Annotated in this window: 100 protein-coding genes, 4 tRNA genes, 1 pseudogene and 1 riboswitch (2 of these 106 cut by a window edge); of the genes and pseudogenes, 70 read left to right on the top strand and 35 right to left on the bottom strand. The window is 60.9% G+C overall.

The features are described from left to right. Positions 1 to 910, top strand: the 3' portion of a protein-coding gene (locus ACUXAC_RS03005; RefSeq protein ID WP_387441673.1) for an aromatic alcohol reductase. The gene continues 29 nt to the left of window position 1, outside the view; 910 of the gene's 939 nt are visible here — the last part of the coding sequence; its start codon lies off the left edge, out of view; its stop codon occupies positions 908 to 910. Between the two features lie 26 nt (positions 911 to 936). Here ACUXAC_RS03005 and ACUXAC_RS03010 read toward each other — a convergent pair whose 3' ends face one another. Beyond that, positions 937 to 1,623, bottom strand: a complete 687-nt coding sequence (locus ACUXAC_RS03010) for an aspartyl/asparaginyl beta-hydroxylase domain-containing protein (RefSeq protein WP_041035890.1) — start codon at positions 1,621 to 1,623, stop codon at positions 937 to 939. A gap of 268 nt (positions 1,624 to 1,891) precedes the next feature. Here ACUXAC_RS03010 and ACUXAC_RS03015 point away from each other — a divergent pair, with 268 nt between their 5' ends. The 6 genes from ACUXAC_RS03015 to ACUXAC_RS03040 all read left to right on the top strand — a co-directional run bounded on the left by ACUXAC_RS03015 (position 1,892) and on the right by ACUXAC_RS03040 (position 8,811). After that, positions 1,892 to 3,082, top strand: coding sequence for a sugar transporter (locus ACUXAC_RS03015; protein ID WP_342119998.1), 1,191 nt, complete (start codon positions 1,892 to 1,894; stop codon positions 3,080 to 3,082). Positions 3,083 to 3,256: 174 nt separating this feature from the next. Further along, a complete protein-coding gene (locus tag ACUXAC_RS03020; protein ID WP_060420334.1) occupies positions 3,257 to 4,651 on the top strand; it encodes an MFS transporter in 1,395 nt (464 codons plus the stop codon). A gap of 142 nt (positions 4,652 to 4,793) precedes the next feature. Continuing rightward, on the top strand, positions 4,794 to 5,624 hold the full coding sequence (locus ACUXAC_RS03025) for an alpha/beta fold hydrolase (RefSeq protein WP_421115068.1): 831 nt from the start codon (positions 4,794 to 4,796) through the stop codon (positions 5,622 to 5,624). Positions 5,625 to 5,633: 9 nt separating this feature from the next. After that, a complete protein-coding gene (locus ACUXAC_RS03030; RefSeq protein ID WP_033635204.1) occupies positions 5,634 to 6,059 on the top strand; it encodes a DoxX family protein in 426 nt (141 codons plus the stop codon). After that, positions 6,052 to 7,662 carry an MFS transporter gene (locus tag ACUXAC_RS03035; protein ID WP_025303481.1) on the top strand — a complete coding sequence of 537 codons (1,611 nt, stop codon included), beginning with the start codon at positions 6,052 to 6,054 and terminating at the stop codon, positions 7,660 to 7,662. Before ACUXAC_RS03030 ends, ACUXAC_RS03035 begins: the two co-directional genes overlap by 8 nt. A gap of 96 nt (positions 7,663 to 7,758) precedes the next feature. Then, the gene (locus ACUXAC_RS03040) at positions 7,759 to 8,811 is read left to right on the top strand and encodes an NAD(P)H-dependent flavin oxidoreductase (RefSeq protein ID WP_387441669.1); all 1,053 of its coding nucleotides are present in this window, start codon (positions 7,759 to 7,761) and stop codon (positions 8,809 to 8,811) included. Between the two features lie 107 nt (positions 8,812 to 8,918). On the opposite strand, the gene ACUXAC_RS03045 is transcribed toward ACUXAC_RS03040, so the two are convergent. The 6 genes from ACUXAC_RS03045 to ACUXAC_RS03070 form a co-directional block, all read right to left on the bottom strand. After that, positions 8,919 to 10,301 (bottom strand): serralysin family metalloprotease, encoded by a 1,383-nt coding sequence (locus ACUXAC_RS03045; RefSeq protein WP_421115069.1) that lies wholly within the window; start codon positions 10,299 to 10,301, stop codon positions 8,919 to 8,921. 501 nt (positions 10,302 to 10,802) lie between these two features. Next, positions 10,803 to 12,092 (bottom strand): alginate export family protein, encoded by a 1,290-nt coding sequence (locus ACUXAC_RS03050; RefSeq protein ID WP_454266470.1) that lies wholly within the window; start codon positions 12,090 to 12,092, stop codon positions 10,803 to 10,805. Between the two features lie 41 nt (positions 12,093 to 12,133). Beyond that, positions 12,134 to 13,033, bottom strand: coding sequence for a VOC family protein (locus ACUXAC_RS03055; protein WP_183907095.1), 900 nt, complete (start codon positions 13,031 to 13,033; stop codon positions 12,134 to 12,136). A gap of 480 nt (positions 13,034 to 13,513) precedes the next feature. After that, entirely contained in the window at positions 13,514 to 13,873 is a 360-nt protein-coding gene (locus ACUXAC_RS03060; RefSeq protein WP_197833385.1) for a DUF805 domain-containing protein, read from the bottom strand. A gap of 114 nt (positions 13,874 to 13,987) precedes the next feature. Then, the gene (katG, locus tag ACUXAC_RS03065; RefSeq protein ID WP_387441663.1) at positions 13,988 to 16,183 is read right to left on the bottom strand and encodes a catalase/peroxidase HPI; all 2,196 of its coding nucleotides are present in this window, start codon (positions 16,181 to 16,183) and stop codon (positions 13,988 to 13,990) included. 258 nt (positions 16,184 to 16,441) lie between these two features. Further along, positions 16,442 to 17,866, bottom strand: a complete 1,425-nt coding sequence (locus tag ACUXAC_RS03070) for a coniferyl aldehyde dehydrogenase (RefSeq protein WP_387441661.1) — start codon at positions 17,864 to 17,866, stop codon at positions 16,442 to 16,444. Positions 17,867 to 18,070: 204 nt separating this feature from the next. Here ACUXAC_RS03070 and ACUXAC_RS03075 point away from each other — a divergent pair, with 204 nt between their 5' ends. Then, positions 18,071 to 18,901, top strand: a complete 831-nt coding sequence (locus tag ACUXAC_RS03075; RefSeq protein WP_060420350.1) for an alpha/beta fold hydrolase — start codon at positions 18,071 to 18,073, stop codon at positions 18,899 to 18,901. Between the two features lie 67 nt (positions 18,902 to 18,968). Here the strand turns inward: ACUXAC_RS03075 and ACUXAC_RS03080 are convergent, their stop codons facing one another. Continuing rightward, positions 18,969 to 20,021 carry a porin gene (locus ACUXAC_RS03080; protein WP_387441659.1) on the bottom strand — a complete coding sequence of 351 codons (1,053 nt, stop codon included), beginning with the start codon at positions 20,019 to 20,021 and terminating at the stop codon, positions 18,969 to 18,971. Positions 20,022 to 20,075: 54 nt separating this feature from the next. Further along, positions 20,076 to 20,918, bottom strand: a complete 843-nt coding sequence (gene amiA, locus ACUXAC_RS03085; protein WP_060420869.1) for an N-acetylmuramoyl-L-alanine amidase AmiA — start codon at positions 20,916 to 20,918, stop codon at positions 20,076 to 20,078. Positions 20,919 to 21,252: 334 nt separating this feature from the next. Between amiA and ACUXAC_RS03090 the strand changes: the two genes are divergently transcribed. The 7 genes from ACUXAC_RS03090 (at position 21,253) to ACUXAC_RS03120 (ending at position 27,671) form a co-directional block, all read left to right on the top strand. After that, entirely contained in the window at positions 21,253 to 22,623 is a 1,371-nt protein-coding gene (locus tag ACUXAC_RS03090) for an MFS transporter (protein WP_060451691.1), read from the top strand. A 16-nt stretch (positions 22,624 to 22,639) separates the two neighbouring features. Further along, positions 22,640 to 23,038: a hypothetical protein gene (locus tag ACUXAC_RS03095; RefSeq protein ID WP_223182167.1), complete on the top strand. Its 399-nt coding sequence runs from the start codon at positions 22,640 to 22,642 to the stop codon at positions 23,036 to 23,038. Positions 23,039 to 23,084: 46 nt separating this feature from the next. After that, a complete protein-coding gene (locus tag ACUXAC_RS03100) occupies positions 23,085 to 24,161 on the top strand; it encodes an ABC transporter substrate-binding protein (protein WP_232734442.1) in 1,077 nt (358 codons plus the stop codon). Positions 24,162 to 24,204: 43 nt separating this feature from the next. Then, complete coding sequence (locus ACUXAC_RS03105) at positions 24,205 to 25,215, top strand: FecCD family ABC transporter permease (protein WP_169318599.1); 1,011 nt, start codon at positions 24,205 to 24,207, stop codon at positions 25,213 to 25,215. Beyond that, entirely contained in the window at positions 25,202 to 25,969 is a 768-nt protein-coding gene (locus ACUXAC_RS03110; protein WP_060420360.1) for an ABC transporter ATP-binding protein, read from the top strand. The genes ACUXAC_RS03105 and ACUXAC_RS03110 overlap by 14 nt, the downstream gene beginning before the upstream one ends. 101 nt (positions 25,970 to 26,070) lie before the next feature. Further along, positions 26,071 to 26,946 (top strand): glyoxalase III HchA, encoded by an 876-nt coding sequence (hchA, locus tag ACUXAC_RS03115; protein ID WP_063919640.1) that lies wholly within the window; start codon positions 26,071 to 26,073, stop codon positions 26,944 to 26,946. After that, positions 26,943 to 27,671, top strand: a complete 729-nt coding sequence (locus ACUXAC_RS03120; protein WP_421115071.1) for a PA1136 family autoinducer-binding transcriptional regulator — start codon at positions 26,943 to 26,945, stop codon at positions 27,669 to 27,671. Before hchA ends, ACUXAC_RS03120 begins: the two co-directional genes overlap by 4 nt. On the opposite strand, the gene ACUXAC_RS03125 is transcribed toward ACUXAC_RS03120, so the two are convergent. Next, on the bottom strand, positions 27,668 to 28,558 hold the full coding sequence (locus tag ACUXAC_RS03125) for a LysR substrate-binding domain-containing protein (protein ID WP_421115072.1): 891 nt from the start codon (positions 28,556 to 28,558) through the stop codon (positions 27,668 to 27,670). The genes ACUXAC_RS03120 and ACUXAC_RS03125 overlap by 4 nt on opposite strands. 50 nt (positions 28,559 to 28,608) lie before the next feature. Continuing rightward, a pseudogene (locus ACUXAC_RS03130) lies at positions 28,609 to 28,674 on the bottom strand (SWIM zinc finger family protein); the annotation flags it as partial. Positions 28,675 to 28,686: 12 nt separating this feature from the next. On the opposite strand from ACUXAC_RS03130, the gene ACUXAC_RS03135 reads away from it, so the two are divergent. After that, positions 28,687 to 29,259 carry a hypothetical protein gene (locus ACUXAC_RS03135; protein WP_421115073.1) on the top strand — a complete coding sequence of 191 codons (573 nt, stop codon included), beginning with the start codon at positions 28,687 to 28,689 and terminating at the stop codon, positions 29,257 to 29,259. A 50-nt stretch (positions 29,260 to 29,309) separates the two neighbouring features. On the opposite strand, the gene ACUXAC_RS03140 is transcribed toward ACUXAC_RS03135, so the two are convergent. Next, entirely contained in the window at positions 29,310 to 31,016 is a 1,707-nt protein-coding gene (locus tag ACUXAC_RS03140) for a hemolysin (protein WP_102984405.1), read from the bottom strand. A gap of 684 nt (positions 31,017 to 31,700) precedes the next feature. Here ACUXAC_RS03140 and ACUXAC_RS03145 point away from each other — a divergent pair. Next, complete coding sequence (locus ACUXAC_RS03145; RefSeq protein WP_421115074.1) at positions 31,701 to 32,075, top strand: cell envelope integrity TolA C-terminal domain-containing protein; 375 nt, start codon at positions 31,701 to 31,703, stop codon at positions 32,073 to 32,075. Between the two features lie 180 nt (positions 32,076 to 32,255). Here the strand turns inward: ACUXAC_RS03145 and ACUXAC_RS03150 are convergent, their stop codons facing one another. Both ACUXAC_RS03150 and ACUXAC_RS03155 read right to left on the bottom strand, forming a co-directional pair. Next, the gene (locus ACUXAC_RS03150; RefSeq protein ID WP_100396976.1) at positions 32,256 to 32,744 is read right to left on the bottom strand and encodes a GNAT family N-acetyltransferase; all 489 of its coding nucleotides are present in this window, start codon (positions 32,742 to 32,744) and stop codon (positions 32,256 to 32,258) included. Positions 32,745 to 32,923: 179 nt separating this feature from the next. Next, a complete protein-coding gene (locus tag ACUXAC_RS03155; RefSeq protein ID WP_421115075.1) occupies positions 32,924 to 33,844 on the bottom strand; it encodes an AraC family transcriptional regulator in 921 nt (306 codons plus the stop codon). A gap of 105 nt (positions 33,845 to 33,949) precedes the next feature. Between ACUXAC_RS03155 and ACUXAC_RS03160 the strand changes: the two genes are divergently transcribed. After that, positions 33,950 to 34,783: an oxidoreductase gene (locus tag ACUXAC_RS03160; RefSeq protein WP_421115105.1), complete on the top strand. Its 834-nt coding sequence runs from the start codon at positions 33,950 to 33,952 to the stop codon at positions 34,781 to 34,783. A 97-nt stretch (positions 34,784 to 34,880) separates the two neighbouring features. Here ACUXAC_RS03160 and ACUXAC_RS03165 read toward each other — a convergent pair. The 3 genes from ACUXAC_RS03165 to dpiA form a co-directional block, all read right to left on the bottom strand. Next, positions 34,881 to 34,956, bottom strand: a tRNA-Asn gene (locus ACUXAC_RS03165). A 114-nt stretch (positions 34,957 to 35,070) separates the two neighbouring features. Next, positions 35,071 to 38,160, bottom strand: a complete 3,090-nt coding sequence (locus tag ACUXAC_RS03170) for a beta-galactosidase (RefSeq protein ID WP_454266472.1) — start codon at positions 38,158 to 38,160, stop codon at positions 35,071 to 35,073. A 102-nt stretch (positions 38,161 to 38,262) separates the two neighbouring features. Further along, positions 38,263 to 38,949, bottom strand: coding sequence for a two-component response regulator DpiA (dpiA, locus tag ACUXAC_RS03175; protein ID WP_021505854.1), 687 nt, complete (start codon positions 38,947 to 38,949; stop codon positions 38,263 to 38,265). A gap of 313 nt (positions 38,950 to 39,262) precedes the next feature. Between dpiA and citC the strand changes: the two genes are divergently transcribed. From citC to dhbA, 11 genes are all read left to right on the top strand, one after another. Further along, entirely contained in the window at positions 39,263 to 40,333 is a 1,071-nt protein-coding gene (citC, locus tag ACUXAC_RS03180) for a [citrate (pro-3S)-lyase] ligase (RefSeq protein ID WP_004940809.1), read from the top strand. Next, positions 40,333 to 40,641, top strand: a complete 309-nt coding sequence (gene citD, locus ACUXAC_RS03185) for a citrate lyase acyl carrier protein (RefSeq protein ID WP_019452464.1) — start codon at positions 40,333 to 40,335, stop codon at positions 40,639 to 40,641. Before citC ends, citD begins: the two co-directional genes overlap by 1 nt. Continuing rightward, complete coding sequence (gene citE / locus ACUXAC_RS03190) at positions 40,625 to 41,545, top strand: citrate (pro-3S)-lyase subunit beta (protein WP_016927085.1); 921 nt, start codon at positions 40,625 to 40,627, stop codon at positions 41,543 to 41,545. The genes citD and citE overlap by 17 nt, the downstream gene beginning before the upstream one ends. Further along, positions 41,545 to 43,050, top strand: coding sequence for a citrate lyase subunit alpha (gene citF / locus ACUXAC_RS03195; protein WP_004940815.1), 1,506 nt, complete (start codon positions 41,545 to 41,547; stop codon positions 43,048 to 43,050). Before citE ends, citF begins: the two co-directional genes overlap by 1 nt. Positions 43,051 to 43,053: 3 nt before the next feature. After that, entirely contained in the window at positions 43,054 to 43,602 is a 549-nt protein-coding gene (gene citX, locus ACUXAC_RS03200; RefSeq protein ID WP_102984409.1) for a citrate lyase holo-[acyl-carrier protein] synthase, read from the top strand. Continuing rightward, positions 43,583 to 44,467, top strand: a complete 885-nt coding sequence (gene citG / locus ACUXAC_RS03205; protein ID WP_387441642.1) for a triphosphoribosyl-dephospho-CoA synthase CitG — start codon at positions 43,583 to 43,585, stop codon at positions 44,465 to 44,467. Before citX ends, citG begins: the two co-directional genes overlap by 20 nt. 25 nt (positions 44,468 to 44,492) lie before the next feature. Further along, positions 44,493 to 45,956, top strand: coding sequence for an anion permease (locus ACUXAC_RS03210; protein ID WP_084827444.1), 1,464 nt, complete (start codon positions 44,493 to 44,495; stop codon positions 45,954 to 45,956). Between the two features lie 146 nt (positions 45,957 to 46,102). Next, entirely contained in the window at positions 46,103 to 47,332 is a 1,230-nt protein-coding gene (gene agp / locus ACUXAC_RS03215) for a bifunctional glucose-1-phosphatase/inositol phosphatase (RefSeq protein WP_387441640.1), read from the top strand. Between the two features lie 161 nt (positions 47,333 to 47,493). Further along, positions 47,494 to 48,186 (top strand): 4'-phosphopantetheinyl transferase family protein, encoded by a 693-nt coding sequence (locus ACUXAC_RS03220; RefSeq protein ID WP_387441638.1) that lies wholly within the window; start codon positions 47,494 to 47,496, stop codon positions 48,184 to 48,186. 189 nt (positions 48,187 to 48,375) lie between these two features. Beyond that, positions 48,376 to 49,566 (top strand): isochorismate synthase, encoded by a 1,191-nt coding sequence (locus tag ACUXAC_RS03225; protein WP_043147656.1) that lies wholly within the window; start codon positions 48,376 to 48,378, stop codon positions 49,564 to 49,566. Positions 49,567 to 49,666: 100 nt separating this feature from the next. Beyond that, positions 49,667 to 50,425 carry a 2,3-dihydro-2,3-dihydroxybenzoate dehydrogenase gene (gene dhbA / locus ACUXAC_RS03230; RefSeq protein ID WP_197786280.1) on the top strand — a complete coding sequence of 253 codons (759 nt, stop codon included), beginning with the start codon at positions 49,667 to 49,669 and terminating at the stop codon, positions 50,423 to 50,425. Between the two features lies 1 nt (position 50,426). Here dhbA and rarD read toward each other — a convergent pair whose 3' ends face one another. After that, positions 50,427 to 51,305, bottom strand: coding sequence for an EamA family transporter RarD (gene rarD, locus ACUXAC_RS03235; protein WP_387441634.1), 879 nt, complete (start codon positions 51,303 to 51,305; stop codon positions 50,427 to 50,429). Between the two features lie 139 nt (positions 51,306 to 51,444). Between rarD and alkB the strand changes: the two genes are divergently transcribed. Further along, on the top strand, positions 51,445 to 52,092 hold the full coding sequence (gene alkB / locus ACUXAC_RS03240; protein ID WP_049199131.1) for a DNA oxidative demethylase AlkB: 648 nt from the start codon (positions 51,445 to 51,447) through the stop codon (positions 52,090 to 52,092). Here alkB and ACUXAC_RS03245 read toward each other — a convergent pair. Continuing rightward, positions 52,075 to 53,010 (bottom strand): LysR family transcriptional regulator, encoded by a 936-nt coding sequence (locus ACUXAC_RS03245; protein WP_087763155.1) that lies wholly within the window; start codon positions 53,008 to 53,010, stop codon positions 52,075 to 52,077. The genes alkB and ACUXAC_RS03245 overlap by 18 nt on opposite strands. 85 nt (positions 53,011 to 53,095) lie before the next feature. Here ACUXAC_RS03245 and ACUXAC_RS03250 point away from each other — a divergent pair, with 85 nt between their 5' ends. Then, complete coding sequence (locus tag ACUXAC_RS03250) at positions 53,096 to 53,725, top strand: alanyl-tRNA editing protein (RefSeq protein ID WP_421115077.1); 630 nt, start codon at positions 53,096 to 53,098, stop codon at positions 53,723 to 53,725. 10 nt (positions 53,726 to 53,735) lie between these two features. Here ACUXAC_RS03250 and ACUXAC_RS03255 read toward each other — a convergent pair whose 3' ends face one another. Then, entirely contained in the window at positions 53,736 to 53,978 is a 243-nt protein-coding gene (locus ACUXAC_RS03255) for a hypothetical protein (RefSeq protein WP_025303447.1), read from the bottom strand. A gap of 304 nt (positions 53,979 to 54,282) precedes the next feature. Between ACUXAC_RS03255 and ACUXAC_RS03260 the strand changes: the two genes are divergently transcribed. Together ACUXAC_RS03260 and ACUXAC_RS03265 are read left to right on the top strand one after the other, a co-directional pair. After that, the gene (locus ACUXAC_RS03260) at positions 54,283 to 55,191 is read left to right on the top strand and encodes a sugar glycosyltransferase (protein WP_197862599.1); all 909 of its coding nucleotides are present in this window, start codon (positions 54,283 to 54,285) and stop codon (positions 55,189 to 55,191) included. Then, positions 55,169 to 56,392 carry an O-antigen ligase family protein gene (locus ACUXAC_RS03265; RefSeq protein ID WP_342119892.1) on the top strand — a complete coding sequence of 408 codons (1,224 nt, stop codon included), beginning with the start codon at positions 55,169 to 55,171 and terminating at the stop codon, positions 56,390 to 56,392. The genes ACUXAC_RS03260 and ACUXAC_RS03265 overlap by 23 nt, the downstream gene beginning before the upstream one ends. Here ACUXAC_RS03265 and ACUXAC_RS03270 read toward each other — a convergent pair. Together ACUXAC_RS03270 and ACUXAC_RS03275 are read right to left on the bottom strand one after the other, a co-directional pair. Beyond that, positions 56,316 to 57,431 carry a glycosyltransferase family 9 protein gene (locus tag ACUXAC_RS03270; RefSeq protein ID WP_342119890.1) on the bottom strand — a complete coding sequence of 372 codons (1,116 nt, stop codon included), beginning with the start codon at positions 57,429 to 57,431 and terminating at the stop codon, positions 56,316 to 56,318. The genes ACUXAC_RS03265 and ACUXAC_RS03270 overlap by 77 nt on opposite strands. Positions 57,432 to 57,574: 143 nt before the next feature. Then, positions 57,575 to 58,210 (bottom strand): flavodoxin family protein, encoded by a 636-nt coding sequence (locus tag ACUXAC_RS03275; protein ID WP_063989218.1) that lies wholly within the window; start codon positions 58,208 to 58,210, stop codon positions 57,575 to 57,577. Between the two features lie 115 nt (positions 58,211 to 58,325). Here ACUXAC_RS03275 and ACUXAC_RS03280 point away from each other — a divergent pair, with 115 nt between their 5' ends. The 3 genes from ACUXAC_RS03280 to ACUXAC_RS03290 all read left to right on the top strand — a co-directional run bounded on the left by ACUXAC_RS03280 (position 58,326) and on the right by ACUXAC_RS03290 (position 60,303). Next, positions 58,326 to 59,222, top strand: coding sequence for a LysR substrate-binding domain-containing protein (locus ACUXAC_RS03280; protein ID WP_225528616.1), 897 nt, complete (start codon positions 58,326 to 58,328; stop codon positions 59,220 to 59,222). Between the two features lie 69 nt (positions 59,223 to 59,291). Next, positions 59,292 to 59,879, top strand: a complete 588-nt coding sequence (locus tag ACUXAC_RS03285; RefSeq protein WP_141959678.1) for a nitroreductase family protein — start codon at positions 59,292 to 59,294, stop codon at positions 59,877 to 59,879. A 130-nt stretch (positions 59,880 to 60,009) separates the two neighbouring features. Next, on the top strand, positions 60,010 to 60,303 hold the full coding sequence (locus ACUXAC_RS03290) for a DUF2623 family protein (protein WP_454266474.1): 294 nt from the start codon (positions 60,010 to 60,012) through the stop codon (positions 60,301 to 60,303). 13 nt (positions 60,304 to 60,316) lie between these two features. On the opposite strand, the gene ACUXAC_RS03295 is transcribed toward ACUXAC_RS03290, so the two are convergent. Beyond that, a complete protein-coding gene (locus tag ACUXAC_RS03295) occupies positions 60,317 to 60,886 on the bottom strand; it encodes a helix-turn-helix domain-containing protein (protein WP_102984420.1) in 570 nt (189 codons plus the stop codon). Positions 60,887 to 60,924: 38 nt separating this feature from the next. On the opposite strand from ACUXAC_RS03295, the gene ACUXAC_RS03300 reads away from it, so the two are divergent. Together ACUXAC_RS03300 and ACUXAC_RS03305 are read left to right on the top strand one after the other, a co-directional pair. Further along, positions 60,925 to 61,443 (top strand): GNAT family N-acetyltransferase, encoded by a 519-nt coding sequence (locus tag ACUXAC_RS03300; RefSeq protein ID WP_141959675.1) that lies wholly within the window; start codon positions 60,925 to 60,927, stop codon positions 61,441 to 61,443. Between the two features lie 17 nt (positions 61,444 to 61,460). Further along, entirely contained in the window at positions 61,461 to 61,901 is a 441-nt protein-coding gene (locus ACUXAC_RS03305) for a DMT family transporter (protein ID WP_102985020.1), read from the top strand. A gap of 59 nt (positions 61,902 to 61,960) precedes the next feature. On the opposite strand, the gene ACUXAC_RS03310 is transcribed toward ACUXAC_RS03305, so the two are convergent. Then, positions 61,961 to 62,036, bottom strand: a tRNA-Asn gene (locus ACUXAC_RS03310). A 336-nt stretch (positions 62,037 to 62,372) separates the two neighbouring features. On the opposite strand from ACUXAC_RS03310, the gene nac reads away from it, so the two are divergent. Then, positions 62,373 to 63,296, top strand: coding sequence for a nitrogen assimilation transcriptional regulator NAC (nac, locus tag ACUXAC_RS03315; RefSeq protein ID WP_225528617.1), 924 nt, complete (start codon positions 62,373 to 62,375; stop codon positions 63,294 to 63,296). A 36-nt stretch (positions 63,297 to 63,332) separates the two neighbouring features. Here the strand turns inward: nac and ACUXAC_RS03320 are convergent, their stop codons facing one another. Together ACUXAC_RS03320 and opgB are read right to left on the bottom strand one after the other, a co-directional pair. Then, positions 63,333 to 64,796 (bottom strand): AMP nucleosidase, encoded by a 1,464-nt coding sequence (locus tag ACUXAC_RS03320; RefSeq protein ID WP_060439559.1) that lies wholly within the window; start codon positions 64,794 to 64,796, stop codon positions 63,333 to 63,335. 138 nt (positions 64,797 to 64,934) lie between these two features. Beyond that, positions 64,935 to 67,238: a phosphatidylglycerol--membrane-oligosaccharide glycerophosphotransferase gene (gene opgB / locus ACUXAC_RS03325; RefSeq protein ID WP_159318189.1), complete on the bottom strand. Its 2,304-nt coding sequence runs from the start codon at positions 67,236 to 67,238 to the stop codon at positions 64,935 to 64,937. A gap of 286 nt (positions 67,239 to 67,524) precedes the next feature. Between opgB and ACUXAC_RS03330 the strand changes: the two genes are divergently transcribed. Further along, positions 67,525 to 68,265, top strand: coding sequence for a transporter substrate-binding domain-containing protein (locus ACUXAC_RS03330; RefSeq protein WP_454266475.1), 741 nt, complete (start codon positions 67,525 to 67,527; stop codon positions 68,263 to 68,265). Here ACUXAC_RS03330 and ACUXAC_RS03335 read toward each other — a convergent pair whose 3' ends face one another. Genes ACUXAC_RS03335 through ACUXAC_RS03350 form a run of 4 tightly spaced genes read right to left on the bottom strand, consistent with a single transcriptional unit; the run spans position 68,266 to position 71,421 of the window. Beyond that, positions 68,266 to 69,201, bottom strand: a complete 936-nt coding sequence (locus ACUXAC_RS03335) for an ABC transporter substrate-binding protein (protein ID WP_060420414.1) — start codon at positions 69,199 to 69,201, stop codon at positions 68,266 to 68,268. Positions 69,202 to 69,236: 35 nt separating this feature from the next. Beyond that, positions 69,237 to 70,004, bottom strand: a complete 768-nt coding sequence (locus ACUXAC_RS03340; RefSeq protein WP_454266477.1) for an ABC transporter permease — start codon at positions 70,002 to 70,004, stop codon at positions 69,237 to 69,239. After that, complete coding sequence (locus ACUXAC_RS03345; RefSeq protein WP_308343551.1) at positions 70,001 to 70,741, bottom strand: ABC transporter ATP-binding protein; 741 nt, start codon at positions 70,739 to 70,741, stop codon at positions 70,001 to 70,003. The genes ACUXAC_RS03340 and ACUXAC_RS03345 overlap by 4 nt, the downstream gene beginning before the upstream one ends. Further along, on the bottom strand, positions 70,738 to 71,421 hold the full coding sequence (locus tag ACUXAC_RS03350) for a TenA family protein (protein WP_087763138.1): 684 nt from the start codon (positions 71,419 to 71,421) through the stop codon (positions 70,738 to 70,740). The genes ACUXAC_RS03345 and ACUXAC_RS03350 overlap by 4 nt, the downstream gene beginning before the upstream one ends. A 62-nt stretch (positions 71,422 to 71,483) precedes the next feature. After that, positions 71,484 to 71,586: riboswitch (TPP riboswitch) on the bottom strand. Between the two features lie 150 nt (positions 71,587 to 71,736). Between ACUXAC_RS03350 and ACUXAC_RS03355 the strand changes: the two genes are divergently transcribed. The 4 genes from ACUXAC_RS03355 (at position 71,737) to gap (ending at position 75,696) form a co-directional block, all read left to right on the top strand. Further along, the gene (locus ACUXAC_RS03355; protein ID WP_055313476.1) at positions 71,737 to 72,759 is read left to right on the top strand and encodes an LLM class flavin-dependent oxidoreductase; all 1,023 of its coding nucleotides are present in this window, start codon (positions 71,737 to 71,739) and stop codon (positions 72,757 to 72,759) included. Positions 72,760 to 72,772: 13 nt separating this feature from the next. Next, complete coding sequence (locus tag ACUXAC_RS03360) at positions 72,773 to 73,507, top strand: SDR family NAD(P)-dependent oxidoreductase (RefSeq protein ID WP_141959665.1); 735 nt, start codon at positions 72,773 to 72,775, stop codon at positions 73,505 to 73,507. 126 nt (positions 73,508 to 73,633) lie between these two features. Continuing rightward, positions 73,634 to 74,608 (top strand): GlxA family transcriptional regulator, encoded by a 975-nt coding sequence (locus ACUXAC_RS03365; protein ID WP_100397003.1) that lies wholly within the window; start codon positions 73,634 to 73,636, stop codon positions 74,606 to 74,608. 77 nt (positions 74,609 to 74,685) lie between these two features. Then, a complete protein-coding gene (gene gap / locus ACUXAC_RS03370) occupies positions 74,686 to 75,696 on the top strand; it encodes a type I glyceraldehyde-3-phosphate dehydrogenase (protein ID WP_049234371.1) in 1,011 nt (336 codons plus the stop codon). A 54-nt stretch (positions 75,697 to 75,750) separates the two neighbouring features. Here gap and ACUXAC_RS03375 read toward each other — a convergent pair. Both ACUXAC_RS03375 and mtfA read right to left on the bottom strand, forming a co-directional pair. Continuing rightward, positions 75,751 to 75,826, bottom strand: a tRNA-Asn gene (locus ACUXAC_RS03375). 99 nt (positions 75,827 to 75,925) lie between these two features. Then, entirely contained in the window at positions 75,926 to 76,726 is an 801-nt protein-coding gene (mtfA, locus tag ACUXAC_RS03380; RefSeq protein WP_060439574.1) for a DgsA anti-repressor MtfA, read from the bottom strand. A gap of 92 nt (positions 76,727 to 76,818) precedes the next feature. Here mtfA and ACUXAC_RS03385 point away from each other — a divergent pair. Next, positions 76,819 to 76,908: transfer RNA gene (locus ACUXAC_RS03385), tRNA-Ser, on the top strand. Between the two features lie 159 nt (positions 76,909 to 77,067). On the opposite strand, the gene ACUXAC_RS03390 is transcribed toward ACUXAC_RS03385, so the two are convergent. Next, positions 77,068 to 77,817: an AraC family transcriptional regulator gene (locus ACUXAC_RS03390; RefSeq protein ID WP_049240784.1), complete on the bottom strand. Its 750-nt coding sequence runs from the start codon at positions 77,815 to 77,817 to the stop codon at positions 77,068 to 77,070. Positions 77,818 to 78,036: 219 nt separating this feature from the next. Here ACUXAC_RS03390 and ACUXAC_RS03395 point away from each other — a divergent pair, with 219 nt between their 5' ends. From ACUXAC_RS03395 to ACUXAC_RS03415, 5 genes are all read left to right on the top strand, one after another. After that, a complete protein-coding gene (locus tag ACUXAC_RS03395; RefSeq protein WP_447260197.1) occupies positions 78,037 to 80,127 on the top strand; it encodes a TonB-dependent siderophore receptor in 2,091 nt (696 codons plus the stop codon). A gap of 21 nt (positions 80,128 to 80,148) precedes the next feature. Further along, positions 80,149 to 80,988, top strand: coding sequence for an iron-siderophore ABC transporter substrate-binding protein (locus ACUXAC_RS03400; RefSeq protein ID WP_343180596.1), 840 nt, complete (start codon positions 80,149 to 80,151; stop codon positions 80,986 to 80,988). Then, positions 80,981 to 82,966, top strand: a complete 1,986-nt coding sequence (gene fhuB, locus ACUXAC_RS03405) for a Fe(3+)-hydroxamate ABC transporter permease FhuB (protein ID WP_454266478.1) — start codon at positions 80,981 to 80,983, stop codon at positions 82,964 to 82,966. The genes ACUXAC_RS03400 and fhuB overlap by 8 nt, the downstream gene beginning before the upstream one ends. Before the next feature lie 28 nt (positions 82,967 to 82,994). Next, positions 82,995 to 84,611 carry a cyclic peptide export ABC transporter gene (locus tag ACUXAC_RS03410; RefSeq protein ID WP_060420432.1) on the top strand — a complete coding sequence of 539 codons (1,617 nt, stop codon included), beginning with the start codon at positions 82,995 to 82,997 and terminating at the stop codon, positions 84,609 to 84,611. 163 nt (positions 84,612 to 84,774) lie between these two features. After that, positions 84,775 to 85,407 (top strand): ECs1377 family protein, encoded by a 633-nt coding sequence (locus ACUXAC_RS03415; protein WP_038872328.1) that lies wholly within the window; start codon positions 84,775 to 84,777, stop codon positions 85,405 to 85,407. A gap of 57 nt (positions 85,408 to 85,464) precedes the next feature. Here the strand turns inward: ACUXAC_RS03415 and ACUXAC_RS03420 are convergent, their stop codons facing one another. After that, positions 85,465 to 85,899 (bottom strand): DoxX family protein, encoded by a 435-nt coding sequence (locus ACUXAC_RS03420; protein WP_060420434.1) that lies wholly within the window; start codon positions 85,897 to 85,899, stop codon positions 85,465 to 85,467. A gap of 1,676 nt (positions 85,900 to 87,575) precedes the next feature. Between ACUXAC_RS03420 and ACUXAC_RS03425 the strand changes: the two genes are divergently transcribed. The 18 genes from ACUXAC_RS03425 to ACUXAC_RS03510 all read left to right on the top strand — a co-directional run bounded on the left by ACUXAC_RS03425 (position 87,576) and on the right by ACUXAC_RS03510 (position 111,371). After that, positions 87,576 to 88,541: a type VI secretion system protein TssA gene (locus ACUXAC_RS03425; protein WP_060439586.1), complete on the top strand. Its 966-nt coding sequence runs from the start codon at positions 87,576 to 87,578 to the stop codon at positions 88,539 to 88,541. A 24-nt stretch (positions 88,542 to 88,565) separates the two neighbouring features. Next, entirely contained in the window at positions 88,566 to 89,123 is a 558-nt protein-coding gene (tssB, locus tag ACUXAC_RS03430; RefSeq protein ID WP_038872309.1) for a type VI secretion system contractile sheath small subunit, read from the top strand. Then, positions 89,120 to 90,646 carry a type VI secretion system contractile sheath large subunit gene (gene tssC / locus ACUXAC_RS03435; RefSeq protein WP_019456177.1) on the top strand — a complete coding sequence of 509 codons (1,527 nt, stop codon included), beginning with the start codon at positions 89,120 to 89,122 and terminating at the stop codon, positions 90,644 to 90,646. The genes tssB and tssC overlap by 4 nt, the downstream gene beginning before the upstream one ends. Positions 90,647 to 90,877: 231 nt before the next feature. Next, positions 90,878 to 91,402, top strand: coding sequence for an Hcp family type VI secretion system effector (locus tag ACUXAC_RS03440; protein ID WP_004935369.1), 525 nt, complete (start codon positions 90,878 to 90,880; stop codon positions 91,400 to 91,402). Positions 91,403 to 91,483: 81 nt separating this feature from the next. After that, entirely contained in the window at positions 91,484 to 91,930 is a 447-nt protein-coding gene (locus tag ACUXAC_RS03445; RefSeq protein ID WP_038872306.1) for a type VI secretion system baseplate subunit TssE, read from the top strand. Between the two features lie 11 nt (positions 91,931 to 91,941). Next, positions 91,942 to 93,783, top strand: a complete 1,842-nt coding sequence (gene tssF, locus ACUXAC_RS03450; protein ID WP_055317104.1) for a type VI secretion system baseplate subunit TssF — start codon at positions 91,942 to 91,944, stop codon at positions 93,781 to 93,783. Continuing rightward, positions 93,776 to 94,804, top strand: a complete 1,029-nt coding sequence (gene tssG, locus ACUXAC_RS03455; RefSeq protein ID WP_454266480.1) for a type VI secretion system baseplate subunit TssG — start codon at positions 93,776 to 93,778, stop codon at positions 94,802 to 94,804. Before tssF ends, tssG begins: the two co-directional genes overlap by 8 nt. A 16-nt stretch (positions 94,805 to 94,820) precedes the next feature. Next, positions 94,821 to 97,406 carry a type VI secretion system ATPase TssH gene (tssH, locus tag ACUXAC_RS03460; RefSeq protein ID WP_060420440.1) on the top strand — a complete coding sequence of 862 codons (2,586 nt, stop codon included), beginning with the start codon at positions 94,821 to 94,823 and terminating at the stop codon, positions 97,404 to 97,406. Between the two features lie 64 nt (positions 97,407 to 97,470). Then, positions 97,471 to 99,732 carry a type VI secretion system tip protein VgrG gene (gene vgrG / locus ACUXAC_RS03465; protein ID WP_447260123.1) on the top strand — a complete coding sequence of 754 codons (2,262 nt, stop codon included), beginning with the start codon at positions 97,471 to 97,473 and terminating at the stop codon, positions 99,730 to 99,732. Between the two features lie 12 nt (positions 99,733 to 99,744). Further along, positions 99,745 to 101,970, top strand: coding sequence for a DUF2169 family type VI secretion system accessory protein (locus ACUXAC_RS03470; protein ID WP_197657832.1), 2,226 nt, complete (start codon positions 99,745 to 99,747; stop codon positions 101,968 to 101,970). After that, positions 101,960 to 103,114: a pentapeptide repeat-containing protein gene (locus ACUXAC_RS03475; RefSeq protein ID WP_230201663.1), complete on the top strand. Its 1,155-nt coding sequence runs from the start codon at positions 101,960 to 101,962 to the stop codon at positions 103,112 to 103,114. Before ACUXAC_RS03470 ends, ACUXAC_RS03475 begins: the two co-directional genes overlap by 11 nt. Beyond that, a complete protein-coding gene (locus tag ACUXAC_RS03480) occupies positions 103,107 to 103,721 on the top strand; it encodes a DUF3540 domain-containing protein (protein WP_019456420.1) in 615 nt (204 codons plus the stop codon). Before ACUXAC_RS03475 ends, ACUXAC_RS03480 begins: the two co-directional genes overlap by 8 nt. Positions 103,722 to 103,727: 6 nt before the next feature. Continuing rightward, entirely contained in the window at positions 103,728 to 104,093 is a 366-nt protein-coding gene (locus ACUXAC_RS03485; RefSeq protein WP_038872288.1) for a PAAR-like domain-containing protein, read from the top strand. Positions 104,094 to 104,102: 9 nt separating this feature from the next. Further along, positions 104,103 to 104,609, top strand: coding sequence for a type VI secretion lipoprotein TssJ (locus ACUXAC_RS03490; protein ID WP_060439596.1), 507 nt, complete (start codon positions 104,103 to 104,105; stop codon positions 104,607 to 104,609). A 1-nt stretch (position 104,610) separates the two neighbouring features. Continuing rightward, entirely contained in the window at positions 104,611 to 105,969 is a 1,359-nt protein-coding gene (gene tssK / locus ACUXAC_RS03495) for a type VI secretion system baseplate subunit TssK (RefSeq protein ID WP_038872282.1), read from the top strand. Beyond that, positions 105,966 to 107,477 carry a type IVB secretion system protein IcmH/DotU gene (gene icmH, locus ACUXAC_RS03500; RefSeq protein ID WP_454266482.1) on the top strand — a complete coding sequence of 504 codons (1,512 nt, stop codon included), beginning with the start codon at positions 105,966 to 105,968 and terminating at the stop codon, positions 107,475 to 107,477. Before tssK ends, icmH begins: the two co-directional genes overlap by 4 nt. Positions 107,478 to 107,512: 35 nt before the next feature. Next, positions 107,513 to 110,992: a type VI secretion system membrane subunit TssM gene (gene tssM, locus ACUXAC_RS03505; protein ID WP_060439600.1), complete on the top strand. Its 3,480-nt coding sequence runs from the start codon at positions 107,513 to 107,515 to the stop codon at positions 110,990 to 110,992. Between the two features lie 25 nt (positions 110,993 to 111,017). Then, positions 111,018 to 111,371 (top strand): DUF6277 family protein, encoded by a 354-nt coding sequence (locus tag ACUXAC_RS03510; RefSeq protein WP_004935323.1) that lies wholly within the window; start codon positions 111,018 to 111,020, stop codon positions 111,369 to 111,371. 263 nt (positions 111,372 to 111,634) lie between these two features. Here ACUXAC_RS03510 and ACUXAC_RS03515 read toward each other — a convergent pair whose 3' ends face one another. Next, positions 111,635 to 111,862: a hypothetical protein gene (locus ACUXAC_RS03515; RefSeq protein ID WP_019453435.1), complete on the bottom strand. Its 228-nt coding sequence runs from the start codon at positions 111,860 to 111,862 to the stop codon at positions 111,635 to 111,637. Between the two features lie 237 nt (positions 111,863 to 112,099). Here ACUXAC_RS03515 and ACUXAC_RS03520 point away from each other — a divergent pair, with 237 nt between their 5' ends. Continuing rightward, positions 112,100 to 112,390, top strand: coding sequence for a hypothetical protein (locus ACUXAC_RS03520; protein WP_038872271.1), 291 nt, complete (start codon positions 112,100 to 112,102; stop codon positions 112,388 to 112,390). A 702-nt stretch (positions 112,391 to 113,092) separates the two neighbouring features. Then, positions 113,093 to 113,587, top strand: the 5' portion of a protein-coding gene (locus ACUXAC_RS03525) for a helix-turn-helix transcriptional regulator (RefSeq protein ID WP_060420452.1). Its footprint extends 81 nt past the window's final position; the window shows 495 of its 576 coding nt (coding positions 1–495); it begins with the start codon at positions 113,093 to 113,095; its stop codon lies off the right edge, out of view.

The raw sequence follows: 113,587 nt of genomic DNA on the forward strand, positions 1-113,587 counted from the left end.
CGTGCTCATACTCGGCGCCGGTGAACTGGGGCTGCCGGTATTGCGCGCGATGAGCCGGCAGGCCCGGTTACACCACGCTTTAAACATCAGCGTGCTGCTGCGGCCGGAGGCCGCCCGCGCCGTCACCGGCCCGCATCGCGCGCGACGGGATGCGCTGGCGCGGCTCGGTATCGCCGTAGTGGAAGGCGATCTGCAGCAAAACAGCGTGGATGAGCTGAGCGCGCTGCTGCGCGGCTTTGACGCGGTGATCAACTGCAGCGGCTTTGTCGGCGGGGCGGGCACGCAGATAAAGATCACCCAGGCCGTTTTGCAGGCGGGCGTGGCGCGCTACTTCCCGTGGCAGTTCGGTGTGGACTACGATGTTGTCGGCACAGGCAGCGGGCAACAGGTGTGGGATGAACAGCTCGAAGTGCGCCACCTGCTGCGTGCGCAGAAGGCGACGGAGTGGGTGATTGTTTCCACGGGCATTTTCACCAGCTACCTGTTTGACCCGGGTTTTGGCGTGGTGGACGCGGCCACCAAAACGGTGCGCGCGTTGGGCGACTGGCGTTACGCGGTGACGCTGACCACCCCCGAGGACATTGGCCGGCTGACGGCCGCGATTTTTTTCCATCGGCCCGCGTTTCGCAACCAGGTGGTCTATATCGCCGGGGACACGTTGACCTACCGCGAGCTTGCCGATGTCATGCAGGCGCACTGGGGCGTTGAGGTCAACAGAGTCCTGTTGAACAAAGAGCGGCTGCAGGAGGAGGTGCTGAACCATCCGCGTGACGTCGGCGCCAAATACCGGCTGGCTTTCGCCCGGCCCGACGGCGTGGCCTGGGATAAGGCGAAGACCTTCAATGCGCGCCAGGGCATAGCCACCACCACCGCCGAGCAGTGGCTGGCGCAGCAATGCCCGACCTCCTAGGACGGTTAGTCGCCTGAGCGCCGGACTCAGAACTGGCGCTGCATCCAGCGCACGTTCAGCCGCACCAGGGCGATGATGGCGCTGGAGAGCAGCCGCAACCCGCCGGGCATGTCGCGGCGGCGGATGTCCAGCAGCAGCACCGTGCGCACCTGCGCGCTGTCGTTCCACACCTCGTGTTCGAAAGTGTCGTCCCACAGCATGAATTCCCCCTCATGCAGCCGGTATTCGCGGCCGTCCACTTTCAGCACCGCCGCCGGTACGCCGTCGGCGCGCTTGGGCATGTCCAGCACCAGATAGCCGCGCAGAATGCCGCGGAACGGCCCGCGGTGGGGCGGCACCTGTTTACCGGGCGCCAGGAAGGAGAGCGAGGCGGACAGCACGTCCGGCGACGAGGCGATCAGCGCCGCCAGCGTCGGGCAGCGCGCCAGGTTGCGGGCGATCGGCTGGCCGTAGGCCTTCATGATGAACATGCGCCAGTCGCGCGCGTCGTTGGCGGAGATCGATTCCTGCTGGATCATGATCTCGTGAAAACGGGGAATATTGTGCAGATCGTGGGCGACGGTCAGCGCCTCCTCGCGGATCTGCCGCCATTGGGCGGTGAAACGTTCGGCGTCGGGGAACAGCGCGGCGCTGTCGAGCACCGGCTTGCCCTGAATGCGGCGATCGTAAACATTGCGCAATGCGAGCACGGACCAATCATAAATCGCGGACATAATGACCTCGCCTCAGAAAACGCCAAATGGACACTGCGCGCGGTTCTTCGGCGCGGCGCGTCGTCTGCGGCGGCCGGAGGGGAAGAGCGGCAGGAAAAATTGGTACGCTTCAAGAGATTAGCACAGCATTTGTGCAACCGTGTGTCTGCGAATGTGTCGAAATGCGGCGAAAAAAACCACACAATTAAAGTGTGACGCGTATCGCATTTAGCGGGCCGGTTGGTTAAAATATCGCTACTTGCCCGCACCTGTCCGGATTTTGTTTACCATGGAACACGCTGCCGTTTCGCGCTCAACCGCCTGGTTGCGCGTGGTTATCCTCGCCGTCTCGGCCTTTATCTTCAACACCACCGAATTTATTCCGGTCGGTCTGCTGAGCGACATCGCCGCCAGCTTCTCGATGCAAACCGAACAGGTCGGCCTGATCATTACCATTTACGCCTGGATTGTCGCCGCCGCCTCGTTGGCGTGCATGCTGCTGACCAGCAAAATCGAGCGCCGCAAGCTGCTGATCGGCGTGTTCATGCTGTTTATCGCCAGCCACGTGCTGACCGCCGTGGCCTGGAACTTCACCACGCTGGTCATCTCGCGCGCCGGCGTGGCGCTGGCGCACTCGGTGTTCTGGTCGATCACCGCCTCACTGGCGATCCGCGTGGCGCCGCCGGGCAAGAAAGCCCAGGCGCTGAGCCTGCTGGCGGGCGGCACCGCGCTGGCGATGGTGCTCGGGCTGCCGCTCGGGCGGGTGGTGGGGCAGCTGCTCGGCTGGCGCATGACCTTTATCGGCATCGCGGTGTGCGCCACCCTGGCGCTGGTGCTGCTGTGGCGCTTGCTGCCGGTGCTGAAAAGCGAGCACTCCGGTTCGCTGGCCAGCGTGCCGCTGCTGTTCAAACGCCCGGCGCTGCTGGCGCTGTACATGCTGACCGTCATCGTGGTGACGGCACACTTCACCGCCTACAGCTACATCGAGCCGTTTATCCAGACCGTGGCCGGGCTGTCGGAGAACTTCACCACGCTGATGCTGCTGCTGTTCGGCGCCGCCGGCATCGTCGGCAGCCTGCTGTTCAGCCGCTACAGCGAGCGTTTTCCTTCCGGCTTCTTTATCGGCGCCATCGCGCTGCTGGCCTTGAGCCTGCTGCTGCTGTTGCCGGCCGCCGGCAGCGAAAGCCACCTGACCGTGCTGTGCATCTTCTGGGGCATGGCGATCATGGCCATCGGCCTGTCGATGCAGGCCAAAGTACTGAGCCTGGCGCCGGATGCCACCGACGTGGCGATGGCGATTTTCTCCGGCCTGTACAACTTCGGCATCGGCAGCGGGGCGCTGCTGGGCAACCAGGTGAGCCTGCATCTGGGCATGGGCAACATCGGTTTCGTCGCCGCGCCGCTGGCGCTGATCGCTCTCGGTTGGTGCCTGCTGAGCTTCTACCGCAGCGAACGGCTGCAGCAGCACTCCAGCCGTTAAGCTGTCGATTCGGGATGCCGCTGCGGCATCCCAGGTTGCATTTTCCTGCTATAAAACAGGCTGCTGCAGCGTTTTATGCTTAACTTTTTTTCATAGTCTGCTAATTAAAAATTTAACTCCGACGCCGCTTCGCTAGCATAGAAAGTCATCAAAAATGTTAATGCGAGGTTAACGGTGAGTGACTCTGTAGCGGCGTCGCCGATCCATGCGCGGGATTTGGCGGCCAGAATCGACGCCTTGCCCGCGTCGGCCGGCCTGTGGCGCTTTATCATTCTGCTGTCGCTGGGCGGCTTTTTCGAACTCTACGATCTGTTCCAGACCGGCTATATCAGCACCGGCCTTATCGCCGACGGCATTTTCCACACCGGCGCGCAGGGCGTCTTCGGCGTGTCGGACCAGGCGGCCTTCGCCTCCGCCACTTTTCTTGGCCTGTTCGTCGGCGCCAGCCTGCTGAGCCCGTACGCCGATCGCTTCGGCCGCCGCGCCACCTTCATGTTCGCCCTGATCTGGTATGGCGCCTTCTCGCTGCTGCTGGCGTTTCAACAGCAGGCGGAGTGGGTGATCTTTCTGCGCTTTCTGGTGGGCGTCGGGCTCGGCATTGAGCTGGTGACCATCGATACCTACCTGACGGAGTGGGTGCCCGCGCATCTGCGCACCCGGGCTTTTGCCTTCGCGTTCTTCGTGCAGTTCCTGTCGGTGCCGGCGGTGGCGCTGATGTCCTGGTGGCTGGTGCCGCAGACGATTTGGGGCCTGAGCGGCTGGCGCTACGTGGTGATCGCCGGTGCGCTGGCTTCGCTGGTGATTTGGCTGGTGCGCAAGGGGCTGCCGGAGTCGCCGCGCTGGCTGGTGCAGCAGCGGCGCTATGCGCAGGCCCGGCAGGTGATGCGGGATATGGAGCGGCGCTGCGGCGTGGCGGCCACGGACTTCCCGTCGCGCCCGGCTGACGATGCCGAGGGGGCGCCGCTGCACGGCCGCTTTCGCGATATCTGGGCGCCGCAGTACCGCGATCGCACGCTGATGCTGGTGGTGATGAATTTCTTTCAGGCCATCGGCTTCTTCGGCTTCGGCAACTGGCTGCCGGCGCTGCTGTCGGGCAAGGGCGCTTCGGTCACCCACAGCCTGCTGTACGCTTTCTTCATCACGCTGGCCTACCCGCTGGGCTCGCTGCTGTGCAGCTTCTACGCCGACAAGATGGAGAACAAGTGGCAGATCGTGTTGTCTTGCCTGGTGACGGTGATCTTCGGCTCGCTGTTCGCGCTGCAGAACAACCCGCTGTGGCTGATCCTGTGCGGCTTCTTCATCACCTGGTCCAACGCCTGGCTGACCTATAGCTACCACTCCTATCAATCCGAGATCTTCCCGACCCACATCCGCGCCCGCGCCGTCGGTTTCTGCTACTCCTTCAGCCGGCTGTCGACGGTGTTCAGCAGCATCATCATCGGTATTATCTTGCAGTACGGCGGCTCGCTGGGGGTGATCGCGTTTATCGTCGCCAGCATGCTGATCGTGATGCTGGTGATCGGGCTGTTCGGCCCGAAAACGCGCGGCATCGATCTGGAAAACATCTGACGTTTTGCGCCGGCGGTGACGCCGGCCTCTTCAGCAAAAAAACTCGCGATCATGCGAAAATTATTCCGTTATCACTGCCTTTGCGCCTGCCGTACTGTTACCCGGTACAAAATCCAATTCAATACCGAGCGGGGAACACGTCATGAGCATCCTCACCGCGCCCGATGGCGCGCGCATTTTCTACAAGGATTGGGGCCGCGGCCAGCCGATCCTGTTCTCCCACGGTTGGCCGCTGTCCGCCGACGCCTGGGACAACCAGCTGCTGTTTTTTGGCCAGAGCGGGTTCCGGGTGATCGCCCACGATCGCCGCAGCCACGGCCGTTCGGATCAGACCTGGCACGGCAACGACATCAACCAATACGCCGACGATCTGGCTCTGCTGATTGAAACGCTGGATCTGCGCGATCTGATCCTGGTCGGCCACGCCATCGGCGGCGGCGAAGTGGCGCGCTACATCGGCCGCCACGGCAGCGATCGGGTGGCGAAGGTGGTGCTGGTGGGCGCCGTGCCGCCGCTGATGCTGCAAACGCCGGCCAATCCGGAAGGCGCGCCCATGGCGGCCTTCGACGGCATTCGCAGCGGCGTGGCGGGCAACCGCTCGCAGTTCTTCAAAGATCTGGCGGTGCCGTTCTACGGCTTCCACTGCGACGAGGTGGAGAGCAATGCGGGGCTGATCGACCACTTCTGGCTGATGGCCATGCAGGGCGGTGTGAAAGGGCAGTACGACGGCGTGAGCGCATTCTCCGAAGTGGATTACACCGCCGATCTGTTGGCGATCGACAGGCCGACGCTGCTGGTGCACGGCGACGCCGATCAGATCGTGCCGATCGGCGCCTCGGCGCTGAAAGCCGCTAAGCTTATGCAACAGGCGGAGCTGAACGTTTACGCCGGCGGCGCTCACGGCTTGGCGCAGGTCGATCCCGATCGCTTCAACGCCGATCTGCTGGCCTTTATCCAGAATTCGCCGTTCTAAGGGGGCGCGATGAACCTGACTGCTATCGCCGCCCGCTGCGCGCAGCGGCTGCATGCGCCCGCGGTGCGCTGGCTGCTGCTGCTCGCCATTTGCGCCGCCTACATCCAGGGCGGGTTGGTCAAGGCGCTGAACGTCGAAGGCGCGGTTGCCGAGATGACCCACTTCGGCCTGCAGCCGGCGGCGCTGTTCGCCGTGCTGGTGACGCTGCTGGAACTGGCGGCGTCGGCGCTGATCCTGAGCGGCTTTTATCGCTGGCTCGGCGCGTTGGCGCTGGCCGGTTTTACCCTGATGGCGACGCTGATGGCCAATCCGTTCTGGCAGTTCGACGGGGCGGAGCGCGGCCAGATGATGAACGGATTTTTTGAACACCTCGGGCTGGCCGGCGCGCTGTTGCTGGTGGCATTTAACGATTTGAAGGAGCGAACGGATGGCTGAACAGACGGAAAACAAGGCGGCGGCGGGCGGCTTCGCGCCGCTGAAAATCCCATTATTTGCGGTGCTGTGGGGCGCCACGGTGCTCGGCAACGTCGGCAGCTTTATGCGCGACGTCGCCAGCTCGTGGCTGATCACCGATCTGTCGAGCAACCCCTCGGCGGTGGCGCTGATGCAGACCGCCGCCACGCTGCCGGTGTTCCTGCTGGCGATCCCGGCCGGGGTACTGTCGGACATCCTCGATCGGCGGCGCTTTCTGATCTTCGTGCAAATTCTGCTGGCCTGCGTCAGCGGCAGCCTGCTGGTGCTGTCGCAGACCGGTGCGCTGACGGTGGAATACCTGCTGGCGCTGACCTTCGTCGGCGGCATCGGTGCGGCGCTGATGGGGCCGACCTGGCAGGCGATCGTGCCGGAGCTGGTGCCGCGCACCGAGCTGAAAAACGCCGTGGCGCTGAACTCGCTCGGCATCAACATCGCCCGCTCCATCGGCCCGGCGGCCGGCGGCCTGCTGCTGGCCAGCTTCGGTGCCGGCGCGGCCTACGGCGCGGACGTGATGAGCTATGTGCTGGTGATCGCGGCGCTGCTGTGGTGGAAGCGGCCGAAGGCCGAGGACAGCGGCCTGTCGGAACACTTCTTCGGCGCTTTCCGCGCCGGGCTGCGCTATGCCCGTTCCAGCCGTGAGCTGCACGTGGTGCTGCTGCGGGCAGCGGTGTTTTTCGCCTTTTCCAGCTCGGTCTGGGCGCTGCTGCCGCTGGTGGCGCGCCGCATGCTGGGCGGCAGCGCCGGTTTTTACGGCGTTCTGCTGGGGGCGGTAGGCGCCGGGGCGATCCTCGGGGCGATCGCGCTGCCGCGCCTGCGCCAGCGGCTGAATGCCGACGGGCTGGTGCTGCTGGCGGCGGTGCTCACCGCCGTGGTGATGGCGGCCCTGTCGCTGGCGCCGCCGCAGTGGCTGGCGGTGGTGCTGCTGTTGGTGCTGGGCGCCGGCTGGATCATTGCGCTGACCACGCTCAACGGCGCGGCGCAGGGCGTGCTGCCCAACTGGGTGCGCGGCCGCGGCCTGGCCATCTACCTGATGGTGTTCAACGGCGCGATGGCGGCAGGCAGTCTGCTGTGGGGGCTGGTGGCGCAGGAGCTGGGCGTGGCCGCCACGCTGCTGGTCGGCGGCGTCGGCCTGTTGGCGGCGGGGCTGCTGTTCCACCGCCTGCGCTTGCCGACCGGCGAGGCCGATCTGCAGCCGTCGAACCATTGGCCGGAGCCGCTGGTCAACACGCCGGTTGAGAACGATCGCGGCCCGGTGATGATTCAGGTGGAGTACCGCATCCGTGAACAGGATCGGCCGCAGTTCCTGCGCACGCTGCTGATGCTGGAGCGGGCGCGTCGCCGCGACGGCGCTTACGCCTGGGGCATTACCGAGCACACCGGCGATCCGGAATGCATCATGGAGTGGTTCCTGGTGGAGTCCTGGGCGGAGCACCTGCGGCAGCACCAGCGGGTGTCGCACGCCGACGCCGATCTGCAGCAGGAGGCGTTGCGCTTCCACATCGGGCCGGAGAAACCGGTGGTGCATCACTTCCTGTCGCTCGACCGGCATCAGGTGAAGCATTAACTGCACGGTCAGGCGGTGAGAAGGTGCTATGCTTTTGGTCGGTTCGGCGGCGCGGCCGCCGTAAGACGAATGTAGTCAGCACAGGGAGACACATTGATGACGGCACCTTCTGCTTTTGCCCGTGAGCTTGGGCTGCGCTATCCGATCGTTCAGGGGCCGATGAACGGCGCGTCGCCGCCGGCGTTGGCGGTGGCGGTGAGCAACGCCGGGGCGCTGGGCTCGTGCGCGGCGGCGCTGTTTTCACCGGCGGTGATCCTCGAACGCGTGCAGCAGATCCGCGCGCAGACCACCGCGCCGTTCAACATCAATCTGTTTCTGCTCGATGAGCAGCACCCGGATCTCGCCGAGCTTAAGCGCGCCCAGCACCTGCTGCGGCCGTTCCGCGAAGCGCTGGGGCTGAGCGAGCCGCCGATCCCCACCCAATTCGCCGAAAACAACCGCGACCAGATTGCGGCCTTGCTGGAGGCGGCGCCGCCGGTGGCCAGCTTCACCTTCGGCGTGCTGCCGCGCGCCACGGTCACGCAGTTCAAGAAGGCTGGCTCGCGGGTGATCGGCACCGCCACCACGGTGGCGGAAGCCCGCGCCTGGGAAGAGGCGGGTGCCGACTTCGTTTGCGTCTCGGGCTCGGAGGCGGGCGGCCACCGCCCGACCTTCCTCGGCGACATCGAGCAATCCTGCGTCGGCCTGATGGCCCTGCTGCCGCAGGTGGTGGCGGCGGTGAAGATCCCGGTGATCGCCGCGGGCGGCATCATGAACGGGCGCGGCATCGCGGCGGCGCGCTTGCTGGGCGCGCAGGCGGCGCAGCTGGGCACCGCGTTCCTGTGCAGCCCGGAGTCGGGCATCGCCGAAGCCTGGCGGGCGGCGCTGAGCAACGCCGGCGATGACAGCACGCGCCTGACGCGCGCCTTCAGCGGCCGCCCGGCGCGCGGTATCGTCAATGATTTCATGCGCCAGATGCGCGCGGAAGAGGCGCAGATCCTGCCTTATCCGGTGCAAAACGCGCTCACCGGCGATATCCGCCAGGCGGCGGCCAAGGCCGGGCGCGGAGAGTTTATGTCTCTGTGGGCCGGGCAGGGCGTGGGCCTGGCGCGGCCGATGCCGGCCGCGGAGCTGGTCGCCACCCTGGCGGCGGAGCTGGAGGCGGTGTGACCTTGTCTGCGCAATTTATTGCTTTGGCAATGTAACAAGACGCCGGAGTGAGATCTGAAAAGAGATGAACAGCCCGGCGTTCGCGCCGGACTGCGGGTTTGTCTTGGCTAGACGAGAATATCGGCGGAGGCGTCGACCTGCCCAACGATTTTAACTAGGAAATCAGGCAATTGATTGCCGGAGAGATTGATGGCCAGATCGGTGACATTCTGCTGCGCGTCATAATTCAGCGCCGCTTCATACAACGAGCCGCTTAAACTATTCACGAAGTGCAACTCGCTCCCTTCTGCCTTAGCCGTCTGGTTGATCCACGAGAGATCGATTTTATCCACCGCCGTCTGGAAATCACGGATCCAGTCCGGTGCGGCGGCTTGGCTGTCGCCGACTGCGCGGAAGACAAAGGTGTCCGCGCCTGCATTGCCCCAGAGCTGATCGGCGCCGCCGGCACCGTAAATGATGTCGTTGCCTGCACCGCCTTTTAGCGTATTGTTCAGTGCGTTGCCCACTAAAATGTCGGCGCCGCTGCCGCCGATGATATTTTCAATCTGCGCGCCGTAGGCGATGGCGATATTCGCCTTCAAGCCGCCCACATCTGAGAATGAGCCTTCGTTAATGTTGATTCGCTGATCTTGGTTGTAGCCTGAAAAATCCAGCGTGTCATTGCCGCCGGCATCCCAGATAGCCGCCACGATTTTGTCCGTGGACGTCTTAACGCTCAAAAAGTCTCTGTCCGTATTCGAGTTGAAACCATAGGTGGTATCGCCGGTGCGCGTGGTGGTATTCGCGCCGTACAGTTTCTGTATGGCGGTAATATCGTCCAGCTGCGGCCCCGATGGCCAAACGCCTTTATAGTCAGCGCTCGTATATTGCTCGCTAAAATAGCTCATTAAAGAATATTGATGGTCGTCTTCATAATACTTCGCCGAGTTGGTGTAGGTGGGGTAAGTCGTGTTGGAGGCATCATAGTTCCCTGGGTGCGAGAGCCCCAGCGCATGCCCTATTTCGTGGGTCAGCGTATCTCTGGCATAGTTATTGGTTTGTGGGTTAGAGGCGTCGTAGCCATTGTTCCCGCTGATCCATATAGTGCTTTTGAGATCGTTTTGCGTACTTTCATAAGAGGTGTAATTGCCCCCGCTGGCCGCCTTATAAAAACCAAACTTTATATCTGCATTTTTCGCGTCGTTGCCTGTGACTTCGGTAAACGTGATGTTGGCGACGTCTGACCAGGACTGCAATGAAAGCTTGGTTTGAGCCTGTTGGGCGGCGTTGAGCTGTGCGGATCCTGGCTTATCGCTGTCGGTATACACGGGGAAAGAGTAGGTTAATGCTGCCGCATGGTCGGTCACACCTTTGCCATTGGCGGAATAATGGCTCCTCAGCAACAGATCTGAAACCTCCTCCGTGGTGTATGAGGGCTTGCTGCTCCCCGCGTGATCGCCTCTTTCATAACTCGTTAAATAACCGGAAATCTTATCGGTCGCTAATGACATCTCAAACTCCTTTGGACGTTGACAATATTGCACCTAACGCTCTATATGCTCGTACACAGGTTTGAAAATAGGGGTAATTAGTGGGTTATCATTAGTTTGCCTCCTTGATCTGGCTTGAATATTGCATTCAAGCGGGATATGTCCTTATCATTAATCACGGTGAGGAATTAATGGCGCGCAATGGTTGGCTGAAAGCAGTATAGGCAAAATTATTTTATTAATGAGTTATTCTTATATGAATCTTTTACATAAGATATGCGTAAAAGGCGTGCTTAAATAACTAGGTGGAATTAAATATTTATTTAATATTACCCTGTAATTGGCTCGCGAAATTTACGTGACTGATTTATCTTTTTGCTTTTCATTAGTTTTTATCTGTGAATGGCGGCGAGTAGCCGCCATCGCTGCAATGCATATAGGCGGCTACACGCTGGCGATCGTCATTAATTGAGTACGGGATTATTAAGGACACTCGCGTACACCGATTAACTTGCCTGATACTTAAAAGCTGTAGGTGCCCTGTGCCAGCACGAAGTTCATGTTTTTCAGCCCGGCATGCTGCTGCAGGCTGTGGCCGACGTCGAAGTAGACATAGGCTACCTTGAACTGGAGATCGCTGCGCGGCGTCCAGGTGGTTTCGACCTGATACTGGTTGCCGATAAAGCGCGAGCACTGCTCGCTGCCTTTCACCGGGCGCATCGGCCCGAGATAGAAGGCATCCTCGCGGCGTTGCCGCCACAACGCGTCCCAGCTGAAATCGATGGACAGGGTTTGCCATGGCGTAATCGTGACCGAAGGGTGGATGGCGATCAGGTTAGCCGGCGCCACCAGTCCGTTCTCGGTCAGGTAGGGCAGCTTGGGGTACATGGCGTTAAAGGTATTGAGCTGCCCATCGTGACCGTTTTTATCGCCGCTGGCGATGCCAATCTTGCCGCCGAAGCGCGGTTGCCAGCGCCAGTCGCTCACCGTATACCCGGCGTGCGCCGACGCCGACCAGGCGCGGATGTCGCGCTGTTCTGCGCTGCCGAACTGCCAGGCGGCCTCGTTGTCCCAGTCGAATCCCTGCGCCGCGCCGAAAATGCGCGCGCCGACGGTATAACGCCGCTCTTGCCCGCTGAGCTGCGCGTAGTGGGCATCGCTATCCTCAAAGCCGAAGGTGTAGAGATCGAGCGAGGAAACCAGCGCGGCCAGCGGCGTGGTGCCGTACAGCCCCCACACCTTTTGGCTGTTGTCGGTATCGTCGTCGAAACTGCCGGTTTTAAGGGTGACGGGATGGCCGATAAAGGCGTCGAGGCGGTTTTTATCCTTGGCCCAGCTGGCGCGGACGGCGTCGAAAGAACGGCGCACGTTGGGGCCGTCGCGGGTGCCCATCAGGTGCAGCGAACCCAGCGCAATCTCCTGGCGGCCGACCCGCAGGGTGCCGAGGCCGTAGGCGGTGGGCAGTTTTAAGTCCACGTAGCCCTGACCGAGATAGGCATGATCTTCGTCGGTCGGCTTGCGCCCGCGATCGCGCGGCGTGGCCAGTGACGATCCCAACTGAACATAGGCGCCAAAGTTGTCGCCATAGTCGAGGCGCGCGCCAATCAGCAGGCGCTGCATGAAGGTATCGTCGCGTCCGCCGCTCAGATCCCGTTGATCCGTCCATTCATAGCGCTCGCGCAGTGAACCGTCGAAAGACAGGGTGGCCGCATCGCCCAACGGGATGTTTTTCCAGGGGGACGCGGCGGGCTCCGCCGCCAGGGCGGGGAGCGTGGAGAACAGCAACAGTGCGAGAAGCGTGCGTTTCATCATGGATATCCGAAGAAAAAAGCGCGCCGCAGCACGCCTTGGGTTTATTTAGCCGCCTGGTGAATTTCGGCGATGTAGCCGCCGGGGAAACGCACCAGCGCCGAGGCGCGGCGCTCCGCCGCCGTCGAACGCCACAGCACCTGCGCGCCGCTGGCCGTCGCTTTGGCCAGCGTGGCCGGCAGATCGTCGACGCCATAGCCGGTGCGCTCATGGCCGAACGGATAAGGCAGATGCCCGTCGGTGACGAAAATGCGCGTTTTGCCGAAGCGGGAGTCCAATTCGATCTGGCGGATCTTGCCGTTGTCGCTGCGGCCGATCGCCGTGTCGCTGACCAGTTCGTCGCTCACGACCTTGCCGTGCGAGAACGCCTGGTAGCTTTTCAGGAAATCGTCGACGCGGTAGGCGGAGAGATACAGGCGGTTTTCCGGCACGCTCAGCAGAGGCTTGTAATTAGGCGCCTTGGTGTGCCAATAGAGCTGCATGTTAACGCCGCCGGGCCACTGGATCACCGCGTCGCGGCCGATCGGATCGTCGAAAGGCGCAACCTGCACATCGGCGCCGGCGGCCCTGGCTTGGCGGATGGCGGCGTCCATATCCCTGACCAGAAAACCGTTGCGCTCGGTGCCGAACGGGTGCGGGATCGGCGTTTTGAAATCGAACACCGAGAAGCTGCCGGCCGGCGTCAGTATCAGCTGGGAGTAAGTTTCGCTCGGCGTGGGCGTGACGTTGACCAGCACGCGTTCGGTGCTGGTACCGCCGAAGGTTTTCAGAATGCTGTCGACAAAGGCATCCATCTTGCCGCGTTCGACGTAGACATGGGTGGTGTCATATTGCGGCCCTACGGCGAGAGACGCCGTATCGGCCGCCCAGGACATTGCCGGGAGCAGCAGCGCAAGGGCCGATATCCTCAGCCGACGAGAAGAAATACCGATAATATGTTGCATGATGACCTCCAGGTAGCGGTTATTTTCCTGAGTAAAGTGTGATTCCCTATGACCTTTCCCGTCGGTTGAAAAATAAAAAAGAAAAGCGCAGTGCGCGGGGGGAAGCATTAAATAAGGGCGAGCGTCTGGCGCCTAGGAAATATCACCCAGGTGCAGAACCTCTTTTTTATTGGCATAAAAACGGTGGGCGCTTTTGGCGGCCGGGCCCGCAGCCGCTAAGGGGCGGCGATGAGAATAAGGCCCGCCTTGGCGCATATTGAGGTGAATCGAGGATAATCCATAATGGTGTTCTCCTTGATGGGATATATCGCATTAGCCAGCTGAGTTTACGGTCTTCATTGCCGTCTAAATATAAATACAGCATTAAAAGAATTGCCGCCCATCAAATTTTTATATGACTTGTTGAGTAAATACGAATAAGCGGGTAAAGAGAATATCGCGGCGCCAGCCATGGCTCGCCGAAGCAGGCCGTGAGGGGGCTTACGCCAGGTTTGGGCGATCGTCGTAAGGGTTATTGATGTTCTTAGCGGGAAGGAACAGCGCGAAGATAAGCATTACATAGGGTGTGAAGCAGAACCATGTCAGGCACCAACCACCGGAGTAACCCGCATCATGCAAACGGCGCACATTGGCCGCTAGCATAGGCAGCAAAAACGCCGCAAGCGCGAAAATGGAAATCTCATTCATCTTGCTGGCGATAACGGCGAGATAAAGCAGAAACCAAACGTGCTGGCACAAAAGCAGCATTGAGTAAGGCCCACGGCTTTCGCGGCCTGAGTAGGTGAAGGTCTTTTTGTAACTGCTGAAGAGCGGGTGAGCGCTATCCGATGTCTGTATCATGCCATCTCCTTGGCTGTGGTTAACCCACGTTAGCACGAGATTGCGATAAAGATATGCATCAATGATTAAAAAGCCCGCCAGGTTTACCGTGGCGGGCTTTGTGCTGTCGCTTAGTTAGGCCAGATCGAAACGATCGAGGTTCATCACTTTGTTCCAGGCGGCGACGAAGTCGTGGGCGAACTTCTCCTGCGCGTCGGCGCTGCCGTAGACTTCGGCCAGCGCGCGCAGCTGCGCGTGTGAACCGAACACCAGATCGACGCGGCTGCCGGTCCACTTGACCGCACCGCTGCGGCGATCGCGCCCTTCGAACAGGCCGTCTTCACCGACCGGGTGCCAGGTGGTGCCCATGTCGAGCAGGTTGACGAAGAAGTCGTTGGTCAGCGCCTGCGGCCGCTGGGTGAACACGCCGTGCTGCGTGCCGCCGACGTTGGCACCGAGCACCCGCAGCCCGCCGACCAGCACCGTCATTTCCGGCGCGGTCAGGGTCAACAGCTGCGCCTTGTCGACCAGCAGCGTTTCGGCCGGCACGCGGTATTTGCCCTTCAGGAAGTTGCGGAATCCATCGGCGAGCGGCTCCATCGCTTCGAAAGAGTCCACGTCGGTCTGCTCCTGCGAAGCGTCCATGCGGCCCGGCGCGAACGGCACCGTCAGGGTCAAACCAGCGTTCTTCGCCGCCTGTTCCACGCCCGCGGCGCCGGCCAGTACGATCAGATCTGCCAGCGAGACGCGCTTGCCGCCGGTCTGCGCATCGTTGAAGGTGCGTTGGATGCTCTCCAGCTTGGCCAGCGTCGCGGCGAGCTGCGCAGGCTGGTTGACCGCCCAGTCTTTTTGCGGCGCCAGGCGAATGCGCGCGCCGTTGGCGCCGCCGCGTTTGTCGGAACCGCGGAAGCTCGAAGCGGAAGCCCAGGCGGTGGAGACCAGCGCCGACACCGGCAGGCCGGAAGCCAGCACGGCGTTTTTCAGCGCGGCGATATCCTGATCGTCGATCAGCGGATGATCGACCGCCGGGATCGGATCCTGCCAAATCAGCTCTTCCTGCGGCACTTCCGGGCCGAGGTAGCGCGCACGCGGCCCCATGTCGCGGTGGGTCAGCTTGAACCAGGCGCGGGCGAAGGCGTCGGCCAGCTCTTCCGGGTGCTCATAGAAGCGGCGCGAAATCTTCTCGTAGGCCGGATCGAAGCGCAGCGACAGATCGGTGGTCAGCATGGTCGGGCGGCGTTTCTTGTTCGGATCGAAGGCGTCGGGAATGGTTTCACCGATGTCTTTCGCCACCCACTGATGCGCGCCGGCCGGGCTTTGGCTCAGCTCCCATTCGTATTCGAACAGGTGGCGGAAGAAGTCGTGGTTCCACTGGGTTGGGGTGGTGGTCCAGGTGACTTCCAGGCCGCTGGTGATGGCGTCTTTGCCGACGCCGGTGCCGAAGGTGCTGTGCCAGCCGAGGCCCTGCGACTCCAGCCCGGCCGCTTCAGGATCGGCGCCGACGTTAGACGCCGGGCCGGCGCCGTGGGTCTTGCCGAAGGTGTGGCCGCCGGCGATCAACGCCACGGTTTCTTCGTCGTTCATCGCCATGCGGGCGAAGGTTTCACGAATGTCGCGCGCGGCGGCCACCGGATCGGGATTACCGTCCGGGCCTTCCGGGTTGACGTAGATCAGGCCCATCTGCACCGCCGCCAGCGGGTCTTCCAGGTCACGGTCGCCCGAGTAGCGGCTGTTTGGCCCGCCGCTCAGCTCCAGCCAGATCTTCTCCGAACCCCAGTAGACGTCGTCCGGCTCCCAGGTGTCGGCACGGCCGCCGGCGTAGCCGAAGGTTTTGAAGCCCATCGATTCCAGCGCTACGTTGCCGGTCAGGATAATCAGGTCGGCCCAGGAGATATTGCGGCCGTATTTCTGTTTGATGGGCCACAGCAGGCGGCGCGCCTTGTCGAGGCTGACGTTGTCCGGCCAGCTGTTGAGCGGGGCGAAGCGCTGCTGGCCTTCGCCCGCGCCGCCGCGGCCGTCGCCGATGCGGTAGGTGCCGGCGCTGTGCCAGGCCATGCGGATAAACAGGCCGCCGTAGTGGCCGAAGTCCGCCGGCCACCATGCCTGCGAGTCGGTCATCAGGGCGTGCAGATCCTGTTTGACCACCGCCAGATCGAGGCTGTTGAAGGCGTCGGCGTAGTTGAAGTCTTTGTCCATCGGATCGGACAGGGGGGAGTGCTGATGCAGCGGTTTCAGGCTGAGCTGATTAGGCCACCAATCCTGATTGGTGGGGCCGTCTTGCGGTGCGGGCTGCTTGCCGCCCGAAAACGGGCATTTGCTTTCAGTTGTCATAATGCGCTCTCTGCTTCCGTAAAGGTGCTCCAGCCGCCGGGCGTGGAGCGGTTAACAAGGCATGCGGGTCAGGCTTGCGTCGGGTGTTGCGCTAAATAACTGAACTCAATGGAATCACATCGCCCCGGCCGCTAACGGGCACAGGGCGACTCATGGCTAAGCTTAGTCAGCGGCGGCGGAGAGATAAAATAGGAATGAGTGAATATTGCGATAGCTTGCGGCGATTTATGGGGGGTTATTGATAGCCAGCACGCCGCCTTATCGACGCCGCAACATCACCTTGAGCACCGCGTCTGCCAGCTTGCCGAACGGTGCGCGCAGCAGATCGGTGAAGTGCCAGCGACTTTGGATAAAGACGCCCTTGGCGTGGCTCAGCGCCCGGAATCCTTCAATGCCGTGATAGGCCCCCATGCCGCTGGGGCCGATGCCGCCGAACGGCAGATCGTCCTGGGCAAAATGCAGCAGGGTGGCGTTGACGCTGACGTTGCCGGAGGTGGTGCGCGCCAGCAGCCTGTCCTGCAGGGGGCCGCCTGGGCCAAAGTAGTACAGCGCCAGCGGGCGCGGCCCGGCGTTGATAACGTCGAGCGCTTCATCAAAGGCGGCGTAGGTGCGTATCGACAGCAGCGGCCCGAAGATCTCCTCTTGCATGATCCGGCTGTCGTCGGGGGCGCCGATGATAAGCGTAGGGGCCAGCGTGTTCGGCCGTTCAGACGCCGAGTCCGGGCGGTGGCCGACCGGATGGATTTGCGCGCCGCGCGCCTGTGCGTCGGTGAGCAGATCCTGCAAACGGTGGTAGTGCCTGTCGTTGATGATGGCGCCGTAGTCATGGCTCGTCGGCCCGTCAGGGTAAAACGCTTTGACCGCCGCGTCGTAGAGCGCGATGAAGTTTTCCACATCGTCCTGATGGATCAACAGGTAATCGGGTGCGATGCAGGTTTGGCCCGCGTTCGACAGCTTGCCGAACGCCAGGCTGTTAACGGTTCTGGCGGTGAGCGCGCCGGGCGCCACGACGGCGGGGCTTTTGCCGCCCAGCTCGAGCGTCAAGGGCACCAGATTTTTACCGGCCGCCTGCATGATCTGGCGGCCGATCGCCGTGCTGCCGGTGAACACCAGATGATCGAACGCCAGTGCGCTGAACCCGGCTCCGACGTCCGGCCCGCCGGTCACCACAGTGACCTCATCGGCGGGAAACAGCGCCGCCAGCATCGTTTCGATGAGTTGGCTGGTGTGCGGCGTGAGCTCCGAAGGTTTCAGCATCACGCGGTTGCCGGCGGCCAGGGCGGTGGCCAGCGGGATGAAGGTCAACGAAAACGGGTAGTTCCACGGCGCCATGACGCCAATCACACCCTTAGGTTGGTATTGCACGTAGGCGCGCCCGGCCTGGTACGGCAGGGCGACGTGGCGGCGTTCCGGCTGCATGAAGCGTTTCAGATTGCGCAGCAGGTAATCGATCGCCTGCACGGTGACCAGGATCTCCAGGATGTCGGTTTCGTAGGGCGAGCGGTGGCCGAAGTCCGCGCTGACGGCCGCCGCCAGCGCACCGCGCTGGGCCAGAATGGCGCTCCGTAGGCGGCGCAGGGCGGCCTTGCGCTGATCCCTCGTCGGCGCGCCGTCGCGCAGGAAGGCGTGGCGCTGGGCGGCAAGCCGTTGCTCCATCGTCATGAGGATGTCATCTCCCTGCACTTGAATTCTCCTGATGCCGATCGCGTTACTGAGGGAAATACCGCTTGCCGGGCCGCTATTGACCTTAAAGTGAACTTTAAACCTATACTCGTTAAACGATCAACGCAAGATCGTCGGCCAACCGGGATGAGGGAGCCAGAGATCCCGGCGCCGCGCGCAGTATAAACCTTCTTTTTTAACCATAGTGTAAATGGGAGAAACGACATGGGTTACGTAACAACCAGCGATGGCGTCGAGATTTTCTACAAGGATTGGGGCCCCAAAAACGGCAAGGTTATCTACTTCCACCACGGCTGGCCGCTGTCCAGCGACGACTGGGATGCCCAGATGCTGTTCTTCGTGAACAAAGGGTTCCGCGTGGTGGCGCACGATCGCCGCGGCCACGGCCGCTCCAGCCAGGTGTCGGAAGGGCACGACATGGACCACTACGCCGATGACGTCGCCGCGGTGGTAAAACACCTCGGCGTGCAGGGCGCGATGCACGTGGGCCACTCGACGGGCGGCGGCGAAGTGGTGCGCTATATCGTGCGCCACGCCGAGGACAAGGTGTCCAAAGCGGTGCTGATCAGCGCGGTGCCGCCGCTGATGGTAAAAACCGACGCCAATCCGCAGGGCACCCCCAAAGCGGTGTTCGATGATTTCCAGGCGCAGCTGGCCGCCAACCGGGCACAGTTCTATTACGACGTTCCCGCCGGCCCGTTCTACGGCTATAACCGCCCAGGCGCCAAACCCTCTGAGGCGATTATCTGGAACTGGTGGCGCCAGGGCATGATGGGCGGCGCCAAGGCGCACTACGACGGCATTGTCGCCTTCTCGCAGACCGATTTCACCGAGGATCTCAAGAAGATTGCCATTCCGGTGCTGGTGATCCACGGCGACGACGATCAGGTGGTGCCTTATCAGGACTCCGGCGTGCTGTCGGCCAAGCTGGTGCAAAACGGCACGCTCCATACCTATAAGGGCGCGCCGCACGGCATCCCGACCACCCATGCCGATCAGGTCAACGCCGATCTGCTGGCGTTCGTGAACAGCTAAAGACTCAACGCGTCGCGAGCCTCGCCCCTTACCGGGCGGGGCTTTTTATTGGCTGCGGGAGAGCGGATCACCAATGATAGCTGATGCCCATATCGAGCTTGTCCGACGCATCGACGCCGGGCGTGTGCTGCGAAAGGTTATTGAATTCATAGTTAATGAACACCTGCATATTGCCGTTGAGCAACCAGGTGACCCCCAACTCCTCATAGTTCAATAAGTCCGTGTTCCGGCCTGCCCGGGCCTGTATCAAGCGGGTATAGCCGATGTTGGGTTGAATATGGTCCGTCAGCCGATATTTGGCGAGCGCTTCATAACTTGACGCCGAGCCGCGGTTAGCGGTTTGTTGCGGGCTGATGGCGTTGTCGCTTTGGGTGAACACGGCCGCAAGATAGATTTTTTTCGACGCATAGAGAACCCCTTCGGCCAGCGTGTCGATGCGCCGGCGATAACCGGCGGCGTGTTGCTGCCGCTGCGTGGTTTGAGACGCCGAGGCGGCGGCGATGAGGCTGAGCGTCGGCATCAGCGCATAACGGAACGAGGCACCGAATCCGTTGCCGTTTTGTTTGCCCGGCGCTTGCCGTTCGTCGCCGTCTTTGAACTGGTATTGCAGCGCGAGGGCGGCGCGCCGCTGAAACAGGCTGAAAGTTTGGCGGTAGGTGAGCAGGTTATGCGCCCGGCCGCGCATAAAGTTGTCGATATAGTTGTAGGCCATCTCTCTAAACAGCGGAGAGCGATCGGTCAGGGCGGTCACATCATAAAGCACGCCCCAGTTGCGGCCGATATCGAGGCTGCCCAGGGCGGCGTTTTGCACGCCGATATAGGCGAGCCGGGTGCTGTTGCGCGTCGCGTCGGCGAAGCTGACGGTATATTCCCAGTGGGCGTAGGCCTGCCAGCGCGGCGCGATCTTTTTTTTGCCTATCAGGCCGAAATAGAGGTAGCTGCGGTCGCCGTCGTCGCGTTCGTTTTGGCCGCTGTAGCGTCTGGCGATAATCGTGCCGTAGAAATTCAGGCTGTTTTGCTGCGATCCCGTCAACGACACGGCGGAGGCGCCGCACGGCAACAAGGCCAGCAGGGGGAAAAGCATGCCCGCCGAAAAATTACGAGGATTGCGTTTTATCATGATGGCACCGTCCCTGTGCGCGGCAAGCCCGTGAGCTTGCCGCCCCGGCGAAGCTTAAGCGTGCGTTTCGCGTTTAAAGTAGCTGACGATCCCCTGAGCGATCGCCGTGGCAATTTTATTTCTGAAGGCGGGGGTGCCGAGCAGCCTTTCTTCCTCAGGGTTGGTGATGAAAGAGGTTTCCACCAAGACGGAAGGAATATACGGGGACTTTAAGACCACGAAGGCCGCCTGTTCGGTATTTTTGGCATGCAGATGATGGATGGGCGCAATATGTTGAATCAGGTGCGAGCCCAGCGCCAGGCTCTCTTTGATCGTTTCCGTCTGCTCCAAATCAAACAGTATCTTCTGCAAATAGCGGTCTTTCTTGATGACGTTAGGGCCGGCGAGATCGTCCGCCGCGTTTTCACTGTTCGATAAGTATTTCGCCATCGCGCTGCTGGCGCCTTTATTGGAAAGCGCAAAGACCGACGCGCCGCAGGCGCTGGGGCAGGTAAAGCCGTCGGCGTGGATGGACATGAAAAGATCCGCGCCATGCCGGTGCGCGATCTCCACCCGATCGTAAAGCGGGATAAAAACGTCGCTGTCGCGCGTCAGGCGGGCATCGATGCCGTGTCGATCGAGCTGTGCACGCACATTTCTGGCGATCTCCAGAACGACATGTTTTTCCAGCGAACCGGTGTGGCCAATGGCTCCGGAGTCGATGCCGCCATGACCGGGATCCAACATGACCAGGAATCTTTTTCGCGCCCCGTGAGGGCCGTTCTGCTTTTTGGGGCGTGGCAGGCCGTGGGCGTGAGCCAGCGGGGAAACGGCGCCGTTCAGCGCCAGGGCCGCCAACCCTGCCAACATCATTCTGCGGCGAGATAACCGGGTGTTCAAAAGGTCCGTCTTAGCCATAAGGGTAACCAGCATAAAAGGAAAGGGTGTTTTTGTTATAACATAACAATTCCGTGCGTCGGCGGGGTTGTCTGTTAGCGGCTGTTACTTTTAATGTCATTCCTTAAATTCACTGGCTTTTTATACTGCATTTATTTTGTTTATTGAATGTTCGTATTGCTATTCATTTGTTTTGTATTTGTTAATTCTTATTTTGACACACTATTTAATCTAATATTTCAAATGAGATTTATTCTCCTCTTTAATTGATATGTTATAACGTAATTACTAAAACGGATAAAAAACGGGGTCTTTGCCGCCGGCATGAAGCCACTCACGTTTTTGGAGCGTTAACATGACTTTTAAACACCAGGAAAAAGAGACATTAAATATATTCGCCGTTCTCGCGGTCTCGTTAAGCACGGTCATCGCCATGCTCGACAGTACCATCGCCAACGTGGCACTGCCGGTGATCGCCAAAGATTTCGGCGTCTCCGAATCGGCCTCCATCATGATTATTAATGCCTACCAGTTTGCCGTCGTTGCCTCTTTGATGCCCTTCGCGGCGCTGGGCCGCGCGGTGGGCAATAAAAAGATCTTTATAGCCGGGGTGGTGCTGTTCGCTTTTTCATCCTTGGGCTGCGCGCTTTCCGCGACGCTGTCGATGCTGACGGCATTCCGGGTGATACAGGGCTTCGGTGCGGCGGCGGTGCTCAGCGTCAATGCGGCGCTGATCAAGGAGATATACCCGGAAAGGCTGCTGGGGCGCGGCCTGGGCATAAACGTAATGGTGGTGTCGGTTTCCGCCGCCGCCGGGCCCTCCATCGCCTCGGCGATACTTTCTCAAACGAGCTGGAACTGGCTGTTTACCATCAATGTTCCCATCGCCTGCCTGTCGCTGTTGTTGAGCCTGATCTTCCTGGCCCCCCGCGAGCGGCGCAGCGTTGGATTCGACAGCGGGGGGGCCCTGTTGGTGTTTGTGCTGTTCATCGCTTTCTCGCTCAGTACCATGAGCATGACCACCCACCATCTGCCGGCGGCGGCGCTGAGCTTTGCGGTATTCGCCGGGCTGGCCGGGTTGCTGTATATCAATCAGAAAAGAAAGGCCAACGCCGCGCTGATCCCGATCGCGATGCTGCATAACCCGACGCTGTCATTGTCTTTGCTGATGTCGATGCTGTCCTACAGCACCCAGCTTTTGGCTTTTGTATCGCTGCCTTTCTATTTCCACAATGTCCTGCAAAGAAACGTGGTGGATATCGGTCTGTTGCTGACCGCCTGGCCGCTGGCCACCATGGCATCTTCGCTAATTTCCGGCGATTTGGCCAAGAAATACGATCCCAATCTTGTTGCCCTCTCGGGCCTCGCCTGTCTGCTGGCAGGCATGCTGCTGATGGCCAATCTGCCCAGCGATCCGTCGAATGGGGCGATCGTATGGCGCGTGGCGCTGTGCGGCATCGGTTTTGGCCTGTTTCAATCACCGAACAACCTGCTGATCATGACGTCGGTCTCCCATGAAAACAGCAGCATCGCCAGCGGCCTGTTGGGCAGTTCCCGGCTGATTGGGCAAATCGTCGGTTCGGCGTTAGTGGCGATTTTCTTCAATATGCGGGGCGCGCAAGCGACGAATATCAGTTTAATGGCGGGGGCGGCATTCTCGTTCCTTTCTCTGGTCGTGAGCTATATGCGCTTCAAGTCCGCCGTTACGTTAAAAACCAGCAAATAGAAGCACGAGGTTTCCCATGCGATTTATCCCATTAGTGCCGTTGGTTATCGGGATGGCGGCGTTTTCCCTTGCCGGCTGCACGACCTACCACGACGTGGCGTTGCAACAAAAAGAGACGGGGCTCAATAGCCAATATTACCTGCTGCAGCCGCCGGTCTATGTCGGCGACCAGTTGAAATATGGTCTGAAGGACGGCAGCGGCGGCGAGCTGACGGTGGCGAAGGTTGAACCGAAAGACTTGGTTGCCGACAGCGGAAAAATCATTCCTCTGTCGCAGCTCTCTTTCCTGCAACGAAAAGACCTTTCCACAGGAAAAACCGCCGCGTTGGTCGGCGGCGGCGCGGTCGCCACCACGGCAATCGTGTTTGTGGCCGGGATCACCATCATGGCCGCCGGCATCGCCGCGTCGGCCTAATACAGCCCATCGACGCGCGCCGCCGAGCGTGCGCACAGGAGGCACCATGTGCGTCACAGTGAAATTTATCGCCACCGCTCTGCTGGCAATATTCGCCTTGCCGACCGCGCCTTGCGCCACCGCCGGCCAGCCGGCGGCGGCCGAACCGCCACAAAGCGTGGCGGCGCAAACGCTGCCCGGCAGCTATCCGCGGATCGTCATCACCGGCAACTGCCCCTTCGGCGTGATCCTGGCGAACGAGGCGGCCTACCGGCACGTCGTCGGCGTGGGGCCCTGGGCGTTCATGCATGCCGATAGGCATGTATTGGAGGACATGAAGCCTGACATCGGCAGGATCACCTCCGCCTTCATCAATAAGGACTACCGGGTCAACATGGAATCGTTAATGAATCTACGGCCCGACATTATTTATTACTACGGCAAAAGCCAGGACGATCGGCTGGAAAGGGCGGGCGTGATGACCGTCGATCTGGATGCCGGTGGGAAGACAAAATACCAGCCGATGGCCACCCAGGTGTATTGGGAAAACACTTTCGCCGACACGCTCGGCCTGCCGCGCACGCACAAATTCAAAGACGCCTGGGAAAAGACCCTGAAGCAGATCCGCCCCTATGCCGCAGCCATCCATGCGCAGCACGTCAGGGCGTTGTATCTCGAAGAAAGTGACGGCAGGCAGCTGAAGGTGAGTGGCCCGCATACCTACGGCGATACCTACCTGAAAATGGCCGGCATGGACAACGTCGCCGGGGATTTGCCGGTGAAGGGGGATGCCGGCAGGTACATCACCGTTTCGATGGAGCAGATCATGGCCTGGGACCCGGATGTGATTTTCGTGGTTTTCGGCAGCGCCAAAGCGCTGCTGCACGGGGGGATCCCCGGCCAGGCCTGGGAAACGCTCAGGGCGGTAAAAAACGGCAAGGTTTTCTCGACGCCGGTGGGCATTCATAACTGGGGGGGCCTGTCGGCGGAAACGTCACTGCTGCCGCTGTTTATGATCAACCGGTATGCCCCTGAAGACATTAGCGACAAAACGCTGCGGGAGGAGACGCGCCGCTATTATCAGACGATGTTCTCTTATGCGATCCCGGACCGGTTGCTGGATGAGGTGCTGGCACAGCGCTAGTGCCACGGTTGAATAGCATTCATTTAATGGGGGGAGCTTGGGGATGCCGGGCAGAGGAAAATATGTGGCGATCCTGGCGGGGCTGTTTTTGGCCTTGTGTGTGGCCGCCGTCGCATCACTGTTTGCCGGCCGCTACGCCTTGTCGGCCCACGATGTGATGCAGATTTTGTGGCAGGGGAACATGCCGGGGGAAAACCCGACCCGCTATTCGGTGATTTTTAACCTGCGCGCGCCGCGGGTGGTGGCGGTGATGCTGGTGGGCGGTGGGTTGGCGGTCGCCGGCGCGACCTTTCAGGCGGTGCTGAAAAACGCGTTAGCCAGCCCGGACGTGCTGGGCACCTCTTCCGCCTCCGCCTTTGGCGCTGCGCTGGGCATTTTATTGAGTTTGCCTTTTGCTCTGAGTGCCATGCTGTCGTTTCTTTTCGGCGTGGTGAGCTTGCTGTTGGTGCTCGGCATCTGCCGCCTGAAACGTCGGCAGGATGCGCTGACGACGATCCTGTCCGGCATGATTATCGCGTCGTTGTTTATCGCGTTTGTCTCGGTCATAAAATATGTCGCCGATCCGCAGGATACCTTGCCGGCGATCGTCTTCTGGCTGATGGGCAGCTTCGCTTCGGTGGCGAAAGCGCAGGTCTATTGGCTAATCCCGCTGTTTGCGGCGTGTTACCTGACAATCTATCGGCTCAGGTGGAAAATGAACATTCTCTCGCTGGGGGACGACGAGGCGCGCATTGCCGGCCTGAATCCGCCCCGGTTGAAGATCCTGCTGCTGATCGCCGCCTCCTTGCTGGTTTCCGCTTCGGTAAGCTTGGCCGGCGTGGTGGGATGGGTCGGCTTGGTGATCCCGCATCTGGTGAGAAGCGTGCTGGGGTATAACCACGGCCGCCTGATCCCGGTCTCGGCGCTGAGCGGGGCGTTGTTTTTGCTGGTGATAGACAATATCGCCAGAGGCGCCACCTACGCAGAAATCCCGATCGGCATCCTGACCGCGCTGATCGGTGCGCCGCTTTTCGCCACGCTTTTTATTATGGGCAATCGATATGATCACCGCTAGCCGACTATCCTTTGGTTTCAAAGGGCGGGAGCCCATTTTCGACAACGTCAGCTTCGAGCTTAAGCGCGGCGAGATCCTCAGCGTGCTGGGCCCGAACGGCGCCGGCAAAACCACGCTGCTGAGAAATATTGCGGGCCTGTGTCGGCCCAGCGCCGGCTGGTGCGAGATCGGCCGTGTCGATAATCGAGAGGCGCGCCTGGCCTATGTGCCGCAGGCGAAGGCGCCACATTTTTCCTATGGCGTACTCGATTTTGTCACTTTCGGCTGCGTTCGTCAGGCCGGACTGTTTGCCCGGCCGGGAAAGCACGATTTCGCCAGGGCGCAGGCGGTGCTGCAATCTCTGGAAATCGGCCCGTTGGCGCAGAAAAGCATCGATCAGATCAGCGGCGGTGAACTGCAGATGTGTTATTTCGCCAAGGCGCTGATGGCAGATCCTGACGTCATGATCCTTGATGAGCCGGAGTCGAACCTGGATTTTTACAATCAGGCAAAAATGATCGAGATGCTCTGGCGCCTCGCCAAAGAGCGGCAGATGACGATCGTGCTGAATACGCATTTCCTCAATTACGCCGAACGCATCTCCGACAAGTGTTTACTGATGACAAAACGGCAGTCGTTGTTTGGCGTTAAAAGCGCTGTGCTGCGGGAAGATATCCTGGAACGCTATTTTCGGGTGCCGGTAAGAAAGTGCCGCTATGAATACCAGGGCGCCGGCGAAGAAACCTTTATTATCGCTCTGCGCAATCTCGCCTGAGTTTCGGCTGCAAAGATTGCTTGAGGGATATCCCTCATTGCGGCCCCGCCGGCGGTTATTTAAGCTGAAAGGGCAACGTAACGGTGAATATGGAGATAATCATGACTGATTCAGTGTCCAACGATCGTAATCCCACCCCGGATGTGGCGGAAGACAACGCGTTCTTCCCATCGCCTTACTCCCTCAGCCAGTACACCTCGTCCAAAACCGACTTTGCGGGCGCCAGCTACCCGAACGCCTATCGCGGCGGCAAGTGGAAGGTGCTGATGATCGCCTCGCAGGAGCGCTACCTGCTGATGCAAAACGGCAAATTCTTCTCCACCGGCAACCACCCGGTCGAGATGCTGTTGCCGATGTATCACCTGGATCTGGCCGGTTTCGAGATCGACATCGCCACGCCGTCCGGCGATCCGGTGAAGCTGGAGATGTGGGCGTTCCCGCAGGAAGACGAAGCGGTCAAGGCCACCTATGAGAAGTACCGCAGCCAACTCAAGCAGCCGAAAAAGCTGACGGAGGTGGTGAAGGATCTGGATGGCGGCAACTACCTCGGCGTTTTCATCCCCGGCGGCCACGGCGTGCTGAATGATATTCCGTTCAGCGAAGAGGTGAAAAAGACCCTGCACTGGGCGCACGACAACGATCGCTACGTGATTTCGCTGTGCCACGGGCCGGCGGGCCTGCTGGCGGCGGGCATCGGCGAGCGCAAAGAGGATTTCCTCTATCGCGGCTATGAGATGTGCGTGTTCCCGGACTCGCTCGATACCGGCGCCAACATCGACATCGGCTACATCCCCGGCCCGATGCCCTGGCTGGTGGGCGAACGCCTGCGCGAGCGGGGCGTCAAGATCGTCAACGGCGACATCACCGGCAAGGTGCATAAAGATCGGCGCCTGCTGACCGGCGACAGCCCGCTGGCCTCCAACAACCTCGGCAAGCTGGCAGCGGAGACGCTGTTGGCCGACGTCGCCGCGCGATGAGCGACGAGATCGCGCAGCGCGCTTTCCAGACGGCGCTGGCGATGGACCACGAGCGAACCCTGTCCGTCATTCAGGGGCGAGTTCGCGCCTTTGCCGCGCCGTTCGGCTTCGATCGCTTTGTGCTGTTTTCCGCTTCCGCCGCGGCGGAGGCGGGGATCGAGCATATCTATTGGGTCGAGGGCGACTGGTTCGGCGACGGCGAGGCCGTCGATGCCCTGACCTACGTGCGGCACTGCCCGGTGACCCGGCACATGCTGCGGGTCAGCGAGCCGTTTTTCTGGACCAAGACCCGGGCGCAGCAGGGTGAACGCTACCGGATTGTGCGCACGCCGCGCGGCGCGGGCCTGCACGGCGTGCAGATCCCGGTGTTCGGCCCGGCCGGTTTGGAGGGCGCCGTCAGCCTGGGGGGCGAGCGCATCGACGCTTCGCCGCCGGTGCGGCTGGCGCTGTCGCTGGTGGGCACGGCGGCCTTTCAGGCGGCGCGGCGGCTGTTCGCACCGGCGGCCGGCGAGGGAGAGGGCCGGCTGTCGGCGCGCGAGCGCGAGGTGCTGAGCTGGACCGCCATCGGCCGGCGGCAGGCGGATATCGCCGCGATGCTCGGCCTGTCTGAACGGACGGTGGAAAACCACCTGCGCCGCATTCGCCAACGCCTTGGCGCCGCCACCACCGCGCAGGCGATCGGCGTGGCGATCCGCCTGGGGGAGATCGCCCCCGAGCGCCGTTAGCCTGCTGTCATTTGCCGCAGCAACCATTCGCGCAGCGCAATGATATCGGGGCGCTGCGCGGTTTCTTCGGTAGTCACCAGGTAATAGTTGGCGCCGGGTAACGACATCTCGAACGGCGCGGCCAGCACGCCGCGCTGCAACAAATCGCGCGCCAGCAGCCGGCTGGCGATCACCACCCCCTGGCCCGCCACCGCCGCCTGCAGCGCATGCGTCTCGTCGCTGAAGGTCAGCCCGGCTTCCACGTTCAACCCTTCCGGCCCGTAGCGCCGCCGCCAGTTTTCCCAGGTCGGCGCGTCGGCGGGCACCTGCCGATGTTCCACGTGAAACAGCGTTACCCGCTGCAAATCCTCGCTGCGCTCCAGCGCCAGCGCCGGGCTGGCCACCACGATAAAGCGATCCGCATGCAGCAGGGTGCAGTGCAGATCGCTTTCCGGCGTTTCGCGGTAGCGGATGGCGACGTCCACGGTGCGCTGGTTGAGATCGACGCGCTCGACGCTGGTGTGCAGGCGCAGATCGATGGCGGGAAACTCCGCCTTGAAATCCGCCAGGCGCGGCACCAGCCAGTGGGTGAGAAAATTGGAGGTGGTGGTGACGGTCAGTGCCGGCGGCTGTTGGGCGCGGGTGATTTGGGCGACGGACTGCTCCAGCGCGGCAAAGGCGCGCTGGGTGCCGGCATACAGGATCTCGCCGGTCTCGGTCAGGTTGACGCCCTGCGCGCTGCGCTCGCACACCCGGCATTCCAGCACCGACTCCAGCAGCTTGATCTGGTGGCTGACTGCCGTCGCGCTGACGCCCAGCTCCTCGGCGGCCAGCTTGAAGCTGCGGCAGCCGGCCACGGCGTGGAAGGCGCGCAGCGCGCCCAGCGGCGGCAAACGGGGTTTTTTCATGGCTGAGTTATTCTCATCTAAGGCTGAAAACTATGAGTTTGTCTGAACGATTATACAAGAGATAGGCTAGCGATATGTGAACAGGGGAATGAATTAATTTCATCATTCCCACATGTCGGGAGTTAACGATGAGCCTCTATATCAACAACGGCGCCCTGGGCGCAATGGAACACACGGGAACGGCGGCGAGCGCCCTGGCGCTCAGCGTGCCGGTCGCGGCGGGCGCCTTGCTGCTGAAGACCGAAAGCTTGCTGAACATCGGCGCAACGCTGATGCTGCTAACGGCATTGGCGCTGGCGTTTCTCGGCGCCGCCGCGCTGGCCCGCTGGCAGCCGCTGCGGAAGCGGCCTGCGCTGGCTGTGCTCCGCTACGGTTTTTTGCTGGCGGCGGCGGGGTGGCTATTGACGCTGCTGATGCTGTTCGGCGGCCATGATTGGCCGGCCCTGCTGGCGGGCATCGCCCTCGGCGGCCTGGGGCAGGGCGTGGCCTACCGCACGGCGGTGGGGGAGAAAGCGGCGTTCGCCGTGGCGTGCCGGCTGGCGATGGTGGTGAGCATCGTGGCCGTGGTGGTTGCCGCGTTGCTGATTCAAACCTACGCCGCGCCGGGCGCGAGAGGAAGCTGTTTCGCGCTGGCGTTGCTGGTCGACCTGGCGCTGCTGGGAGCGTTGATGGCGCGGGTTGCGGAGCGGGATGGGGCCTGAGCCGCCGCGCTGAAGGAAAACAGCCCGCCGGTAAACCCGGCGGGCTTCGCTTAGGCGGCCGCGAGCTCTTGCGGCGTAACGGTTTGCAAGCCGACGAGCTGAATGGCCGGCTGCTCGAGCGTGATGCCGAAGTCGCCTTGCGCCCAATTGTAGATATTGACGACGTGTTGATTGAGCGCGCTTTCACCCTGCATGAATATCGACAGATCCTGCGTATGGGTTTGCGCGTTGTAGTTCAGCGAGAAGCTGCTGTTTGAGCCTTCGGTGCCGAAGGCCAGCAGGTGGTTATCGATAGACAGGGAAGAGGCCTGTAAAAAGCCCAGCTCGAAGCTGTCGTCGATGTAGATATTGTGAGTCTGCTTTACGGGAATATTCAGCAGGCTGTTGGGGAAGGGCACATCGTTGGACAGCATGCTCAGGTTCACGCCGAGATAATCCTGCGGCGCGCTCCCACCCGGCGCAGTGGTATAGCCGTGCTCGAAGCGAATCTCGCTGGAGCCTTTGCCCAGGTTGACCTCCAGACCGTTGGCCGGCGTCAGCACCCGATCGTTAAAGGTGACGTTATCCTTAAAGTCCGTCAGCTTCACCGCCTCGATGTTGTACAGCCCGTCCTTAAAGCCATACAGCCCGATGCCGTTTTTCTCGATCACTCCGCGCCCGCCATAGCTGCCCTGGGCGTCAAACTTCAGGTTTACCCCGTGCGACAGGCTGGAATAATCGACCGTATCATGGCCGCTGCCGCCGTCGATGACCGTCCAGCCGTAGTTGCCGGCATTGTTTTGCCAGCCGCGTGGCACGCTGATGGTGTCGTCGCCGCTACCGGTGTTGACGGCGATATTGCCGAACGCCAGCGTGAAATCGTCGTCATACAGCGTACCGACGCGGTACAGATTCGGCGTGGACAGCACGTCGGCAATGTCGTTGAAAATCGCCGAGCCGATATCCAGCTTGCCGGGAATGAGGCTGCCGCCGCCGGTCACGCTGCTGCCGTAGGATTCGGTGTAGAAATCACGCGCCGCTTCGGCGGCGAGGCGGATGGTCTCGTGGCCAATGCCGAGGGTGGTCAAATAGGTGGGTACTTCGCCCGCCAGCAGCGTTTCAACCACGTAGCTGAGGTTTTTCATCTGCATGGAGACCTGCGCCGCCGCAATCAAATCGTAGGTGCCGCTTTCGACCTTAAAAGGCGAGGTGTCGTTGGTGGCCACCCATTCGGTAAAGAACGAGGTATCGCCTAAATAAGAGAACAGCGTGGTGCCGGCCCAGGGGGAATAGTTGGGGGCGCCGGTCGAGGAAGCATCGGTGAACACCTCGGACGCCGCCGCGCCGGCGTCAATCAGGCCGACCTCGTGAATATCCGGCACTTTGGCGCTGGTGGGCGGGGCATCCGGCAGCGGCGCGTTGGGATCGCTGCTCAGATCGACGCCAAACAGCGTCTTGGCGAAGTTCTTGGCGATGTTGTCGGAGGCATTTTGAATGCGCGTTTCCCAGTCATCGGGCACATGCCCGGTGCGCAGCTCATACTGCAGCTTGGTTTGGTCGCGAATGTAATGGGCAAACGCCCCCTGATTCGAGTTCACGCCATAGGCGCCTTTGATCCAGGTATACACCGCGATGTCCACGCCCTGAATAGGTTGATTGGCATGGTTGGGATCGGTGAGCGCATCGACGGAGGCGGCATACACGGCCGGCCAATCGCCGGCTTTGGCGGCCTCCCAAATCGCTTGCAGTTTTTCTCGGTCGGTAATGACGTAAGCCATATAAACACTCCTTGTTGCTGAGAGATTGCTGTGAAATTCAACATGATGAATGGAGGCGCGCGATGGAATAAACCGAAACCCGTACAGCCAGAAACGCGCATGCCGCGAGCCGCAGCGAACGATGGGCGGCAGGCGCCCATAGCGAAAGGATAGACGCTACTTGCCGAGTGCGAACAATTCGCTTATCGATTGTTTTTACAGGATTATTGCTGTAAATCGGCGGGTTAACCCGCGTATTGGCGTCAGGAAGGGATATCTGTCAGCTGGGTTAGGAATCTTCTTAGATAAAAGAGTGGGTTTCGCTGTGGGGGTTGGCCAAGCGTTGGCGTTATGGTGGTGGTTGTGGCTGCCGCTTTGCGGATTCACACCGAAGGCAACGCAGGGGGGCGCTCCAACGCTGCTGGGGTGTGGAATGGGGTGAGGAAATGCCGGAGTGGGGACTCTGGCGGTCGGTTTTGTGCCAGGAGCGGACGTATAAACTGCTTGTACTAATTATTAGGTAATAAATTGCAGTCTCTTCCCCGCTTCTACATATTCAGAAAGCTCATTCGAAACATCTAGTTGATGTAGATAATTAGTGGTTGAAAGGTGCCAGGAATGACGGAAGAATAGGCCTATATTGCTGAGTTTAAATGGGTTGAGGGGCAAAAAGTGGGCTCGCCTGAAACAGTAAAGAAAATCGTTATGCTGGCCATTTTGGCTAGTCTTACTGCGGGTTGCGCACCGTTACATCCTTCCGGCTGTCATAAGACCACGGCAACGGGTAGTTGCAGTTCAGGACGTTGGGATGATCAGGATGAATGGGGCGTGCAAGCGAGGGCAATCAGGGCGGCAATAAATGCTGAACTTGATGAGCCGCAAAACTGGAAGGGGAAAAAATGCAGGTTGCATATTGAATTTGCTCAGGATGGCACGGCTTTAAACGTATCAACCAGCAATGGCAATACAGCCTATTGCGAAGCGATAAAGTCAGCAGCCCATAAAGCCAAATTTCCAGCCTTCAACAATCCAGAAGTCTATAGAGATTTTCAAAAATCGGGCTTCGATATGCTCGGTTAGCCCGATAATAGCCCTTTCAGTACCCGCTACTCGCTCAAAGCAGGCCCAATGACCACGTAGCCTGTCCGTTGCGTGCCAGAAACGGACATTGATGATGTGAGGATATATAGTGGTAGATTGCCTATCGATAGTTGATATTACCCGAGATTGTCTCCAAAATTATGATTAACGGATTGCTGATCAGTCGGATCCTAGCAAAAGACTCATATCAAAACCAGTTATCCGAAAACCAAACTCTTTATATAATTTCAAAGCCCTTTGATTGTCCGGTGACACTCTGAGTTCCACCTCATATGCGCCCTGTTGAGTCAGCTCATTCAGGAATGCACGGATAAAATCCCGACCCATTCCCTTACCCTGAAATTCTGGGAGAAGCATTATATCTGACAAAAAGGCTGAGTTATCTTCCAGGCTGAACCACAGATATCCCGCAGCCTGACTGTCATGTTCATAAGTTCTAAAATGGTTATTTTGAGTATTGATACCCGCTGGCAAGGCTGCTTTAAATGATTTCGACGCCTCTATCTGGGCTTTTTTACGACTGTACCGATGATTTGCCATCAGGTCTTCAACATAGTCATTTAAAGAGAGGCCCCCCCAGAGGTCAAACTCGTCGTCATGCATGGGCCTATAAATTGATTTGGGGATTTTTGACTGTTTTGTTTTCAATTTACTGTCTCATTCTTAATAGCAACGTAACGCATACTTAGTACTACTCTACCGAATTATCCGCCGATTCAGCATGATAAAATTATATCATATAGCGTTGTCCACTGAACGTAATTTTGCTGACGCCGAAGTCTGCATTTCGCTCATAGCGAACTATCGTTCGCCTGACCAAATAAGCCTCAGTGCGATGAAACAAATACCGACGCAGGCTGCGCGGGCGGAATGGCGAAGTGACGCTGCATGCGTTTTATCTCCTCTGCCGGTGGCAGGCCAAACAGACGTTTGAATTCGCGATTAAATTGCGATGGGCTTTCATAGCCAACGGCGTAACTCGCGGCGGCGGCGGTGATTTGTTGGCGCACCATCAGCATCCGTGCCTGGTGCAGGCGTACCGATTTCACATACTGCATTGGCGGCATCTGCGTTATCGCCTTGAAATGGCTATGAAAGGTCGGCACGCTCATGCCGGCCCTCATCGCCAGCTGCGTCAGCGTTAACGGCTCCGCGTAAGCGGCATGGATGTGCTGCAGTGCTTTACCGATTTTGCCAAACTGGCCCTGCAAGGCCAGCGCGGCACGCATTGCGTTGCCCTGTGCGCCTGTCAGCACGCGAAAATAAAGCTCTCGCACCCGCGCCGGGCCGAGGATTGCCGCCTCAAGCGGGTTAGCCAGGACTTCAAGTAAGCGAAGTACGGCCATTTTTATCGCGCCGTCCATGGGGCTCGACATCATGCTTTGCGGCGCGACGGGAGGATGCGGGGCGCCATGCTGTTCAATCTGCAACATCAGTTCCGCAGCAAGCTGAAAATCCAGATGCATATAAATCGCCAGCAGCGGATGTGCTGCCGACGCGTCGGTTTCCATCACAAACGGCACCGGCACCGAAACCGCCAGGTAGTGCTGCTCATCATATAAATAGGTCTGTTGACCGAAATAGCCGCGTTTGCTGCCCTGGCAGACGATCACGATCCCCGGATCGTAAAGCACCGGCGTTCTGGCAAGCGGGCGATCGGAGCGCAAAATTCGCACATCAGGCAGGGCAGTGAGGTTGTATCCCTCTTGCACCGCAAGTCTATTCATCAGGGCAATCATGTCGGACATCCCACCACCTCATAAAATCAGGCAAGAAAAAGAGAAGATACGGCCTAAAAATGCGGCAGAACAGAGAATACCATGCAACCTTCATGGTTCATGGGAGTTCTTTTTATGGCATCTGCAAAAACGATTTTAATTACCGGCGTCAGCAGTGGCTTTGGCCAGGCGCTGGCGCGGGAAGCCCTCGCCGTGGGGCATCGGGTTATAGGGACGGTGCGCAACAGCGAAGCGCTGCAGGCTTTCGGTGCGCTCGATACGCAGCGGGCTTTTGGCTATCTGCTTGATGTCACGGACGTTGAACGTATTGATGAGGTGGTTGGAGAGATTGAGTCCGCCGTCGGTCCAATAGATGTGCTGGTGAACAATGCCGGTTACGGCCACGAAGGCATTCTGGAAGAATCCCCGCTTGCAGAGCTGCGCCGCCAGTTTGACGTGAATGTGTTTGGCGCGGTGGCGATGATCAAAGCCGTGCTGCCGGGCATGCGCCAGCGCCGTCGCGGCCACATTATCAATATCACCTCAATGGGCAGTTTCATTACCTTGCCCGGTATCAGCTATTACTGCGGCAGCAAATTTGCACTGGAAGGGATATCAGAAACCTTAAGTAAAGAGCTTGCCCCGTTCAACCTACACGTGACCGCCGTGGCGCCGGGCTCGTTTCGGACGGACTGGGCCGGGCGTTCAATGGTACGCAGCCCTCGCCGTCTCCCTGACTATGACGCGTTATTTGAACCTGTTCGTCAGGCGCGTCAGGAAAAAAGCGGCAAGCAACTCGGCGATCCCGTGAAGGCGGCTCACGCCATGCTGGCATTGATCGAGAGCGGGAACCCACCCACGCATCTGTTGTTAGGCAGTGACGCATTAAGTTTGGTGCGGCAAAAGCTCGAGGCGTTAGGCAAGGAAATTGAACAGTGGGAGAAACTTACCCGTTCAACGGATGGCTGAACGGTTTGGGGTAGGGAGAGTGCAGGGGATCGCCGATTATGATCCGCCCAACAGCAAAAAGCCCGCTCAGGTTTCCCTGAGCGGGCTTCTCTAAATATGGCTCCTCTGACTGGACTCGAACCAGTGACATACGGATTAACAGTCCGCCGTTCTACCGACTGAACTACAGAGGAATCGTGTGAACGGGGCGAATAATAGCGAGGCGCCGTCGGCATGTCAAAGGCGGATTACACATTCTGTGACTGTTTGCTTACAGAATGCGCAACCCGTTGAGTTTTTTGGCAGATTTAGCCCTCGGGCGCCCGCTGCAGGCGCAGCTGATAGCGGTAAACGCCGGTGGTGAGCAGGTAATCCCGGTGCACGCTCGGGCTCCAGGAATCGTCGCCGCCCACCCCCATGTGGAAGCCGTCCAGATGCAGCCAGGTGCCTGCTTCCGGCTGCAGCAGGTGCTGGTGGCTGCAGGCCATCAGCTGTTGCAGGCCGTAGCGGCTGAGTGAGAAGTGGAAGCGGCCGTCGATGCGCCAGCCGCCGTAGCGCAGGCTGCGGGTGTCGCAGCGCAGGCCGTTCTCGCCGGGGAAAATATACGGCGTGTGCAGATCTGCCAGCGGCAGGCGCCAGCGCCCGTGCTGCGCGGCCAGGCGGCGATCCGGGTAGTTCTCGTGCGGGCCCAGGCCCAGCCATTCCGCCTGCGGCTGCAGCGTTGCCAGTTGGCAGTGCAGGCCGATGCGCGCCGGCGGCGGCAGGGCGTCGGCCACCTCGACCTCCACGCTCACGTTCACCGCGCCCAGCGCATCGAACAGCCACTGTTTGCGGCTGAGCAGTAAAATCTGCTCGTCTACGCCGAACTGGTGTTCGCTCACCACCCGCACGCCGTTTTGCAGCGCATCGGCCTGCAGCCGCGTGCAGCGCTCCTCCAGCCGGTACAGGCCCGCTAGCTTCCAGCGTTCGACCCAGGCGTTGGGATCGATATGGTCCGCTTCGCTGACGCCGATGTCGTTATCGATCGGCGCGCGCGCAAAGCCGTCGCGCAGCGGCGTCAGCAGCTGCGGCTGCTCATTCTGCCACCACTGCGTCAGATGGCCGCTGCTGCGCTCGAAGCGCCAGCGCTGGTCGCCGTGGGTGAGCGTCAGCCCCTGATCGTCTTCAGTCAGCGTGGGCGGCACGCCCTGCGCCGGCGGCGGCGCGGGATGCAGCGCGCGCGGCACTCGCCACTGCTCCCAGGCACAGCGGTGGTGCGCTTCGGACCAGTCGGTGGCCTGCGGTTGCACCACCTCCACGTTCAGCCACAGCTCGCCGGGCCGATGCAGCATCGGCAGGCGATCGAGCAGGGTGAAGCTAGCGCTGCCCTGCGGCGGCAGCGCCAGATCGAAGCTGCCGCTGGCGCGCTCCACGCCGTCCAGCTCCAGCCGCCAGTTGAGCTGCTCGTTGTCGGTGTGGCGGAACAGGTAATCGCTGGTGACGGTCAGCGTCAGCGAGGCGGCGTCGAAGGCGAAGCGGAACAGCTGCTGCGCCCGCTGCGCTTCGAACAGCGCCGGGTGAGGGGTGCGATCCGCGAACACCAGCCCGTTCAGGCAGAACTGGCGATCGTTGGGGGTGTCGCCGAAGTCGCCGCCGTAGGCCCAGAACTCTTGGCCGTGCTCGTCGCGTTTGATCAGCGCCTGATCGACCCAGTCCCAGACAAAGCCGCCCTGCAGGCGCGGGTAATGGTGGAACGCGCGCCAGTAACGCTCGAAACCGCCGAAACTGTTGCCCATCGCATGGGCGTATTCGCACAGGATCAGCGGGCGCTGTTCCTCCGGCAGGCCGATCCACTTGCCGAGCGCCCATTTGGGCACCGCCGGGAACGGCTGATCCTGATCCACTCTGGCATACATCGGGCAGATGATGTCGGTAGCGGCGGTGTCGGCGCCGCCGCCTTCATATTGCACCGGGCGGGTCGGATCCTGGCTTTTCACCCAGCGGTACAGCGCGTCGTGGTTCACGCCGTGGCCGGACTCGTTGCCCAGCGACCAGATAATGATGCAAGGGTGGTTGCGATCGCGCTGCACCATGCGGGTGACGCGCTCGCTCATCGCCGGCAGCCACAGCGGATCGTCAGCCAACCGGTTCATCGGCTGCATGCCGTGGGTCTCGATATTGGCTTCGTCCACCACGTACAGCCCGTAACGGTCGCACAGCCGGTACCACAGCGGGTGATTGGGGTAATGCGAGCAGCGCACTGCGTTGAAGTTGTGCTGTTTCATCAACAGGATGTCGTGGCGCATCGTCGCCTCGTCCATCACCTGGCCGTGGCGCGGGTGATGCTCGTGGCGGTTAACGCCGCGGATCAGCAGCGGCTGCCCGTTGAGCTTCAGCAACCCGCCGCTGATTTCTACCTGGCGGAAGCCGACGTCATAGGCCTCCACCTCGATGACCTCCCCCTCGGGTGAGAGCAGGGTGACGGTGGCGCGATACAGCGCGGGCGTTTCGGCGCTCCACAGCGCCGGGCGTTCTACCGGCAGGCGCAGCGTGACGCGATCGTCATAGGCGCCGCGCTCGTCCACGATCTCGCTGCCGAGCGGCTGGGTGCGTTCGGCCACCCGCGCGCCATCGCGCCACAGCTGAACCTGCACCTGCAGCGGGCCGGGCCGGCTGGCGCGCGCCGTCACCACCAGTTCGCCGCGGGTAAAGCGGTCATGCAGCGGCGTGGTGATGTGCACATCGCTCAGGTGCGCGGCGGGTTTGTGCAGTAGGCTGACGTCGCGGAAGATGCCGCTCATACGCCACATGTCCTGATCTTCGAGATAGCTGCCGTCGCACCAGCGCAGCACCATCACCGCCAGCCGGTTTTCTCCCGGCTGCAGCCACGGGCTGAGATCGAACTCCGCCGGCAGGCGGCTGTCCTGCGAATAGCCCACCCAGTGGCCGTTGCACCACAAATAGAATGCCGAGTTGACGCCGTCGAAGATGACGCGCGTCTGGCCGGCGGCCAGCCAGGCCGGATCGACGCTGAAGGTGCGCGAGTAGCAGCCGGTTGGGTTGTCTTCCGGCACGCGCGGCGGATCGACCGGGAACGGGTAGCGCACGTTGGTATAGATCGGCGCATCGTAGCCGGCGAGCTGCCAGTTGCCCGGCACTGCCAGCGGGGCGGCGTCCGGCAGATCCTGCTGCAGCCAGCCTTCCGGCGCCGCCTCTGGGCGCGGGAAATAGCTGAAGCGCCACTCGCCGTTCAGCGACCTGCGGCTGGCGCTGGGGGCATCGTCGCGCGCGTCTTCCACCGTGCGCCAGCTGGCGAACGGCGGGTGGGCGTCCAGCCGGCGGGAGTGGGTGCAGGCCGGGGTTTGCCAGTCACGGCGGGCGAGGATCTCGGTCAGGGAAGCAAGGGGCGCAGCGGGCATCGGCGATCGTCCAGTCGGCTAGGTGATGTTCACCAAGATGCTGACCGGCGCATAAAAAGTAAAGCGGTTACACGCAACCTTGCAAGGGCGATCAAATAACCGTTAATGCGGTTCGCCGGCGCGGTAGATCCGCTGTGGGCGGCCGACCTTGCCGTAAATGATCTCGGCGCGCAGCTGCTGCGCGGCGGTGCAAAACTCCAGATAACGGCGCGCGGTGGTGCGGCTGAGCCCCATTTTTTGCGCAACGCTTTCAGCGGTGTGGCGCGCGGCGGGTTCGGCAAACAGCGCGCGGACCTTGCCCAGCGTCAGCTCGTCGATGCCGGCGGGCAGCGCCGCCTGCTGTTCGCCGCGGGCGTAGGTGTTGAACATCTCGTCGATGCGGCGCTGGTTGAGGCGCGCTTTGTCCTTCAGCGCTTCGCGGCGCTGGCTGAAGCGCTGCAGGGTCTGGCTCAGCCGGTCATAGGCCAGCGGTTTGATCAGGTAGTCGAACACGCCGTAACGCAACGCCTCGGCCACGGTGGCCATGTCGCTGGCGGCGGTGATGAACACGATGCCGCCGCGATACCCGCTCAGCGTCAGTTCGCGCAGCAGGGTGATGCCCTGGCCGTCGGGCAGAAAGTTGTCCAGCAGGATCAGGTCCGGCTTGAAGCGCTCGGTCATGGCGCGCGCCTGCGCCAGGGTGCCGGCCAGCCAAATCTGGCGGCAGCCGCCGTTCTGGCGGATAAACTCCGCGTGCATTTCCGCCAGCGGCGTTTCGTCTTCAACGATCAGGATGTTCAGCCATTCCATAATGAAACCTACTATTGCAATCAAGATGCTAAATGAATGTAAGTAAATTGCGGCGCTAAATAAAGATTATCTCAATAATAAACACCATAAGATTAATTAAGCAAATAAAGAACATTAAATAACTTATTAACCGGAATCGGTTTGTGAAATAGGTCAATAATCGGCGTTTTTTTTCTGTTTACCATTGATTTATCGAACGCGAAACGGCGTTTATCTCCATGGTTTTTAAGGTTTTAATTACCCTTGTTGATGTTAATTAAAATGCCTTTTTGTATTTAATTTGTTGTTTGTCAGTTAACCCAGAGAGCGTGTTATGTTAGGCGATGCCGTATTTAATCGGGTAAAGCGATCGGATCATAAAGCGATTTCGGAAATAAGCGCCTTCTTGCGCAGTAACGATCTGAATATCGACACCACGGTTGAAATATTTATTACCGTTACCCAGCACGACAAATTGGTCGCCTGCGGCGGCATCGCCGACAATATTATCAAATGCGTCGCCATCAGCCCGCTGATGCGCGGCGAAGGGTTGGCGCTGGCGCTGGCGACCGAGCTGGTGAACCTGGCCTACGAGCGCCACCACACTCAGCTGTTTATCTACACCAAGGTGCAGAACGAGCCGCTGTTCCGCCAGTGCGGTTTCTACCCGATCGCCACCGTGCCGGGCATCGTGGTGCTGATGGAAAACAGCCCGTGCCGCCTGAAGCGCTACGCCGCCCAGCTGGCGAGCCAGCGCCGGCCGGGCGACACCATCGGCAGCATCGTGATGAACGCCAACCCCTTCACCCGCGGGCATCAGTATCTGGTGCGTCAGGCGGCCAAACGCTGCGACTGGCTGCACCTGTTTTTAGTGAAGGAAAACACCTCGCGCTTCAGCTATGAAGACCGCCGCCGGCTGGTGCTGGCCGGCACCGCCGATATCCCCAACCTCACGGTACACGAAGGCTCGCAGTACGTGATCTCGCGCGCCACCTTTCCCTGTTACTTCATCAAGGATCAGGGCGTGGCCGACGACTGTTACACCGAAATCGATCTGAAGATCTTCCGCCAGTATCTGGCGCCCGCGCTGGGCATTACCCACCGCTTCGTCGGCAACGAGCCGTTTTGCGCGGTGACCGCGAAATATAACCGCGACATGCGCTACTGGCTGGAAACGCCGGCGCTGCCCAGTCCGCCGATCGCGCTGGTGGAAATCGAGCGTTTGCAATATCAGGGCACGGCGATCTCCGCCTCCTGGGTGCGCAAGCTGCTGGCGGCGGGGGACTTCCACGCCGCCGCGCCGCTGGTGCCGCCGGACACCCTGTACTACCTGCAGGATCTGCAAACGCAGCGCCGGGCCAAGGCGGCCCCGCATCCTTTTGAGTCCGCACAATCAGGTGAATGATGAAAATTATCCGAGAAGCAATGGCCGGCACGCTGGAATCCAGCGATGTCATGGTGCGCATCGCGCCCGCCGAGGGGCCGCAGCACGATCTGTTGATCGCCAGCAGCGTGGAAAAACAGTTCGGCGCGGCGATCCGCCACACCCTGCTGGAGGTGCTGCAGCGCTATGAGGTGGAGCCGGTGCAGGTGATCGTCGACGACAAGGGGGCGCTGGACTGCGTGCTGCGCGCCCGGCTGGAAACCGCGCTGATGCGCGCCTGCGAGGGCGGCCAGCTGCCGTGGGAGGCGAAAGATGAAAACGCTGAATAAAACCCGGCTGCGCCGCAGCATGTTGTTCGTCCCCGGCGCCAACGCGGCGATGGTCAGCAACGCCTTTATCTACCAGGCCGATGCGCTGATGTTCGATCTGGAAGACTCGGTGATCCTGCGTGAAAAAGACGCGGCGCGCCGGCTGGTGTACCACGCGCTGCAGCACCCGCTGTACCAGGAGGTGGAAACCATCGTGCGCGTCAATGCGCTCGACTCCGCCTACGGCCTGGCAGACCTGCAGGCGGTGGTGCGCGGCGGCGCGGACATCGTGCGCCTGCCGAAGACCGACAGCGCGCAGGACGTTGTCGACATGGAACGCGAGATTGCCGCCATCGAAGCGGCCTGCGGCCGGCCTGTCGGCAGCACCGGGCTGCTGGCGGCGATCGAATCGGCGCAGGGCATCACCAACGCGGTGGCGATCGCGCATGCTTCGCCGCGGCTTATCGGCATCGCGCTGGGGGCGGAAGACTACGTGCGCAACCTGCGCACCGAACGCTCGCCGGAGGGCATCGAGCTGCTGTTCGCTCGTTGTTCGCTGCTGCAGGCGGCGCGCGCCGCCGGCATTCAGGCGTTCGACACCGTCTACTCCGACGCCAATAACGAGGCCGGCTTCCTGCAGGAAGCGGCGCTGATCAAACAGCTCGGCTTCGACGGCAAATCGCTGATCAACCCGCGCCAGATTGAGCTGCTGCACAACCTGTACGCGCCGACCGCCAAAGAGGTGGCGCACGCGCAGCGGGTGGTGGACGCCGCCGAAGCGGCGGAGCGGGAAGGGCGCGGCGTGGTGTCGCTCAACGGAAAAATGGTCGACAGCCCGGTGATTGAACGCGCCCGGCTGGTGCTGGAGCGCGCCGCGCTGTCCGGCTTACGGGAAGAACCGGCGCAGCACGGGGAGGAAGCATGATGAACCGCCAACAACGATTGATGACCTTCGCCAACCCGGCGGATCTGCCGGGCTATCAGGACGTGTCCAAAGCCAATCTGCAGGCGCGCAAACCGCGCGATCTCAAGCTGTGCGACTCCTTGCAGGAAGCGGTGCGCCGCAGCGGGCTGCAGGACGGCATGACCATTTCCTTCCACCATGCGTTTCGCGGCGGCGATTTGACCCTCAACCAGGTGATGGAGACGCTGGCGGCGATGGGGTTCCGCAACCTGACGCTGGCGTCCAGCTCGCTGACCGACTGCCATGCGCCGTTGGTTGAGCATATCCGCCACGGTGTGGTGAGCCGCATTTACACCTCCGGGCTGCGCGGCCCGCTGGCGGACGCGGTTTCGCGCGGCCTGCTGGCGGAGCCGGTGCAAATTCACTCGCACGGCGGCCGGGTCAACCTGATCGAATCCGGCGAGCTGAAGATAGACGTGGCCTTCCTCGGCGTGCCGGCCTGCGATGAGTTCGGCAATGCCAACGGTTACAGCGGTGAAGCCTGCTGCGGCTCGCTCGGCTATGCGCGGGTGGACGCCGAGGCGGCGGGCACCGTGGTGCTGCTGACCGAGCAGCTGGTGCCGTATCCGCATCATCCCGCCAGCCTGGCGCAGGATCGGGTGGATCTGATCGTGCAGCTGGAACGGGTGGGCGACGCCGACAAGATCGGCGCTGACGCCACGCGTATGACCTCGAACCCGCGCGAGCTGCTGATCGCCCGCCGCGCCGCCGAGGTGATCGCCGGTTCCGGCTACTTCACCGAAGGCTTCTCGCTGCAAACCGGCACCGGCGGCGCCTCGCTGGCGGTGACCCGGTTCCTGGAGGACAAGATGCGCGCCCGCGGCATTCGCGCCGCGTTCGCCCTCGGCGGCATCACCTCGACCATGGTGGATCTGCACGAGAAAGGGCTGATCGGCAAGCTGCTGGACGTGCAGAGCTTCGATCGGGCGGCGGCGACTTCGCTGGCGCGCAACCCGCGCCATATCGAAATCAGCGCCAACCAGTACGCCAACTTCAGCTCCAAGGGCGCCTCTGTTGATCGGCTCGACGTGGTGGTGCTGAGCGCGCTGGAAATCGACACCGGCTTTAACGTTAACGTGCTGACCGGCTCCGACGGCGTGCTGCGCGGCGCGTCCGGCGGCCACTGCGACACCGCCGCCGCCGCGCGGCTGGCGATCATCGTTGCGCCGTTGGTGCGCGGGCGCATCCCGACGCTGGTGGAGCAGGTGACCACCTGCGTCACGCCGGGCTCCAGCATCGACATTCTGGTGACCGATCACGGCATCGCCGTCAACCCGGCGCGGCCGGAGCTGGCGCAGCGTCTGCGGGAGGCCGGCCTCGAGGTGGTGAGCATCGACTGGCTGCGCGCCCGCGCGCTGCAGCTGACCGGCGAACCGCAGCCGATCGCCTTTACCGACAAGGTGGTGGCGGTGGTGCGCTACCGCGACGGCTCGGTGATCGACGTGGTGCATCAGGTGGCGGAGTAAGCGATGGCCGCCCTCGATCCCCAACTGGCCGCCGAACGCGCGGTCAGCCTGCCGGAGTTGCTCACCAGCCGCGAATGCCGCCAGGCGCGGCAGCAGGCGTGGCTGGCGCAGCACGAGTGCACGCTGCTGGTGCTGACGCTGGTGGTGCCCGGCCCGGTGAAGGACAGCGCGCTGACGCGCGGCATCTTCAACCTGGGGTGGGCGGCGCTGCTGCGACTGTGCGCCGAACAGGGTTGGCCCAGCCCGCAGGCCGAGGCGCTGGCGCTCGCCACCGGTTGCGAAGGGTTTGTCGCGCTGCGCGCCGATGCCCAGCGGGTGAAGGACTGCGCCATGCAGCTGGAGGTGAGCCGCCCGATCGGCCGGCTGTGGGATATCGACGTGCTGGATACGCAGGGGCGCATTTTGTCGCGCCGCGACATCGGCCTGCCGGAACGGCGCTGCCTGCTGTGCGGCCAACCGGCCAAGATCTGCGCCCGCCAGCGGCGGCACAGCAGCGAGCAGCTGCTGCATGAAATGGAAAGGATGTTCAACGATGCGATCTCTGCCGATTAACCTGCCCGCCCACCGTGCCGAACCGGCCTGCGACTTCGCCCGCGCCGCTTTCCGCGCGCTGCTGGTGGAGGTCAACCTCACGCCCAAGCCGGGGCTGGTGGATCGCCATAACACCGGCGCCCACCGCGACATGGATCTCGGGCACTTCTATCGCAGCGCCCGCGCCATCGGCGTGTGGCTGCCGCGCTTTATCCAACGCGGGCGCGAGGACGTCGCTTTGCCGGCAGAGCAGCAGCTGGCGCGGCTGCGGCCGCTCGGCCTGGCCTGCGAAAACCAGATGTTTCGCGCCACCGGCGGCATTAACACTCACAAGGGCAGCGTGTTCTCGCTCGGGTTGCTGTGCACCGCCTTCGGCCGCCTGCAGCAGCAGGGCCGCGCCATCGGCGCCGAAGCGCTGTGCGCCGAGGTGGCGGCGATGTGCCGGGGGCTGGTGGATCGCGAACTGCGGCGCAACAACGCCGGGCAGACCGCCGGCCAGCGGCTGTTCGCCGCGCACGGGTTGAGCGGCGCACGCGGCGAGGCGGAGGCCGGTTTCCGGCTGGTCATTGACGGCGCGCTGCCGCTGTATCGGCAACGGCTGACCGCCGATGGCGACGAACAGCGGGCGCTGCTGGACAGCCTGCTGTGGCTGATGGCCCACAACGACGACACCAACGTCGCCTCGCGCGGCGGCCTGCACGGGCTGCGCTGGCTGCGGCGCCGGGCGGCATTGCTGCTGGCGCAGGGCGGCTCGGAGGGGGAGGCGGGTCTGGCGCGCCTGCGGCGCTTCGATGCCGACTGCATCGCTCGCAACCTCAGCCCCGGCGGCAGCGCCGACCTGTTGATAGTGACCTGGCTGCTGGCGCAGCTGGGTGCCCAAGAATAATAACCAAGCCTTCAGGAGAGTCCCTATGTCCCAAACCCAGGAAAAGATCTGGAAAGCGATAGCGCCGCTGGCGGTGCTCGCGATCCTGTTATTGATACCGGTTCCCGACGGCATGCCGCCGCAGGCCTGGCACTACTTCGCCATCTTCGTGGCGATGATCGTCGGCATGATTCTGGAGCCGATCCCGGCCACCGCCATCAGCTTTATCGCAGTGACCGTCAGCGTGCTGAGCGCCAACTGGGTGCTGTTCGGCGCGCAGGAACTGGCGGAGCCGGGCTTCAAGGCCGGTAAAGAGGCGCTGAAATGGGGGCTGGCGGGCTTCTCCAGCACCACCGTCTGGCTGGTGTTCGGCGCCTTTATCTTCGCGCTGGGCTACGAGGCCACCGGGCTGGGGCGGCGCATCGCGCTGTTCCTGGTGAAGTTCATGGGCAAGCGCACGCTGACGCTGGGCTATGCGGTGGTGATCATCGATATCCTGCTGGCGCCGTTTACGCCGTCCAACACCGCGCGCACCGGCGGCACGGTATTCCCGGTGGTGAAAAACCTGCCGCCGCTGTTCGACTCCTTCCCCAACGATCCCTCCTCGCGCCGTATCGGCGGTTACCTGATGTGGATGATGGTGGTCGGTACCAGCATCAGCTCCTCGATGTTCGTCACCGGCGCCGCGCCGAACGTGCTGGGCATCGAATTTGTCGGCAAGATCGCCGGGGTGCACATCAGCTGGATGCAGTGGTTCCTGGCGTTCCTGCCGGTCGGCCTGCTGCTGCTGATCATCGCGCCGCTGATTTCCTACTACCTGTACAAACCGGGCGTGACCCACAGCAGCGAAGTGGCCGCCTGGGCGAATACCGCGCTGGGGGAAATGGGCAAGCTGACGCGCAAGGAATACACCCTGATCGGCCTGGTGCTGCTCAGCCTGTGCCTGTGGGTGTTCGGCGGCAAAATGCTGGACGCCACCGCGGTGTGTCTGCTGGCGGTGTCGCTGATGCTGGCGCTGCACGTGGTGTCGTGGAAAGAGATCACCAAATATTCCAGCGCCTGGAATACGCTGGTTAACCTGGCGACGCTGGTGGTGATGGCCAACGGCCTGACGCGATCCGGCTTTATCGACTGGTTCGCCCAGACCATGAGCACCCACCTGGACGGCTTCTCGCCGAACATGACGGTGGTGGCGCTGGTGCTGGTGTTCTACTTCGCCCACTACCTGTTCGCCAGCCTGTCGGCGCACACCGCCACCATGCTGCCGGTGATCCTGGCGGTCGGTAAAGGGCTGCCGGGTGTGCCGATGGAGCAGCTGTCGATGCTGCTGGTGCTGTCGATCGGTATCATGGGCGTGCTGACGCCGTACGCCACCGGCCCGGGGGTGATCATCTACGGCTGCGGCTACGTGAAGTCGAAAGACTACTGGCGCCTGGGCGGTATTCTCGGCGTGGTGTACATCGCCGCGCTGCTGCTGATCGGCTGGCCGATCATGAGCCTGTGGTACTGAGTTGAAGCCACGCGGCCACCGCCTGGTGGCCGCGGTTACGATCCTTTCCCGTGAACCCTGTCACACACTTGTCACACTAACCCCGCCATCATACTCGGGCAAACGCTAACACCTTAAAAATAATCATTTTCCGGGAGCCTCTGCGGATGAGAAAAAAAACGCTATTGCTGTGCCTGCCTTTGTTATTCACCGGGAGCGCGCTGGCGGACGCCGGCGGTTATCAGTTGGAACAGGTGCTGGTCATGAGCCGCCATAACCTGCGCGCGCCGCTGGCCAACAACGGCAGCGTGCTGGCGCAGTCCACGCCGAAGGCCTGGCCGGCCTGGGAAACGCCGGGCGGCCAGCTGACCACCAAGGGCGGGGTGCTGGAAGTGTATATGGGGCACTACTTCAACGCCTGGCTGAAGCAGACGGGCCTGTTGCCGCAAGAGGGCTGCCCGACCGCCGGCAGCGTGTACGTCTATGCCAACAGCCTGCAGCGCACGGTGGCCACCGCGCAGTTCTTCAGCAACGGCGCGTTCCCCGGCTGCGACGTCAGCGTGCACCATCAGGACAAGATGGGCGAGATGGATCCGACCTTCAACCCGATCATCACCGACACCAGCGAGGCCTTCAACCAGCAGGCGCTGGCGGCGATGAACGCCGCGCTGGGCTCGCTGAAGCTGGACGCGGCTTACCAACAGCTGGCGAAGATCATCGACTACAAGGATTCCGCCGCCTGCAAGACCGATAAACACTGCGACCTGACCAAAGAAGCCAGCGTGATGAGCGCGGTGCCGGGCAAAGAGCCGGGCGTCTCCGGCCCGCTGCGGGTGGGCAACTCGCTGGTGGACGCCTTTATGCTGCAGTACTACGAAGGTTTCCCGATGAAAGAGGTGGCCTGGGGCAAAATTGCCACCCCGCATCAGTGGAAACAGCTGGCGCAGCTGAAAGACGGCTATCAGGATTCGCTGTTCACCTCGCCGGTGGTGGCGCAAAACGTCGCCAAACCGCTGCTGACCTACATCAACAACGCGCTGCTCGGCGAGCGCAAACCGGACGCGCCGAAGCTGACGGTGCTGGTCGGCCACGATTCCAATATTGCCTCGCTGCTGTCGGCCATGCAGTTCCAGCCGTATCAGCTGCCGCAGCAATACGAGAAAACGCCGATCGGCGGCAAACTGGTGTTCCAGCGCTGGCGCGACGCGCAGAACGACCGTGAATTGCTGAAGATCGAGTACGTCTATCAGTCCACCGAACAGCTGCGCAAGGCGACGCCGCTGACGCTGCAAACCCCGCCGCAGCGGGTGACGCTGGCGCTGAAAGGCTGCCCGATCGACAAAGACGGTTTCTGCGCCTGGAGCGATTTCGAAAAGACCATGAAAGGCATCTTGTAATGCCCGCCCTCTCTCCCGCGCGCGGGGGAGAGGCCTCTCCCCATCCCGGCTAACGCGCCGCCGTGCCGGTCTTAACGCCATTTATTTTGCCCAGGGTCATTGTTGCAGGCCGTTTCGGGGGCTAACATCATCAGCCTGCCTGCTTATCATGGATATCGCCGTTGCCCACTTTTATCCGCAATATCGAATTTTTCACGCCCGATGGCTATCCGGGCCAGGTGGCGCGCTGCCATTTTGCGCTGGCGGAGTATCGTGACGAGCGTTTTCCCGAGGCGGGCTTTGCGCTGCCGGATCATCTGGCGCGTGCGGTGCCGAAGCGCCGCGCGGAGTATCTGGCCGGGCGTGTTCTGGCGCGGCAACTGTTGGCGCCGCTCGGTTTTGCCGACTTCACCCTGGCGCGCGGCGAAGATCGCGCGCCGCAGTGGCCACCGGGCATCGCCGGGGCGCTGAGCCATAATTCGGATACCGCGCTGTGCGCCGTGCACCGCGAGAGCGGGCTGGGCGGCGTGGGGCTGGATGTGGAGACGCTGCTCTCCGACGTGCGGGCGGAGGAGCTGTGGGGGGCGATCGTTTCCCCGGCGGAGCGCGAGGCGTTGCTGCGCGAGGCGCTGCCGTTCAATGAACTGCTGACGCTGACGTTTTCCGCCAAAGAGAGCCTGTTCAAGGCGCTTTATCCGCAGGTGCGCTGTTACTTCGATTTTCTCGATGCGCGCATGGTCGCCGTGGATATGCAGCGGCAGGCGTTTGTATTAGCGCTGCTTAAGACGCTGACGCCAAATTGCCCCGCCGGCCGCCGGTTTAACGGGCGTTTTTGGCGTGAAGGTGACGATGTCACGACTTTTATTTTCTGCTAAAACACAATAATAACAGTGTGTTATTTCTTACTTTGCCGTAACGCGGATTTGCCGCAGCGGGCGGAAAGATTCATTCATCGGAGATTGACCCACGGTGGGGATCCGGTGTAATTTATCCTCCTTTTATGGCTAATGATAATTATTCGCATAAACATTATCATTGGTAAGGCGCAACAAAGGAGTGGTCTAGTGGCGACACTGACGACAGAAAACCAAACCTTCCCCGGGTTTGTGTACGCCGAACAATCGACCTTTTTGTACCGGTCCGAATTCCGTTCCCTCTCCGCCGATGGCGTGTTCGAGCGTATCGAGACGCCGGCGTTCGGCGGTGAGCAGGAAGGCAGCGCGCTGGCGCAGCATATCCGCCAGGCGCTCGCGCGCGCCAAAGCCGCCGGCCAGGAGACGCCGGTGGTGGTGGGCGCCATTCCGTTCGATACGCGCCGGCCTTCCAGCCTGTACGTGCCTGAAAACTGCCAGTTTGTCGCCAACGACAGCTTTACCCGCGCCGCGCGCCCGATGCTGCAACAGCCACATCGCCTGGCCGCCTGCACCAGCATTCCGGACGAGCCGCGCTTCAAGCATGCGGTGGCGGAAGCGGTCAGCCGCTTTAAACAGGGCAAGCTGGACAAGGCGGTGCTGTCGCGCATCCTCGACATTGAGCTGGAGCAGCCGGTGGCGGGCCACCAGATCCTCAATAACCTGATGGTGCAGAACCCGACCGGTTATCACTTTTCCCTGCCGCTGGCCGATGGCGGCGTGCTGATCGGCGCCAGCCCGGAACTGCTGATCCGCAAGCAGGGCGGCGAGATCCACACCAATCCGCTGGCGGGCTCCGCGCGCCGTCAGGACGATCCGCAGCAGGATCGCCTCGGCAGCGAGCGCCTGATGCGCTCGACCAAAGACAAATACGAACACAAGCTGGTGATCGACGACATTCGCCGCCACCTGGCGCCATTGTGCGCCAGCCTGAGCGTGCCCAGCGGCCCGTCGCTGCTCAGCACCGGCACCATGTGGCACCTGTCCACCCGCATTCGCGGCGAGCTGCTGAACCCGAATCTCAACGTGATGCAGCTGGCCTGCCTGCTGCATCCGACGCCGGCGCTGTGCGGCTTCCCGACCGAGAGCGCCCGCCAACTGATCGCCGATCTGGAACCGCACGATCGCGGCCTGTTCAGCGGCATCGTCGGCTGGTGTGACGCCAACGGCGACGGCGAGTGGGCGATCGTCATCCGCAGCGGCCTGCTGCGCGGCAACCGGGTGCGGCTGTTCGCCGGCGCGGGCATCGTCGCCGCTTCGACACCGCAGTCCGAGTGGATGGAAACCGCCGCCAAACTGGGCACCATGCTCAACGCTTTCGGCCTGAACAGCGGCGCGCTGTAGGCCTCTTTGCGGCGCAGTGCGCGCCGCGTCATACGCTTTCGCAGGAGACAACGATGAACAACAACATGACCCGGCAGCGTGCCCGGATGGCGGTGTGCGCATGAGCATTCAAATGGATTTCACCGGCAAACGCGTGTGGGTGACCGGCGCGGCGCGCGGCATCGGCGAGCAGATCGCCCGGCATTTTTTGACGCAGGGCGCCGAGGTGGTGGGATTTGACCGCGAGTTCGCCAACCCGGATCTGCCTTACCCTTGCGTGACGCTGGACATCAGCCGGCCGGAGCAGGTGGAGGCGGTGTGCCGCCAACAGCTGGTGGAGAACCCGCGACTGGACGTGTTGGTCAACGCCGCCGGCATTCTGCGCATGGGCAATACCGAAGATCTGAGCGTGGATGACTGGCATCAGTGCATCAACGTCAACGCCTCGGGAGCGTTTTACCTGTTTCGCGCCGTGCTGCCGCACTTCAAGGCGCAGCGCAGCGGGGCGATCGTCAGCATCGGCTCCAACGCCGCGCACGTGCCGCGCGCGCAGATGGCGGCCTACTGCGCCTCCAAGGCGGCGCTGACCAGCCTGAACCACTGTGTGGGGCTGGAGATGGCGCCGTTCGGCGTGCGCTGCAATCTGGTGTCGCCGGGCTCGACCGACACGCCGATGCAGCGCGGCATGTGGCAGACCGACGACGCGCAGCAACGCACCATCGCCGGTTTCCCCGAGATGTTCAAGCTGGGGATCCCGCTGGGCAAAATCGCTCGCCCGGATGAGATCGCCAACGCGGTGTTGTTCCTGGCCTCCGATTTGGCCAGCCACATCACCATGCAGGACATCGTGATCGACGGCGGCGCCACGCTGGCCGCCTGAGTCAGACCCGCTGGCGGCGCAGCAGGTGCTGCGCGCCTTCCGCCGCCAGCAGCAGCACCGCCAGCCAGATCGCCAGATAGGTTGGCCATTCGCTTTGGCTGATGCTCTCGCCGAGCAGCAGCGCGACGATCACCAGCAGCACCGGTTCCACATAGCTCAGCAGGCCGAACAGGCTGAACGGCAGCAGGCGGCTGGCGAGGATGTAACACACCAGCGCCACGGCGCTGATGACGCCGAGCAGCGGAATGCGCCAATACAGCTCGGCATTGATCTGCAGCGCCGCTGCGCCGCCGTCGCCGAAGGCGAACCAGGCCGCCGCCGGCAGCATCAGCGCCAGCTCGCACCACAGCCCGCCGAGATTGTCGGTGCCGAAACGCCGCCGCAAAATAAAGTAGAGCGGATAGCCCAGCGCCACCACCAGCGTCGGCCACGAGACGCCGCCCGCCTGATACAGCTCATTGCCCACCCCTACCATGGCGCACGCCACCGCCAGCTTTTGCAGCAGCGACAGCCGATCGCGGTAGATCAAACGGCCCGCCAGCACCATGGTCAGCGGCAGCAAAAAATAGCCGAGCGACACGTCGAGGGCCTTGCCGTGCAGCGGCGCCCACAGGAACAGCCACAGCTGCACCCCCAGCAGCGCCGAGGTGAGCAGCAGGCCCAGCAGGCGCTGCGGCCGTTGGCCGATCCAGGCCAGCGTGTCGCCCACCTTGCGCCAATCGCCGGACAACGCCATAAACAGCGTCAGGAACGGCAGCGTCAGCAGCGTGCGCCAGCCGTAGACCTGCTCGCCGTTCAGCGGGGTGAGGGTAGAGGTGAAGTAATACATCGCGCCGAACAGGATGGAGGCGACGACCGAAAGAGTGATGCCCTTAATCACACGCATTCCTGGTGAGTGATTGATTTTATGGCGGCTACTGTAGAGAAATTTGCCGCCAACGACAATGGCATTGCCGGGCGCTGGACAATCGGCGGCGGCGGGTTACAATGATTACTGTGTATTCATACAGGTTTTGGCGATGACAATCGATCTTTTTGAAGACGCGCTGCCGCCGCCGTGGCGCGAAGAGATCGCCCCCGGCGCGGTGGTGATGCACGGCTTCGTGCGCGATCACGGGCCGGAACTGCTGGCGGCGGTGCAGGGCGTCGTCGCCCAGGTGCCGTGGCAGCATTTGACCACGCCCGGCGGGCACGTGATGTCGGTGGCGATGAGCTGGTGCGGCAACGGCTGGACCAGCGACAGCCGCGGTTACCGCTATTCGGAACGCGACGCACGCAGCGGTAAACGCTGGCCGGCCATTCCCCCCATCCTGATGGCGCTGGCGGACGAAGCCGCGCAGCAGGCGGGATTCGGCCCTTTCGTGCCGGATTCCTGTCTGATGAACCGTTACGATCCGGGCAGCAAGCTGTCGCTGCATCAGGATAAAGACGAGCACGACTTCGGTGCGCCGATCGTCTCGGTGTCGCTCGGGCTGCCGGCGGTGTTTCAGTTCGGCGGGCTGCAACGCAGCGACCGGGCGCGGCGCATCCCCTTGGCGCACGGCGACGTGGTGGTATGGGGCGGCCCGGCGCGGCTCTGTTTTCACGGCATCCTGCCGGTCAAGGAAGGCTACCACTCGCTGGTGGGGCCGCACCGCATCAACATCACGCTACGCAAGGCGCTTTAGCTGTGGCTCCTGCGCCAGGCAGGCGACGAGATAGTCGATAAACACCCGCAGTTTGGGCGGCAGATACTGGTTAGGCGCGTAGAGTAACCACAGGCCGCCGTGATAGCTGCTGAGGAAATCCCATTCCGGCAACACCTGCACGATCTCGCCGTCGTCGAGCGCCTGGCGGGCGGTAAAATACGGCAGGCTGCCGATGCCGATATGCTGTTTCACCGTGTCCAGCCGCACGCCGGTGTGGTTGGCGGCGTAGCGGCCGCGCACGTTGACCGTCACCGTTTTGCCGCTGCGGCGGAACTTCCATTGCGCGTCGCTCGGCGTTTCGCCCAGATAGATGCAGCTGTGCGCCGCCAGATCGTGCGGGTGCTGCGGCGTGCCGTGCTGCGCCAGGTAGTGCGGCGTGGCGCACAGCAGATGGTCTATTCTCATCAACTGGCGGCCGATCAACCCGGGCGACGGGCGATCGGTGATGCGCAGCGCCAGATCGACCCGATCGTCGATCAAATCCATGTAGCGATCTTCCAGCCGCAGCCTCACGTCCACCTTCGGGTAGCGGCGCAGGAACTCCGGCATGTGCGGATGCAGCACGAAGCGGCCCACCGCCTTGGGCACGCTGACACTGACCAGCCCCTCGGGCTCCACGGCGCCGCGCCCGCCGATCGCCATGACCGCGTCGGCCGCCGCCAGCAGGGTGCGGCAGTGCGCAAACGCCTCTTCGCCGCTTTCGCTCAGCCGCAGTTTGCGGGTGGTGCGGTGCAGCAGCTGCAGTGCCAGCGCCTGCTCGAGCTTCGCCACGCTGCGGCTGACGGCGGAAGGCGAGGTGCCCAGTTTACGGGCGGCGGCGGAAAAGCTGCCGCTCTCTACCACCTGAACGAAAACGGCCATTTCGGGCAACAGGGCGTAAGAAAGATTTGTGCTCATGACGCAAAGGTCCATTGTGACGGCGGCGGATTATCCCTCGATTATGACATGAATATAATGGCTCTTCGAACCGAGGAGAAAAATGATGACCGAACGACGTTATTACTACAGCGACGATGTACAGGGCCAGGCGCAGGCGTTGAGCTGCGCGCCGGCCGAGGCGGGCGCTTACGCCGTGGTGCTCGACGCCACGCTGTTCCACCCGCAGGGCGGCGGCCAGCCGTCCGACGTGGGGACGTTAGGCGGCGTCGCCGTGCTGCGGGTGCAGCAGCAAGGGGATACCGTGCTGCACTTTACCGCCGCGCCGCTGCCGCTCGGGCCGGTTACGATGCAAATCGATGAAGCGCAGCGCCGCCTGCACGCCCGCTGGCACTCCGGCGGGCATCTGATCGGCTGGCTGGGAGAAACCCGAGGCTGGCGGCCGGTCAAGGCGCATCATTGGCCGGGGGAAGGGCGCATCACGTTTATGCCAGGGCCGGATGCGCAGACGGTAGAAGCGGACTTTTTGCAGGCGGAGCTGGCGCGTTTGATCGCCTCCGATTTACCCCGCCGCCAACAGGCGGTGGAGGGTATGCGCCAGGTCGGCTTCGGCGAACTGCCCGCCTACGGCTGCGGCGGCACCCATGTCGCCACGCTGACGGAGGTGGGGGCAATTGCGATCACCGGCGTAAAGATGAAGAAAGGGCAGCTGATCGTGCAGTATGAGCTGAGTTGAATAAGGGGCTTCAGCGCCCGGCCTGCCGCAGCTGGGTGCAGAACGCGCATTGGCATCCCGCTACCGGCACCGCCGCGCAGCTGCCGATGTTCACCGGCTGGGCGTCCATGGCGTGAAAGCCGTAAAACAGATTTTCGATGTTTTGTTCCGCCGCGCGCGCCTGTTCCGGGCGCGGTTCGGGCACTTTTGACTGAAACGCCGCGGCCTTGCCGGCCAGCAGGCTGAGAAACAGCAGCGACAGCTGGATTTTCATCGTCGTCTTCCTTTGGCTGAAGTTGTGATACGTTATAACAAAACCCCATCAATGCCAAGCGGCGGCGCTGCGGCCACTCACGTTATTTTTACGCGCTGCAACAGTTTCTCATTCAATTAACACTTCGACATATTTCTTGCCGATACGCTGACTAATAATTCAAATTACAAAAATTGCCTCATTAAACGAATATTTAGATACTCGCTGTGCGGCCTGGCCAGTGCTGACACGTTTTTAAATTCTGAGCATACAGAAAGATGCCTCTGTAGGTATCGTCACGCACTCTGGATAGGACATCGCCACCATGGGCTCTTTTTTTAAGCAGGTCTACCGCTATTCCCACGCGCGCCCTTATCGGCATAACGAAAACCTCTGGCCCTACGTGAAGATCGCGCGCGGCGAAGGCGGTGAAATCGCCGCCTTATGGTACAAGCACCGGCCGGTGCCGATCGTCCCGCTGAGCGAACTGCGCAGCAGCTGCCGCGGGGAGGTGCTGCTGACGGCTACCGGCCCGTCGGTGAAGGCGCTGCGCTTCGAAAATATTCCCGCGATGCCCGCCATCGGGGTCAACGGCGCCTATTTTCTGCATCGGCAGGTGGATTTTCGCTTCTACGTCATCGTGGACATGGGATTTATCGACAGCCGCCCAGAGATCGTGCGCGACGTCATTCAACGGCCTGAGCTGACGCTGTTCACCACCGTGCACGGCGTGGCGCGCATTCTCGATCGCTTTGGCCCGGCGGCGATCGGTTGCCGATTGGCGCTCGTCGAAGACGCGGCCTGCAAGATTTACCGCCCCCGGATCGACAGCGGCGCGCTGTGGGAGCACTACTGCCGGGAAAACGGCGTGGTCTTTGCCGCCGAGAGCCGCATGCTCGGCTTTAGCCAGGATATCCGCTGCGGCATTTTCGATGCTGGCACCGTGGCCTATTGGGCGCTGCAAATTATCGCCTATCTCGGCTTCAAGCAGCTGTTTATCGCCGGGCTGGACATGAACAACTTCCACCAGCCGCGCTTTTACGAAACGGAGCAGGATCGGTTGCCCACGTTCCTGGCGGACAAGGTGGAGTCGCTGGTGATCCCCGCTTTTCGACACGCCGGCGCGATCATGAAAAAGCAGCAGATCGCGATAAAAAACCTCTCCCTGCACAGCGCTATCGGCAGCGATATCTTCGAGAAGGTGGACGGCAATGTTTACTTTCAGCAAGCCTGAGCGGTGTTATCGCTTCGGCAGCGCGCTGTTTTTAGCCTTCGCGTTTTTCAGCGCGATCTTTTGCGGGCAGACCCGCGTCAACAACCTGTTTCATTTGGCGGCGCTGCTATGGCTGGCCGCCGTATTCACCTGGCCGCCGCTGCGGCGGCAGCTGTGGGCCAATCGTCAGGCGCGCTGGGGCGGCGGGCTGGCGCTGATGTTTTTGCTTTATTATTCCCTCAGCGCGCTGTGGGGCGAGACGCCAGGCGACATGCCGTCGGCCCTGACCCACAGCGCCTATATCCTGCTCTACCTCGCCTGGCTGGTGACGTTGCTCGACGGTGAGCGGCGTCACCAACTGCAGTGGGCGATGCTGGCCGGCATGACGGCGCTGTGCCTGTATCTGACGCTGGTCGACGCCCCGTCGATTTATCATCTGCGGGAAACCACCGCCCGCAATCCAGGGCCGAGCAACGTGATCGATCTGGCCGGTTACGCCGCCATCGCCATTTTGTTGAGCCTGATGATTTTCCGCGATACCGGGCAAAAAGCGGCGCTGTGCTTTATCCCGCCGCTGCTGGCATTCATGGTGCTGACGCAAAGCCGCGGCCCGCTGATCGCACTGGCGCTCGCGGTGGTGGTGGCGATGCCTTATCGACACCGGCCGGGACGGTGGCTGTGGTTTCTGTTGCCCGGTGTGCTGGCTGTGGTTCTTGTCGTCGTTTACAGCGCGATCGGCGAAATGTTGCTGACGCGTTTTGGCGAGCTGTATCAACAGAGCTTTGTTCGCATCAGCATCTGGCGCCACAGCCTGGCGCTGATCGAACAGGCGCCGTTCTTCGGCTACGGCTTTGATAAGCAGCTTAACTTTCTCAATTACACCGGCGAGCTGAACCACACCACGCACAGCCTGTACCTCGGCGCGTTGCTGAAGGGCGGCTGCGTGGGTTTCCTGTTGCTGCTGGCGCTGCTGGGATATGGCGCGCGGCTCGCCATCGCACACTGGCGCGCAGGGCGGCGCTGGGAGGCGGGCCTGTTTCTGTTTATGCTGGTGTTCTACAGTTCGCAGGGCATGTTTGTGATCGCCAATCCGGCGGAGTTTTGGTACCTGTTTTGGCTGCCGCTGGCGCTGCTGCTGTCGCAGCCTAAACGGCGGCCGATCGGGACTGTGCAGACGACAGCGCCGCCAGCGTCTTCTCCCACACCTGTTCCGCCGCGATAATACTAAGCGGCTGGCGGCGCTCAGCGGCACTCAGCGCGGCGCTGTCAACCGGCACGTGCATCACCTGATGCCGTTCGCTGTCCTGATAGGGGCCGGTATGCCGCGGGTTAGCGGTGACGAACAGGCTGACGGTGGCGGTTTTCAACGCCACGGCGAGGTGAAGCGGCCCGGTATCGCCGGTTACCAGCACCTGCAGATTGGCGATCGTCGCCAGCAGTTGCGGTAACGTGGTCGCGCCGATATGGCTTACCACCCGCTGTTGCTGTTCCTCGCTCAAACCTGCCATAAATTCCCGTTCGAGGCTGCGCTCCGCCTTGCTGCCAATCAACGCGATCTGACAGTCGGGGGAGTGCGCCAGCAGCCGTTGCGCCAGCTCAACAAAGCGATCGACCGGCCAGCGGCGCAGCGTTTCGGAGGCGCCCATCTGAAAGCCGATCAGGATCTTGCCCGCCGGTTTCGCCAGCGTGGGAAAAGCGACCGGGATGAACATGTCAGGATTGTCGGTACGGCACCCCAATTGCCCCACCATATCCAGCTTGCGCTGAATCAAATGGCCGTCGCTGCTGTGGCTGACGCCGGTCAGCCAGCGCTCCATGCCGCTCGGTTTGTTGCCGTAAACGTCTTTGAACAGGTATTGGCAACCGGCGGCGATGGCGACCAGCACGTCGTAAGGCGCCTTCGAGTGCAGGATGACCGCCAGCTGTGGCCGGTTTTTTCGCAGGCGCCGGATAACGGCCAACATGTCTTTGGCCTTGTGGTCCCAGTAAATCACGTCATGAAAGCAGGGGCTGCCTTCGACCAGCTGCCGGTTTTTATGGCTGGAGACCAGCGTGATTTGCGCGCCGGGATAGCGTTCGCACAGTGCGCGGATGGCGGGCGTATTGAACATCAGATCGCCGAGGGCGCTGGTGGAGAAAATCACGATGCGTTCAAAGGATTGCTGCGGATCGAAGCTCGCTGCGGGCCGGAAATTGCCCACGATGCGGGTATAGAGACGTAAACCGGCGTTGGCCGCCGCTATTTTCCACTGTTTAGACATTGCAGTTCGCTTCCGCTTGAGATCGACGGCCACCGTCTGGCGCCGCGTCGTATCATACAAGCGCGGCAACGGCGGGCCAATGGTCCGCAACAGATTGCGACAGATGCTAACGTTATGTTTGCAATTGCTGCCGGGCGCCGCGCTTACTCCTCCCAGACCTGCGTACTGCGCGGGCTGTCCATCTGATAATCCGAGTAGGGGCGAGTGAAGAACTCGCGCCCCAGTTCGCGGGCGGCCTGCAGCGGATTGCGCGGATCGCGGGCGATCTCGCCGCGCTGGTTGCCGGCGCCGTGCACCACGCCGACGAATGCGGAATGGGTGTAGCGGCTGAACTCCTGGATCTGATGCACGATGCCCAGCGCCGCGCCGGGGTAGGTCTCTTCCGACGCTACCGCCAGCCCGATACGCTTGCCGCTCATGCGCTGGTGCACCTGTTCCGCCTGAGGGTAGGCGTTGGAATAGAAGCTGAACGAGCGATCGAAAAAGGCTTTGGTTTGCGCCGACATGCCGTACCAGTAAATCGGCGTGCAGAATACCGCGCCATCGGCCGGCAGGAAGTGCTCCAGGAACAGCTCGGCGTAGCGATCGGCCGGCGGCGGCGTGTGGCGTTCATCGCTCAGAAAACCGCTCAGGTAATCATCGAGAAAATGCAGGCTGGCGGACGTGCCGGCTTCGGCGGCGCCCGCCAGGATCGCCTGCGCCAACGTGGCGCTGTTGCCGTCGCGGCGCGGGCTGCCGACCAACACCACCAGACGTTTGGATTGATGAGTTGTATTCATGTCATGTTCCTCGGTATGAAGTGGACTCAGCCCTACTCTAGAAATAAGTGCCGGCAGGCGACAAATGACGGCTTTTCTGCCAGGATGATTTCAACTCATCTCAAGAGGCTTCGCCATGTTTGCCACGCTGCCCGTCAACGCATTACGCACCTTTGAATCCGCCGCTCGCCTGCGCAGCTTCAAGCTGGCGGCGGCCGAGCTGGCGGTGACGCCGACGGCGATTTCGCACCAGATCAAAGCGCTGGAACAGCAGTTGGGGTTTTCGCTGTTCGAGCGGGTGCCGCGCGGCGTGCGGCTGACGCCGAAAGGCGAAACGCTGTTTGCCGGGGTGCACGGCGCGCTGCTGGACATCGCCGCCACGCTCGAGGGCCTGCGGCCGCAGCCCAGCACCGGGTCGCTGTGCGTCTCGGTCACGCACTCTTTCGCGGCGCTGTGGCTGGTGCCGCGCCTGGGGCGTTTCTATCAGGCGTACCCACACTATCTGGTGCGCCTGGAGGCCTGCGCCGAGGTGATCGATCTGCAGCAGGACGCCAGCGTGGACGTAGCGGTGCGTTACAGCCGCGCGCAGTATCCCGCGCTGCATCAGACGGCGCGGCTGGAGGAAAGCTTTGGCGTCTACGCCGCGCCGGATCTGGCCGCCGCCGAGCCGGAAAACCCGGTGCTGATCACCGTCAAGTGGGGGGATTCGGCGCTGTACGACAGCGGCTGGCGCGACTGGTGCCGGGCCGCCGGCGTAGACTGGTGGCAGCGCCATGCGGCGATGCGCAGCTATCACGAGGAGCATTACGCCCTGCAGGCAGCGGTGGCCGGGCAGGGGCTGGTGCTCGCCAGTTCGGTGATGGTGTCCGATATGGTGGACAACGGCCTGCTGGTGGCGTACCGGCCGGAGGTGCGCGTACCGGGCGCCGCCTACAGCGTGCTGTGCGCGCCGGGGCGCGAGCGGCATCCGCCGGTCAGGGCGTTTCTCGCCTGGCTGCAGCAGGAGCTGCCGCAGGGCAATGGCACGAAATAAAAGTTTTATCGTCCTAAGCTGTGGGAATATCAGCGAACTTTTGTTTTTACTTCACTGCGAGAACCTATCATGAGCCAGCCAAGAACCTCCGAGTACCCGATTGATGCGCAATTTATCGAGCGCTGGTCGCCGCGCGCGATGGCCAACGACGCCATCGACGATCAAACGCTGCTGAGCTTTTTTGAAGCGGCGCGCTGGTCGCCATCGGCCTACAACATTCAGCCGTGGCGCTTTGCCTACAGTAAGCACGGTTCCGACAGCTGGGAGAACTACCTGGAATTCCTGATCGACTTCAACCGCGGCTGGGCGCAGCACGCTTCGGCGCTGGTGGTGATCGTCTCCAAAACCACCAGCCTGAACGGCGAACGGCTGGTGGACAACCCGACCCACGCGTTCGACACCGGCGCCGCCTGGGCCAGCCTGGCGCATCAGGCGCACCTGAAAGGCTGGTTGACCCACTGCATGAGCGGCATTCACCACGACAAGATTAAGGCGGCGCTGCAGCTGCCGGACGACTATGCGGTGCACGCCATGGTGGCGATCGGCAAACCGGGCGACAAGGCCCGCCTGCCGGATTTCCTGCAGGAAAAAGAGGCGCCGTCGGGCCGCCTGCCGCTGGGCAAGACCGTCAGCGAAGGGCTGAATTTCACGCTGTGATTGTCCGCTTTCCCTCAGGCCCGCTTGGCGGGCCTTTTTTATGCGGCGAGTAAAACTTAGGGAGTATGTTCTCGATCGCCCATTCGCTGTATATTTTATTATATAGCGATGGCGTGATGAGGAGGAAACCGTGGGTGACCATTTTGGCAAAGGGCTGTTGGCGGGGCTAAAGGCGGAGAACCTGAAGCCGGAGACGGAGCTGTCGCGCTTTTGCTCCGACTACAAGCGCGGCTTTGTGCTCGGCTATGCGCATCATTTGGCGCAGCGCTGCGGCGACGAAAACCGGGCGGCGTTTGAGGCCGGGCAGCTGGGCCGCGCCTATGGCCTCGGCAGTGAGCCGATGAGCGAGTTCTTTTCCGGCGGCGACAGCCGGCTGGCGGAGAAGTTTTTCCGCGCCGGCTACAACCGGCCGACGCAGGGCTAGCGCGGGCGGGGCGTCAGGCGGCGCTCAGCACCGCCACCATATACACGCACGGTTGGTCGCTCTGGTTTTCAAAGCGGCAGTCCGCCGGCGGGCCGAGCTCCAGGCAGTCTCCCTCGGCCATGTCATGGCGCGCGTCACCTTCCACAAAGACCAACTCGCCGGATAAGACCCAGATCAGCTGGCGCTTGAAGGCATACACCGAAGCCGGCATCGGGATCGTCGCGCCGGCCGGCAGTTCGATACGCACCAGATCGAGCGGCAGATCGGTGCGCGGCGAAACGTGGCGCCGCACGTAGCCGCTCTCCGGATCGACCCAGACCGGTTGATCTTCCCGGCGCAGCAGCCGGCCTTCCTGCGTTTCCGCCCGGGCGATCAGCTTGGACATGCTGAGGCCGAACGCTCCCGCCAGCCTGGCCAGCAGCATCGCTGTCGGGCTGCTCTCGCCGCGCTCGATCTTATGAACCATCGCCCGTGAAACGCCCGCCTGCTCGGCCAGATCGGACAGCGACCAGTGGCGCGCCTCGCGTTCAATGCGAATGCGTGCGCCGATCAGCTGATTTAGATTGTCTAATTTAATATTCATATCGTAGTATTATAGTGGACAATTGGCCGGGGTAAACCATGATTATACGAAATGCGACGCTCAACGATAGCGCGGCGATTGCCGCCATCTATAACGACGCGGTGTTGAACAGCACCGCCATCTGGAATGAACAAACCGTGGATGCGGCCAATCGCGCGGCGTGGATCGGCGAACGGCAGGCGGCGGGCTACCCGGTGCTGGTGGCGGTGAACGGCGCGGACGAGGCGATCGGCTACGCGTCGTTCGGCGACTGGCGCGCCTGGGACGGCTATCGCCATACCGTAGAACACTCGGTGTATGTCCATCAGGCGCATCGCGGTGAAGGGATTGGCAAAGCGCTGTTGATCGCCCTGATCGCACGGGCGCGGGAGATCGGCAAGCACGTGATGGTGGCCGGCATCGAATCCGGCAATCAGGCCTCCATTCAGCTGCATCTGGCGCTCGGGTTCCGCGAGGTGGGGCGCATGGAGCAGGTGGGCGCCAAATTTGGCCAATGGCTGGATCTGACTTTCCTGCAGCTGACGCTCGACGAGTGGGCGGCGCCGCCGGCGCGCTGATCCCGGGAGACAGGGTGATGAATATGCTATTGCTGCTGATCGCGGCGGGAATGGGACTGGTGGTACAGAATCTGCTGATGGTGCGCATTACCGAAAGCGTCTCGACCATCCTTATCACGCTGGTGATCAACTCCAGCGTCGGTTTGCTGCTGCTGGTGGGGTTGCTGCTGGCCAAAAACGGCCTTGACGCGGTGGCGGAAGTGACCGGCGCCGCCAGGTGGTGGATGCTGCTGCCGGGGCTGCTGGGATCGCTGTTCGTGTTTGCCGGTATCCTTGGCTACCAAAAATTGGGGGCGGCGGCCACCATCTCGATCCTGGTCGCCAGCCAGCTGTGCATGGGGCTGCTGGTGGACGTCTACCGCGCCGGCCCGGCGGCGCTGCGCGAGAATCTGCCGGCGCTGTTCGGCGCCCTGCTGTTGGTGGCGGGCGCCTATCTAGTGGCGAAACGCAGCTTTTGACGGCGGCTGAAATGCAAAAAGCCCGCTCAGGTTTCCCTGAGAGCGGGCTTCTCTAAATATGGCTCCTCTGACTGGACTCGAACCAGTGACATACGGATTAACAGTCCGCCGTTCTACCGACTGAACTACAGAGGAATCGTGTGAACGGGGCGAATAATAGCGGGGCGGTTGCGGCTTGTAAAGCGTGAAAGCGCCCGATGCGTTCGTTTGCTGCAAGATTGCCCAACCTGCTGCTTTTTCTCGCTTTTGTCGCTTATCCCGCGCGCAGTGCCCCCGGATGGCCCGTTGTTCGGGCCGTTGCTTGCCTGTGGTGCAACGTCTGCCCTGCGCGGTGGCGCTCGCCGCCCGACGAACGGCCGTCGGCCGCCGTGTATCCCGCTTCCATGGCCGTTTACCGACTCTGGCCCGGATCTTGCTGCGGTGCCTGACCGGATTTCGGCATTCTCAATTTAGCGGCTCGCTGGAGGCACTATGAATTTCAGACGTCTGAAGTACTTCGTGAAAATCGTTGATATCGGCAGCCTGACCCAGGCGGCGGAGGTGTTGCATATCGCCCAGCCGGCGCTCAGCCAGCAGCTGGCGACGCTGGAAGGGGAGCTGAAACAACAGCTGCTGATCCGCACCAAGCGCGGGGTACAGCCGACCGAGGCCGGCAATATTCTCTATGCCCACGCGCAGACCATTCTGCGCCAGTGCGAGCAGGCGCAGAGCGCGGTCAACAGCGCCGGGCAGGCGATGAGCGGCCAGGTGTCTCTCGGGCTGGCGTCGGGCAGCACCGCGGCGCAGCTGGCGTTGCCGTTGCTGCAGACCTTGCGCGATCAGCAGCCGGGTATCCTGCTTAGCCTGCATGAAAACAGCGGCGCGGCGCTGGCCGGGCAGGTGGCCAATCAGACGCTGGACATGGCGATGGTCTACGGCGCCAAGATGCCCGCCGGGCTGCACGCCATCGCACTGATGCGGGAAGATCTCTATCTGGTGGCGACGCGCGCGGTGCCGCATCCCGGCAACAGCGTCGAGCTGCTGGACGTGGCGCGGCTGAACCTGTTCTTGCCGCGCGAGGGCGATGCGGTGCGCAATCAGCTGGAAGAGGCGATGGCGCTGCGCAAGCTGGCTGTCAACGTGGTGGGGGAGATCGAATCCTCGGGCGCGCTGAGCGCCGCGATCGCCGGCGGGCTGGGGGCGACCGTGCTGCCGGAATCGGTAGCGCGCGCGATGATCGGCCCGGCCAAGGCCTGGATGGCGCGCATCAATGCGCCGACGATGTCGGTGCCGCTGGCGCTGTGCATGTCGGGCCAACAGGCGCTGTCCGCCCCGGCGCTGCTGGTCAAAGACATGCTGCTGTCGATCGCCGGCGGCCGCAGCCAGGAGAAACGCGCGCTGGCGCTGGTGCGTTGAGGAAAAAACGGCCCGCCGCAGCGGGCCTGATAACCGTTATCGGAACGGCGGTTCGTTGAAGGTGCGCAGCTTGCGCGAGTGCAGGCGATCGCCCTCGGCGCGCAGCAGATCGATGGCGCAGATGCCGATCTGCAGGTGCTCGGAGATCGCCCCTTCGTAGAAGCGGTTGGCCTGGCCCGGCAGTTTTATTTCGCCGTGCAGCGGTTTGTCGGAGACGCACAACAGCGTGCCGTACGGCACCCGGAAGCGGTAACCCTGAGCGGCGATGGTGGCGCTCTCCATGTCGACCGCCACCGCGCGGCTGAGGTTGAAGCGCCGCGCCGAAGCGGAATAGCGCAGCTCCCAGTTGCGATCGTCGGTGGTGACCACGGTGCCGGTGCGCAAGCGCTGTTTGACCTCTTCGCCGGGCATGCCGCTGACCATCTTGGTGGCGTCGTACAGGGCGCGCTGCACCTCGGCGATGCTCGGGATCGGAATATCCGGCGGCAGCACCGCATCCAGCACGTGATCGTCGCGTAGATAGGCGTGGGCCAGCACATAATCGCCGATCTTCTGGCTTTCGCGCAGGCCGCCGCAGTGGCCGATCATCAGCCAGGCGCTCGGGCGCAGCACCGCCAGGTGATCGCAGATGGTTTTGGCGTTGGACGGGCCGACGCCGATGTTGATCAGCGTGATGCCCTGGCCGGTGCGCGAAATCAGGTGATAGGCCGGCATCTGGTGGTTTTTCCACGCCAGATCGGATACCGCCTGCTCCGGGGCGCTGGTTTCCGGCGTGATGTAGGTGCCGCCGGCGCTGGAGAGCGCGATGTACGGGCTGGCCGGATCGGCGATCTGGGCGCAGGCCCAGCGCACGAACTCATCCACATAGCGGGTGTAGTTGGTGAACAGCACGAACGGCTGGAAGTGCTCCACCGGCGTGCCGGTGTAGTGCCGCAGCCGCGCCAGCGAGAAATCCGCGCGCAGCGCATCGAAATGCGACAGCGGGAAATGGTTGTCGGTGGTGTGGTACAGGCCGTCGGCGGTTTCGTCACCGATCTGCGCCAGCTCGGTGGTGGGGAAATGCTGCGCGATGCCGGCGCTCATCGAGCGATCGAGCGCCAGGCTGGAGCCGTCGATCACGTAAGGGAACGGGATCTCCTGCTGCGACGGCGCCACTTCGATATGGGCGGCGTAATCGTGCTCCAGCATCGCCAGCTGTTCGGCCAGATAGTGGCGGAACAGCTGCGGCCGGGTCACGGTGGTGCTGTAGCTGCCGGGATGGGTGAAGCGGCCGAAGGCGCGGGTTTTGCTCGGGCCGGATTGCTGCCCGTCCCAGCTGACGCGCAGTTCGGGATACACGAACAGCCCGGCGGCGCGCGCCTGCGCATCCGGCAGCGTACCGTGGCTGATAAAGTCGCCGACCGCCTGACGCAGCGCGTCTACCGCGGCGTCATACAGGGCTTCCAGTTGATCGAGTGCCTGATCGGCGCTGAGGCCGCTGCGAGGTGGGGCATAGCTCATACTTTCTCCTTGGATGTCCCGGCTCTGTGGCGGGGTTGCGGCGTTTTACCGTCACAGGTTAGCCGAAGAAGGGCGTAAAAGCTTGGTCGAAATGACGGGCGCGGCAAAGGAAATACCGCGCCCGTGAAGGCGCGGGGATCAGGAGGCGGGGTCGGCCGCCTCGACCTTCAACGACACCAGGCCGATGCCCAGCTTCTTCGGCGTGAAGCCGCCGCTGGCGCTCTCTTTCGGCTCGGTGGGGGCCGGCGGGGTAATGCTGATCTTCTGCGCGCCGCGCGGGTTGTCGAAGCGCAGGGTGACGGTGCTGTCCTGTTCGCCGAGCGACACGAAGCGCTCTTCGTCGCCGACGCGCACCGAAATCGGTTCGCCGACGTTGTTGCCGTAGGCGCGGGCGCGCAGCACCAGATCGAAGCGCTTCGGCAGCGGATCGACGTAATCGATGTCGACCGCCGGCGCCAGGTTGGCGTCGGACCAGCGGCCCCACTCCTCGACGCCGGAAACGCCGGTGATGGCTTTCACTTGCTCCGGCAGGCCGGGCAGCATGAACTCGATGCTGTCCGCCCGGTACTTCATCGCCGCGTCGTCCACCTGCAGGCGAGCAACGGCGTTTTGATAATCGGCGACGCTGTCCGCCGCCGGGGCGGTAAAGCTCACCTTGCTGCGGAAGCGTTCGCCGCTGGCCTGCACGATCTGCGGCGGTGAGGCCAGGGTGCCGGAGGCCACGCAGATGTCGGTGCTTAGCGCCAGCTGCGGCGCCCAGACCCGGCCGATCTCGTAGCATTTATCGACCCAGACGAATTTTTCCCCCGCGCCCAGCCCGGCCAGCTGCTTGCGCAGCGGGGTGGAGAGGTAGACGTTGAACATCGGTTCGATGCGGTTATCGCCCACCCGCAGGATAAACGGCACTTTGTAGGTGACGCCGGAGAAGCTGAAGCTGCGCTGGCGCGTATCCACGCTGTAGTCGCTGATGCGGTTCGGCAGGCCCCACTGGTTGATCACCGCCGGTTTCCAGCCGTTGATCTTCTCTTCGATGTTCAGGAACACCGTAGACAGCGACGGCGCCGACAGGCTGCTGCGGCCGAGGCCGATGTAGTTGTCGCCGCCCATCACGTCCAGCACCGTGGCGCCGTTGTCCAGCGTGCTGCGCTTCTCGTTGCGCTGCTCCGCCAGCGGCCGGGTGCCGTCGATGATAAAGAACAGGTTGCGGCGCTTCTGTTTGGTCAGGATATCGTAGGCGGTGTTGTTCATCGCCAGATGATCGGAGGACACCACGATCACGGTATTGCTGAAATAGGGCGAGCGTTTGATCTTGTCGATCAGCGCGGCGATGTGTTGCTGGCTGCAGGCCACCGCGCTCAGCGAGCGGTTTTCCTTGTTCTGCCAGGCGTAACTCTTTTTGCTGCAGCCGGCGGAGATAAAGCCGTCCGGGTGATGGGTGTCGACGGTCAGGGTGAACAGCGAGAAGGGTTGGCGCTGCCTGGACAGCTCGACGAACTTGCCGTACACCACGTCCAGCACGCTGTCGTCGTACCAGCCCCAGTCGTTTTTGTAGCTCGGATCGGCGACCTGTTCGCGCAGCTCTTTGAAGCCGTAAACGTGGTCGAAGCCGTGGGATTTCAGGAAGGTGTCTTTACCGGCGAACGCCAGCTCGGCGCCCTGATAGAAATAGTTGCTGTAGCCGGCGGCCTTCAGCACGTCGCCCAGGCAGACGTTCTCCGGGTAGAAGGTGGAGACCGCGCTGGAGGCGTTGCCGTCGAAGGGCGCGAACAGCGGAATGCCGCACTGCGAGGCGACCATGCCGGCGATGGTGTAACCAGTGCCCGGCAGCTGCTGGGTGTTGCTGAAATCGATGCTGTCCGTGCGCAGGGCGTTCAGCTCGTCGGCCAGGCCGGGAAACAGCTCGGTATCGAAGTAGGTGCGCTCCAGACTCTCGGCATAGATGTACACCAGGTTCGGCCGCTTGCCCTGCACGGTCTTTTTCGGCGCCTTGTAGTAGGTGGTGAAATCGGCGGTATCGCCGACGATCTGGCTCTTGACCAGCAGCGAGATGTCCTGAAACGCCGGGGTGGTGCCGACCGAGAACAGCGCCAGCAGCACGGCGACGACGCTGTAGGCCACGCTGCTGCCTTTGGCCTTGCGGCGCAGCAGGCTGCGGGCCAGCACCGCGAAGATAAGCCCCAACGCCGCCAGCAGGCCGATAAACGGCAGCACGTATTTGCTGATGCCCGCGCCTTTGAGGCTGCTGGTGACGGTGTAAATCACCGCGTCGGTGATGCCGTCGCCGGTGAAGTAGTTGCTGGCGATCAGGATGACGTTCAGCACCAGATAGCTGCCGAGCAGCGTCAGCAGAATGGCGAACCACCAGCGGTTGGCGGCGGCCCGGGTGCGATAAATCAAAATCGACGCCAAAAAGAGAACAAACGAAACGACTGCTAAAACCATCCGCCAAACCTTGTCTGATTGAAATAAAACCGTTGCTGCCCTGGTTTGCGCCGCCGAGCGTGCCGCGGCGCGAAAAGTGAAGGGTATAGCCTATTGCCGGCGGCGGAACAACGCGCGATCTCCCGCTACGGCCGACGAGCGGCGGCTATTGTACATTTTTATGACAATAGTGTGACGTTAATCACGCCGACGGCGGCCTCGGCGGCGAAAGCTTGCTGGTCGGAGGTTTCGCTCTACGCTTAATGAGCGCCACGACGGTGCGCCCATCAGCCATTCAGGAGGAAGTATGCAGACGATTCCCGCCGCGGTACTCGACGATCTGGCCCCGCAAGGCGTGTTGCGCGCGGCGATCAACTACGGCAATCCGGTGCTGGCACAGGCCGGGGCCGGTGGCAAACCGCAAGGCGCTTCGGTGGAGCTGGCCGCCGCGCTGGCCCAGGAACTGGGCGTGGCGCTCGAACTGGTCACCTATGACGCGGCGGGCAAGGTGTTCGCCGACCTGGACAGCGGCGCCTGGAACCTGGCGTTTATGGCCATCGAGCCGGTGCGCGCGGCGCAGATCGCCTTCAGCGAGCCCTACGTGATCATCGAGGGAACCTATCTGGTGGCGAACGACGCGCCTTACTTTGAGGTGGCGCAGCTCGACAGGCCGGAGGTGCGCATCGCGGTCGGCCAGGGGGCGGCGTACGATCTGTTTTTATCGCGCACGCTGCAGCAGGCGCAGCTGGTGCGGGCGGCAACCTCCGCCGAGGCGATCGCGCTGTTTTTCGAACGGGGGCTGGAGGCGGCGGCCGGCGTGCGCCAGCCGCTGTTGGCCGCTGCGGCCGCCCATCCCGGCTACCGGGTGCTGGAGGGGCACTTCACCGCCATCCGGCAGGCGATGGCGGTGCCGCGGCAAAAAACTCAGGGCGCCGCCTACGTGAACGATTTTATCGAGCGCTGCAAGACCAACGGGTTGGTGAAGGCGGCCTTGCAGCGCAGCGGCCAGGGCGAGGTGACGGTGGCGCCACCGGCCGCCTCGGCGTGATCAGTCCAGCTCCACCGCGTACTGTTCCACCGGCGTGATTTTCTTGATCAGCTTGTTGTCGAACAGGAACTGTTCGTAAGCCTGGTAGCGTGCCCGATCCAGCTTGGCCGGATCGCGTGCGAACAGCGGCAGGCTGGCTTGCCACGCCTGTTTGTTCAGCTCGGTATTCAGCTCCGGGTGCGCCTTGGCGAACGCCAGCCAGGTGTCCTGCGGGTGCGCATGCAGGTAGTCGCTGCCTTGCTTCAACGCGGCGAGGAACTTGCGGATTTTCGGCTCGTTCACCGCATCGCGGTGGGCGACGATGATCAGCTCGTCGTAGGCCGGCACGCCGTAATCTTCGACGTTGAACACCACCGGCGTCTTGCCCTGCAGCTTCAGCTCCAGCGCTTCGATGTTGCGGTAGCCGCCGATCACCGCATCGACCTGGCCCGCCAGCAGGGCGCTGGTCAGCTGGAAGTTGACGTTGATGAGCTTGATGTCCTGCGGCTTGAGGTGCTCGTGTTCGACCATGGTGGCCAGCGTCGCCTGTTCTATGCCGCTGACCGAGTAACCCACCGTTTTGCCCTTGAGATCCGCCGGCGACGTGATGTTTTTATCCAGCGCGATCACCGTATTCAGCGGCGTGTTGATCAGCGTGCCGACGCGCATCAGCGGCAGGCCCTGATCGGCGAAGAAATGCAGCTGCGGCTGATAGGTGATGGCGAGGTCGGCCTGTTTGGCGGCCACCAGCCGCGGCGGCAGCGCCGGATCGGACGGCGGCACGATCTTGACGTCCAGCCCTTCGGCCTTGAAGGCGCCGATCTGCTCGGCCACCATAATCGGCGCGTGATCGGGGTTGATGTACCAGTCGAGCACCAGCGTCAGCTTTTCGGCCGCGCCGGCCTGGCCGGTGATGGCGGCGCCGAGCAGCAGCCCGCAAACGGTTTGTTTGATCATGGTCGTTCCTTTATCCCTGGTTATGGTTGCAATCATCAGTCGTTTTCCGGCGCCCAGGCGATCAGGCGCCGCAGCAGCGCATCCACCGCAGCCCACAGCAGCACGGTCATCAGCACCAAAATAAACAGCGCGGCGAAGCAGACGTCGGTCTGCATGCGCGCGTTGGCGTTCAGCATCACGTAGCCCAGCCCTTCGGCCGAGCCGACCCATTCGCCGATGATGGCGCCGATCGGCGCGACGGCGGCGGCCATGCGCAGGCCGGAGCCGAAGGCCGGCAGCGCCGCCATCAGCCGCACGTGCCGCAGCTGCGCCCAGCGCGAAGCGCGCATCGTGCGCGCCAGATCGAGATAGTCGTTGTTGACCCGGCGCAGCCCGTCGAAAAAGGTCGACACCACCGGGAAGAAAATCACCAGCACCGCCATCGCCACTTTGGCGCTCATGCCGAAGCCGAACCACAGCACCAGCAGCGGCGCCAGAGCGAACACCGGTATCGCCTGGCTGGTGAGCACCAGCGGCATCAGCCAGCGCTGCAGGCGCGGCGAGAAGATCATGCACAGCGCCAGCGCCGCACCGAGCAGCACGCCCAGCGCCAGCCCGCTGACGATCTCCGAAGCGGTGACCAGCGTGTGCCAGGCGAGATAGCCACGCCCGTCCCACAGCGCCTGCGCTACCGCGCTCGGCGTGGGCAGCAGAAAGGCCGGAATGCCGCTTTGCGCCGCCAGCCACCACAGCAGCAGCAGGCCGGCAAACACCGTCAGCCCACGCCGCAGGCGGGTAAGCCCACGCTCTTTGGTAATATTCATTGCGCGGCCCTCACCAGCTGTTGCAGCAGTTCGGCCTGGCTTTTCAGCAGGTCGGCGTCATCCGGCGCGCGCGGTGGTTGCCCGCTGATGCGGTGGGTATCGTCGAGGCCCAGCGGCCAGGGCGACAGCACCAGCAGCCGGTGGCTCAGGCGGCAGGCCTCCATCGGATCGTGGGTGATCAGCAGCACGGTGTTTTGCGCCAGCAGTTCGGCGGCCAGGCTCTGGATCTCGGCGCGGGTAATGGCGTCCAGCGCGGAAAAGGGTTCGTCCATCAGCACGATCGGCTGGCGTTCGTAGAGCGTGCGGGCGATGGCGGCGCGCTGGCGCATGCCGCCGGACAGCGCGGCGGGCAGGCTGCGGCCATGCGCGGCCAGGCCCACGCGCTCCAGCAGGTGCGCCGCCCACGCCCGATCCGTCACTTCGCCGCGCAGCCGCGAGCCGAGGGCGACGTTCTCCTCGACGGTCAGCCACGGGTAGAGCAGGTCTTTTTGCCCCATGTAGGCGATGCGCCCGGCGATCGGCAAACCGTCGCTGCCGGTCACCGTGCCCGAGGTCGCCCGTTCCAGGCCGGCGATGATCTTCAGCAGGCTGGTTTTGCCGGCGCCGCTGGCGCCGAGCAGGGCGACGAAGCTGCCGCCGACGATGTCGAAGCTCAGCCGGTCGAAGACGATTTGCTGACCGAAACGCAGGCTGAGATCCCGCACCTGGATGCCGGGCGGGAGAAGCGGGGAGGTCATGAGGCGTTCAGCCCCATCTGCCAAAATGCCGATTCCAGCTGGGTGGCGGTGGTGAAAATCTGCGCCAGCTCGGTGAAGCGGCCTGGTGCGCCGCGCTGGTGGCCGACGGTTTCCAGCAGCTCGATGGCAGCGCGCACGCCGGCCAGATAGCCCTCGTCGCCGTAGTTGCGGATCCAGGAAGCGTAAGGATTGCCCTCCATTTTGGTGGCGGGGTCGTGCAACAGCCGCAGGCCGATTTCGGCATAGCCGGCCACGCAGGGCAGCAGGCCGGCCAGCAGATCGAGGGCGTCGCCGGCATGGCCGATATCCAGCACGTAACGGGTGTAGTTCATGGTCTCCGCCGCTTCCGGCTGGGCGGCGATTTGCGCTTCGCTCAGCCCCCATTCGGCGCAATAGGCCACGTGCAGCGGCAGTTCGGCGACGATGCCGTTGAGCGACGCCGTGGCGGCGCGCATTTCCGGCAGGGTGCGTAGCTTGCTGACCAGCAGTGCGTAGGCGCGGGCGAAGTGCAGCAGGAACAGGTAGTCCTGGGTCAGGTAGCGGCGAAAAGCGCGTTCGGGCAAGGTGCCGGCGGCCAGCTGCTGCAGAAACGGGTGATCGACGTAATCTTGCCAGTGGCTGCCGGCTTGTTGGCGCAGCCGGCCGTAAAGACCGCTTTCGAACAGGGTGGTGATGGACATGGGACCTCCTTGAGTCAGTGGAGATCCGGGCACGCTGGGGTATGAACAGGCAACGGGTGAGAGCGTTGTTGCCTAACCGTCCCTTCGCTGGCATGACCCAGATCAGGTTCAAAGGGTTCGGCTTGCGCCATCTCAGCCCGTAACAGGACACCCCTCGGAGCTGCCTGTTATACGACATTTGTTTTTTGATTACAATCGCCGGGCGGCGCGGTGGCAATCGGTTCGTTTAGTGCGATCGGGGGCGATTTTGCTGGCGCAGAGCGCGCGATTTTTGTCACTGTAGGCCGATGATTTTGCCTTTGAGGACGATTCCCGATGAAAAAGATTGGTTTTCTCTCGTTTGGCCACTGGTCGCCTTCCGCCCAGTCCGGCACCCGTTCCGCAGCGGATGCGCTGCTGCAGTCCATCGATCTGGCGGTTGCCGCCGAAGATCTGGGGGCGGACGGCGCCTATTTTCGCGTACACCACTTTGCACGCCAGCTGGGGTCGCCGTTCCCGCTGCTGGCCGCCATCGGCGCCAAAACCCAACGCATCGAGATCGGCACCGGCGTGATCGACATGCGTTATGAAAATCCGCTGTACATGGTGGAAGACGCCGGCGCGGCGGATCTGATCGCCGGCGGGCGGCTGCAGCTCGGCATCAGCCGCGGCTCGCCGGAGCAGGTGATCGACGGCTGGCGCTATTTCGGCTATGCCCCGGCCGACGGCGAGAGCGACGCGGACATGGCCCGCCGCCATACCGAAGTGTTCCTGGAAGCGCTGCGCGGCGAAGGGTTCGCCGAGCCCAATCCACAGCCGATGTTCCCGAATCCGCCTGGGCTGCTGCGGCCGGAGCCGTTTTCCGCCGGGCTGCGCGATCGCATCTGGTGGGGCGCCGGTTCGAACGCCACCGCCGTCTGGGCGGCGAAGCTCGGCATGCACCTGCAAAGCTCGACGCTCAAGAACGACGAGACCGGCGAACCCTTCCACATCCAGCAGGCCAAGCAGATCCGCGCCTACCGCGCCGCCTGGCAAGAGGCCGGCCACGCGCATGAGCCGCGGGTTTCCGTGAGCCGCAGCATCTTCGCGCTGGTGGATCAGCGGGATCGCAACTACTTCGGCGGCGGTGGCAAGGAGGGCGATCAGCTCGGATATATCGACGCGCAGACCCGGGCGATCTTCGGCCGCAGCTATGCCGCCGAGCCGGACGTGCTGATCGAGCAGCTGGCGCAGGACGAGGCCATCGCCGAAGCGGATACGCTGCTGCTGACCGTGCCTAACCAGCTGGGCGTGGATTACAACGCCCACGTGATCGAATCGATTTTAACCCATGTCGCGCCGGCGCTCGGCTGGCGCTAAACGGAGGAGTGACATGTCACGCATTTTCATTACCGGTTCGGTAGACGGGCTGGGCCGCGCCGCCGCGCAAACGCTGTTGGACGAAGGGCATCAGGTGATTTTGCATGCGCGTGAGCCCGGCCGTTTGGACGCGGTGCGCGATCTGCTGGATCGCGGTGCGCAGGCGGCGATCGGCGATCTGTCCGATGTGCAGCAGATCCGGCAGCTTGCCGAGCAGGTCAACCGCCTCGGCCGCCCGGACGCGGTGATCCACAACGCCGGTATGTTTACCGGGCCGCAGGTGATGCCGGTGAACGTGATTGCGCCTTACCTGCTGACGGCCCTGATCGAACGCCCCAAGCGCATCGTCTACCTGAGCAGCAGCATGCACTTTGACGGCGTGCCGGAACTGAACGGCGTAGACTGGCTCGGCGGCGCTGCGGGCTCCTATTCGGACAGCAAGCTGTTCGTCACTGCGCTGGCCGCCGCCGTGGCGCGCCTGTGGCCTGACGTGATCAGCAGCGCGGTCGATCCCGGCTGGGTGCCGACCAAAATGGGCGGCGCGGACGCGCCCGACGATCTGGCGCTGGGGCATGTGACGCAGGCGTGGTTGGTGAGCAGCGATGAGCCGCAGGCCCTGGCGTCCGGCGGCTATTGGCACCATCAGCAACGGTTCGATCCCCACGCGGCGGTACACGACGAGGCGTTTCAAACGGCGCTGCTGGCGCAGTTGGCGCGCGCCGGTGGGGTGAGCCTGCCGCAGGCTTGAGGGCAGTGCTTTGTTGGCCCGCCGGTGCTTGCCGGCGGGCTTTTTTATGCCCGCAGGGTGAATCGGTGAGGCTTTTCTTATACAGTGGCTGTCTGACCTGTTTTGCTCGTTCTTCTTATTATCGCCATGCATACATTCCTGATTATCGTCCCTGAAGGGGGCATGCTGTTCGAAGCGGCGGGCATCGCCGATATCCTGATGCAGGCTAACCGTCTGAGCCCTGCCGAAGCGCCGCTGTATCAGATCGCGGTCGCCACCACGCAATCCCATCGGGTGGTACACGGCCTGTCCGGGCTGAGCCTGTTGGCCGACCATCGCCTGGCGGATCTCGATCCGGCCCTGCCGCGCGATACCGTCATTGTCGCCGGCAAGGGGGCGACCGAAGAAGAGGGCGCCCTGGTGGCGGATTGGCTGCGCCGCGCGGCCCCGCAGGCGCGCCGTATCGCTTCCGTTTGCGGCGGGGCTCTGCTGCTGGCCGAAGCCGGATTGCTGGACGGGCGGCGGGCGACTACCCACTGGCGGCTGGCGGAAACGCTGCAGGCGCGCTTCCCGCGGGTGCAGGTCGAGAACGGCCCGATCTACGTGCAGGATGGGCCGATTTGGACCTCCGGCGGCGTCAGCTCCGGCTTCGACCTGACGCTGGCGCTGGTGGAGGACGACTACGGCTTCGTGCAGGCGCGCGAAGTGGCGCAGGATCTGGTGATGTTTCTGCGACGCCCCGGCGGGCAGGCGCAGTTCAGCCGCTACCCGCTCAACCAGGCCAAATCGCCGGGCCCGATCCGCGACCTGCAGTCCTGGATCCTGGAAAACCTCGCCGACGATCTCAGCGTCGATCGGTTGGCCGAACGCGTGGCGATGAGCCCGCGCAACTTTACCCGCGTATTCACCCGCGAGACGGGCATTTCTCCCGCCAAATTCGTCGAAGAAGGGCGGTTGCATACCGCCAGGCAGCGCCTCGAGCAGAGTGCGGACGGCATCGAACAGATCGCGCTGGCCACCGGCTTCGGCAACGGCCTTAACCTGCGGCGGGTGTTTGAGCGCAAACTGCAGCTGACCCCGAGCGAATACCGCGAACGCTTCCACGCGCGCAATTTGGCGTAAATTGATCTGTAAACGTCATTTACGCCGCCTCGTGGCAGGGCTAGATTTGAGGCAAAGCCCAAAACGAGGAGAGCATCATGGTGAAAGTAGGCATTAACGGCTTCGGCAGGATCGGGCGCAACGTGCTGCGCGCGGCGCTGGGGCGCAGCGATTTTGAAGTGGTGGCGATCAACGATCTGACGGACAGCAAGACGCTGGCGCATCTGCTGAAATACGACACGCTTTCCGGCACGCTGGCGGCCAGGGTGGAAGCCGGCGACAACCAGCTGCTGCTGGACGGCCGGCCGATTCAGGTGTTTTCGCAGCGCGATCCCGCCGAGATCCCGTGGAGCAGCGTGGGCGTGGACGTGGTGATCGAAGCGACGGGCTTCTTTACCGAGAAAGCCAAGGCGGAAGTGCACATCACGCACGGCGGCGCCAAGCGGGTGATTATCTCGGCGCCGGCCAAGAACGACGACATCACCATCGTCATGGGGGTTAACGACCAGCTCTACGATCCGGCGCTGCATAAAGTGGTCAGCAACGGCAGCTGCACCACCAACGGGCTGGCACCCGCCGCGCAGGTGCTGCATCAGGCGTTCGGCATCGAATACGGGCTGATGAACACCACCCACGCCTATACCAACAGCCAGGCGCTGCACGATCAGCCGGAAAAAGATCTGCGTGGCGCGCGGGCGGCGGCAGAGTCGATCGTGCCTTACTCCAGCGGCGCGGCCAAAGCGCTCGGCAAGGTGATCCCGGATCTCGACGGCCGCCTGACCGGTTACTCGCTGCGGGTGCCGGTGCCGGTCGTCTCGATCGTCGATCTGACGGTGACGCTGAAACGCCCGGCGACGGTGGAGGAAATCAACGCCGCTTTCCGCGCGGCGGCGGCGTCCGGCCCGCTGAAAGGAATTTTGGGGTACAGCGATGAACCGCTGGTGTCGAGCGACTATCGGGGCGACGCGCGTTCATCGATTATCGATGGTTTGTCTACGCTGGTCATCGGCGGCAACCTGGTGAAAGTGCTCGCCTGGTATGACAACGAATGGGGGTTCTCCAATCGGTTGGTCGATCTGGCGCTGCTGATGGAAAAGCGCGGGCTGTAAATGCCCCATAGCAAAAAGCCCGCTTAAGTTTCCTTAAGCGGGCTTCTCTAAATATGGCTCCTCTGACTGGACTCGAACCAGTGACATACGGATTAACAGTCCGCCGTTCTACCGACTGAACTACAGAGGAATCGTGTGAACGGGGCGCATGATATCCAGCGGCCCCGGGTGTGTCAACGCTAAATTGCCTTGAGTGGTGCGACTGCTCGGTATCTGAGCAATGCGTCCATCAATCAGCCCATTGCGCGTCGTTCTCCGCCTGGCTGCGCAGCAGGCGCGCCAGCGGATCCTGGCGGTAGAAGCGGCAAAAGTGCTGATACAGCGCCGGGAAGCGTTCGGCCAGCAGCTCGGGGGCGCTGAAGAAATACTCCGACAGCACGGCGAAGCACTCGGCCGCATCGGTGGCGGCGTAGGCATCCATGCTGGCGGCCTCTTCACCGACCATGTCTATCTCGTCCTGCAGGCTTTCCATCGCGGCGTGCAGATCGTGCTCCCAGGCGGCCACCTCGCGCAGCGGGATCGGCGGCACGCCGGTAGCGACGCCGCCGTTGCGCATATCCAGTTTGTGCACCGCTTCGTGGATCACCAGATTGAAACCGGAAAGATCGAAAGAGTCCTGCACGTCTTGCCAGTTGAGCACGATCGGCCCCTGTTCCCAGCTTTGGCCGGACTGCACTACCGGCCCCGAGTGCACCAGGCCAATTTCGTCCTGCCATTCGTCTTCCACCACGAACGGAGTGGGATAGAGCAGAATTTCGTTGAAGCCGTCGAGGCACTCCGCGCCGAGTTCCAGCACCGGCAGGGCGAACAGCAGGGCGATGCGCGCCTGCATTTGCGAGGTGAGCTGCAGCCCCTGCAGCGGCACGATGCGCTTTTGCTGCAAGATCTGCCCGGCAACGGCCACCAGCCGCTGCCGCTCCTGCTCATTCAGCGGCGAGAGCAGCGGGATCGCCAACGCGTCCTGCCACTGGGCCTGAGTGTCTGCCTGGGGTTGAGAGGGTTGAGTCGCTTTCCACGGCCATTTAATCATCAGGTTGCTCGTAAACTCATCACTTGAACGTTCAGCGGTATGCTAATGCTGTAAAAATGCCGTAAAAGCGGGCATGATAGCAAGCGTTGTTAGGAGAGATGCCGGAGCGGCTGAACGGACCAGTCTCGAAAACTGGAGTAGGGGCAACTCTACCGGGGGTTCAAATCCCCCTCTCTCCGCCACTATTCAATCACTTACGAATAAATCTTTCAACGATCCCCATCACAGATAGCGCTGGCCTGGCGCCAAATCACTGAACGACAATCCACTGCCTGCCGTTGATTTTCAGCGTGTATTCGCGCGCCATATTGGCATTCCGTCATCTGAAGCTTGCCCGACTTTCACGCTTCCAGCGCGCTGTGAATATAGCGTTGCGGCGATACGCCCAGTTTTTTGCGAAACATGGCGATGAACGCGCTAGGGCTGGCGTAACCCAGTTCGTGGGCCAGTTGACCCACGGCTACGCCGCGCGCCAGATTGCATACCGCCTCCAGCAGGCGAATTTGCTGGCGCCATTCGGAAAAGCTCAGCGCAGTCTCTTCGCGAAACAGCCTCGCCAGGGTGCGTTCGCTGGCGCCGACCTTTTTCCCCCACCAGGCGAGCGTTTCGCCATGGCCCAATTCGCGGCACAAAGCATCGCATACCTGGCGCAGGCGCCGGTCGCTCGGCAGGGTCACGTGACACAGTTGGCCTGTCTGCATGCGTTGAAACTCATCGCTCAGCAGATTTTGAATGAGCGTAAGCCGTTCGGCGGAAATGGCGTTTTCAAGCCCGGCGGCAATCAGGGGATGTAGTAGGGGAGTGGCGCTCAACCCCTGGGGGCGTGCGCCATAGCGACGAGAAAAGGGCGGCGTAAAATAGATGTTGTGCGTCACGACGTCATTGATGGCTTCCAAACCGTGCGGTGTGCCGCTGGGGAGCCAAATGGCGCGGCCCGGCGAGAGCAGCCAGATATGCTGCGCGGTGGCGATTTTCGCCACGCCGCGCAGCGGCAAAATCAGCTGCCCCTGCTCATGCTGATGGACGGGCTCTTGGCTGCCGGGGCTGTAGCGCAGTTGACGCAGGCCTTCAATACCGTGATGGGATGTCATGTTTACCTGCCTCTGTCCGGTTCTCACCATTTGTGCCTATTGCTGCGATAACGGACAACGTTTGTCCGTCTGGCGACATCCTGACTGTCGGTAGCGCCATTCTGCCATGAACGGGCTTCTCTTTTAAAGTTGAATAATTATCATTTCCATCAAATTCTACTAACAGTCGGAAAGGCGAAGAGACAGATGGGCAAATTTTTCAGGGAAAAACCGTTGAAAGTGCTGGTATATACGATAATCGCAGGCTATAGCGGGCAAGCCTTTACCGCGGATGGCGGGCAGAATACCACAAAAGAAGAGACGCTGGTGGTGAGCGCGGCGGCGTCTCAGGATCAGGATGACGAGAGCACGCTGGTGGCGCACGGCGCCGCCTCCGCGACGAAGTCAAACCAGCCGATTAGCCGCACTTCACAGAGCATCTCTGTGGTGACGCAAGCAGAGATTGACGCGCAAGCGGCGAAAAACGTCCCGCAGGCGCTGCGCTATGTTTCCGGCGTCAACTCGGAGAGCGCCGGGCCGGATACCCGTTTCGACACCATCATCGTGCGCGGTTTTGAAGCCGACGAATACCTTGATGGCCTGCGGCTGCCGCGCGAAGCGTGGTGGAGCCGTCCGGCGTGGGATCCGTTCCTGCTGTCGCGCATCGAAGTGGTCAAAGGCCCTTCCTCGGTACTGTATGGCCAGGCGAATCCCGGCGGGATCGTCAACCTGGTCAGCAAAACGCCGCAGGCGACCCCGTCCGGTGAGGTGTATGTCAGCGCGGGCAACGAAAACCAGTTTGGCGCCGGCATAGACGCCACCGGGCCGCTGAACGATAACGACACGCTGTTGGGGCGCGTGGCGGGGACCTTTTTTGATACCGAAACCCAGGTCGATCATACCCGCTATCAGCATTATGACATCGCGCCGTCGCTGACGTGGCAGCCGGATGCGCACACCAGCCTGACGATTATTTCGCAGTTGCGCAAAGATCCGGACAGCGGATTCTACAACCAGATGCCGCTTTCCGGCACCTTGACGCCCAACCCGTACGGCCACATCTCGACCCGTTTTTACGGCGGCCAACCGGGCTTCGACAAGTACGAACGCCAGCAGGGCAGCATCGGTTACCAGTTCCGGCACGATTTCAACGATACGGTGACTTTCCGCCAGAATCTGCGTTACCTCAGCAGCACCGGCGACTATCTGATGGTCTATCCATGGGGTGTGCATGCGGATGCGCCGCTCATCGATCGCTATTCGATGAACCTGAAGGAGAGCATGACCAACTTCGCGGTGGATAACCAGGCTGAATTCCACTTTGATACCGGTCGGGTGAAACATACGCTGCTGACCGGGATCGACCGGATGCATACCTCGGTGCGCAGCCAGTCGGGCTACGGCGACGCCAGCCCGATTAACTTCCTCAACCCGGACTATAGCGTGCCGGTGGCCATACCGCCGCTCGATAGCAGTACGCACAATACGCTCGATCAAACCGGGCTCTATCTCCAGGACCAACTCGAACTGGGGAGCTGGATCCTGAACCTGGCCGGCCGTTACGACGCGGCGAAAACCAAAAGTATCGATCTGCTGAACGACGCTCGTACCGAGCGCAATGACTATGCAACGACCGGGCGCGCCGGACTGCTGTACCACTTCGATAACGGATTGGCGCCTTACATCAGCTATTCCACTTCGTTTGTGCCGAGCAGCAGCAATGACTTTTACGGCCACGCCTTTAAACCGACCGAAGGCAAGCAGACGGAAGTGGGGTTGAAATACGATCCGGTCGGGCTGGATGCCTTGTTTACCCTGGCGTTGTACGATCTGCGGGAAACCAACGTGGCGACCGCCGATCCCGATCACCCGAACTTCAGCGTGCAGACCGGCGAAGTGCGCTCGCGCGGAGTTGAGCTTGATGGCCGCATCAATATCACGCCGGCGTGGTCGGTGCTGGCATCGTACAACCTGACCGATCCGAAAGTGCTGAGTGCCAACGACGATACGCAGGGCAAGCGTCCGGTGGGCATTGCGCGCAATACCGCCAAGCTCTGGAGCCAGTATGCCTTCGACGGCGCGCTTGACGGTGTGACGCTGGGCGGCGGCGTGCGTTATGTCGGCACCAGCTACGCCACCACGGACAACGGCCTGAAGGTGCCGGCGGCCACGGTCTACGATGCGCGCGTCGGCTATCAGTGGCGCCAATGGCAGCTGGCGCTGAATGCCGCCAATCTCGGCAACAAAACCTACCTGGCTTCCTGCTCCAACAATGGCTGCGAGTATGCGCTGAAACGCCAGTACATCGCGACCCTCAGCTATAAGTGGTGACCGATGCTGTCGCGACGCAGGTTGTTGACCGCTCTCCTGTTGGCCCCGCTTTACGCGCGGGCCGACGCCGGCCGGCCGCCGCAAAAGCTGGCCGTGTTGGATTGGGGACTGACGGAAATTCTGTTGGCGCTGGGGGTGACTCCGGCGGGCGTCTCGGCGCCGGATTGGTATCGCAAGCTGATCCCGACGCCTGCGCTGCCTGCGTCGGCGTTGGATCTCGGCCTGCTGTTTCAGCCCAATCTGGAAACGCTGTACGCACTGCGGCCGGACGCGATTGTCATCACGCCGCAGCATGCGTTGTTGAAGCCGGCGCTTGAACGTATCGCGCCGACGATCGCGCTGCCGGCTCATGGGCTGGCGGAACTCATCAGCGCCGCCCGGCAATTGGGCGAACGGCTTCAGCGGCAGCCTCAGGCCGCGCAGATATTGGCCAGCCTGAACGGCAAGCTGAGCCGCGCCTCGCTGCTGGCGCGGCAGGTTGAACGTCCGGCGCTGCTCGCCGCCCCGGTAGATGCGCTGCACCTGCGGGTCTACACCGCAGGCAGTCTTCCCGGCGACGTATTGGCCGCCTGCGGGCTGCGCAACGGATGGCATGGCGGCGCGGGAGCGGAAGGCAGCGTGCTGGTGGAGCTGACCCGCATTGCCGATCTGAATGCGCGGCTGATGCTGTTGACGCCTGACGATCAGCGGGAGTCGGTGTCTCAATGGCGCCAAAGCTCGCTGTGGCAACGTCTGCCGCTGACCGCAGCGCACAACCTGAACCTGATAGAAGAAAACATCAGCGATGCCGGCGCCCTGATAACCGCTGGGCGCTTTGCCGATATTTTTACCGGGATGATGATGAGGTGGCGTGATGCATGAATCTTTTTCCCGCCGTCTTTCCTGGGGGGTAATCGCCGCGTTGTGGCTGACGTCGTTGCCGTTGGCGCTGACCGATATTCATCGGCAGGGCGGCATTGTCGCGTTGTTCTCCGAGCATAATCTCGATCCGGCGGCCATTATCCTGCATAGCATGTGGTTGCCGCGTCAGGGTATGGCGATGGTGGGAGGCGCGACGCTGGGGCTGTGCGGCTGGTTAATGCAACGTGCGCTGCGCAATCCGTTGGCGGAGCCGATGACGCTCGGCATGACCGCCGGGGCGACGTTGGCGATGGGGCTGGCATCGTTGTGGCTGCCGTCGCTGCTGGTCGGCGCGCGCACCGCCGTGGTGATTGCCGGTGAGATTGCGGCGCTCGCGTGCGTGCTGGCGCTCAGCTGGCGTCAGCGCATGTCGCCGCTGGCGATGGTGCAGGCGGGCATCATGATCAATTTGTGGTGTGGGGCACTGACTTTGCTGATCGCCATTATCAACGATCGCTTTTTACTTCAGGTGCTGATGTGGGGAGGCGGTTCGCTGGCGGTGGAAAACGGGCAAATTCTGCTGCGGATGTTGCCGTGGCTCGCGGTCTGCGTAATGGGCCTGTTGTTCTTGCTGCGCCCGCTTGAACTGCTGCAACTGCCGGAAACCGTGGTCAGCAGCCTCGGCGCATCGCCGGTGCGCATCCGCGCCGCCGCGGTGCTGCTGGCGCTGATCATGAGCGCCCTCATCATTAACGCCGTCGGCGTCATCGGTTTTTTGGGGCTCGCAGCGCCTCATCTGGCGCGCTTTGGCGGCGCGCGAACATCCCGGCAAATGGTGCTGCATACGGCGCTCATCGGTGCGGGCCTGCTGTGGCTGACCGATCTTTGCGTCTCTCGCGTGTCGCTGGAGAGCGGCCAGCTACTGCCCGTCGGCATGCTGACCGCCCTTACCGGCGGCCCGTTGCTGATGCTGTTGGCGCGTTTTGCACGGCAGCAAAGCATCGATCTTGCGCCGCCGTTGCCGGTGTCGCAGACCTCGCATCAACGACGGTTCATCTGGTTGTCGGCCGGCATTCTGGCTGCGGGGATCGTGGTCTCTTTATGTTTCGGCCATGGATTGCAGCATTGGCACTGGGCGGAAAGAGGGGAGCTGGCGAACCTGCTGCCATTGCGATTGCCACGACTGCTGGCGGCGGTGAGCGCCGGTGCGCTGCTGGCGGGGGCCGGCGTGTTGATGCAGCGGGTGAGCGGGAACCCGCTCGCCAGCCCGGAAGTGCTGGGTATCGGCGGTGGCGCGGCCATGGGCGTTACGGCCTTCGTGTTTTTGCTTCCCGCTGGCGGCAGTGGCTGGCTGTTGGCGAGTAGCCTGGGGGGCGCGCTGATAAGCCTGTTGCTGACGTTGTGGAACAGCCGTCGCAGCGACTTTAATCCGCAGCGGGTATTGCTCAATGGTTTGGCGCTGAATGCACTATGCCAGGCCGCGGTCAGCATCGTGATGCTCAACAATCTTGCCGCAAGTGCGGTGTTGTTGCCGCTGATGACGGGCAGTACCTATTACGTCGGCGCGTCGTTGGCCCAAGGTGTGTTTGTCATCACGCTGGTTCTCTTGGCGCTGATGCCGCTGTTCCGCCGCTGGTTGGTGCTGTTGCCGATGGGCAACGTCGCAGGCGCGCTCGGTGTGCCATTGTCGCGCGCACGTTTCAGCGTGTTGGCGATGGCGGCAGTCATGACCGGGCTGTCGACGTTGCTGGTCGGCCCGGTGTCTTTCATCGGCCTGCTGGGGCCGCATCTGGCGCGCAAGATGGGCGCGAAAGGGCCGCTGATGCAGCTCTATACCGCCGCGCTGTTGTCATCCGCCATCATGACCGTTGCCGACTGGCTGGGGCGCAATGCGCTCTACCCGCGCCAGCTGCCGGTCGGGTTGGTGGCGTCGCTGATCGGCGTCCCCCTGCTGGTATGGCCGTTAATTCGTAATAAGACATCCCGGTCAAAACCATAAAAAGTGTGAGTATGAGCAAGGAATTTGCATGTCGGTATTAATGATGTTGTTTCGTATGGTGCGCGGTTGGCTACTGCTCGCCGTGGTCGCCGGTGTCGTCAGCGGGCTGTGCAATGCCTCTTTGCTGGCGATGATCAATCACGGTCTGACGCAATCCAATGAGGCTTCATGGCTGAGTCCGGGAGGCGATTTTGCGTTACTGACGCTGTTGATGCTGGCGGCGCGCGTGGTTTCTCAAACCACGTTTATGGCGCTGGGACAAAAGGTGAAGGCGCGCTTGCGCAGCGAACTGGTGCAAGACGTCAGCGAAACGCGCTGGCTGCTGTTGGAGAAAGCGGGAATGGCAAGAACGCTGTCCGTGCTGACACAGGATCTCGATACGCTGGTGGTGTTTTTCGTCAACCTGCCCAATCTGCTGATTTTCGGCGCCGTTATCGTTGGCTGCCTGATTTACCTTGGCAGCCTGTCATTGAGCGTACTGGCGCTGGCATTGGCGGTGATTGTCTGCGGCAGCTTGGGCTACCGCGCCGCGCACGGCCCCGCGATGCGTTTGTTGCGCCGATCGCGTCAGCGGGAAGATACGCTGATTCAGCAATGCAAAAAATTGTTTGACGGCGCGAGGGAGTTTCGGCTTAACGCGGTGCGTCGCCGTCAATTCGTCAGCGGTGAACTGGCGCAAAATATTGACGCGGTTCGCCGGGAGAGAACCCGCGGTTATGTGTTGTACGGTTTGGCGAGCAGTTGGGGAAGCGCGTTGTTTTTCGCTTTCATCGGCCTGGTGTTGTTCAGCTTGCGCGACGGGCTGGCTTTGGACGAGCGGGCGCTTACCGGCTATATCATGGTGTTTCTGTATATGATTGTGCCGGTCGAAGGGCTGTTATCCGCGCTGCCCACCCTGGCCGGTGCGCGGGTGGCCATGCAGCGGGTACAGTCGCTGCGCGCGCAACTCAGGCCCGAAGTTCCACAGCGCCATTTTACGCCCCCTCCTTTTGCTTCGTTAGCGTTGGATAATGTCCGTTACCAATATCAGAACGAAGAAGGGGAGCATTTCACCCTTGGCCCGCTGAATATGCACATTGCGCCCGGTGAACTCATTTTTATCGTCGGTGGCAATGGCAGCGGCAAGACGACGTTGGCGAATCTGCTGGTGGGAATTTATCCTCCCGATAACGGCGCGATTTTGCTTAACGGCGAGCCGGTCAGCGACGATCTTCTGGAAATATACCGTCGGCATTTTTCGGTGGTGTTCAACGACTTCTTTCTTTTTGACGATGTGGCGTTCGTCACTGAGCGTACGCCAAAGCAGGTCGAACATCTGCTGCGCCTGCTGAAGTTAAGCCATAAAGTCAGTTTTGCCCACGGCCGTTTTTCAACAATCGCGCTCTCTCAAGGGCAGAGAAAACGGCTGGCTTTACTGCAGGCGTGGTTGGAAGAGCGCCCGGTTTATCTGTTTGATGAGTGGGCCGCCGATCAGGATCCGGAGTTTAAGGCGGTGTTTTACCTTGAACTCTTGCCGATGCTGAAGGCCGAAGGCAAAACGGTCATCGCGATTACTCACGACGATCGCTATTTCTACCTGGCGGATCGCATCATCAAGCTGGAATCGGGGCTGGTGGTCCCATCGACGCATGGCGTGCCGTCATGATGCGCATTGCTTTCACCCAGCACGATATTGGGCTTTTTTCCCCTCATGCTTGATGATTCGCCCCGGCTTTCCTCTGCGCAGTGAACGCGGTGATAGTGTACTGTTGCCCGCGGGTAAGGTAATTTGCTGATGGCAATGACGACTGACGCGGGGGCTAACGGGCATGAACGAGAAAATCGACTATCACATCGAGAAATACCATTTCGCGCCGCTGGATGAGGCCCCCAGGCTCGCGCACCAGTGGAGCGAGGTGCTGAACGAGTGCCGCGAGACGCAGGCCGGAGCGGAGGAGCGTCTGCGCATTGCGCTGCTCAACGTGGATTATGTGACCAGTTTCGAACTGCCTTTCCGGTTATTGCTGGTGCGGGCGCCGCAGCTGATCGCCGGAATACGGGAGGAGCTGCCGCTCAGCCAGAAGAATGTGGTGTTCAACGGCAAGCGTTTCGGCTGCGTCTACAGCCTGAAAAGCGATTTGAGCGGCGTTCCGGAGGCCTTTCAGTACAGCCTGTCGACCCGCATTCACCGCCGGGCGGCATCGGGCGTGGACGCGCTGCCATACCGGGAAATCGCCAAGGCGCTCAAGGCGCCGCGTGAGCGGCTCAGGTTGGCGCTCGAGCAAGGGCTGCCGGTAACGGCGCTGGACGGATTGTTCTGGTTCGGCATCCAGCGCATTGCCGCCGAGGTGCGCAGGCTAAGAAAAACCGGCATGGCGATCGTGACGGCGGAAACGGAGATCTTCGACACCCTGACCGGCACGACGCGCAAGGTCCCGGTGTACCGCCTGGCCGAGAGTTAATTGTCGTTTCCGCACAGAGGAGGTTCGAATCAGGAACCTCCTTAATTATGGTATCGCTTACCGATAGGCTTCATTGCGCGCAATCGCGTATTTGCCGCTGCCCAGCAGCAGGATGGCAAGCCCGCCCATAAAGAACACCAGTTCGTTTTCAATACCCCAGGCGCCGACGTCGGTAACGGTGAACACCTTGCCAGTGCCCACCATCAAAAACGCCACCACCAGAGTAAAGGCGTAAACCAGCGCGGCGGGGCGGGTGAACAGCCCCAAAATGATCAGTATCGGCGCCAGGATCTCGCCCACGTACACGCCATAGGCGATGAAGGCGGGCAGCCCCTGTTCCTGCAGCGCGCCGGCGATCCAGCCGACGCCATGCTGAATTTTCGCTACGCCGTGAAACAGCATCAGCCCGCCGAAGGTCAATCTGAGCGCCAACTTGCCGGCGTCCGGGCGATCAAAAAGACGAGTGAATGCCGCATTCAGTGATTTAACCATGGCCTTTTCTCCTGAATAGGAATGATTTTCAATCAATGTACCAGTCAGGTGAATGCGAAAGATGTCCTGGATCAGTAAAACGGTGGGCTTCGCGCCGACTTTTCGCGTGAGGTGGAGGGATAGTTGAAAGGCGGCGGCTCTCTCAGGGAGCGCACGTTCAAGGCGGCAGGTGAGGTTGCGCTCCGCTTTTTCACCCGCAATAACATTCTCACACCGGCTGAACGTAGGGTAAAAAAAGTCTCTGGGCCGTTTTCACGCGTTACCTGGTTATGCGGCTGCACATTCTTTTTATGTCTGTTTTTACCCCCGGAGTCGCGGCGGCGGCACTGTGTGAGGATGGCGGCAACATAAAGATCAATAAGGTTTTTTTCCTTAATAATAATCGACGACGCGCGTGTAATATAACCCTATAGGGTTAATCTTGTTTTTATTTTGTACTGCTAACTAATTAGCGGTTCTTTTTCGCCATCTTATTGGGAATTATCTTGCTTATTTTGTTTTGCGAAAGTTGATCCTGTGGGAAGGAATGTTGCCCGTTGCATTTATTTCCGATTTTTTCCTTGTTTTTTGATGTGAATTCAACGGTGAAGAGATTTCGACTGATTTTATGAGTGGCATTATGAACGGCTGTAAACTTTGGTGAACTATTTTTATCAGACTAAAAATAATAGAAATACTGATTTTTCAAGTTATTGAATTGTTTAATAATTGTATATTGTTTTGTTAATTTTTTATTAAAAAAATAATATTTTTCCTTGATATTGGTTTTGGCTTTGCTAGTATCAAATTAGTGGTCTTATCAGTTAGGAAAACATCCCTTGAGCATGGAGTGGATCGCTGGCCATAACGGAGTTATCGCCGTCACAAGATTGAAGTGGTTATTTTGCCGGCAGGTGAAATGATATTATTCATACCACTTTATCGAACCCGGCGATTTTTTAGATGCTGACTCAGTGCTGGCCTGGCGTAAAAGAATGCGTCGGTGAATGGGGGATGAATCTTAAGTTAATCTGATCATTACCCTGGGTTAACTATAAAAAATGTGCTTTATCAACCCAGCTGTTTGCGCGCCAATACCGTGTTAGGCGCGCCACGGCGGAATGTTAACTCAGAACCTAAGCTTTAAAATTAATAATCAAAACTCTCGCCAAATTGTTTATTTTCACACCAGGTTTCGCATTTGTAAGTACTGAGTGCTGGAAATGAAAGTCACACTGTCATCGTGTTCTCATGATCATTGCGTGCTACCCGATCGCAAGAAACGAATGACTGTCATGCTTGTATGAAAAAATTTCACTATTTACCATGGTTACCATTTGATTGTTAAATTATTTGTATTCTGAGGTTTTATTGGAATTATCCTACCAACGGAGAAACGTTGTTTTTAGGGCATTTTTTGATTTTTTTCCTATTATTAGCTTGCATAATTATTGCTTGTAACTTGTTGATTTTAAAATTAAAAAATAAATATGTAAATGTAAAATAGTTTAAACCGATCACTGAGTTTTTATTGATAGGTTTAATCTATTATTGTTGTTAATATTAATACATCTAAACAATTTGCGGGCTTGGTGACGACTAATTACGCTAAAAGGACTCTGGGAAAGACTGGCGAATGTAAAAGCCCATTTTTATAGGCTTTATGTTTGTAGTGCTGATGAAAAGGATATCAGGCCATGAATGAAGTCATCTCAACAGCAGTTAACGGCGTCGAATTTGACCCTCGATACAGTGAAATTGAATTCACGTTATCGGAATTTGACAGCCAAACCGATCCGCTGAATGCCGTGGATAATGCACGCGACATCAATTGGCATGCTATTCGCGAGCAATCCGCCGCCTTACTTGAACAGTGCTTTGATTTACATGTCGTGCTGTGGTTTATGCGCGCTAACCTTCATATCGATGGTTTTTCGGCTGTCTATCAAGGCATCAGGGCTATCGACGGCAAATATGCCGAAGAGGGGAGCACCATTTTCCCTCAGGCCGATATGGAGCCGGCGACGGACAGCTTCCATGCGGCCGCGTTAGGCTGGCTCGCCACCTCGTCCTGCCTGCACGAAATCAAAAACAGCAAGATCTTCCCCGATACGCCGTTAACCACCGATGAACTGCTCAATATGCGAATGGACGAGCAGGAAGGCAAAAGCCTGCATTTTTCGGAAGTGGTGAAGGTGTTGGGGCAGGCTGACAGCTATTTTGCCGGCAGAAATATGCCGTCATTAAAAGAACAGCTGTCGCAGGGAATCGACGCCTTGGAGCGCGTGGAAAACTACGCCAACCTGCAGGCTGAAGATTACCGGCTGGACTGCCGCCAGGTACGCGACTATTTAGCGCTCTTCAGCCGCCAACTGCTCTCTCTCGAACAGCAGGAATTGCCGGAGGAGATCGGCGCTGCGCCGGCCGACGCGGAAGCGGCGGAGGCGCCGGCCACCCTGCCTGGCAAATATATCCGTTCCCGGCAGGATGTCATCTTGCTGTTGGACCAGGTTTTGGACTATTTCCAAAACTATGAGCCCAGCCATCCGGCCCCCATTCTTATTCGACGTTCACAAAAAATGATCGGTATGGACTTCGCGACGATTGTTGAGGAGCTTTTGCCGGAATCTCTGGCCTCGTTAAATCAATTGTCCGGGAAGTAATTTTTCTCACAAAGGAGTTTTCCAATGGCTAAGGACTCAAGCTCTCAGAAATTTATCGGTAAAAATAACGCGCCCCGCGTGCAAATTGAATATGACGTAGAGCTCTACGGTTCACAAAAGAAAGTAGAGTTACCTTTTGTCACGGGGGTCATGTCCGATCTCTCTGGGCATCGGAAAAAACCTTTGCTGCCGATCGAAGAGCGAAAATTCCTGACGTTCGATCAGGACAATTTCAACGATCGCATGCGGGCCATTAAACCTCGTCTTCAATTTTACGTGGAGAATACCTTGAGTGAGGACGATGCGCTGCTGGACGTGGAATTAGAGTTTGAATCGATGGAGGATTTTTCGCCCGGCGCCATCGCCAAACGGGTTCCGCAGATGCAACGCCTGCTGGAGGCCCGCGAACATCTCACGGAACTGATCACGTATATGGATGGCAAATCCAGCGCGGAAGAGGTGGTGAAGAATCTGCTGGAGAAGCCCGATTTTCTGCATCGTTTGGTGACGGATGCACGTAAAACGGTCGCGGATGCGGAACAGGATGTGCAGGATTCCGGGAATAAAGGAGATGAGGAATGAGAGCGAGGCAACGACGCTATTCAGCTAAGCAGCAGGCAACGGCGGTCGCTGAAGTTGAAACGCAGGAAACGGAAAACGAGCTTGACGGTCTGCTCAAGCGTTCGTTCCGGCCCAGAACGAACGAGGCCTCAGAAGCGGTTCGTCGGGCCATCGGCACGCTGTCCGAATATGCCAACCAGGGCAAGGTCAAGGTCAGCCAGGATGTCGTATTGACCATTGAATCGCTGATCGCCCAGATCGACGAGCAGCTTTCGCAGCAGATGAACAATATCTTGCACCATAAGGAGTTCCAGAAGCTGGAGTCCGCCTGGCAAGGTCTGAGTTATCTGGTCGACAATACCAACGTCAGCGAAACGCTGAAGATTCGGGTATTGAACATCAGTCAGGATGAGCTGACGCGCAATCTGCGGCGCTACCGAGGATCGGCCTGGGATCAAAGCCCGGTGTTCAAACAAATTTATGAACAAGAGTATGGCCAGTTCGGTGGCGAGCCGTTCGGCTGCATCATCGGCGATTTTGAGTTCGATCACAGCCCGATGAGCGTGACGCTGCTGACGGAGCTGGCGAAAATTTCCGCCGCCTCGCACTGTCCGTTTATTTCCGCCGCTTCGCCGTCGCTGCTGCAGATGAGCAAGTGGAACGAATTGGGCAACCCGCGGGATATCGGCAAGATTTTCACCACGCCGGAATACGCTTCCTGGCGCCGCCTGCGCGAAAGCAACGATTCGCGTTATCTGGTGCTGACCATGCCGCGTTTCCTGTCGCGTTTGCCTTACGGTGCGAAGACCAACCCGATCGAAGAGTTCGCCTTCGAGGAGGCCGTCAGGCCGGATATGGATGATGATTTCTCCTGGGCCAACTCGGCGTATGCGATGGGCGTCAACATTAATCGCGCCTTCCATGAGTACGGCTGGTGTTCGAAAATCCGCGGCATCGAATCCGGCGGCTCGGTGGAGGAACTGCCCGCCTACGCGTTCCCTTCCGATGAGGGCGGTTATGAGCTGACGTGCCCGACGGAGGTCGCCATTTCCGATCGGCGCGAGCAAGAGCTGTCAGACGCCGGGTTCTTGCCTTTGGTGTATCGCAAACATTCTGATTTCGCCGCCTTTATCGGTTCTTGCACCATGCATGCCCCGGCGAAATATGAAGATCCGGATGCGACGGCCAACGCCAAGCTTTCCTCCCGGCTGCCGTACATTTTTGCCACGTGCCGCTTTGCACACTATTTGAAATGCATCGTACGCGACAAAATCGGTTCTTTCCGTTCCAGAGACGATATGCAGCTGTGGCTGAATGACTGGCTGATGAATTACGTGGATGGCGATCCTTCCGTGTCGACGGAAGCGACGAAAGCGCGTCGTCCCTTGGCCGCCGCCGAAGTTCGCGTTGAGGATGTTGAAGACGATCCGGGTTATTACCGCGCACATTTCTATTTGCGCCCGCATTACCAGTTGGAAGGCATGACCGTGTCCTTGCGATTGGTATCAAAACTTCCGTCAGCCAAAAAAGATGGGAGCAGATAAGTCACGGCTGGTCATTGGTTTGGATATTGCCGACGTTAATTATTAAATGGCGTGGGTGAGAATTGATATTTCATTGAAATTTAGCGGCGTTATTCTCTGCGTCATGGCTATTTATTAATGGCTAATGGGTTCCCATTGTCGCTATTTCAATGATTGCGTAGGCAATATAACGACTTATCTGAGTAGACATTTCAATTAACGTAGTAGGACCTATCAGTCAAGGAGACAAAAATGAGCACTAAAGCTTTAGTAGACTATTTTTTGAAGATTGAAGGTGTTGACGGTGAATCCCCTGACCAAACTTATCCGGGATGGATTCAGCTGCAAGCCTGGCAATGGGCGGAGGAAAATGCCGGGCGCTGGGGATTCGGCAGCGGCGGTGGTTCCGGCAAAGTCGAAATGAAAGACTTTGAATTCCGTATGGTGAGCAATAAGGCTTCGCCGAAGCTGTTTCTGATGTGCGCCACCGGCGAGCATATTCCTCAGGCAAAACTTGTTTGCCGTAAATCAGGCCAGGGTCAGCAAGATTTTATTGCCGTGACCTTCAGTAACTGCCTGGTTTCCTCATTCAAGACCGTGGGTAATATGCCGTTGAACTCCACCATCGGTACTGAAATCGATACCGTGCTGCCCACCGATGTTATCAAGCTGAATTTCGCACGTATCGAAGTTGAGTACAAAGAGCAAAACAACGATGGCTCCATGGGTGCGGTGATTAAGACGGGGTATGACCTCAAGCTTAACGCCCGCATCTGATCATTGATGTCGTAACACTTATTGCAGGCCGTCTGCCCGCAGATCTTGCGGGCAGACACACTCATTACCGCGAGGTGTTAAATGAAAGCGTCATTACCCATGCTATTCGATAAGCTCAGCGTGAGAAGTCAAAGCGGCAGCGCCGATAATTGGCGGCGCGTCCTGGTGCGCGATATCGAATTCTTATTGAATGACGCATCGCGCAGCGCAGATTTAAAACTTCACGATTATGCGCACAGCGAAAGCTCGGTATTGAATTATGGCCTGCCGTCGCTGAGCCAACGAATACCGATTAATACCGATCCGCTAACGCTGGCGAGACATATACAAAGAATCATTACGTCTTTTGAGCCACGGCTGGATCCGAAAACGATTCGCGTGGTGCCGGTAGTGAATGAGCGTCAATCGTATGTATTGGCGATCTTATTTGATATCTATGGCACCTGCTCATTACCGGGTGACGAAATGCTGGTGAATTTGCGCATAGCTCTTGATTATTCCTGTGGCGCCGTACACGTATTTGATTAATAGAGGTGACTATGTTCAGTGAGCGTTTTCTCCAATTATATAATGATGAGCTGCGTTATTTTCGCGAGGCCGGCCGTCAGTTCGCCTCTTCGCATCCCCAGGTCGCTCAGCATTTAGGCATGCATATCGACGGCGTGCTGGATCCTTTCGTCGAGCGCCTGTTGGAGGGCTCTGCTTTTCTTTGCACCCGCATCCAGGAAAAGCTGAACAACGAGCAGCCGGAATTCGCCTTGCAAATGCTTTCGCGCCTGGCGCCCTTGTGGTACACGCCGGTTCCCGCGATCGCCACCGTTGCGATTAAGCCCGATCTCTCTTTTCCCCAGTGGCACAGCCAGGTCGACCTGCCGCGCGGGAGCCGAATGACCCTGAACGATATCTCGCTGAACAACAAACCCGCCACCTTCACCACGGCGCGGCATATTAAAGTGCAGCCCGTTGAGATTGCGCTGGCGGAATGCGAAATCCTGCCGCCTCACCATTTGCCCGACGGTGCCGCCAGGCATATGCAAGACTGTTCGGCCTACGTCAGAATCGGCCTGACCACGCACGGCGTGTTGCCCGTCTCGGAACTGGATCTCGAGCCGTTGCACCTGACGTTGGCGGAAGATACGGTGCGGGCCAACCAGCTGATGGCCGCGCTGCTTAATCGCACCTTGCGCATCGTGCTATGGGCGAAAAACGACGATCGGCCGGTCATCAAAGTCTTGCAACCGGAAAGCCTGCGTCTGGGAGGCGTCGGCGACGAAGAGGCGCTGTTGCCCACCGCGGTGGGGGAATTGCCCGGCAACCGCCTGATGCGCGAGTACTTTGCGGCGCCGAGCCGCTTCTTCAGCCTGGAGCTGCATGGCGTGCGGGACTTTCTGCGCCAATGTGAACGCGTCCATGAATTCGAGATTTTGTTCGCGCTTGAGCAACGCCCGCTAACGCTGATCGGTCGCGTCAACGCCAGGGATTTTCATCTTTTCGCGACCCCGGTCATCAACCTGTATCGTCGCCATTGCTCGCCGGTGCTGCTGACGGGAGAGCGCACGGAGCATCAGCTGGTGGTCGATCGTTTGAACACCTCGCTGTATGAGATTCATAGCGTCAAACAGGTGAAGGGCATGCTGCCCGACGGCAACCCGGTGATTTTCTCTTCGCTGCAGGCCGACGTGCACTACGACTGCGAGCGGGAGCCGGCCGGCTATACGTTGCACCGCCGCCGGGAACCGTCGCCATCCAAATACAACAACCCGCACCTGCCCAACGAAGATACCTTTATCGCCATTTCGCCGGGCAAAAGCGGCATCGACATCGATGACATCACGTCGCTCAGCGTCGAGGCGCTGGTCTGCGAACGGCATCTGGTGCCTGCGCACCTGCAGCAACCGCATTTTCAGCTGGAAACGGCGATGCCGATCCACCAGGTGGAGATCGTCCGCTATCCGAGCAACCCTGTCGCGGTGCCTAACATCAGCCAGGCGTGGCAAGCGATCCAGATGCTGGCCTCCAATCCTTTGCGCCATGCGCGCCCTGACGTGCAGGATTGCTCGGCGCTGTTGCGCGACTGGCTGTCGTTGTTCTGCCATCAGGATGACTCCAGCCAGCGCAAACGCATCGCCAGCATCAAAAACGCCTGGGTGGAGCACCACTTCGAACGCAATCAGGGGCCAGGGCCGCTGGCCTGGATCCGCGGGGCCGAGATCGCCGTCAACCTAAGCGCCAACCATCATGCCGATCACGGTGCCTATCTGTTCGGCAAAATATTGCACCACGCGCTGAGCCAATACGGCGACCTGAACCAAACGTTGAGCATGAAGCTGTTGCTGGATGGGGAAACCCACGCCGACTGGGGGGCGCTCTACTATGGCTGATATGTCGCTGATGCGCGAAACGGCGCTGTCGTTGGAACAGGCGCCGGCGCCGGGGGCCCAAGGCGAAAGCGTGGGCCAGGCCGAAATCCGCGGGCTGTCCAATCGGCAGGATTTCTTCGAGCTGTTGCGGCGCATCGAGCGTGCGCAGCCGGATGCGCCGCGGCTCGGCGTCTCCAACGATCGCAGCCGCGAAAGGCTCTGCATCACCCAGCCGGCGGATATGGGTTTCGCCTCGCGTGAAATCGCCTCCATCGTACAACGCCCCACGCAGGTGCTGATTCAGGCGCGGCATTTCGGCATGTTCGCCCCTTACGGCCCGCTGCCGATCCATGTGACCGAGCACGCGCGCACCGAAGTCATCGCCAGGCGCAATCAGGCGTTCCAGCAGTTCGTCGGCATCGTCAGCCAGCGCTTCGCCGTACTGCATTACCGGGCCTGGGCGCAGCTGAGGGCGATGATCGGGCATGACCATGACGATGACAAAAACCCGTTTTTGCATCATCTGCGGCAGACGGTGGGCGTCGACACCACGTTGGCCGTGAACCCGCATATCCAGCGCCTGCGCGAAGCCTACCCCGGCATTTATCTGCCGGGCCGCCGCTCGCTGCGCCAGCTTAACAAGATGCTGGCGGCCTACTTCGCGGTTCCCATCGAAATTACGCCGCGCTACGCCAAATGGATCGACGACGGCAAAAAAAACGGCAGCCAAAAGCTGGGCAAGCTGGGGAGCACGCGCATCGGTAGCCGCTTTTTCGATGCCCAGTACGGCGCGCATATTCAAATCGGGCCGCTGGGGGCCCCGCATTATCAGCAGTATCAGCGCGGCAGCCGGCGGCTGCAGGCGCTGGTGAGCATCTGCCATGACTTCACGAGCCATCAGCTGATGTTGGACGTCAGCCTGCTGATCGCCACGGAGCCGAGCATGGCGGCGCAACTGGGCGGCAAGTCGCTGAGTAAAGACAGCTGGCTGAAACCTAAGACAGGGACGTTTAGGCAGCTGGTTTATCAATCAACAACTTAATATAAGGAAATTTAAGGTGTATCAACGAGAACGTCTTTTTTCGCGATTGGGCCACTTTGCTTATCAGTCCTTCGTTGAAGCCACCAAGCTGTGCCGGACCTTCAGGCACGAATACGTGGAGCTTGAACACTGGCTGAAAGTCCTGGTGGACAAAGAACGCGGCGACTTGCCGCTGATCCTGGCGCACTACGCGATCAATATTCAGCGCGTAAGCGATGCGTTGGATCGCATTCTCCATACCTTGCCAAACCGGACGAATGCGGTGGTGGATCTGTCGACGCAGTTGGAAACGGTGGTGGAAAGAGGGCTGCTGATGAGCCAGCTCGCCGAAACGCCGTCCGGCGGCGTGCGCACCATCCATATCCTGGTCGGCATTCTGCAGGATCCCACGCTGCAGCGCAGCCTGTACCGGCTGAGCGAAGAGTTTAAAAAACTGCCGATCCCGCAGCTGTTCGACGACTACCCGGCGATTCTGGCGGAGTCTGTCGAACACGAGGAGGAAGAAGAAGAAAGCTACGGCGCGCTCGGCGAGGCGCCGGATGCGCCCGAGACGGTCGAGATACTCGATAAATGGTGTGCGGACCTGACTCGTCAGGCGCGCGACGGTGAAATTGACCCGGTGATTGGCCGCGAAGCGGAGCTGCGCCAGGTGATCGACATTTTGCTGCGCCGTCGGCAGAACAACCCGATTTTGGTGGGCGAAGCCGGGGTCGGCAAAACGGCCGTGGCGGAAGCGCTGGCCTGCAAGATAGCCCAAGGGCAGGTGCCGCCGCTGCTGCAGGGCGCCCGGCTGCTGTCTTTGGATCTGGGGCGCATGCAGGCCGGGGCGAGCATGCGGGGCGAATTCGAATCGCGCCTGAAAGCGCTGATCGACGCCATTGCGCATTCGGCCGTGCCGGTGATTTTGTTCTGCGACGAGGCGCATACGCTGGTGGGCGCCGGCGGACAGGCCGGCACCGGCGACGCCGTCAACCTGTTGAAACCGATGCTGGCCAGGGGCGCGCTGCGCATGGTGGCGGCGACCACCTGGTCGGAATACAAACAGTTCATCGAGCCGGATGCCGCGCTGACGCGCCGTTTCCAGTACGTGCTGGTTTCAGAGCCGGACGAAGAGAATGCGGTGAACATGATGCGCGCCATCGCCCCGCATTTCGCGCAGCACCACAGCGTCAAGATCCGCGAGTCGGCGCTGCAGGCGGCGGTGCATTTGTCGCTGCGCCATCTGCCGTCGCGGCAGCTGCCGGACAAGGCCATCAGCCTGCTGGACACCGCCTGCGCGCGGGTGGCGCTGAGCCAACATGCGCAGCCTGAAAAAATCGAGTCGCTCGAGGCCGGGCTGGCGGTGAAGCGTACCGAAATGCACGGCCTGCAGGAAGAAAGTAAATTCGACGATCTGGCGCTCACCCGCATCAGCGAATTGCAGCAGACGCTCAGCGAGATGGAAGGAGAGCTGGATGCGCTGCGTCAGCGGCAGGCGCAGGAGCAGCAGGCGGTCACCACCTTGCTCGATGCAGAGCAGCAGTCGCCGGATCGTTTGCCGCAGCTGGCTACCGAGTTGGGCGAGCTGCAGGGCGGCGGCCTGCCGCTGGTGTATCCGTGGGTAGACGATCGCGTCGTGGCGGAGGTGCTGTCGGATTGGACCGGCATCCCCACCGGCCGCATGCTGCAAAGCGATCTGGACAATGCGCTCAATCTCAACCAACTGCTGAGTCGCCAGATTTTCGGCCAGCAGACGGCGATCGACGAAATCGCGCAGGCGGTGAGGATCTCCCGCGCCGGCATCCAGGCGCACGATCGGCCGTTGGGCGTTTTCATGCTGTCCGGCCCGAGCGGCGTCGGCAAAACGGAGACCGCGTTCGCCCTGGCGGAGGCGATGTACGGCGGCGCGCATAACCTGATCGTCTTCAATATGAGCGAGTTTCAAGAGTCGCACACCGTCTCCACGCTGAAGGGGGCGCCGCCGGGCTATGTCGGCTATGGCAAGGGCGGCAAATTGACGGAGGCGGTGCGCCGCAAACCCTATTCCATCGTGCTGCTCGACGAATTCGACAAGGCGCATCCCGATATCCATGAAGCGTTCTATCAAGTCTTCGACAAGGGCGTGATGGAGGACGGCGAGGGCCGCATGATCAGCTTCCGCCAGTGCTTTATTTTGATGACCAGCAACATCGGCGCCGGCGAAATAGAAGCGACGCTGGCGGAAACGCCGGAGCTGAAAACCGAGGCGCTGCGCCCGATGCTGCACGACGTCTTGGCGCGCTTTTTCCCGGCGGCGCTGTTGGCGCGCATGAACGTCATTCCTTACGTGCCGCTTTCCACCGAAGCGATAACCCATATCGCCACCAAACAGATTTCACGTTTACAGCAGCGTTTGCACAAAGAAGTGGGCGTGTCGCTGGTGCTGGAGGGCGACATCCCAGGCTGGATCGCCAAACGCATCAGCGCCCATCCATCGCGCGGAAGAGCGGTCGAGTCGCTGCTGCAGCAGGCGATCTTGCCGCCGATCAGCAATGAAGTGCTGCAGCGCAAACGGACGGGACAGGAACTGCAGAATATCCAACTCATGGTCGAGAACGATAGCTTAAGTGTTTATTTCGACTGATTTTTAATTTACCGCCGGCCCGCAAACGCGGGGCGGGGTTCGATATCGGATCAGAGAGGTTGTTATGCCTTTAATCGAAATTGATAACCCGGTGTTAGCCGAATTAAATGCGTTTCCACTCAGCTTCACCACCCAAGAAGGGTTGTCGAGCAACTCGCAATATTCGCTCGAATTCGAATGCGAACAGGCGGACGTGGATTATGAATCCTTGCTGGGTGAAGGGATCCGCATCCAGATAGAAAGGCCGGATTTCGGCTCGCGGCCTTTCTATGCTTACGTGATCGGCGCGTCCGATGCGGGGCAGCATCAGGATAAGTTCGTGTACAAACTGGAGCTGAGCACCTGGCTGTGGTTTTTGATGCAGAACCGCAACAGCCGTATTTTCCAGGATCTGAACGTGCTCGACATCATCGAGCAAATCTTCTCTCGCTATGGCTTTGCCGACTACCGTCTGGATATTCAAGGCACCTATCCGACGCGTGAGTATTGCGTGCAATTTTCCGAAACGGATTTTGCGTTTATCAGCCGCCTGCTGGAAGACGAAGGCATCTGGTATTACTTCGATCACGCCGAGGATAAGCACACGCTGGTGATCACCGACCGGCAGGATTTCGACGATCTGGATTTCGGTTACGCCGTGTTGCCGTTCATGCCGGACAGCGAAGAAAACCGCGCCATCCGCGAAGGGATCCAGCGCATCCAGCGTTCCCGCAAAGTGCGTCCGAATGAAATCGTGCTGCGCGACTTCGACTTCCAGAACCCGCGCAAGAACCTGCAAACCAAGGTGGAAGAGAGCCGCCTCGGCCTGCAGAACACGCCGCTGGAGTGGTACGACTACGCGGCGGGCTATGTGGATACTGAACGCGGCGAGAATCTGGCGCGTTTGCGCCTGGAAGAAATGCAAAGCGACGGCCACCTGCTGTTTGGCGAGAGCAACGCCGTCGGGTTGATGGCCGGCAAGGACTTCTCCTTGATTTTGCACCCGGACGCCAACCGCAACCGCCGCTTCAAACTGACTCGCTGCGACTATGTGTTCGTGCAAGATGGCCCCGACAGCAGCAGCGACGGCCGCAACGTGACCTGCCGTTTCAACGCGTTGAACGACGACGTGGCGTTCCGCCCGCTGCGCGAGACGCCCAAGCCGCAGATGCCGGGCATCCAGAGCGCCACCGTGGTCGGCGCGCCCAATTCCGAAGTGCATACCGACAAGTTTGCGCGCATTCGCGTGCATTTCCACTGGGATCGCTACAAAACCACCGAGGAAGACAGTTCGTGCTGGATCCGCGTGGTGCAGGCCTGGGCGGGGAAAGGCTGGGGCGTGATCGCCATGCCGCGCGTCGGCCAGGAAGTGTTGGTGACCTATGTCGACGGCGATCTCGATCGCCCGATGGTGACAGGTATCGTTTATAACGGCGATAACCCGCCGCCTTATCAACTGCCTGAATACATCAACTACTCGGGGATGGTGTCGCGCTCGCTGCGCTTCGGCAAACCGCAGCATGCCAGCCAGCTGACCTTCGACGACAACCGCAACAACGAACGCGTCATGCTGCACGCCGAACGCGATCTGCAAACCACGGTCGAGCGCAACCAGGCCACCGAGGTGGGGATGGACAAGTTCGACATCATCCGCCGCACTTTTACGGACTGGTTCACCAACCACGTTTCTTACAAGGATTACGTCTTCAGCATCACCGGGTTTAGCGCGTCCATCACTGGCGTCAGCGCCTCGCTGACCGGCGTCAGCCTCACCGCCACCGGCGTCAGCACCTCGTTCACCGGCGTCAGTACCTCGTTCACCGGCGTCAGCACCTCGTTTACCGGCGTCAGCACGTCGTTCACCGGGTTGAGCACGTCATTTACCGGGCAGAGCACCAGCTGCACCGGCGTCTCCAACTCGATGACCGGCGAAAGCAACTCCTTTACCAGCATCAGCAACAGCATGACCGGCGAAAGCAACAGCTACACCACGGTCAGTACCAGCCAGACCGGCAGCAGCACCAGCTTTACCGGCGTGAGCGTGAGCACCACCGGCTCATCGACCAGCACCACCGGCTGCAGTATCAGCACCACCGGTTCCTCGACCAGCACCACCGGCTGCAGCATCAGCACCACCGGCAGCAGCGTGAGCACCACCGGCAGCAGCGTCGGCACCACCGGCAGCAGCGTCAGCAGCACCGGCAGCAGCGTCAGCAATACCGGCAGCAGCGTCAGCAATACCGGCAGCAGCACCAGCACGACGGGGGTGTCCATCAGCTACACCGGCGCGTCACTGTCCGAGACCGGCGTCGATTTGAAAAAAGTCGGGATGCAAAGCAAAAACTAACGAGGCGCGGCAATGAGAATCATACGGCCACAGCAATTGGTAGTGATTAAAGGGGGTTACCAGATCGGCGCAGACAGCCGGCTCGGCATCAGCGTCGTGGCCGGATGCTACCTGTCCCGACCGGAACACTTCGTGAACGAGGCCGAAATCTGGGAGGCGTGGAAGCGTGCGCCGCTCAGTCTGCCGGTGTTGGACGTTGCTGAGCCGAAGCCGTTCGCCGAATACCTGATCGCCGGCCATGCCGGCGTCGGGCAGCCGGTAAAAACGTTGGACGTCAGCGCCGACATCGGTGGGCTTAAGCGCCGTTGGCGGGTGGAGGGCGAAGGGCGACGCGGCGCGATGGGGGCGGAACCGTTCCTCAGCGTGCCGCTGGACCACACCTCGGCCTGGGGCGGTAAAGACAGCAAGGAGAACCCGGTGGGGCGCGGTTGCAATGATGGGCTGCGGCCGCTGCTGATGACCTTGTCCGCCGAAGGTTCCGCACAGGAGCGTTCCCCGCTGGCAGCGCCGGCGCCGGTGCCACACGAGTTTTCGCTGCGCAAGGCGCATATCGATAAGGTGGCGGGCCAGATCGCGAGCAAAGCCTATCTGGAGAAGGCGTTTCCCGGGCTGCCGGCCGATATCGATCGGCGCTATTACCAGATGGCGCCGCCGGCGCAGTGGCTGCCGGAAGCGGCGTGGCCGGATAGGGTGCCCTTCGAACTGCAGGGCGTCGGCGCGCAGAGCCAGGCGATTCGCGGCGAGCTGCCGGCGGTGCGCGGGCGGGCATTCATACGCCGCCACGATAGCGAAGGCCTCGAGGAAATCGAACTGCAGCGAAAAACGCTGTGGTTCCTGCCCGACAGCGACATGGCGCTGATTATTTTCACCGGCAACGCGCCGCTGACGCATCTTCTGGACGAATCCATCGAGTCCCTGATGCTGGCGTTGGATCGTTGCGACGCGCCGCGCCCGTTCGATTATTTCCGGCAGGTGCACCATAAGCGCAGCGACGACGACGCTTCGCCTTTCGAGTTCCTGTTCGATCCGGATCTGATGCCGGCGGAGATGGGGTTGAACGTCATCCAGGCGGCGTCGGATCACCCCAGCGATCTGCGTTACGATCCGTCGCCCACGTCTTTGGGCGACTCCGCCGTTTTCTATCAACGCATTCGCGAGGCGATTGCCTTGCACCAGCAACAGACGGCGGCGGAGCCCGCCCCCGTGACGTTGCCCGATTTGCCGGATCTGCCTGCCGAAGAGGGTAACGACGCGTTTTTCCCCGCTAGCGCGACCGTGGAAGGGAAAACCTTCACCGGATTGCGCGGCCCTGCGCTGTCGGACAAGCATTTTCTGCAATGCCGTTTTGAGCGCTGCGACTTTTCACAGGCCGTTCTGGAGAACTGCACCTTCGAAAACTGCGTTTTTGATGCGGTCAACCTGACGCAGGCGGCGCTGCGCCGGATCCGCATGGTGTCGTGCACCCTGCAAAAGCCGCTGATGGCGGAAAGCGTATGGCAGGAGGCGGTCCTCGAAAAAGTGACGCTGGAAGAGCCGCAGGGGCAAGGCATGCGGGCCGAGGGCGTGAAGCTCGATTACTGCGTCTTCGAGCGGGGAGATTTCACCGCGAGCCGCTTTGAGCGCGGGGCGATTGGCAACGGCATGTTCAACGGCTCGACGCTGATCCGCGCGCAATTCCTGCAAGGGGAGCTGGACGCCTGCGTCTTCAACCGCTGTCTGGCCGAGGGGGCGGTGGCGCTGGATATGGCGTTAACCAAGAACTCGTTTCTTGGCGGCAATTGGCGCGGCGTGCGCTTCGAACGTTGCCGAATCGAGAGCATGACGGCGGGGATGCAGGTGAATTTCTCCCACGGCGTGTTCAGCGACTGCGGCTTCACCAAAGTGGGGCTGAAAGCGGCTCGTATGGAGAGGTGTCAGCTGCAGTACAGCGTTTTCACCGAATGCAATTTCGACGAGGCCGACCTGACGGCTTGCGCGATCGTCGGCTGCGACCTGGCCGGCGTGCGGTTTAAAGACAGCGTGCTGGCGCACGCCCGCTGGCAAAACAGCAGCGCCCAGCAAGCCATGTTTTATAACGCCGATTTGCGCGATGCGGGATTTGAGCAGTGCAACCTGGCGGCGGCGAATCTGGCGATGACCTGGCAGGACGCCGGCACCCGTTTCAGCGGGTGTTTGCTGGAGCGGGCGTGTTGGGTGCCGCGCAGAATTATTCAGGGGGACTATGCGCATGAAAACTGAAAGCCGCGTGATTCAGCAGGCCCTGCCTGACACCGAAGTGATTGAGCTGGAGGTCGCTCAGGCGGTGTCGCAGACGCCGCCCCTGCCGCGAACCTTCAAAAAGCGGCGCTTCCACGATCGCGAGCTGAAAGGGCTGACGCTGAGCGACTGTTTTTTTATCGACTGCCATTTCGATCGCGTCACGTTTGAAGGATGCGATTTGCGGGCGGTGCGCTTTGAGGGCTGCACCCTGAACGAGGTCAACGTGGTCGGCGGCAGCTTGCTGCGCCTGTCGTTCAACGAATGCCGGTTTGACAACCTGACGCTGCAACGGGGGCTGCTGTGCAATCTGGCGTGCAACGACACCACGCTGCGTGGGTGCTACATCGGCGACTGTCTGCTGGACGACTGCAGTTTGATCCAGTGCGAGGTCAACGGGGCGGAAGTCGAGCGCAGCAGCCTGGGGCACCTGGCCGTGCAGTCCAGCATCCTGACCAACCTGATGTTCCAACAGGACATCATTCAGGACGCCAATTGGTATGCCTGCCAACTCACGCAGTGCCTGTGGCAGGCATCGACCCTCGAACGCCACATCATGGGGAGCTGCCGGCTGGAGAAATGCAGCTGGCAGAAGATAGAGGGGCAGGCGCGCATCTGGTTCACCTGCCGCCTGTCAGGCTGCAACCTGGCCCAGCTGCGGCTGCAGGGCGCCAGCTTTCACCGCAGCGAGCTGGAAGGGTGCTCGTTCGCCGACAGCGATCTGACGTCGGCGATCTTTGCCGAAGTGCAGGCGCTGCGCTGCGATTTCGAGCGTGCGACGCTGACCCTGGCGCAGGCGCAGAAGGCACGGTTCAGCGAATGCGCGATGAACGGCGCCCACTGGGGGCGCGCCAGGCTGACGCAGGCGGAGTTCAGGGCGTGCGATCTGGCGCTGGCCAACATGGAGCAGGCCGAGATGCGGGAGGCGAACCTGATGGAACAGCCGTTGACCGCCGCCCAGCAACAGAGCGCCCGCCTGCATGGGGCGAAGCGTCATCGCGCCGAAAATGTGCCGCTTACCGCCGATCCGTTCTTGAGTGCGATCGACGCCTGGTATGCGCATCAACAACCGGGACCGCGGCAACCGTCGTATCAACGGCCAACAGGAGTAAGCAGATATGTATAAGTCCAGAAGAGAGCATCAGAAGGTCTATGCCAACGCCAGGGTGACGCCTTTGCAGTTGGTGCGCAGCGCTCCGCTTGCCGAACAAGGGGGGCGCAAGGTGGTGACGCTGGCGGCCGACGCCAATGGCGGCCTGTATGTCGATGGCATGCGCGCCCACTGCCTGGCGGTCGCCACCAGCTGCCTGGTTCAGCCGCTGGCGGGCGATCGCGTTTGCGTCATCGTCGACGGCGACAAATTGGTCATTACCGAGATCCTGTCGCGCCAACAGGCGCACGCCGTCATGACGCTGGACAGCCGCAGCGCCAACTTGCGCATCGTGGCGCCGGAGATCGAACTGCAGGGCGGCAAGCGGCTGACGTTGCGCAGCCCGCACTTTACGCTGCTGACGCGCAGTAGCCGCTGGGTCGCCGAAACGCTGCACCAAATCTCTCAACGCCTGTTTGTGCGCAGCAAGCACGCAAGCCGGCGGGTGGAGGAAACCGACGAGGTGCTGGCGAAGCACATCATTCAGGATGCCCGGCAATCCCTCGTCATCAACAGTGAAATTGGTTCCCTGAAGTCTTCGGCGGTGCTGAAGATCGACGGCGGCCAGATACATATGGGGTAAGTCATCATGACCGCAGCCAACAACAACACGGCCGGGATCAGCTTCGCCGGCTGTGACCCGATGATCCCGGCGCCGGGCCCGAATACCGCGCCCAACAATACCGGCATACCGAACGTGCCTAACTATTTCCTTTGCGGCGGCAATGAACAGAACATCGGCAGCATTCGCGTGGCCACCGTCGATTCGGGCGGGGTGATCGGCGCCGCCTCGGGGACGCATTCGGCGCAGATGCAGCCGATGCAGGGGTCGGGGAAGTATTTCACTGGCGGCATGCCGGTCACGCGGTTAGGTGATTCCAGCACGACGAACAACAACAACATGGTCGCCACTCAGGTCGCGCCGAGCCAGACCAAATGTTTCGTTAATGCATAGGAGTTCAGCATGGTGAAAACGCTCCGGGGGATCGCGGCAGGGGGACTGTTGGCGGTGGGGATGCTGAGCGGGTGCAGCTGGTTTTCTCACGACGAGGCTGCCGATGCGGGGCGTCGATTGCGGTTTATCGATGTCGAGGTGACCGCCAACGACAATGTGAACCCGAATGCGGCCGGGGAGGCGCAGCCGGTCAAGGTGTGCGTCATCGAAACCAATCGCTCGGGGTGGATGCCCGAGGGGATTGGCGATGGCGCCCCTTGCCGCGAGACGGCACCGTCGGAAGGGGCGCTGAGCCGGCACCAGAGCATTTTGCAACCGAGGGAGACGCTGCGTTATCGCTTCGAGGTGCCGGCGGGGCAAGAGCGATGGGTCGTCGTGGGGGCGGAATTTCAGCAAATCAGCGGGGTATTGCCGCTCGCCGAGCAAAAATCGCCCGCGCAGGCTGATTCGCAAATGAAGGTGATGGTGGGGATGACGTCACTCAGCATAGTGACTAACGACAAAATGGATGAATGACATGTTACCTAAACAACGCGTCGCCTGGGTAGAAGGCATGTTGATGGAACCGCAGCATTTCCAGCAGCAGGAACGTTTTTTCGAGCACTTGATTGAAGCGCGCTTGCGCAGCGTCGAAACCTTTACTTGGGGGTTCCTGACGCTGGAAATCGACAACGGGCTATTGGAGCAGGGCAAGTTTGCGCTGAAGAAAGCCAAGGGCGTTTTCCCCGACGGCACGGCGTTCAGCATGCCTGAGGATATTCCGCTGCCGCCACCGCTGGTGCTGGGAGAGGGCTGCCAGGGGAAAGTGGTGTGCCTGTCCGTGCTGATGGACATTGCCGGCAATGCCCAGATCGATCTTATCCAGGATGAGCGGAAAAGCAGCCGTTTTCGCACCATGGACGCCGACGTGCCGGATCGCAACCACGGTGTCAGCCTGGAGGGAACGCCGCGCGTGTGCACGATGCAGCTGGGGAGCCTGGTGACGCGGCTAAGCCTGGAAGATGCGGTCAGCAGCGCGGAAAGCGTGCTGCCGGTCGGCTTCGTGCGCGAACTCACCAGCGATCGTCGGGTGCTGCTGGATGAGCGCGCCCTGCCGCCGATGTTGGACTTCCGCGCCATCGGCTGGCTGCCCGCGTTCACCACCGAATTGCTTGGGTTGATCAGCCAGCGTCTGGAGTCGGTGTTCCGTCCGGATGTGCATATGACGATCGGCGGGCTGTCCGAGCTGTTGGAATTGCTGCTGCTGCAAACCCTGAGCGAATTCAATTTGCGCATCAGCCAACTGTTGGCCAGCCCGCAGGTGCATCCAGAAACCCTGTTCGACACGTTGTTGAGCCTGCTGGGGCGGCTCAGCATCATTCCCGGCGGCGAGCGGCTCTGGGACCGGGCCGACTTGGTGTATCTGCACGATGAGCCGCACAACTGCTATTTCCAGCTGTTCGCCTCGATTCGCCGCGCGCTGTCGCTGGTGATCGAAGCGCCGGCGGTGGCGCTGCCGTTTATCGATCGCGGCGACAGCATCTACCTGTGCCCGAACGACTCGCAGCTGCGGCTGGAAAAACTGGTGTTTGCCGTCAGCTGCGGTTTGTCCATCGAGCATCTGCGCTCGTATTTCCCCGCGCAGGTCAAGCTGGGGCCGGTCGAGAAAATCATTCAGCTGATCGATCTTCAATTACCGGGCGCTCGCTTGCTGCCGATGGCTTCGCCGCCGCGGCACATACCGTATTACCCGAACAGCATCTACTTCGAGGTGGATCATGCCGACCCGATTTACAAGGAAATGATGGGCGGCTCGGCGATGGCGCTCAGCATCGTGGGTGATTTCCCGGACCTGCGTTTTGACGTCTGGGGATTAAGGCAAGGGAGGGTGGGATGAACGAATTCGAGAGGAAAATCCGCGAGGCGATGGCGGTAACGCGCAACAACGCGACCCCGCGTCTCCCCACGTCCGGCTCGGTGGGCAAAACCACGGCGGAAATCGCCGCGCTGTCCTTCGGCGCGCGGGCGTTGGCCGCCAAGCTGCGGCCGGGAAGCGCCGGGGTGGCGGCGACCCCCGAACCCAAACCTTATGAAGCAGAAACCGCCGTCCCGGAAAGCGTCGAACCCGCGCCTGGCGATCGCCAGGCTGATGCGGCGCCGACCTCGAGCGGGCTGTTTGGCCGCGCCGCGCTGAGCAAGCCCGGGGTGATGATGGGCCACTGGGACAACCCGCTGATCGCCGCCGCCATTCCGGTATTGCTGCAGGTGGAGCGGGTGCGCGATCAGAAACAGCTGAACCCGGCGGCGGTGCGTGCGCAGATCGTGCGGGAGATCCAACAATTCCAGCAGACGTTGCTGGCGGATCACGTTGCGCCGGGCGATGTGGACAAGCTGGCCTATCTGCTGTGTTCCTACGTGGACGAGTGCTGCATGAGCACGTTGGAGTCCGGGGAACTGAACCTCAGCCTGCTGGTGGAGTTTTATCGCGATGCCTGGGGTGGGGAAAAATGCTTCGAGCACCTGCAAGAGTATCTGGCCGCCTCGCCGCGCAACAAGGAGATCCTGGCGTTTTACGATCTGATCCTGTCGCTGGGGTTTGAGGGGCAGTTCCACGTGATGGAGCGCGGCGCGGTGCTGTTGGCCGACGTGCGCAATCGCCTTGACGGTTATCTGTACAGCCAGAATCCGACGCAGACGCTGGCCGATGCCGAACCGAGCAAAGTGGTGCGCAAGGCCACCCGTATCACGCCGCTCAAACTGCTGTGCTACGGCCTGGCGATAGCGCTGCTGGCGTATGCCTCGGCCGCCTGGTATCTGCATGACCAGTCCCGCGCGCTGCGCAACGCCATTCTGGCCTGGACGCCGCCGCAGCCGCGCAAAATCAACATTATGGAGACGCTGCCGCAGCCGCTGCCGCAAATCCTCAGCGAAGGGTGGCTGGAGGTGCGCGCCGATCCGCGCGGCTGGCTGTTGATCTTCACCTCCGACGGCGCCTTTGCCACCGGGCAGTCGAAGCTGTCGGAAGAGTTTAAAAAGAAACGCAACATTGAGCGTCTGGGGGAAGCGCTGGCGCCGTGGCCAGGCGATCTGGAGGTGATCGGGCATACCGACAACAAACCGTATCGCAACACCTCCAACAACTCCAACCTGAAACTGTCGGAAGCCCGCGCGCAGACGGTGGCCGACAAGCTGCGGGAATCATTGGCCAACAGTAAATACAACCGCACCGTGACGTCGGTCGGCAAGGGCGATCAGGAGCCGCTGGACGACAACGCGACGGAAGAAGGGCGCCGCCGCAACCGCCGGGTGGACATCCTTTGGAAAATCGGCGAGAGGGAGATGGCTTCACCGTCTGCCACGTTGAATCAGGCAGGGGTAGCCGCCGAGGTCCCCGAGGATAACTAAGACATCCGTCGGCGTAGAGATAATAAGGAAATTATATGATACGTAGATCATTCATATTGGTGATTGCCTTGCTGCTGTGTGCGGTGGTGTGGTGGATTGGGCCGCTGATCGCCATCGGCACCTACCGGCCGCTGCTGTCGGTCTGGGTCAGAGGCATCATCATCGCCCTGATCCTGTGCTGGGCGCTGTGGCCGTTCGTGGCGACGTTTTTGTCCTGGGTGTTCCGCCACGCGCGGGCGCCGGCCCCGGCTAAAAGAAAAACCGCGCAGCGAGATCGCGTGACCTCGCGTTTTTACGACGCCTTGCGCACCTTGCAATACGTCGGCACGTCGAAGCAGCGCACCCCCTGGCAGCGTTTCAAATACCGCCTGACGCGCCGTTATATCAGCGAAAAGCCCTGGTTCCTCGTCATTGGGCCGCCGGGCAGCGGCAAAACCTCGCTGATCGGCGAAAGCGGCGAACGTTTCTTGCTGGCTGAACACTATGGCCTGCAGCAGACCGTGGACGTCGGGCCGACCCAGGATTGCAACTGGTGGCTGGCGGAGAACTCGGTGTATGTGGACACCTCTGGTGAATGGCTGCAGCTGAACGGCCTTGGCGAAGACGGCGCCAGGGCGCGCGATACCCTGTTCAAACTGATTCGGCGCCACCGCCGCCATCCGGGCATCGACGGCATCATGCTGTGCCTGGATGCACGCTGGCTGCTGCATGCCTCGCTGACGGAAAGAAAATCCGTCGCCGATGCGCTGCGCGTGCGCCTGCTGGAAATGGCCTCATGGTTCCGCTGCGAGCTGCCGGTCTATCTTACCATCAGCCACCTCGATCAACTGGTCGGCGGCGAGACCTTCCTGTCGATGCTGGGCGACGACCTGTTGCAAAAAGGGATGGGGTTCAGCCTGAACCGGGCCGAACAGGGCGAAACCCCGTTCGAGCAGTATGAAGATCTCTACCGGGAGATGGTGGCGCGCGTCAGCCATCATGTGCTCGAACTGCTGCACGATGCGCCGGACGGCCAGAACCGCCAACAGCTGCTGTTCTTCACCGAGTCGTTGGGATCGCTGGGCAACCCGCTGTATTCGCTGCTGGAGCAGATTTTCCCGCAAACGCCGGTGGGCTACGCCTGCCATTTGCAACAGGTATGGCTGGGCAGCACTATCGCCTTGCCGCCGCAGGGCGCGATTTATAACGCGGAAGCGGCGGATATCTATGAAGCCCGTCCCACCGGGCGCATTTACCACCCAGAGCTGAATTACGCCAGGCAGGAGCGCGGGGTGCTGCAGCAGTCTTCTCACGCCAGGCCGCTCGGCAGCCGCATGAGTTCCCTGGGCCGCTATGTGCTGGTGCTGGTGCTGCTGGCGGTCTCTTTTAACCTGCTGGCGATGCGTTACCTGTGGGAGAGCGATTACATCTCTTACATTGCGGCGCGCTTTGACGAAACGAAGCGCATCGTGCGCGAAATACCGGTCACTAACCGCGTCAGCGACGACGTCATCTCCGCCTATGAGCAGTTGGGATACATGAACGCGCAGCTGGGCGGCGAGGTTTCGCCGGTGCCGAATCCCTATTTCGAGCACAAGCTGATCAACAGCGCGGCGCAAAAGACCTACCAACGCCATTTGCTGCAGATCTTCTGGCCGGCGGTGGAAAACTATATCGCGGACGAACTCAAGAATGACGTTTCGGCGTCCAACAAGGACGTCTACGGCACGCTGAAAGTGTATCTGATGATGGGCGAACCCTCGCACCGTTCCGCCGAGGCGCTAGTCGACTGGTTCATGACGCGCTGGGATAGCTTTATGCCGCAGGGCTACACCGACATGAACAAAGGCATTTTCGCTTACCACCTGCGGGAAATGTTCTCTCTGCCGAATGCGCCGGTCATGAAAATGAACGGTGACCTGCTGCGCCTGGCGCGGGTGAAAGCGATGAATATTCCGATGCAGGTCAGGGTGGTGCGCCGCATCGAAGAGAAACCGCTACCGGCGGCGATCAACGACATTTCATTGGCCGACGCCGCGGGGCCGAACGTGTCATTGATGCTGCGCCGCAAGAGCCAGGCGACGGTCACCGATACCGCCGTGCCGGGGTTCTATACCCGCGCCAGCTACCGCGATGTCTTCCTGGCACAGCTCGATGACGCCGCCAAAGACATGATCGAAGAAGAGTCCTGGGTGCTGCGCGACAGCGCGGAAGGGAAAAACGCGGTGAACTCGCTGGCTTCGGCGCAGAAGCTGGCCGACGAGGCGAGGAAGCTTTACCTCATCGAGTATGCGGACAAATGGGATGCTTTCATGCGCGACGTGCGCGCCCGGCCGGTCAACGGGCTGGAGGATGCGGCGATATTGGCGCGCCAGCTGTCCGATCCTTCATCCCCGCTGGCCAACCTGGTGCGTTTCGCCGCGCGTGAAACCAGCATGACCGGCACCAACCAGGGCGATGCGGCGAGCTGGTTCGATCGCCAGCGCAATCGTATTGAACAGCAGCGGCGTGACATCCTCGGCGAGATTTCCGGCGAACGCGCGCGTTTTCGTCTCACGCCGGAACGCGCGGTGGAAGACCGTTTTGAGCTGCTTCGCCGCCTGGGGTATCAGCTGTTGCAGACCACCAACGCCAGCAACGATCCGCTGAGCCGCAGTTTCGAAGCGCTGTACAGCCAGCTGACCACGCTCTCCACCTCATTGCGCGGTGGCCAGGTGGTGCCCGCCGGCGGCACGCTGAAGCGGCTGCAGCTGGATGCGGCGCGTCAGCCGGAACCGGTGCGCAGCGTCATGATGGATCTGTTGCAGGTCGGCGACAGCCAAACGATCCAGCAGAGCCAGAAGAACCTGAGCAAAGGCGCTTCATCGCTGGCTTCCGGGCTGTGCAAGGGCAGCATCAGCGGGCGCTATCCGTTCTCGCGCAACGCCAGAGCGGAGGTCGGCATCGAGGACTTCTCGCGCATGTTTGGGCAGAACGGCGCCATGCAGCAGTTCTTCGATGAAAACCTGGCCGCTTACGTGGATGTCAACGCGCAGAAATGGAATGCCAAACCGGGGTCTGAGGGGATCGTTAATGCGAGCACGCTCGGCGCGTTTGAAAATGCCCGCTTGATTCGCGACACCTTCTTCACCGCCGGCGACAAACTCTCGTTTTCCATGTTCATCAGGCCGCTGTCCCTGACGCCGACCATCACGGAAGCGACCCTGGACATCGATGGGCAGGTGATTAACTACAGCCATGGTTTTAGCCAACCCACGCGTATCGACTGGCCCGGCCCGAAAGGCGGTAGCTATGTTCGGCTGACCTTCCGCACCGGCACCGGCCAGATCCAGGTCGCCAGTTTCGACGGGCCCTGGGCACTGTTCCGGATGTTCGACGCCAGCAATCCCGTGCCGCTTTCCAGCGACAGGCGAGAGCTGACGATGTCGATGTCTTCGGTGGTGGGCGTGCTCAAACTGGAACTGCGCTCGACGATGAAAGATTTCCCACTTTGGTCACGGGCGTTGCGAGGATTCTCGTGCCCGAAAGCGATGTAAACACAACCGTAAAGAGGTGATAAACATGTTAGATCCAGCCAAAATTTTAGAAACCATGAAGGCCGGCGGCAATTTGGGCACCAACTCCCAATCGTCGCTGAGCCAGCCGTTTATGCAAGGCGTCAGCAATATTCAAATGTCGGGGCCGGATGCGGCCAAGTCGGTCATGAGTAACGTGACAAAATCTTGCGATGATATGTTCGGCAATATGAAGGGCATTTTTAATGGGCTGCAGTCGAATGTGAACGCACACCAAAAAATGCAAACGGGCGAACAGCCGAAAGATTTTAATGTTTCTATGGACGATCTTCGCCCGGCGATTGCGAAAGGGTTCCCGCACGAAATGGCGGACTTCTTTTCCAAAGTGCCGAAACTGTAATCTGCAACTCGGTGGGTAATTTAGCGGGGGGCCGAAATGCCCCCTGGTATTCACAAGGAGAGGTGAGATGATCAACGAATGGATGTTAAAAAATGCCAACAAACGCATGGGCTTTTTTATTGTAGTGATCCCCAGCCTGTTTTTTTGGATGATGCTTTTTCTGACCTTTTATCTTTTTTGATTCTTTGAGGTAAAAAAAAGCACCCGCTAAGGTGCTTAAAGTGAAACGAATTAAAAAAATAGGAAGGGATGAAAATGCGTTATTACAGTTTTGAAATGATCTGCAATCCGCTGGAGATCAGCGCATCGACGGCCAGACCAATACCTTTACCGATGGTGCCGACAACGGTTTTGGCATCCGGGTTAACACCGGCAATCGCGGAAATGGTATCAATACCGGTTCCCACTGCACTGCCAATCAGTGTCCCTACGTCACCAAAAAAACCAGCACCGTTCACTTGTTCAATTTCAATTGCGGATAGTTCTTTCATGATTGAAACTCCTTTTTCAGTTAGCCCTTTACTTCAGGCAATTTCATTATTGCAAATCAGGTCTTTTTTTCAACAGAAGTATTACTATTTTTTATACTATTCTGTTGTTTGTTATTTTAATTTCGTATCGTTAGAGTATATATTGCCGAAGCCTGATTTTCGTCTCCCCGCTCGTGCTGAATGAGGGATGCCGGTTTTTATTTTCAATCTGAATGACCTATATCTGAAGGGGAATTTATGAAGGTTTTGACGACACCGGAAAGACCTTTCCGCTATGAAGATCTGGCGGAAAAAATTGTCACCGAGGCCAGAAGCCGCTTGGGCTGCGCCGCTCTGCGGTTTTTAGACTGCCTGATCCAGGGGTATGGCCCGCCGGTGATTGTCTTTGATATCTATAATAATCACGGTAAGTTGCAAACGGTGAAACTGATTCTCCCCATCGGAAGTCATAAGCAGTTAAAAAAAGATCACCTCGGGCTGATCGCCTGCCTGGAGGCTAAAAAACTGGTGAGATTAAAAAAGATATAAACAATGTTCCGCATCGGCAACACCGATTGAGTTCTTCTTGTTTTTCGTCACACCGCTGAATAATCTCTGTCCCTGCCTGGATTCTCTTATATCCACGGACGATGCGTTCGCCTTTTTTCAACCCATCAACGCATTTTTTTGGAATCACTTATCGCCATAAAGTGTAGCTTTTCTTTATGCATTTTTTTTACAATAGGATTAATATGGTTATAGAGGGTTTTTTAATATGGCCTGCCAGGGTAACGGCACATCTCGAGATAAAGCATTATCCCGTCTTTCTTCTAAGTAAAGTCCTAAACCATAATCGGATGCTCTTAACAATCAATACAGAGCCGTGTTATGTTCTATATTATGTTTTTTTCGATATTTATCTGGATATATTGCGCTCTTGGAGTAAAATTAACTTATCAGAGAAAATTATTGGCACCGTATCACGGATGGCAATGATGCACTATAAATATATCTTACGGTAACCCTTTACCTTGTGAACGCGGTACTTCCCCGCGTCTTGCTTTTGTGTGCTCTCCAGGGCTGATGAGTTTATATCATTATATATAAAATACACTTTTTGCGAGGCGAAGACGTTTCCGCATCGCATATAACGCTTTTTTATTAAAAAGCATCTCAAAACTAAAAAATAATCACAGCAATCATATTGCAGTAAGGAGAGTGGGCAAGCGTAGTCAAAAGGGAGGTTTGTTAATGGAGCGCGTCAATATTGCTATCGTCGATCAAAATCAATTTTTCAAGCTTGGGTTGGGGCTCGCCTTGCAAGAGGGTTTTCTCCAGAATGGTGTCAAGGCCAAGATCACGGGAGAGGAACGGGCCAACATTATATTCCGGGCGCCGGATAAGCGGGTGTCCATCAATTTTTGCCATACCCAGCTTTTGCAGGGCAACTTTTCTTCTATTCCGCTCTATTTTTCAATACTGGAGCATAAAACGATTTTTCCAAAAATCCATTGCAATCTAGAGGCCGGAAGCATTACGCGCAAAGACGGCGTGGCGGCGATCGTGGATAAGGTCATGGTTTGCTATCGCAAGAAAAACAGTTTGGTTTCAAGCTATTGCCCGCGTTGCCGCACCCAGTTGACCTTTAGCGAAGGGAAGGTGTGCCGTCTGATTCATCTGGGATACTCGCAAAATCAAACTGCGATGTTGCTCGGCATCAGTCCGAAAACGGTCAGCATTCATAAA

The sequence above is a fragment of the Serratia sp. 121840015-1 genome (assembly GCF_053627655.1).

What these genes read in the sequence shown, in the direction of transcription:
- ACUXAC_RS03010 (WP_041035890.1), bottom strand. Translation starts at nt 1,623, where the DNA reads ATGTCCGCGATTTATGATTGGTCCGTGCTCGCATTGCGCAATGTTTAC.
- ACUXAC_RS03015 (WP_342119998.1), top strand. Translation starts at nt 1,892, where the DNA reads ATGGAACACGCTGCCGTTTCGCGCTCAACCGCCTGGTTGCGCGTGGTT.
- ACUXAC_RS03025 (WP_421115068.1), top strand. Translation starts at nt 4,794, where the DNA reads ATGAGCATCCTCACCGCGCCCGATGGCGCGCGCATTTTCTACAAGGAT.
- ACUXAC_RS03030 (WP_033635204.1), top strand. Translation starts at nt 5,634, where the DNA reads ATGAACCTGACTGCTATCGCCGCCCGCTGCGCGCAGCGGCTGCATGCG.
- ACUXAC_RS03035 (WP_025303481.1), top strand. Translation starts at nt 6,052, where the DNA reads ATGGCTGAACAGACGGAAAACAAGGCGGCGGCGGGCGGCTTCGCGCCG.
- ACUXAC_RS03040 (WP_387441669.1), top strand. Translation starts at nt 7,759, where the DNA reads ATGACGGCACCTTCTGCTTTTGCCCGTGAGCTTGGGCTGCGCTATCCG.
- ACUXAC_RS03045 (WP_421115069.1), bottom strand. Translation starts at nt 10,301, where the DNA reads ATGTCATTAGCGACCGATAAGATTTCCGGTTATTTAACGAGTTATGAA.
- ACUXAC_RS03050 (WP_454266470.1), bottom strand. Translation starts at nt 12,092, where the DNA reads ATGATGAAACGCACGCTTCTCGCACTGTTGCTGTTCTCCACGCTCCCC.
- ACUXAC_RS03055 (WP_183907095.1), bottom strand. Translation starts at nt 13,033, where the DNA reads ATGCAACATATTATCGGTATTTCTTCTCGTCGGCTGAGGATATCGGCC.
- ACUXAC_RS03060 (WP_197833385.1), bottom strand. Translation starts at nt 13,873, where the DNA reads ATGATACAGACATCGGATAGCGCTCACCCGCTCTTCAGCAGTTACAAA.
- katG (WP_387441663.1), bottom strand. Translation starts at nt 16,183, where the DNA reads ATGACAACTGAAAGCAAATGCCCGTTTTCGGGCGGCAAGCAGCCCGCA.
- ACUXAC_RS03075 (WP_060420350.1), top strand. Translation starts at nt 18,071, where the DNA reads ATGGGTTACGTAACAACCAGCGATGGCGTCGAGATTTTCTACAAGGAT.
- ACUXAC_RS03080 (WP_387441659.1), bottom strand. Translation starts at nt 20,021, where the DNA reads ATGATAAAACGCAATCCTCGTAATTTTTCGGCGGGCATGCTTTTCCCC.
- amiA (WP_060420869.1), bottom strand. Translation starts at nt 20,918, where the DNA reads ATGGCTAAGACGGACCTTTTGAACACCCGGTTATCTCGCCGCAGAATG.
- ACUXAC_RS03090 (WP_060451691.1), top strand. Translation starts at nt 21,253, where the DNA reads ATGACTTTTAAACACCAGGAAAAAGAGACATTAAATATATTCGCCGTT.
- ACUXAC_RS03095 (WP_223182167.1), top strand. Translation starts at nt 22,640, where the DNA reads ATGCGATTTATCCCATTAGTGCCGTTGGTTATCGGGATGGCGGCGTTT.
- ACUXAC_RS03100 (WP_232734442.1), top strand. Translation starts at nt 23,085, where the DNA reads ATGTGCGTCACAGTGAAATTTATCGCCACCGCTCTGCTGGCAATATTC.
- ACUXAC_RS03105 (WP_169318599.1), top strand. Translation starts at nt 24,205, where the DNA reads ATGCCGGGCAGAGGAAAATATGTGGCGATCCTGGCGGGGCTGTTTTTG.
- ACUXAC_RS03110 (WP_060420360.1), top strand. Translation starts at nt 25,202, where the DNA reads ATGATCACCGCTAGCCGACTATCCTTTGGTTTCAAAGGGCGGGAGCCC.
- hchA (WP_063919640.1), top strand. Translation starts at nt 26,071, where the DNA reads ATGACTGATTCAGTGTCCAACGATCGTAATCCCACCCCGGATGTGGCG.
- ACUXAC_RS03120 (WP_421115071.1), top strand. Translation starts at nt 26,943, where the DNA reads ATGAGCGACGAGATCGCGCAGCGCGCTTTCCAGACGGCGCTGGCGATG.
- ACUXAC_RS03125 (WP_421115072.1), bottom strand. Translation starts at nt 28,558, where the DNA reads ATGAAAAAACCCCGTTTGCCGCCGCTGGGCGCGCTGCGCGCCTTCCAC.
- ACUXAC_RS03135 (WP_421115073.1), top strand. Translation starts at nt 28,687, where the DNA reads ATGAGCCTCTATATCAACAACGGCGCCCTGGGCGCAATGGAACACACG.
- ACUXAC_RS03140 (WP_102984405.1), bottom strand. Translation starts at nt 31,016, where the DNA reads ATGGCTTACGTCATTACCGACCGAGAAAAACTGCAAGCGATTTGGGAG.
- ACUXAC_RS03145 (WP_421115074.1), top strand. Translation starts at nt 31,701, where the DNA reads ATGCTGGCCATTTTGGCTAGTCTTACTGCGGGTTGCGCACCGTTACAT.
- ACUXAC_RS03155 (WP_421115075.1), bottom strand. Translation starts at nt 33,844, where the DNA reads ATGTCCGACATGATTGCCCTGATGAATAGACTTGCGGTGCAAGAGGGA.
- ACUXAC_RS03160 (WP_421115105.1), top strand. Translation starts at nt 33,950, where the DNA reads ATGGCATCTGCAAAAACGATTTTAATTACCGGCGTCAGCAGTGGCTTT.
- ACUXAC_RS03170 (WP_454266472.1), bottom strand. Translation starts at nt 38,160, where the DNA reads ATGCCCGCTGCGCCCCTTGCTTCCCTGACCGAGATCCTCGCCCGCCGT.
- dpiA (WP_021505854.1), bottom strand. Translation starts at nt 38,949, where the DNA reads ATGGAATGGCTGAACATCCTGATCGTTGAAGACGAAACGCCGCTGGCG.
- citC (WP_004940809.1), top strand. Translation starts at nt 39,263, where the DNA reads ATGTTAGGCGATGCCGTATTTAATCGGGTAAAGCGATCGGATCATAAA.
- citD (WP_019452464.1), top strand. Translation starts at nt 40,333, where the DNA reads ATGAAAATTATCCGAGAAGCAATGGCCGGCACGCTGGAATCCAGCGAT.
- citE (WP_016927085.1), top strand. Translation starts at nt 40,625, where the DNA reads ATGAAAACGCTGAATAAAACCCGGCTGCGCCGCAGCATGTTGTTCGTC.
- citF (WP_004940815.1), top strand. Translation starts at nt 41,545, where the DNA reads ATGAACCGCCAACAACGATTGATGACCTTCGCCAACCCGGCGGATCTG.
- citX (WP_102984409.1), top strand. Translation starts at nt 43,054, where the DNA reads ATGGCCGCCCTCGATCCCCAACTGGCCGCCGAACGCGCGGTCAGCCTG.
- citG (WP_387441642.1), top strand. Translation starts at nt 43,583, where the DNA reads ATGCGATCTCTGCCGATTAACCTGCCCGCCCACCGTGCCGAACCGGCC.
- ACUXAC_RS03210 (WP_084827444.1), top strand. Translation starts at nt 44,493, where the DNA reads ATGTCCCAAACCCAGGAAAAGATCTGGAAAGCGATAGCGCCGCTGGCG.
- agp (WP_387441640.1), top strand. Translation starts at nt 46,103, where the DNA reads ATGAGAAAAAAAACGCTATTGCTGTGCCTGCCTTTGTTATTCACCGGG.
- dhbA (WP_197786280.1), top strand. Translation starts at nt 49,667, where the DNA reads ATGAGCATTCAAATGGATTTCACCGGCAAACGCGTGTGGGTGACCGGC.
- alkB (WP_049199131.1), top strand. Translation starts at nt 51,445, where the DNA reads ATGACAATCGATCTTTTTGAAGACGCGCTGCCGCCGCCGTGGCGCGAA.
- ACUXAC_RS03245 (WP_087763155.1), bottom strand. Translation starts at nt 53,010, where the DNA reads ATGAGCACAAATCTTTCTTACGCCCTGTTGCCCGAAATGGCCGTTTTC.
- ACUXAC_RS03250 (WP_421115077.1), top strand. Translation starts at nt 53,096, where the DNA reads ATGACCGAACGACGTTATTACTACAGCGACGATGTACAGGGCCAGGCG.
- ACUXAC_RS03255 (WP_025303447.1), bottom strand. Translation starts at nt 53,978, where the DNA reads ATGAAAATCCAGCTGTCGCTGCTGTTTCTCAGCCTGCTGGCCGGCAAG.
- ACUXAC_RS03260 (WP_197862599.1), top strand. Translation starts at nt 54,283, where the DNA reads ATGGGCTCTTTTTTTAAGCAGGTCTACCGCTATTCCCACGCGCGCCCT.
- ACUXAC_RS03265 (WP_342119892.1), top strand. Translation starts at nt 55,169, where the DNA reads ATGTTTACTTTCAGCAAGCCTGAGCGGTGTTATCGCTTCGGCAGCGCG.
- ACUXAC_RS03270 (WP_342119890.1), bottom strand. Translation starts at nt 57,431, where the DNA reads ATGTCTAAACAGTGGAAAATAGCGGCGGCCAACGCCGGTTTACGTCTC.
- ACUXAC_RS03275 (WP_063989218.1), bottom strand. Translation starts at nt 58,210, where the DNA reads ATGAATACAACTCATCAATCCAAACGTCTGGTGGTGTTGGTCGGCAGC.
- ACUXAC_RS03280 (WP_225528616.1), top strand. Translation starts at nt 58,326, where the DNA reads ATGTTTGCCACGCTGCCCGTCAACGCATTACGCACCTTTGAATCCGCC.
- ACUXAC_RS03285 (WP_141959678.1), top strand. Translation starts at nt 59,292, where the DNA reads ATGAGCCAGCCAAGAACCTCCGAGTACCCGATTGATGCGCAATTTATC.
- ACUXAC_RS03295 (WP_102984420.1), bottom strand. Translation starts at nt 60,886, where the DNA reads ATGAATATTAAATTAGACAATCTAAATCAGCTGATCGGCGCACGCATT.
- ACUXAC_RS03300 (WP_141959675.1), top strand. Translation starts at nt 60,925, where the DNA reads ATGATTATACGAAATGCGACGCTCAACGATAGCGCGGCGATTGCCGCC.
- ACUXAC_RS03305 (WP_102985020.1), top strand. Translation starts at nt 61,461, where the DNA reads ATGAATATGCTATTGCTGCTGATCGCGGCGGGAATGGGACTGGTGGTA.
- nac (WP_225528617.1), top strand. Translation starts at nt 62,373, where the DNA reads ATGAATTTCAGACGTCTGAAGTACTTCGTGAAAATCGTTGATATCGGC.
- ACUXAC_RS03320 (WP_060439559.1), bottom strand. Translation starts at nt 64,796, where the DNA reads ATGAGCTATGCCCCACCTCGCAGCGGCCTCAGCGCCGATCAGGCACTC.
- opgB (WP_159318189.1), bottom strand. Translation starts at nt 67,238, where the DNA reads ATGGTTTTAGCAGTCGTTTCGTTTGTTCTCTTTTTGGCGTCGATTTTG.
- ACUXAC_RS03330 (WP_454266475.1), top strand. Translation starts at nt 67,525, where the DNA reads ATGCAGACGATTCCCGCCGCGGTACTCGACGATCTGGCCCCGCAAGGC.
- ACUXAC_RS03335 (WP_060420414.1), bottom strand. Translation starts at nt 69,201, where the DNA reads ATGATCAAACAAACCGTTTGCGGGCTGCTGCTCGGCGCCGCCATCACC.
- ACUXAC_RS03340 (WP_454266477.1), bottom strand. Translation starts at nt 70,004, where the DNA reads ATGAATATTACCAAAGAGCGTGGGCTTACCCGCCTGCGGCGTGGGCTG.
- ACUXAC_RS03345 (WP_308343551.1), bottom strand. Translation starts at nt 70,741, where the DNA reads ATGACCTCCCCGCTTCTCCCGCCCGGCATCCAGGTGCGGGATCTCAGC.
- ACUXAC_RS03350 (WP_087763138.1), bottom strand. Translation starts at nt 71,421, where the DNA reads ATGTCCATCACCACCCTGTTCGAAAGCGGTCTTTACGGCCGGCTGCGC.
- ACUXAC_RS03355 (WP_055313476.1), top strand. Translation starts at nt 71,737, where the DNA reads ATGAAAAAGATTGGTTTTCTCTCGTTTGGCCACTGGTCGCCTTCCGCC.
- ACUXAC_RS03360 (WP_141959665.1), top strand. Translation starts at nt 72,773, where the DNA reads ATGTCACGCATTTTCATTACCGGTTCGGTAGACGGGCTGGGCCGCGCC.
- ACUXAC_RS03365 (WP_100397003.1), top strand. Translation starts at nt 73,634, where the DNA reads ATGCATACATTCCTGATTATCGTCCCTGAAGGGGGCATGCTGTTCGAA.
- gap (WP_049234371.1), top strand. Translation starts at nt 74,686, where the DNA reads ATGGTGAAAGTAGGCATTAACGGCTTCGGCAGGATCGGGCGCAACGTG.
- mtfA (WP_060439574.1), bottom strand. Translation starts at nt 76,726, where the DNA reads ATGATTAAATGGCCGTGGAAAGCGACTCAACCCTCTCAACCCCAGGCA.
- ACUXAC_RS03390 (WP_049240784.1), bottom strand. Translation starts at nt 77,817, where the DNA reads ATGACATCCCATCACGGTATTGAAGGCCTGCGTCAACTGCGCTACAGC.
- fhuB (WP_454266478.1), top strand. Translation starts at nt 80,981, where the DNA reads ATGCATGAATCTTTTTCCCGCCGTCTTTCCTGGGGGGTAATCGCCGCG.
- ACUXAC_RS03410 (WP_060420432.1), top strand. Translation starts at nt 82,995, where the DNA reads ATGTCGGTATTAATGATGTTGTTTCGTATGGTGCGCGGTTGGCTACTG.
- ACUXAC_RS03415 (WP_038872328.1), top strand. Translation starts at nt 84,775, where the DNA reads ATGAACGAGAAAATCGACTATCACATCGAGAAATACCATTTCGCGCCG.
- ACUXAC_RS03420 (WP_060420434.1), bottom strand. Translation starts at nt 85,899, where the DNA reads ATGGTTAAATCACTGAATGCGGCATTCACTCGTCTTTTTGATCGCCCG.
- ACUXAC_RS03425 (WP_060439586.1), top strand. Translation starts at nt 87,576, where the DNA reads ATGAATGAAGTCATCTCAACAGCAGTTAACGGCGTCGAATTTGACCCT.
- tssB (WP_038872309.1), top strand. Translation starts at nt 88,566, where the DNA reads ATGGCTAAGGACTCAAGCTCTCAGAAATTTATCGGTAAAAATAACGCG.
- tssC (WP_019456177.1), top strand. Translation starts at nt 89,120, where the DNA reads ATGAGAGCGAGGCAACGACGCTATTCAGCTAAGCAGCAGGCAACGGCG.
- ACUXAC_RS03440 (WP_004935369.1), top strand. Translation starts at nt 90,878, where the DNA reads ATGAGCACTAAAGCTTTAGTAGACTATTTTTTGAAGATTGAAGGTGTT.
- ACUXAC_RS03445 (WP_038872306.1), top strand. Translation starts at nt 91,484, where the DNA reads ATGAAAGCGTCATTACCCATGCTATTCGATAAGCTCAGCGTGAGAAGT.
- tssF (WP_055317104.1), top strand. Translation starts at nt 91,942, where the DNA reads ATGTTCAGTGAGCGTTTTCTCCAATTATATAATGATGAGCTGCGTTAT.
- tssG (WP_454266480.1), top strand. Translation starts at nt 93,776, where the DNA reads ATGGCTGATATGTCGCTGATGCGCGAAACGGCGCTGTCGTTGGAACAG.
- vgrG (WP_447260123.1), top strand. Translation starts at nt 97,471, where the DNA reads ATGCCTTTAATCGAAATTGATAACCCGGTGTTAGCCGAATTAAATGCG.
- ACUXAC_RS03470 (WP_197657832.1), top strand. Translation starts at nt 99,745, where the DNA reads ATGAGAATCATACGGCCACAGCAATTGGTAGTGATTAAAGGGGGTTAC.
- ACUXAC_RS03475 (WP_230201663.1), top strand. Translation starts at nt 101,960, where the DNA reads ATGAAAACTGAAAGCCGCGTGATTCAGCAGGCCCTGCCTGACACCGAA.
- ACUXAC_RS03480 (WP_019456420.1), top strand. Translation starts at nt 103,107, where the DNA reads ATGTATAAGTCCAGAAGAGAGCATCAGAAGGTCTATGCCAACGCCAGG.
- ACUXAC_RS03485 (WP_038872288.1), top strand. Translation starts at nt 103,728, where the DNA reads ATGACCGCAGCCAACAACAACACGGCCGGGATCAGCTTCGCCGGCTGT.
- ACUXAC_RS03490 (WP_060439596.1), top strand. Translation starts at nt 104,103, where the DNA reads ATGGTGAAAACGCTCCGGGGGATCGCGGCAGGGGGACTGTTGGCGGTG.
- tssK (WP_038872282.1), top strand. Translation starts at nt 104,611, where the DNA reads ATGTTACCTAAACAACGCGTCGCCTGGGTAGAAGGCATGTTGATGGAA.
- icmH (WP_454266482.1), top strand. Translation starts at nt 105,966, where the DNA reads ATGAACGAATTCGAGAGGAAAATCCGCGAGGCGATGGCGGTAACGCGC.
- tssM (WP_060439600.1), top strand. Translation starts at nt 107,513, where the DNA reads ATGATACGTAGATCATTCATATTGGTGATTGCCTTGCTGCTGTGTGCG.
- ACUXAC_RS03510 (WP_004935323.1), top strand. Translation starts at nt 111,018, where the DNA reads ATGTTAGATCCAGCCAAAATTTTAGAAACCATGAAGGCCGGCGGCAAT.
- ACUXAC_RS03515 (WP_019453435.1), bottom strand. Translation starts at nt 111,862, where the DNA reads ATGAAAGAACTATCCGCAATTGAAATTGAACAAGTGAACGGTGCTGGT.
- ACUXAC_RS03520 (WP_038872271.1), top strand. Translation starts at nt 112,100, where the DNA reads ATGAAGGTTTTGACGACACCGGAAAGACCTTTCCGCTATGAAGATCTG.